The sequence below is a fragment of the Myxococcus sp. SDU36 genome, assembly GCF_030168875.1.
Classification (GTDB): Bacteria; Myxococcota; Myxococcia; order Myxococcales; family Myxococcaceae; genus Myxococcus; species Myxococcus vastator.
In genome coordinates this window covers 5,156,237-5,266,389 of the sequence record NZ_CP077414.1, presented here as the reverse complement: position 1 = coordinate 5,266,389, position 110,153 = coordinate 5,156,237, and the positions used below count along the sequence as shown (strand labels likewise).

At 69.8% G+C, this 110,153-nt stretch carries 107 protein-coding genes, 1 tRNA gene and 1 pseudogene (2 of these 109 running past the window's edge); 51 read left to right on the top strand and 58 right to left on the bottom strand.

Annotated features, from left to right (window positions below; all coding sequences use genetic code 11):
* Window positions 1–850: the 3' portion of a hypothetical protein gene (locus KGD87_RS21030; protein WP_284662113.1), read on the top strand. It extends 785 nt beyond the left edge of the window; the window shows 850 of its 1,635 coding nt (coding positions 786–1,635); its start codon lies beyond the left edge, outside the window; the stop codon is at window positions 848–850.
* 8 nt (window positions 851–858) lie between these two features.
* Entirely contained in the window at window positions 859–1,158 is a 300-nt protein-coding gene (locus KGD87_RS21025; RefSeq protein ID WP_284662112.1) for a hypothetical protein, read from the top strand.
* A gap of 114 nt (window positions 1,159–1,272) precedes the next feature.
* Here the strand turns inward: KGD87_RS21025 and KGD87_RS21020 are convergent, their stop codons facing one another.
* The 3 genes from KGD87_RS21020 to KGD87_RS21010 are packed head-to-tail and all read right to left on the bottom strand — an operon-like array spanning window position 1,273 to window position 2,310.
* On the bottom strand, window positions 1,273–1,470 hold the full coding sequence (locus tag KGD87_RS21020; RefSeq protein WP_502888043.1) for a mersacidin/lichenicidin family type 2 lantibiotic: 198 nt from the start codon (window positions 1,468–1,470) through the stop codon (window positions 1,273–1,275).
* 19 nt (window positions 1,471–1,489) lie between these two features.
* Window positions 1,490–2,071 carry a hypothetical protein gene (locus tag KGD87_RS21015; RefSeq protein ID WP_284668674.1) on the bottom strand — a complete coding sequence of 194 codons (582 nt, stop codon included), beginning with the start codon at window positions 2,069–2,071 and terminating at the stop codon, window positions 1,490–1,492.
* Window positions 1,990–2,310 carry a hypothetical protein gene (locus KGD87_RS21010; RefSeq protein ID WP_284668766.1) on the bottom strand — a complete coding sequence of 107 codons (321 nt, stop codon included), beginning with the start codon at window positions 2,308–2,310 and terminating at the stop codon, window positions 1,990–1,992. Before KGD87_RS21010 ends, KGD87_RS21015 begins: the two co-directional genes overlap by 82 nt.
* Window positions 2,311–2,351: 41 nt before the next feature.
* Between KGD87_RS21010 and KGD87_RS21005 the strand changes: the two genes are divergently transcribed.
* The 5 genes from KGD87_RS21005 to KGD87_RS20985 all read left to right on the top strand — a co-directional run bounded on the left by KGD87_RS21005 (window position 2,352) and on the right by KGD87_RS20985 (window position 6,346).
* Window positions 2,352–3,161: an alpha/beta hydrolase gene (locus KGD87_RS21005; RefSeq protein WP_284662110.1), complete on the top strand. Its 810-nt coding sequence runs from the start codon at window positions 2,352–2,354 to the stop codon at window positions 3,159–3,161.
* Between the two features lie 138 nt (window positions 3,162–3,299).
* Entirely contained in the window at window positions 3,300–3,551 is a 252-nt protein-coding gene (locus KGD87_RS21000) for a hypothetical protein (protein ID WP_284662109.1), read from the top strand.
* Between the two features lie 139 nt (window positions 3,552–3,690).
* Window positions 3,691–4,575 (top strand): S-methyl-5'-thioadenosine phosphorylase, encoded by an 885-nt coding sequence (locus KGD87_RS20995; RefSeq protein ID WP_284662108.1) that lies wholly within the window; start codon window positions 3,691–3,693, stop codon window positions 4,573–4,575.
* Entirely contained in the window at window positions 4,572–5,678 is a 1,107-nt protein-coding gene (gene mtnA / locus KGD87_RS20990) for an S-methyl-5-thioribose-1-phosphate isomerase (RefSeq protein ID WP_284662107.1), read from the top strand. The genes KGD87_RS20995 and mtnA overlap by 4 nt, the downstream gene beginning before the upstream one ends.
* Window positions 5,675–6,346, top strand: a complete 672-nt coding sequence (locus KGD87_RS20985) for a class II aldolase/adducin family protein (protein ID WP_284662106.1) — start codon at window positions 5,675–5,677, stop codon at window positions 6,344–6,346. The genes mtnA and KGD87_RS20985 overlap by 4 nt, the downstream gene beginning before the upstream one ends.
* Here the strand turns inward: KGD87_RS20985 and KGD87_RS20980 are convergent.
* Both KGD87_RS20980 and KGD87_RS20975 read right to left on the bottom strand, forming a co-directional pair.
* On the bottom strand, window positions 6,300–7,526 hold the full coding sequence (locus KGD87_RS20980; protein WP_284662104.1) for a metallophosphoesterase: 1,227 nt from the start codon (window positions 7,524–7,526) through the stop codon (window positions 6,300–6,302). The genes KGD87_RS20985 and KGD87_RS20980 overlap by 47 nt on opposite strands.
* Window positions 7,527–7,723: 197 nt before the next feature.
* Window positions 7,724–8,257 (bottom strand): FHA domain-containing protein, encoded by a 534-nt coding sequence (locus KGD87_RS20975; RefSeq protein WP_284662103.1) that lies wholly within the window; start codon window positions 8,255–8,257, stop codon window positions 7,724–7,726.
* 63 nt (window positions 8,258–8,320) lie between these two features.
* Between KGD87_RS20975 and KGD87_RS20970 the strand changes: the two genes are divergently transcribed.
* On the top strand, window positions 8,321–8,503 hold the full coding sequence (locus KGD87_RS20970) for a hypothetical protein (protein WP_284662102.1): 183 nt from the start codon (window positions 8,321–8,323) through the stop codon (window positions 8,501–8,503).
* Window positions 8,504–8,574: 71 nt separating this feature from the next.
* Here KGD87_RS20970 and KGD87_RS20965 read toward each other — a convergent pair whose 3' ends face one another.
* The 3 genes from KGD87_RS20965 to KGD87_RS20955 form a co-directional block, all read right to left on the bottom strand.
* Window positions 8,575–10,218 carry a long-chain fatty acid--CoA ligase gene (locus KGD87_RS20965; RefSeq protein WP_284662100.1) on the bottom strand — a complete coding sequence of 548 codons (1,644 nt, stop codon included), beginning with the start codon at window positions 10,216–10,218 and terminating at the stop codon, window positions 8,575–8,577.
* Window positions 10,219–10,310: 92 nt separating this feature from the next.
* Complete coding sequence (locus KGD87_RS20960; protein ID WP_284662099.1) at window positions 10,311–11,348, bottom strand: 6-phosphofructokinase; 1,038 nt, start codon at window positions 11,346–11,348, stop codon at window positions 10,311–10,313.
* An 80-nt stretch (window positions 11,349–11,428) separates the two neighbouring features.
* Window positions 11,429–12,856 carry an amidase gene (locus tag KGD87_RS20955; protein WP_284662098.1) on the bottom strand — a complete coding sequence of 476 codons (1,428 nt, stop codon included), beginning with the start codon at window positions 12,854–12,856 and terminating at the stop codon, window positions 11,429–11,431.
* A 140-nt stretch (window positions 12,857–12,996) separates the two neighbouring features.
* Here KGD87_RS20955 and KGD87_RS20950 point away from each other — a divergent pair, with 140 nt between their 5' ends.
* From KGD87_RS20950 to KGD87_RS20940, 3 genes are all read left to right on the top strand, one after another.
* Entirely contained in the window at window positions 12,997–13,176 is a 180-nt protein-coding gene (locus KGD87_RS20950; protein ID WP_284662097.1) for a sugar phosphate isomerase family, read from the top strand.
* An 86-nt stretch (window positions 13,177–13,262) separates the two neighbouring features.
* Window positions 13,263–14,777 (top strand): M91 family zinc metallopeptidase, encoded by a 1,515-nt coding sequence (locus KGD87_RS20945; protein WP_284662096.1) that lies wholly within the window; start codon window positions 13,263–13,265, stop codon window positions 14,775–14,777.
* Between the two features lie 119 nt (window positions 14,778–14,896).
* Window positions 14,897–15,451, top strand: a complete 555-nt coding sequence (locus tag KGD87_RS20940) for a hypothetical protein (protein WP_284662095.1) — start codon at window positions 14,897–14,899, stop codon at window positions 15,449–15,451.
* 28 nt (window positions 15,452–15,479) lie between these two features.
* Here the strand turns inward: KGD87_RS20940 and KGD87_RS20935 are convergent, their stop codons facing one another.
* Together KGD87_RS20935 and KGD87_RS20930 are read right to left on the bottom strand one after the other, a co-directional pair.
* Window positions 15,480–16,166, bottom strand: coding sequence for a lytic transglycosylase domain-containing protein (locus tag KGD87_RS20935; RefSeq protein ID WP_284662094.1), 687 nt, complete (start codon window positions 16,164–16,166; stop codon window positions 15,480–15,482).
* Between the two features lie 43 nt (window positions 16,167–16,209).
* The gene (locus KGD87_RS20930; RefSeq protein WP_284662093.1) at window positions 16,210–16,938 is read right to left on the bottom strand and encodes a TetR/AcrR family transcriptional regulator; all 729 of its coding nucleotides are present in this window, start codon (window positions 16,936–16,938) and stop codon (window positions 16,210–16,212) included.
* A 97-nt stretch (window positions 16,939–17,035) separates the two neighbouring features.
* Here KGD87_RS20930 and KGD87_RS20925 point away from each other — a divergent pair, with 97 nt between their 5' ends.
* Window positions 17,036–17,584 carry a sterol desaturase family protein gene (locus tag KGD87_RS20925; RefSeq protein WP_284662092.1) on the top strand — a complete coding sequence of 183 codons (549 nt, stop codon included), beginning with the start codon at window positions 17,036–17,038 and terminating at the stop codon, window positions 17,582–17,584.
* Between the two features lie 12 nt (window positions 17,585–17,596).
* Here KGD87_RS20925 and KGD87_RS20920 read toward each other — a convergent pair whose 3' ends face one another.
* From KGD87_RS20920 to KGD87_RS20910, 3 genes are all read right to left on the bottom strand, one after another.
* A complete protein-coding gene (locus tag KGD87_RS20920) occupies window positions 17,597–18,142 on the bottom strand; it encodes a hypothetical protein (RefSeq protein WP_284662091.1) in 546 nt (181 codons plus the stop codon).
* An 18-nt stretch (window positions 18,143–18,160) separates the two neighbouring features.
* On the bottom strand, window positions 18,161–18,790 hold the full coding sequence (locus KGD87_RS20915; protein ID WP_284662089.1) for a hypothetical protein: 630 nt from the start codon (window positions 18,788–18,790) through the stop codon (window positions 18,161–18,163).
* A 142-nt stretch (window positions 18,791–18,932) separates the two neighbouring features.
* Window positions 18,933–20,312 (bottom strand): M28 family metallopeptidase, encoded by a 1,380-nt coding sequence (locus tag KGD87_RS20910; protein ID WP_284662087.1) that lies wholly within the window; start codon window positions 20,310–20,312, stop codon window positions 18,933–18,935.
* A 233-nt stretch (window positions 20,313–20,545) separates the two neighbouring features.
* Here KGD87_RS20910 and KGD87_RS20905 point away from each other — a divergent pair, with 233 nt between their 5' ends.
* The 3 genes from KGD87_RS20905 to KGD87_RS20895 all read left to right on the top strand — a co-directional run bounded on the left by KGD87_RS20905 (window position 20,546) and on the right by KGD87_RS20895 (window position 22,912).
* The gene (locus tag KGD87_RS20905; RefSeq protein ID WP_284662086.1) at window positions 20,546–21,241 is read left to right on the top strand and encodes a carboxypeptidase-like regulatory domain-containing protein; all 696 of its coding nucleotides are present in this window, start codon (window positions 20,546–20,548) and stop codon (window positions 21,239–21,241) included.
* 1 nt (window position 21,242) lies between these two features.
* Complete coding sequence (locus tag KGD87_RS20900; protein ID WP_284662084.1) at window positions 21,243–21,707, top strand: hypothetical protein; 465 nt, start codon at window positions 21,243–21,245, stop codon at window positions 21,705–21,707.
* A gap of 113 nt (window positions 21,708–21,820) precedes the next feature.
* Window positions 21,821–22,912: a hypothetical protein gene (locus tag KGD87_RS20895; protein ID WP_284662082.1), complete on the top strand. Its 1,092-nt coding sequence runs from the start codon at window positions 21,821–21,823 to the stop codon at window positions 22,910–22,912.
* A 10-nt stretch (window positions 22,913–22,922) separates the two neighbouring features.
* Here KGD87_RS20895 and KGD87_RS20890 read toward each other — a convergent pair whose 3' ends face one another.
* The gene (locus KGD87_RS20890; RefSeq protein WP_284662081.1) at window positions 22,923–23,381 is read right to left on the bottom strand and encodes an STAS/SEC14 domain-containing protein; all 459 of its coding nucleotides are present in this window, start codon (window positions 23,379–23,381) and stop codon (window positions 22,923–22,925) included.
* Between the two features lie 177 nt (window positions 23,382–23,558).
* Here KGD87_RS20890 and KGD87_RS20885 point away from each other — a divergent pair.
* Both KGD87_RS20885 and KGD87_RS20880 read left to right on the top strand, forming a co-directional pair.
* Window positions 23,559–23,769, top strand: a pseudogene (locus KGD87_RS20885) (AHH domain-containing protein); the annotation flags it as partial.
* A gap of 19 nt (window positions 23,770–23,788) precedes the next feature.
* On the top strand, window positions 23,789–24,364 hold the full coding sequence (locus KGD87_RS20880; RefSeq protein ID WP_284662078.1) for an imm11 family protein: 576 nt from the start codon (window positions 23,789–23,791) through the stop codon (window positions 24,362–24,364).
* Between the two features lie 121 nt (window positions 24,365–24,485).
* On the opposite strand, the gene KGD87_RS20875 is transcribed toward KGD87_RS20880, so the two are convergent.
* A complete protein-coding gene (locus tag KGD87_RS20875) occupies window positions 24,486–26,267 on the bottom strand; it encodes a hypothetical protein (protein WP_284662077.1) in 1,782 nt (593 codons plus the stop codon).
* A gap of 43 nt (window positions 26,268–26,310) precedes the next feature.
* Window positions 26,311–26,673, bottom strand: coding sequence for a hypothetical protein (locus KGD87_RS20870; protein ID WP_284662076.1), 363 nt, complete (start codon window positions 26,671–26,673; stop codon window positions 26,311–26,313).
* Window positions 26,674–26,845: 172 nt separating this feature from the next.
* Between KGD87_RS20870 and KGD87_RS20865 the strand changes: the two genes are divergently transcribed.
* Window positions 26,846–28,252 carry an FAD-binding oxidoreductase gene (locus tag KGD87_RS20865; RefSeq protein WP_284662075.1) on the top strand — a complete coding sequence of 469 codons (1,407 nt, stop codon included), beginning with the start codon at window positions 26,846–26,848 and terminating at the stop codon, window positions 28,250–28,252.
* A 12-nt stretch (window positions 28,253–28,264) separates the two neighbouring features.
* Here the strand turns inward: KGD87_RS20865 and serA are convergent, their stop codons facing one another.
* From serA to KGD87_RS20850, 3 genes are all read right to left on the bottom strand, one after another.
* Window positions 28,265–29,518 carry a phosphoglycerate dehydrogenase gene (gene serA, locus KGD87_RS20860; RefSeq protein ID WP_284662073.1) on the bottom strand — a complete coding sequence of 418 codons (1,254 nt, stop codon included), beginning with the start codon at window positions 29,516–29,518 and terminating at the stop codon, window positions 28,265–28,267.
* A 183-nt stretch (window positions 29,519–29,701) separates the two neighbouring features.
* The gene (locus KGD87_RS20855; protein ID WP_284662072.1) at window positions 29,702–31,339 is read right to left on the bottom strand and encodes a serine protease; all 1,638 of its coding nucleotides are present in this window, start codon (window positions 31,337–31,339) and stop codon (window positions 29,702–29,704) included.
* 115 nt (window positions 31,340–31,454) lie between these two features.
* Entirely contained in the window at window positions 31,455–31,832 is a 378-nt protein-coding gene (locus KGD87_RS20850) for a SpoIIAA family protein (RefSeq protein WP_176418514.1), read from the bottom strand.
* 204 nt (window positions 31,833–32,036) lie between these two features.
* On the opposite strand from KGD87_RS20850, the gene KGD87_RS20845 reads away from it, so the two are divergent.
* The 3 genes from KGD87_RS20845 (at window position 32,037) to maiA (ending at window position 34,141) form a co-directional block, all read left to right on the top strand.
* Window positions 32,037–32,309 carry a hypothetical protein gene (locus KGD87_RS20845; protein WP_284662071.1) on the top strand — a complete coding sequence of 91 codons (273 nt, stop codon included), beginning with the start codon at window positions 32,037–32,039 and terminating at the stop codon, window positions 32,307–32,309.
* A 195-nt stretch (window positions 32,310–32,504) separates the two neighbouring features.
* A complete protein-coding gene (locus KGD87_RS20840; protein ID WP_163783514.1) occupies window positions 32,505–33,485 on the top strand; it encodes a fumarylacetoacetate hydrolase family protein in 981 nt (326 codons plus the stop codon).
* The gene (gene maiA / locus KGD87_RS20835; protein WP_284662070.1) at window positions 33,482–34,141 is read left to right on the top strand and encodes a maleylacetoacetate isomerase; all 660 of its coding nucleotides are present in this window, start codon (window positions 33,482–33,484) and stop codon (window positions 34,139–34,141) included. Before KGD87_RS20840 ends, maiA begins: the two co-directional genes overlap by 4 nt.
* A gap of 85 nt (window positions 34,142–34,226) precedes the next feature.
* On the opposite strand, the gene KGD87_RS20830 is transcribed toward maiA, so the two are convergent.
* The 5 genes from KGD87_RS20830 to ygfZ all read right to left on the bottom strand — a co-directional run bounded on the left by KGD87_RS20830 (window position 34,227) and on the right by ygfZ (window position 38,693).
* Window positions 34,227–34,712, bottom strand: a complete 486-nt coding sequence (locus KGD87_RS20830) for a hypothetical protein (protein WP_284662069.1) — start codon at window positions 34,710–34,712, stop codon at window positions 34,227–34,229.
* Window positions 34,709–35,167 carry a hypothetical protein gene (locus KGD87_RS20825; RefSeq protein ID WP_284662068.1) on the bottom strand — a complete coding sequence of 153 codons (459 nt, stop codon included), beginning with the start codon at window positions 35,165–35,167 and terminating at the stop codon, window positions 34,709–34,711. The genes KGD87_RS20830 and KGD87_RS20825 overlap by 4 nt, the downstream gene beginning before the upstream one ends.
* The gene (locus KGD87_RS20820) at window positions 35,164–36,660 is read right to left on the bottom strand and encodes a fused MFS/spermidine synthase (RefSeq protein ID WP_284662067.1); all 1,497 of its coding nucleotides are present in this window, start codon (window positions 36,658–36,660) and stop codon (window positions 35,164–35,166) included. Before KGD87_RS20820 ends, KGD87_RS20825 begins: the two co-directional genes overlap by 4 nt.
* Before the next feature lie 112 nt (window positions 36,661–36,772).
* Window positions 36,773–37,597, bottom strand: a complete 825-nt coding sequence (locus tag KGD87_RS20815; protein ID WP_284662066.1) for a hypothetical protein — start codon at window positions 37,595–37,597, stop codon at window positions 36,773–36,775.
* Between the two features lie 25 nt (window positions 37,598–37,622).
* Complete coding sequence (gene ygfZ, locus KGD87_RS20810) at window positions 37,623–38,693, bottom strand: CAF17-like 4Fe-4S cluster assembly/insertion protein YgfZ (RefSeq protein ID WP_284662065.1); 1,071 nt, start codon at window positions 38,691–38,693, stop codon at window positions 37,623–37,625.
* A gap of 38 nt (window positions 38,694–38,731) precedes the next feature.
* Here ygfZ and KGD87_RS20805 point away from each other — a divergent pair, with 38 nt between their 5' ends.
* The 7 genes from KGD87_RS20805 to tnpC all read left to right on the top strand — a co-directional run bounded on the left by KGD87_RS20805 (window position 38,732) and on the right by tnpC (window position 44,824).
* Entirely contained in the window at window positions 38,732–39,058 is a 327-nt protein-coding gene (locus KGD87_RS20805) for a cupin domain-containing protein (protein ID WP_284662064.1), read from the top strand.
* Window positions 39,055–40,467, top strand: coding sequence for a vitamin K epoxide reductase/DsbA family protein (locus tag KGD87_RS20800; protein ID WP_284662063.1), 1,413 nt, complete (start codon window positions 39,055–39,057; stop codon window positions 40,465–40,467). Before KGD87_RS20805 ends, KGD87_RS20800 begins: the two co-directional genes overlap by 4 nt.
* Window positions 40,468–40,485: 18 nt before the next feature.
* Complete coding sequence (locus KGD87_RS20795) at window positions 40,486–40,875, top strand: translation initiation factor (protein ID WP_284662062.1); 390 nt, start codon at window positions 40,486–40,488, stop codon at window positions 40,873–40,875.
* A 229-nt stretch (window positions 40,876–41,104) separates the two neighbouring features.
* Window positions 41,105–42,049 carry a DUF2381 family protein gene (locus KGD87_RS20790; RefSeq protein WP_284662061.1) on the top strand — a complete coding sequence of 315 codons (945 nt, stop codon included), beginning with the start codon at window positions 41,105–41,107 and terminating at the stop codon, window positions 42,047–42,049.
* Window positions 42,050–42,060: 11 nt separating this feature from the next.
* The gene (locus tag KGD87_RS20785; protein ID WP_502887953.1) at window positions 42,061–42,549 is read left to right on the top strand and encodes a serine/threonine protein kinase; all 489 of its coding nucleotides are present in this window, start codon (window positions 42,061–42,063) and stop codon (window positions 42,547–42,549) included.
* 433 nt (window positions 42,550–42,982) lie between these two features.
* Window positions 42,983–43,366 (top strand): hypothetical protein, encoded by a 384-nt coding sequence (locus KGD87_RS20780; RefSeq protein ID WP_284662059.1) that lies wholly within the window; start codon window positions 42,983–42,985, stop codon window positions 43,364–43,366.
* A gap of 51 nt (window positions 43,367–43,417) precedes the next feature.
* Window positions 43,418–44,824, top strand: a complete 1,407-nt coding sequence (gene tnpC, locus KGD87_RS20775; RefSeq protein ID WP_284662058.1) for an IS66 family transposase — start codon at window positions 43,418–43,420, stop codon at window positions 44,822–44,824.
* 3 nt (window positions 44,825–44,827) lie between these two features.
* Here tnpC and KGD87_RS20770 read toward each other — a convergent pair whose 3' ends face one another.
* Entirely contained in the window at window positions 44,828–45,208 is a 381-nt protein-coding gene (locus KGD87_RS20770) for a winged helix-turn-helix domain-containing protein (protein ID WP_284662057.1), read from the bottom strand.
* Here KGD87_RS20770 and KGD87_RS20765 point away from each other — a divergent pair.
* Window positions 45,203–45,493 carry a hypothetical protein gene (locus tag KGD87_RS20765; protein ID WP_284662056.1) on the top strand — a complete coding sequence of 97 codons (291 nt, stop codon included), beginning with the start codon at window positions 45,203–45,205 and terminating at the stop codon, window positions 45,491–45,493. The two genes, KGD87_RS20770 and KGD87_RS20765, sit on opposite strands and share 6 nt — an antisense overlap.
* 1,525 nt (window positions 45,494–47,018) lie before the next feature.
* Here the strand turns inward: KGD87_RS20765 and KGD87_RS20760 are convergent.
* Window positions 47,019–48,023, bottom strand: a complete 1,005-nt coding sequence (locus KGD87_RS20760) for an isocitrate dehydrogenase (NAD(+)) (protein WP_284662055.1) — start codon at window positions 48,021–48,023, stop codon at window positions 47,019–47,021.
* Between the two features lie 146 nt (window positions 48,024–48,169).
* Entirely contained in the window at window positions 48,170–48,940 is a 771-nt protein-coding gene (locus tag KGD87_RS20755; RefSeq protein WP_284662054.1) for a DUF2270 domain-containing protein, read from the bottom strand.
* Window positions 48,941–48,953: 13 nt separating this feature from the next.
* Between KGD87_RS20755 and KGD87_RS20750 the strand changes: the two genes are divergently transcribed.
* The 4 genes from KGD87_RS20750 (at window position 48,954) to KGD87_RS20735 (ending at window position 55,320) form a co-directional block, all read left to right on the top strand.
* The gene (locus tag KGD87_RS20750) at window positions 48,954–51,104 is read left to right on the top strand and encodes a response regulator (protein ID WP_284668673.1); all 2,151 of its coding nucleotides are present in this window, start codon (window positions 48,954–48,956) and stop codon (window positions 51,102–51,104) included.
* A 281-nt stretch (window positions 51,105–51,385) separates the two neighbouring features.
* Window positions 51,386–53,581 carry a trypsin-like serine peptidase gene (locus KGD87_RS20745; RefSeq protein ID WP_284662053.1) on the top strand — a complete coding sequence of 732 codons (2,196 nt, stop codon included), beginning with the start codon at window positions 51,386–51,388 and terminating at the stop codon, window positions 53,579–53,581.
* A gap of 126 nt (window positions 53,582–53,707) precedes the next feature.
* Entirely contained in the window at window positions 53,708–53,950 is a 243-nt protein-coding gene (locus tag KGD87_RS20740; RefSeq protein WP_284662052.1) for a DUF1059 domain-containing protein, read from the top strand.
* Window positions 53,951–54,060: 110 nt separating this feature from the next.
* Complete coding sequence (locus KGD87_RS20735; RefSeq protein ID WP_284662051.1) at window positions 54,061–55,320, top strand: tetratricopeptide repeat protein; 1,260 nt, start codon at window positions 54,061–54,063, stop codon at window positions 55,318–55,320.
* A gap of 7 nt (window positions 55,321–55,327) precedes the next feature.
* Here the strand turns inward: KGD87_RS20735 and KGD87_RS20730 are convergent, their stop codons facing one another.
* Window positions 55,328–55,942 (bottom strand): DUF4230 domain-containing protein, encoded by a 615-nt coding sequence (locus KGD87_RS20730; RefSeq protein ID WP_284662050.1) that lies wholly within the window; start codon window positions 55,940–55,942, stop codon window positions 55,328–55,330.
* A 41-nt stretch (window positions 55,943–55,983) separates the two neighbouring features.
* Complete coding sequence (locus KGD87_RS20725; protein WP_176418956.1) at window positions 55,984–56,541, bottom strand: helix-turn-helix domain-containing protein; 558 nt, start codon at window positions 56,539–56,541, stop codon at window positions 55,984–55,986.
* Between the two features lie 85 nt (window positions 56,542–56,626).
* Here KGD87_RS20725 and KGD87_RS20720 point away from each other — a divergent pair, with 85 nt between their 5' ends.
* Both KGD87_RS20720 and KGD87_RS20715 read left to right on the top strand, forming a co-directional pair.
* On the top strand, window positions 56,627–57,355 hold the full coding sequence (locus KGD87_RS20720; protein ID WP_284662047.1) for an SDR family NAD(P)-dependent oxidoreductase: 729 nt from the start codon (window positions 56,627–56,629) through the stop codon (window positions 57,353–57,355).
* Window positions 57,352–58,377 carry an S-adenosylmethionine:tRNA ribosyltransferase-isomerase gene (locus tag KGD87_RS20715; protein ID WP_284662046.1) on the top strand — a complete coding sequence of 342 codons (1,026 nt, stop codon included), beginning with the start codon at window positions 57,352–57,354 and terminating at the stop codon, window positions 58,375–58,377. The genes KGD87_RS20720 and KGD87_RS20715 overlap by 4 nt, the downstream gene beginning before the upstream one ends.
* 3 nt (window positions 58,378–58,380) lie before the next feature.
* Here the strand turns inward: KGD87_RS20715 and KGD87_RS20710 are convergent, their stop codons facing one another.
* The 6 genes from KGD87_RS20710 to KGD87_RS20685 form a co-directional block, all read right to left on the bottom strand.
* Complete coding sequence (locus tag KGD87_RS20710) at window positions 58,381–59,601, bottom strand: zinc-dependent alcohol dehydrogenase (RefSeq protein WP_284662045.1); 1,221 nt, start codon at window positions 59,599–59,601, stop codon at window positions 58,381–58,383.
* A gap of 147 nt (window positions 59,602–59,748) precedes the next feature.
* The gene (locus KGD87_RS20705; RefSeq protein WP_284662044.1) at window positions 59,749–61,269 is read right to left on the bottom strand and encodes a Ppx/GppA phosphatase family protein; all 1,521 of its coding nucleotides are present in this window, start codon (window positions 61,267–61,269) and stop codon (window positions 59,749–59,751) included.
* A gap of 106 nt (window positions 61,270–61,375) precedes the next feature.
* Complete coding sequence (locus KGD87_RS20700; RefSeq protein WP_284662042.1) at window positions 61,376–62,236, bottom strand: type VI immunity family protein; 861 nt, start codon at window positions 62,234–62,236, stop codon at window positions 61,376–61,378.
* Window positions 62,233–63,033 (bottom strand): hypothetical protein, encoded by an 801-nt coding sequence (locus KGD87_RS20695; protein ID WP_284662040.1) that lies wholly within the window; start codon window positions 63,031–63,033, stop codon window positions 62,233–62,235. The genes KGD87_RS20700 and KGD87_RS20695 overlap by 4 nt, the downstream gene beginning before the upstream one ends.
* Window positions 63,034–63,083: 50 nt before the next feature.
* On the bottom strand, window positions 63,084–64,217 hold the full coding sequence (locus KGD87_RS20690) for a phospholipase D-like domain-containing protein (protein WP_284662039.1): 1,134 nt from the start codon (window positions 64,215–64,217) through the stop codon (window positions 63,084–63,086).
* Window positions 64,218–64,297: 80 nt separating this feature from the next.
* Window positions 64,298–64,501, bottom strand: coding sequence for a hypothetical protein (locus KGD87_RS20685; protein ID WP_284662038.1), 204 nt, complete (start codon window positions 64,499–64,501; stop codon window positions 64,298–64,300).
* Window positions 64,502–64,677: 176 nt separating this feature from the next.
* On the opposite strand from KGD87_RS20685, the gene KGD87_RS20680 reads away from it, so the two are divergent.
* Window positions 64,678–65,691: a serine/threonine-protein kinase gene (locus KGD87_RS20680; protein ID WP_502888042.1), complete on the top strand. Its 1,014-nt coding sequence runs from the start codon at window positions 64,678–64,680 to the stop codon at window positions 65,689–65,691.
* Between the two features lie 18 nt (window positions 65,692–65,709).
* Here KGD87_RS20680 and queF read toward each other — a convergent pair whose 3' ends face one another.
* Complete coding sequence (queF, locus tag KGD87_RS20675) at window positions 65,710–66,078, bottom strand: preQ(1) synthase (RefSeq protein ID WP_284662036.1); 369 nt, start codon at window positions 66,076–66,078, stop codon at window positions 65,710–65,712.
* Window positions 66,079–66,239: 161 nt separating this feature from the next.
* Here queF and KGD87_RS20670 point away from each other — a divergent pair, with 161 nt between their 5' ends.
* On the top strand, window positions 66,240–68,138 hold the full coding sequence (locus KGD87_RS20670; protein ID WP_284662034.1) for an ATP-binding protein: 1,899 nt from the start codon (window positions 66,240–66,242) through the stop codon (window positions 68,136–68,138).
* On the opposite strand, the gene KGD87_RS20665 is transcribed toward KGD87_RS20670, so the two are convergent.
* The 3 genes from KGD87_RS20665 to KGD87_RS20655 form a co-directional block, all read right to left on the bottom strand.
* A complete protein-coding gene (locus tag KGD87_RS20665; RefSeq protein WP_284662033.1) occupies window positions 68,122–68,871 on the bottom strand; it encodes a carbohydrate deacetylase in 750 nt (249 codons plus the stop codon). The two genes, KGD87_RS20670 and KGD87_RS20665, sit on opposite strands and share 17 nt — an antisense overlap.
* Window positions 68,872–68,895: 24 nt before the next feature.
* Window positions 68,896–69,786 (bottom strand): extracellular catalytic domain type 1 short-chain-length polyhydroxyalkanoate depolymerase, encoded by an 891-nt coding sequence (locus KGD87_RS20660; RefSeq protein ID WP_284662032.1) that lies wholly within the window; start codon window positions 69,784–69,786, stop codon window positions 68,896–68,898.
* A gap of 179 nt (window positions 69,787–69,965) precedes the next feature.
* A complete protein-coding gene (locus tag KGD87_RS20655) occupies window positions 69,966–72,068 on the bottom strand; it encodes a protein kinase domain-containing protein (protein ID WP_502887952.1) in 2,103 nt (700 codons plus the stop codon).
* Between the two features lie 179 nt (window positions 72,069–72,247).
* Here KGD87_RS20655 and KGD87_RS20650 point away from each other — a divergent pair, with 179 nt between their 5' ends.
* Together KGD87_RS20650 and KGD87_RS20645 are read left to right on the top strand one after the other, a co-directional pair.
* Complete coding sequence (locus tag KGD87_RS20650) at window positions 72,248–73,540, top strand: amidohydrolase family protein (protein ID WP_284662030.1); 1,293 nt, start codon at window positions 72,248–72,250, stop codon at window positions 73,538–73,540.
* A gap of 49 nt (window positions 73,541–73,589) precedes the next feature.
* Window positions 73,590–74,120 (top strand): peroxiredoxin, encoded by a 531-nt coding sequence (locus KGD87_RS20645; RefSeq protein ID WP_284662029.1) that lies wholly within the window; start codon window positions 73,590–73,592, stop codon window positions 74,118–74,120.
* A 2-nt stretch (window positions 74,121–74,122) separates the two neighbouring features.
* Here KGD87_RS20645 and KGD87_RS20640 read toward each other — a convergent pair whose 3' ends face one another.
* Complete coding sequence (locus KGD87_RS20640) at window positions 74,123–74,644, bottom strand: GNAT family N-acetyltransferase (protein ID WP_284662027.1); 522 nt, start codon at window positions 74,642–74,644, stop codon at window positions 74,123–74,125.
* Between the two features lie 189 nt (window positions 74,645–74,833).
* On the opposite strand from KGD87_RS20640, the gene KGD87_RS20635 reads away from it, so the two are divergent.
* Window positions 74,834–76,042, top strand: coding sequence for a glycosyltransferase family 4 protein (locus KGD87_RS20635; RefSeq protein WP_284668671.1), 1,209 nt, complete (start codon window positions 74,834–74,836; stop codon window positions 76,040–76,042).
* 12 nt (window positions 76,043–76,054) lie between these two features.
* Here KGD87_RS20635 and KGD87_RS20630 read toward each other — a convergent pair whose 3' ends face one another.
* The 3 genes from KGD87_RS20630 to KGD87_RS20620 all read right to left on the bottom strand — a co-directional run bounded on the left by KGD87_RS20630 (window position 76,055) and on the right by KGD87_RS20620 (window position 80,859).
* Window positions 76,055–78,088 (bottom strand): chloride channel protein, encoded by a 2,034-nt coding sequence (locus KGD87_RS20630; protein WP_284662026.1) that lies wholly within the window; start codon window positions 78,086–78,088, stop codon window positions 76,055–76,057.
* Between the two features lie 197 nt (window positions 78,089–78,285).
* Window positions 78,286–79,347 carry an acyl-CoA desaturase gene (locus tag KGD87_RS20625; protein ID WP_284662024.1) on the bottom strand — a complete coding sequence of 354 codons (1,062 nt, stop codon included), beginning with the start codon at window positions 79,345–79,347 and terminating at the stop codon, window positions 78,286–78,288.
* 81 nt (window positions 79,348–79,428) lie between these two features.
* Window positions 79,429–80,859: a TPR end-of-group domain-containing protein gene (locus KGD87_RS20620; protein WP_284662023.1), complete on the bottom strand. Its 1,431-nt coding sequence runs from the start codon at window positions 80,857–80,859 to the stop codon at window positions 79,429–79,431.
* A gap of 95 nt (window positions 80,860–80,954) precedes the next feature.
* Here KGD87_RS20620 and dusB point away from each other — a divergent pair, with 95 nt between their 5' ends.
* Complete coding sequence (dusB, locus tag KGD87_RS20615; protein WP_284662021.1) at window positions 80,955–81,968, top strand: tRNA dihydrouridine synthase DusB; 1,014 nt, start codon at window positions 80,955–80,957, stop codon at window positions 81,966–81,968.
* Between the two features lie 63 nt (window positions 81,969–82,031).
* On the opposite strand, the gene KGD87_RS20610 is transcribed toward dusB, so the two are convergent.
* Complete coding sequence (locus KGD87_RS20610) at window positions 82,032–83,339, bottom strand: glycoside hydrolase family 1 protein (RefSeq protein WP_284662019.1); 1,308 nt, start codon at window positions 83,337–83,339, stop codon at window positions 82,032–82,034.
* 367 nt (window positions 83,340–83,706) lie between these two features.
* On the opposite strand from KGD87_RS20610, the gene KGD87_RS20605 reads away from it, so the two are divergent.
* From KGD87_RS20605 to pyk, 4 genes are all read left to right on the top strand, one after another.
* Complete coding sequence (locus KGD87_RS20605) at window positions 83,707–83,946, top strand: hypothetical protein (protein WP_284662017.1); 240 nt, start codon at window positions 83,707–83,709, stop codon at window positions 83,944–83,946.
* 97 nt (window positions 83,947–84,043) lie between these two features.
* Window positions 84,044–85,501: an NFACT RNA binding domain-containing protein gene (locus KGD87_RS20600; RefSeq protein ID WP_284662015.1), complete on the top strand. Its 1,458-nt coding sequence runs from the start codon at window positions 84,044–84,046 to the stop codon at window positions 85,499–85,501.
* Window positions 85,502–85,618: 117 nt separating this feature from the next.
* Entirely contained in the window at window positions 85,619–86,539 is a 921-nt protein-coding gene (locus KGD87_RS20595; RefSeq protein WP_350099314.1) for a hypothetical protein, read from the top strand.
* A gap of 101 nt (window positions 86,540–86,640) precedes the next feature.
* Window positions 86,641–88,074: a pyruvate kinase gene (pyk, locus tag KGD87_RS20590; protein WP_284662013.1), complete on the top strand. Its 1,434-nt coding sequence runs from the start codon at window positions 86,641–86,643 to the stop codon at window positions 88,072–88,074.
* 4 nt (window positions 88,075–88,078) lie between these two features.
* Here the strand turns inward: pyk and KGD87_RS20585 are convergent, their stop codons facing one another.
* A complete protein-coding gene (locus KGD87_RS20585; protein ID WP_284662012.1) occupies window positions 88,079–89,581 on the bottom strand; it encodes a GAF and HD-GYP domain-containing protein in 1,503 nt (500 codons plus the stop codon).
* Between the two features lie 173 nt (window positions 89,582–89,754).
* On the opposite strand from KGD87_RS20585, the gene rpe reads away from it, so the two are divergent.
* Window positions 89,755–90,414, top strand: a complete 660-nt coding sequence (gene rpe, locus KGD87_RS20580; RefSeq protein ID WP_163777990.1) for a ribulose-phosphate 3-epimerase — start codon at window positions 89,755–89,757, stop codon at window positions 90,412–90,414.
* A gap of 13 nt (window positions 90,415–90,427) precedes the next feature.
* On the opposite strand, the gene KGD87_RS20575 is transcribed toward rpe, so the two are convergent.
* Entirely contained in the window at window positions 90,428–90,814 is a 387-nt protein-coding gene (locus tag KGD87_RS20575; RefSeq protein ID WP_284662008.1) for a response regulator, read from the bottom strand.
* A 252-nt stretch (window positions 90,815–91,066) separates the two neighbouring features.
* Between KGD87_RS20575 and KGD87_RS20570 the strand changes: the two genes are divergently transcribed.
* Window positions 91,067–91,143: transfer RNA gene (locus tag KGD87_RS20570), tRNA-Pro, on the top strand.
* Between the two features lie 159 nt (window positions 91,144–91,302).
* Window positions 91,303–91,542, top strand: coding sequence for an addiction module protein (locus tag KGD87_RS20565; protein WP_284662006.1), 240 nt, complete (start codon window positions 91,303–91,305; stop codon window positions 91,540–91,542).
* Between the two features lie 338 nt (window positions 91,543–91,880).
* Here KGD87_RS20565 and KGD87_RS20560 read toward each other — a convergent pair whose 3' ends face one another.
* The gene (locus tag KGD87_RS20560) at window positions 91,881–94,817 is read right to left on the bottom strand and encodes a pentapeptide repeat-containing protein (RefSeq protein WP_284662004.1); all 2,937 of its coding nucleotides are present in this window, start codon (window positions 94,815–94,817) and stop codon (window positions 91,881–91,883) included.
* Between the two features lie 8 nt (window positions 94,818–94,825).
* A complete protein-coding gene (locus KGD87_RS20555) occupies window positions 94,826–95,332 on the bottom strand; it encodes a DUSAM domain-containing protein (protein WP_284662003.1) in 507 nt (168 codons plus the stop codon).
* An 88-nt stretch (window positions 95,333–95,420) separates the two neighbouring features.
* Here KGD87_RS20555 and KGD87_RS20550 point away from each other — a divergent pair, with 88 nt between their 5' ends.
* Both KGD87_RS20550 and KGD87_RS20545 read left to right on the top strand, forming a co-directional pair.
* Window positions 95,421–96,257 (top strand): DNA alkylation repair protein, encoded by an 837-nt coding sequence (locus tag KGD87_RS20550; RefSeq protein WP_284662002.1) that lies wholly within the window; start codon window positions 95,421–95,423, stop codon window positions 96,255–96,257.
* 163 nt (window positions 96,258–96,420) lie between these two features.
* Complete coding sequence (locus KGD87_RS20545) at window positions 96,421–97,140, top strand: hypothetical protein (protein ID WP_284662001.1); 720 nt, start codon at window positions 96,421–96,423, stop codon at window positions 97,138–97,140.
* A gap of 136 nt (window positions 97,141–97,276) precedes the next feature.
* Here the strand turns inward: KGD87_RS20545 and KGD87_RS20540 are convergent, their stop codons facing one another.
* The gene (locus KGD87_RS20540) at window positions 97,277–97,984 is read right to left on the bottom strand and encodes a phosphatase domain-containing protein (RefSeq protein ID WP_284662000.1); all 708 of its coding nucleotides are present in this window, start codon (window positions 97,982–97,984) and stop codon (window positions 97,277–97,279) included.
* Window positions 97,985–98,210: 226 nt separating this feature from the next.
* Between KGD87_RS20540 and KGD87_RS20535 the strand changes: the two genes are divergently transcribed.
* Entirely contained in the window at window positions 98,211–99,716 is a 1,506-nt protein-coding gene (locus KGD87_RS20535) for an endo alpha-1,4 polygalactosaminidase (protein WP_284661999.1), read from the top strand.
* A gap of 60 nt (window positions 99,717–99,776) precedes the next feature.
* On the opposite strand, the gene KGD87_RS20530 is transcribed toward KGD87_RS20535, so the two are convergent.
* From KGD87_RS20530 to KGD87_RS20490, 9 genes are all read right to left on the bottom strand, one after another.
* Window positions 99,777–99,905 (bottom strand): hypothetical protein, encoded by a 129-nt coding sequence (locus tag KGD87_RS20530; RefSeq protein ID WP_284661998.1) that lies wholly within the window; start codon window positions 99,903–99,905, stop codon window positions 99,777–99,779.
* A 164-nt stretch (window positions 99,906–100,069) separates the two neighbouring features.
* Window positions 100,070–102,322, bottom strand: coding sequence for a GmrSD restriction endonuclease domain-containing protein (locus KGD87_RS20525; RefSeq protein WP_284661997.1), 2,253 nt, complete (start codon window positions 102,320–102,322; stop codon window positions 100,070–100,072).
* A gap of 412 nt (window positions 102,323–102,734) precedes the next feature.
* On the bottom strand, window positions 102,735–103,064 hold the full coding sequence (locus KGD87_RS20520) for a hypothetical protein (protein WP_284661994.1): 330 nt from the start codon (window positions 103,062–103,064) through the stop codon (window positions 102,735–102,737).
* A 219-nt stretch (window positions 103,065–103,283) separates the two neighbouring features.
* On the bottom strand, window positions 103,284–104,015 hold the full coding sequence (locus tag KGD87_RS20515; RefSeq protein ID WP_284661993.1) for a hypothetical protein: 732 nt from the start codon (window positions 104,013–104,015) through the stop codon (window positions 103,284–103,286).
* Between the two features lie 3 nt (window positions 104,016–104,018).
* Window positions 104,019–105,353, bottom strand: a complete 1,335-nt coding sequence (locus KGD87_RS20510; protein WP_284661992.1) for a DUF4150 domain-containing protein — start codon at window positions 105,351–105,353, stop codon at window positions 104,019–104,021.
* Between the two features lie 9 nt (window positions 105,354–105,362).
* Window positions 105,363–106,400, bottom strand: a complete 1,038-nt coding sequence (locus KGD87_RS20505) for a 3-oxoacyl-ACP synthase (RefSeq protein ID WP_284661990.1) — start codon at window positions 106,398–106,400, stop codon at window positions 105,363–105,365.
* Window positions 106,397–107,419 (bottom strand): DUF2169 family type VI secretion system accessory protein, encoded by a 1,023-nt coding sequence (locus KGD87_RS20500; RefSeq protein ID WP_284661989.1) that lies wholly within the window; start codon window positions 107,417–107,419, stop codon window positions 106,397–106,399. Before KGD87_RS20500 ends, KGD87_RS20505 begins: the two co-directional genes overlap by 4 nt.
* A 22-nt stretch (window positions 107,420–107,441) precedes the next feature.
* Window positions 107,442–108,731, bottom strand: a complete 1,290-nt coding sequence (locus KGD87_RS20495; RefSeq protein WP_284661987.1) for a TIGR02270 family protein — start codon at window positions 108,729–108,731, stop codon at window positions 107,442–107,444.
* 106 nt (window positions 108,732–108,837) lie between these two features.
* Window positions 108,838–110,153, bottom strand: partial view of a glycosyltransferase gene (locus KGD87_RS20490; RefSeq protein WP_284661986.1) — the 3' portion only. The gene runs 820 nt beyond the window's last position; the window shows 1,316 of its 2,136 coding nt (coding positions 821–2,136); its start codon lies off the right edge, out of view; the stop codon is at window positions 108,838–108,840.

Sequence of the window (110,153 nt, the reverse complement as noted above, 5' to 3'; positions counted from 1 at the left end):
CTGCCTGGAGAAGGCCGCGTCGGTGGCGAAGGCGCCGGCCAGCTCGACACCGCCAGTCGGCGCCGAGGCAGGCGCAGGAGGCGCTCCCGCCAAGAACCCGTGCCAGGAGCTCTTCTCTCCCGTCATCACCCAGGCGAAGCGCCTCGGAGGCTCCGCTTCGGGCGAAGCGCTTTCGGAGGCGTCCGGCGCGTTGGGCGCTGCTCAAGAGCGAGGCAAGAAGGTTGGCTGCGCCGAGGAGACGCTGACTGCACTGGCTTCCGCGGGCAGCCTGCTCACGTTCGCACAGCACCTGGGGGCCGTTGACCGAGTGGAGGCCGCGCTCCAGGCCCGCGTGGACGAGGTAGCGGCGGTCATCGCGGTCACCTCCGAACTGGCGGACATCCGCTCGGACATCCTGGAAGCGGAGGCAGAGCGGCGGGGGTACTCGCTGTCCTCGGGGGCGGTCTACCTCACGGGGCTGAATGACCTCGTGTACCCCGTCGCGGTCTCCGTGTGCCCCGTGCTGGGCTGCCTCCGGGGCGATGAGCAGTTCTGGTTCAGCAAGAGCAGCTTTGTTCGTTCGTTCTCCGCGGAGATTGGCATCGCGGCGGTGACGGCGGACAACCATGACGATGCTCGCCGACGGGGCGGACCGGGATTCCTCCTGGGCCTGAGCTGGCAGGCGCTGGCTCCCTTCAAGCTCAGTGGAGGGACGTTGTTCTTCGAGAACCAGGAGACGCGGGGTTGGCAGTTCGACGGCTTCCTGGGCGTGACGCTCGATGCGGCCAAGGCCGTCGAGATGATGGGGCTTTTTGGCATTGCGGTGCCGGTACAGCTCAAGAGCACGGGGTCAGAGCCTGCTCCTCGCTAGGAGGCGTCATGGTGGTCATCGATATCGTCCAGCCGTTCCTCAAGAGCGGTGCTTCATTTCCCATTCAGGTGATGCGAAAGACCCTTGGCGACGTCACCGTCACTTTCAAGGTCGGCAACCAGTCTCGGGACTTCGGGCTCGATGGCGGCGCTGCTCAGGCAAGCATCACCTTCCAGATTCCCGGTGGCGTCCTGAGAACCTTCACGGTGGATAACTGGGGGAGCGCGCCCGCTGGCAGCATCGTCACGCTGACCGCGACGATTCCTGATGGGGACAAGGACTCCGACACCGCGACGGTCGGCACTTGATGCTAACGCGGATCCGGGCCCGTCCCTGGTCCGAGCGGTGGAGCGGCATTCCTCCGCCGCTCCACGGCTCGGCCCACGTCCGTATTCACGTCGAGCCGCCAAGGCCCTTCCGCGTCAGCGCACGTCCCGTCGCTCAGCGGCAGCAGGCAATGCGCCCGCAGTTCGTATAGAGGCAGGTGAGCTCGTAGGGCGTGGGGTGGCGGGGCAGGTGGCCTCGGCATCGCCGCCGGTGATGAACGCCAGCGTCGCATCCTCCAGCTCCATGACGGACGCTGGGCTGGCCGGAAGCGCGGCGCGCTCCGCTTCAGACAGACTGTCGTAGTAGTCGGCGTCACGCCAGGCGCGGAGGATGTGGTTCTTGTCCGCCGTGCATGCCAGCGTCGTCGCGCCGCCGCCAGCAGTGCGTCTGGATGCGCGGGTTCGGGCGTCTCGCGGAACGGATAGCGGGGGCGCGTGCCCGGGCTCGCCGCCAATCGGACCCGGTCGAGCGTGCTTCGCAGCAAGGCGAGCTGCCGCGCGTGGTCATCCGGCGACGGCCCTGCCAGGCGCCGTCGCGCCCGCTCCAGGCCGGAGTCGTCGAAGAAGCCGGGCAGGTGGCGGCCCGCGCCTGACCACAGGTCCTTCGAGCCGGGCAGGGCGGTGAAGCGGGGAATGTCGCCGCGTTGCAGTTCCTCCCGCTCGGAAGGGATACGGAGACGTCCTGTCCCTCCAGTCGAGGACGATTCGCCGCGCCCTGAATCTCCATCCGCCGTTCGAAGCGGAGCTGGTCCGTGCCGTCTTTCGAGCGCCAGGCGGGTTGGGGCAGCAGCCCGCTCTTGAGCACCGTTTCGTTCAGCACCGCACCGGGTTGCTTCTCCACGTCCCGCATGGGGGCCGCGAGCGTGTGCGGATGGAAGAGCGTCTCCAAATCCACCAGGACGGGGTGCTCGCCCACCGCGATGAGGTTTTCATCAGCTCCACGCCGGTGGCTTCCCACGCGGTGATGGACTCCACGGCTTGCCGCGCGAGCACCGGGTAGCGGCGGTGGAAGTCGAGCGCCACGTCGCGTCGCCGGAGCTGCTGGGCGAAGTCCTGGAAGTGTGCTTCGGGCGTGTCTCCCTGGAGCCGTCCTTCGAGCTGGGCGATGCGCAGCTCCACCGCGAGCGTCCCCATCCGCCGTCGCGCTGCGTCGCGAACTGCGGCAGGCTGGGCCGATGCCTCGGCTGCGCCGCATGCTCATCCTCACCCTGGCCACCTTCGGTTCAAGCTACCTCGTGTTGTGCGTGGCGATGTTCGCGCTGCAACGCTCCTTGCTCTACCCGGCCCCCAAGGGGACGCCGCCGCTGGCGGAAGGCGACGGCTTCAGCCGCCTGCCGCTGGAGGGAGGCCTGTACGTGGACCTGTTCCACCTGCCAGCGCCTCCGGGCGCGCCCACGGTGGTGCACTTCCACGGCAACGGCGAGCAGGTGCTGACGCAGATGGGCCTGGGCACCTTGATGCAAGCGCGGGGGCTGGGCTTCCTCACCGTCGAGTACCCGGGCTATGGCGCGTCGCCGGGCCGTCCCACGGAGGAGGGTATCTACGCCGCGGCGGACGCGGCGCTCGCGTGGCTGCGCGCGAAGGGCGTGACCGCCGAGCAGACGGTGCTCAGTGGCCGCAGCCTGGGGACGGGCGTGGCGGTGGAGATGGCACGGCGGGGGCACGGCTCCCGGGTCATGCTCGTGAGTCCGTACACGTCCATCCCGGACCTCGGGGCCACGGCCTTTCCCTTCCTGCCCGTCCGCCTGCTGGCCCGGGACTGGTATGACACCGCGTCCAAGGCCGCCGCCGTGAAGCTCCCCGTGCTCATCATCCACGGCGAGGAGGACACCCTCATCCCCGTGGACATGGGACGCCGGCTGGGCACGCTCTTCCCCCAAGCCGTGCTGGAGACGGTGGCCGGGGCGGGGCACAACGATGTCCTCGAAGACGCTGGAAAGGTTTACAGACACCGGATGGCGTCGTTCGCGCTGGGAGAACCTTGAGTGGCGGAGTCGGTTGGTCTTGACGCTGTCTGTCATTGTCTTCGGTCAGACAGCGGCATGCGGATGTCTGGCTTCATTGGGAGCCGGGTGGAAGACTGGTGGGCGCTTCAGCTCCCGCTCGACTGAAAGGAAATCCCCATGCGAAGCGTCATGGCCGTGGTGGTGTCGTTGAGTGCCGCGTTCCTGTTGGCCTGCGGGCCCGTCCCGGAGGCTGGCGAAGGCGACGCGCTCTCGGAGGAGGCCGCCCCCAGCACCGACTCCCTGTCCCTGATAGACCCCGTCTGTGGTGACGGCGTGTGCTGCAGGGAGTACATGTCGGAGTGTCCTTCCGACTGCCCGTATGGGGACGGAGGCTACGGCAACGTGGCGTGTTACGTCACGCCCTGGTGAGCGCCATTGGCGGGGAGGGCGAACGGCCTCATGAGTGCTCGGACAGGACAGCGCTCTGGCTTGCCCGGGGCCACCGCGACTCCTACGCTCCCTGCCGTCGGCGCGGTCCTTGTGCCGGCGTCCACCGGGAGCCCGCCGCATGTCCAACCCCACCGCGCCCGTCATCGGCATCATTGGCGGCAGTGGCCTGTACCAGATCGATGGCCTGACGGACGTCGAATGGAAGAAGGTGACGTCCCCCTTTGGTGAGCCCTCGGACGAGCTGTGCTTCGGCACGCTGGGAGGGCACCGCGTCATCTTCCTCCCGCGTCACGGGCGAGGCCACCGGCTGGCGCCGACGGACATCAACTTCCGCGCGAACATCGACGCGCTCAAGCGCAGCGGGGTGACGGACCTGCTGTCGCTGTCCGCCGTGGGGGGCCTGCGCGAGGAATACCCACCAGGCACCTTCGTCGTCGTGGACCAGTTCATCGACCGGACCTTCGCCCGGGACAAGAGCTTCTTCGGCACGGGGCTGGTGGCGCACGTCTCCATGGCGAAGCCGGTGTGCTCGCGGCTGGGGGACGCGGTGATTTCCGCGTGCGAGGGCCTGGGCGTCGTCGCGCGGCGGGGCGGCACGTACCTGGCCATGGAGGGACCGCAGTTCTCCTCCATCGCGGAGAGCCACCTGTACCGGAGCTGGGGGTGTGACGTCATCGGCATGACGAACATGCCGGAGGCCAAGCTCGCGAGGGAGGCGGAGCTCTGCTACGCGACGGTGGCCATGGTCACCGACTTCGACTGCTGGCATCCGGACCATGACGCCGTCACGGTGGACCAGGTCGTCTCCGTGCTGCTGGGCAACGCGGGCAAGGCGAAGGGGCTGGTGAAGAATGTAGTGCCGCTGCTCGGGGCGCACACCGGCCCCTGTGCCCAGGGCTGCCACAAGGCGCTGGACCACGCCATCATCACCGCGCCCACGGCTTGGGACGCTGGCATGGTGGAGAAGCTGTCCGCGGTGGCGGGCCGGGTGCTGCGCCGATGAAGGTCCATGGCAAGCCGATGCGCTCCCTCTGGCTGGCGCCGGACGCACAGGCCGCGGAGGCCATTGACCAGACGCGGCTGCCGCATGCGCTCGTCACCGTGCGGTTGACGACGCTGGATGAAGCCGCCCATGCCATCCGGAGCATGCAGGTGCGCGGAGCGCCGCTCATCGGTGCCACCGCGGCCTATGGCGTCTGGCTGGCGATGCGCGCGGAGGCCTCGGACGGCGCGCTGGAGCACGCGCTCGCGGTGCTGCGGGGCACGCGTCCCACAGCCGTGAATCTGCACTGGGCCCTGGACGACATGCGCCAGCTCCTGGCGCCGCTGCCTCCCGCTGAGCGAGTGGCTTCCGCGCTTCGCCGCGCCGAGGCCATCAGCGACGAGGACGTGGCCATCAACCGCGCCATCGGTGCGCATGGCCTGAAGCTCCTGGAGGCGGCCTGGGCGCGCAAGGGCCGCCAGGGCCGGCTGGAGGTGCTCACGCACTGCAACGCCGGCTGGCTGGCCACGGTGGACTTCGGCACCGCGCTCTCGCCCATCTACCAGGCGCACGACGCGGGCCTCCCCGTGCATGTCTGGGTGGACGAGACGCGCCCGCGCAACCAGGGCGCGCAGCTCACGGCCTGGGAGCTGGGGCAGCACGGCGTCCCACACACCGTCATCGCGGACAACGTGGGGGGCCACCTGATGCAGCACGGACACGTGGACCTGTGCATCGTCGGAACGGACCGCACCACGGCCCAGGGTGACGTGGCGAACAAGATTGGCACCTACCTCAAGGCGCTGGCGGCGAAGGACAACGGCGTGCCCTTCTACGTGGCGCTGCCATCGCCCACCCTCGACTGGACGCTGCGGGACGGGGTGCGTGAGATTCCGATTGAACAGCGCGACGGCACGGAGCTGAGCGACGTCACCGGACGGTTGGCGTCGGGCGAGGTGGCCACGGTGCGGATTACCCCCGAGGGGAGCCCCGCCGCCAACTACGCCTTCGACGTGACGCCCGCGAGGCTGGTGACGGCGCTCATCACCGAGCGCGGCGTGTGCCCGGCTTCGCACGAAGGGCTGCTGTCGCTCTTCCCGGAGCGGCGCGGGAGGGCGGAATGAGCGGTGCGTGCGAGCACCTCGCCCTGCGCGAGTCGATGATTGCCACCGCGCGGCGGATGAACGCGTCCGCGCTCAACCAGGGCACCTCCGGCAACCTGAGCGTGCGCGTGGAGGACGGCTTCCTGCTGACGCCCACCGGCATGGACTACGACGCGCTGGTGCCGGAGGACCTGGTCCTGATGCGCTTCGACGGCAGCCACGAGGGCCGCCGGAGTCCGTCGTCGGAGTGGCAGCTCCACTTGGACATCCTGGCCGCGCGGCCGGAGGTAGGCGCGGTGCTGCATGCGCACTCCATGTTCTGCACCACGCTGGCGTGCCTGCACCGGGACATTCCCGCCTTCCACTACATGGTGTCCGCGGCGGGCGGCACGGACGTGCGCTGCGCGCCCTACGCCACGTTCGGCACGGCGGAGCTCGCGGCCCACGTGCTGGCCGCGCTGGAGGGCCGCAAGGCCTGCCTGATGGCGAACCACGGCATGGTGGCCCTGGGGAGGGACCTCCCGGCGGCCTTCAAGCTGGCCGTGGAGGTGGAGACGCTGGCCGCCATGTACTGGCGGGCGCTCCAGGTGGGCGAGCCGGTGTTGCTGGACGGCGCGGAGATGGCGCGCGTCCTGGAGAAGTTCAAGACGTACGGCCAGCAGCCGACGCCCCCGTCGCGCGAAGGGTGAGGACCGTCACCTCCGTCGGCACGCCGATGCGGAAGGGCAGCCAGTGCCCCGTTCCGCCGGACACGTAGAGCTGGTGGTCGCCCTGGCGGTAGCGGCCCAGCATGTACTTGAAGGCGAACCAGAAGGCCGGGACGCCCAGGAAGGCCACCTGTCCGCCGTGGGTGTGGCCGGCCAGCGTTAGCCGGGCGCCGCGCTCGGCCGCGAGCGGGAAGAAGTCCGGGTGGTGCGTCAGGCACAGCACCACCTCTTCGGGCGCCACGTCCCGGAAGCTGGCTTCCGCGGACTGCTGCATGCGCTCCGCCTTCACGCGGTGACTGCGGCCGGACATCGGGTAGTCCACGCCCACCACGCGCACGCGCTGGCCGGCGTGCTCGAAGGCATGGGACGCGTCCACCAGCAGGCGCACGGGGCCGCCGCGCGCCTCCACGTCGGCGTAGGCCTGGCGGATGGCCCCCAGGCCGCGCCAGTGCTCGTGGTTGCCCAGGATGGCGAGCATGCCGTGGCGGGCCTCGCACTCCGACAGCGCCGCCATGGTGCCGTCGAGCTGGTCCAGGTCGTCGATGAGGTCCCCCGTCATCACCTGGAGGTCCACCTTGGCGTCGTTCATCGCCTGCACGGCGCTCTGCAGGTACTGGGTGTCGATGAAGGTGCCGACGTGGACGTCCGTAATCTGGCCGATGCGGAACCCGTCCATCGCCGGGGGCAGGCCAGGGAGGTGGATGTCGACTTCGCGGACGGAGAACTGCGTGTAGCCGTTGGCGAGCCCCACCGAGCTCGTCCCGGCCGCCAGCAGCGGCACCGCGCGGCCAGCGTTCGTCAGCAGGTTGCGGCGCGCCAGGTTCACCGGTGGGGCGGGGGTGGCCTGGGGCGCGGTGCGGGGAGGCTCCTGGCGGGCGGGGCGGTCCAGCCACCTGCGCAGCAGGAGGAAGGGCGCGCCGATGAGGACAATCATGATGATGGCGACGGACCAGCCCACGGAGAAGACGCGCAGGGCCGCATCCCCCACGGGGAGCTGCGCGTGCCGTCCGGCCACCGCGGAGTAGAGCCACGCCACCAGGGACAGGAAGGTCCCCAGCGCGAAGACGCCCAGGCGCCCCTTCCGGAGCAGGCCGGGCCACAGGGACCGGAGCACGGCCCAGGCGCCGACGTTGAAGACGAGGAGGAACAGCAGCCTGCCCATTTACGGTGCTCCCTTGGCGTGAAGGGGAGCAGTCATAGCCGGGGCGGGCGACATGCGCCGCAGGAAGTGGCTGAAGGACAGGGGCAGGGCAGTCATCTGGCGGGCGTGTGGGCAATCAGGCGGTGGAGAGGTCTGCTGCCGGGCCGCTCCCTGGATGGCCCCTCTACGCTTGGGGTGGGTGTCCCATTCCTCACCGATCAGTCCCGGCTGGGGCTGGCCATCCGCAGGTGTGCGTGGAGCGTCTCCGTGCGCAGGTAGAGGAACTGGGCATCGCCGAAGGCCAGGGCATCGCCGTCGTTGAGCATCGGCTCCTGGTCCGGCCCCAGCGAGGACGCGTTGACCCAGGTGCCATTCATGGAGCCCACGTCACGTACCGAGCAGTCACCGGCCTGGGGGTGCCACCTCAGCGTCGCGTGGTGCTTGGACACGGATGGGTCGGGCACCACCAGGGAGCAGCCTTCGATGCGCCCCACCGTGAACGCCTGTCCCTCCGCCTCCGGCCGGAGGAAGTGGACCTCCAGGGTATCGAACCCGCGGAGCATGACGAGCAGCCGGTCCACGAGCCGTGTCCGGTGGGCCATGCCCACGGTGCGTGCCTCGCCGAGCCGCATGGCCACCTGTTGGAAGACGGGCTCGGGAGGCTGTTGGACCAGCACGACGCGGCCGGATGCTTCGAGGAAGGCCTCCAGGGTTGCCAGGGCGAACGGGCGCAGTTGCTTGACGGACGGCATGGTGCCCGCACCTTAAACCGCGTTGCACGAAGTTGGCGCCGGACTGCGTCCTTCCCCCGCGGAGTGTCCACCGTCTGTCGGGGGCCGCCGCTGCCTGGAACGTTCGCGGACCTGCCGGCCGCCGACAATCCCGTTCACGAGGGCGTGCGCCAGGACGATGCCGGACGCGAACAGGTGGACCGGTTCCTGCGCCCGGACGCTCAGGTGGAGGTCACCTGCGACGGCATCTGCCTGGGTGGTAACTAGCACCCAGGCAGGCGCTGGCTCCGCGGATGCGCGAGGCGGCTTCGGCGAGCGCGTCGTCTCGCGCATCAGGCCTACGTCGCGGCGTCCGGCTTCAGGTTCTTGAGCAGGTGGTCGCCGTAGTCCTCACGCAGCTTCGTCTTGAGGAACTTGCCGGTGGACGTGCGTGGCACCTGCGGGACGAAGACATAGTCGTCCGGCAGCCACATCTTCGCGAACTGGCCGGTCAGGTGCGCGGTCAGCTCGTCCTTCGTGACCTGCTGTCCTTCCTTCAGTGCCACCGCGGCCAGCGGGCGCTCATCCCACTTCGGATGCTTCCCGGCGAAGACGGCCGCCTCCAGCACCGCCGGGTGCGCCATCAGCGCGTTCTCCAGCGCGACGGACGAAATCCACTCACCCCCCGACTTGATGACGTCCTTGCTGCGGTCGCAGATGCGCACGTAGCCCTGCGAGTCGATGGTCACCACGTCGCCCGTCTTGAACCAGCCGTCCTTCGTGAAGCGGTCCTCGCCCTCGTCGCTGAAGTAGGACGAGGCGACCCAGGGCCCACGCACTTCCAGCTCGCCCATCGTCTCCCCATCCCAGGGCAGCAGCGTGCCGTCGTCGCTGGCGACGCGCGTCTCCACGAAGGGCAGCGCGAACCCCTGCGACGCCCGCGCCGAGGACTTCACCTCATGCGTCGCCTGCCGCAGCGGCCCCTTGAGCTTCGCCATGGTCCCCACCGGGCTCATCTCCGTCATGCCCCACGCGTGGACCACTTCCAGTCCGTGCCGCTGCTGGAAGCCCTCAATCAGCGACGGAGGCGCCGCCGAGCCACCAATCAGCATGGACCGCATGCTGCTCAGGTCCCACTTGTTCGGCGACTGGTCCAGCAACGCAAGGATGCCAATCCAGATGGTGGGCACGCCGCCCGCCATGGTGACTTTCTCCGCGGCCATCAAGTCCAGCAGGGAGGTCGGGTCCAGGTGCGGCCCGGGGAACACCAGCTTCGCGCCCGTGAGGACGGCGTCGAAGGCCAGCCCCCACGCGGCGGCGTGGAACATGGGCACCACCGGCATCACCGCGTCCGCCTCGCGCATGCCCGTCACGTCCGTCATGCAACACGCCAGGGCGTGCAGCACGGTGGAGCGGTGGCTGTAGAGCACGCCCTTCGGATTGCCCGTGGTGCCCGACGTGTAGCAGAGCATCGACGCGGAGTTCTCATCGAGCTGCGGGAAGTCGAAGGCCGGGGACTCGGCTGCCAGCAGCGCTTCGTAGTCCAGCGTCCCCTCCGGCGCGGGGCCCGTGTCCGGCACCACGATGACGTGGCGGATGCCAGGCACCGCGTCCTTGAACTTCTCGAACAGCGGCAGCAGCGAGCGGTCCACCACCACCACGGAGTCTTCCGCGTGCCGCGCGATGTAGCCCAAGTCATTGGGGTGCAGGCGCAGGTTGAGCGTGTGCACCACCGCGCCCATGCACGGCACGCCGTAATACACCTCCAGGTGCCGGTAGTGGTTCCAGCTCAGCGTGGCCACCCGGTCCCCCGCCTTCACGCCCAGCCGCGTCAGCGCGTTGGCCAGCCGGCACGTGCGCGCGTGGAAGTCCGCGTACGTGTAGCGGTGCAGCGACTTGTCCGGGTTTCGGCTGACGATTTCCGAGCGCGGGTAGAACGTCCGCGCGCGCTCCAGCAAGTGGCTCAGCGTGAGCGGGAAATCCATCATGCGGCCTGGCAGCATCGGCACCCTTCCTTGTGGACGGCGTGAGGAAGGGCCGATGCTAGCGGAGCGCGGACCCGTGCTTCATCCACGCTCCGGGATGCCGCGTCGCGTCAGCCGAAGAAGACCTGGGCGACCTCGAAGAACTCCTGCGGGACGCGCTTGAGCTCGCGGGTGGCGTCGGCCAGGTCCACGCTGATGATGTCGTTGCCTCGCAGCGCGGCCATCTTCCCGAACTCGCCGCGGGCCACCATGTCGCAGGCGTGGACGCCGTAGCGGGTGGCCAGCACGCGGTCATGCGGGGTGGGCGCGCCGCCACGCTGGATGTGGCCCAGCACGGACACGCGCGTCTCGAAGCCGGTGCGCTGCTCGATTTCGTGCGCCAGGATGGTGCCCACTCCGCCCAGCCGCGGTCTGCCGGCCTCGTCCAGCGCGCCGCTGGTGACGAGCTGCTCCTGCTGGTCCGAGGACAGCTTGATGCGCGTGCCCTCCGCCACCACGACGATGGAGAAGGTGCGCCCGCCCGCGTGGCGGCGCTGGATGTGCTCGGCCACCTTCGCCAGGTCGGCGGGAATCTCCGGCACCAGGATGACGTCCGCGCCGCCGGCGATGCCCGCGTAGGTGGCAATCCAGCCCACGTGACGGCCCATCACCTCGCAGACGATGACGCGCTTGTGCGACTCCGCGGTGGAGTGCAGCCGGTCAATGGCCTCGGTGGCGATGGAGACGGCCGTGTCGAAGCCGAAGGTGAAGTCCGTGGCGTTGATGTCGTTGTCGATGGTCTTCGGCACACCGACGATGCGCAGCCCTTCCTGCGACATGCGCGTGGCGGCCGACAGCGTGCCTTCACCGCCAATGGCGATGACGGCGTGGATGCCGTTGCGTTCAATGGCGCGCTTGACGCGCTCCAGCCCGTTTTCGACCTTGAACGGGTTGACGCGCGAGGTGCCGAGGATGGTGCCGCCCCGGTGGAGGATGCCAGACGTGGTTTCACGCGTGAGGCGGAAGTGGCTGTCCTCCAACAACCCCTTCCAACCATCGCGGAGGCCCATCATCTCGAAGCCGTGGGCGTTGGCGCGGCGGACGACGGCGCGGATGACGGCGTTCAGGCCGGGGCAGTCGCCCCCGCCGGTGAGCACGGCGACTTTCATGGAGAAACGTTCTATCGCGCCCGGCGCCAGACGCGATGTCCAAGTTTGCCCGAGCGCTCACCTGGGGACCTTCCAGCCGTCTACCCGAACACCGCTGGACGCCGCCGGGCCCAGGGGCGGGCCGCCTCCAACTGGCCCGCGAGCCGGAACAAGGTGGCTTCATCCCCGAAGCGCCCCATGAACTGAACGCCCACGGGCAGGCCGTCCGCGCTCCAGTGGAGTGGCACGCTCATGGCGGGCAGCCCCGCGGTGTTGGCCAGCGGGCAGTAGGAGGCGAAGGCGGCCGCGCGGAGCAGCGGCGCCAGGGGCTCACCCGGTGGCGAGGCGAAGCTGCCCAGCGGCGGCGGGAGCTCGTTGAGGGTGGGCATCAGCCAGACGTCCACGTCGTCGAAGTGACGGAGCGCCGCGCGGCTGTGACGCTGCAGCTCCGCGCTGGCGCGCAGATAGGCGGACAGGCCCTGGTCCAGGCCGTATTGGTAGAGGGCCCAGGTGAAGGGCTCGAAGTGCGAAGCCTCCGGGCTGCGTCCCAGCCGCTCGGCCAGCGCGTCGATGCCGAAGACGACGCCCGCGGTCCACACGGTGATGAAGTGTTGGCCCACCGCGTCATCACCGGGCACTTCCAGGCTGCCCTCGTCCACGATGTGGCCCAGGTCCTCCAGGAGCCGGGCCGCGGCGTGGATGGCGGCCAGGCACTCCGGGTGGATGGCGGCGCCCATGGCGTTGCGCACGGCCACGCGGATGCGCAGGCGGCCCGGGGGCGTGTTGACCTCCTGGGTATAGGGCCGGGCCTTGGCCGGGGCCTGGTACGGCGTCCCGGCGTCCGCGCCGCAGGTGACGTCGAGCAGCGCCGCGCTGTCTCGCACGGAGCGGGTGAGGGCGTGCTCGGTGACGAGCCAGTGGTAGGCGTCCGCGATGTCGCCGCCCATGGGGTTGCGGCCCCGGGTGGGCTTGAGGCCGAAGAGGCCGCAGGCTGCGGCGGGGATGCGGATGGAGCCGCCGCTGTCCGTCGCATGGGCGAAGGGCACCATGCCGCTGGCCACCGCCGCCGCCGCGCCGCCGCTGGCTCCGCCCGGAGAGCGCGAGGTGTCCCAGGGGTTGCGGCAGGGCCCGTGCAGCTCACCCTCCGTGGTGGGCAGCAGGCCCATCTCCGGCGTGTTCGTCTTGCCCAGCACCACCAGGCCGCCGCGCCGGTGGCGCTTCACCAGCTCACTGTCCTGGTCCGGAACGGAGTCCTTCCCGAAGCGCGAGCCGTGGGTGAGCGGTTGCCCCTCCTGGGCCGTGAGCAGGTCCTGGAGCAGGAAGGGAACGCCGGTGAAGGGCCCCGGGGGCAGCGTCCCCCGGGCCCGCTCGCGCGCCGGGTCGAATTGCGTCTGGACGACCGCGTTGAGTGTCGGGTTGTGGCGCTCGATGCGGGCAATGGCCGCATCCACGAGCTCGAGCGGCGTGGCCTCCCGGCGCCGGACGAGCTCCGCCTGTGCCGTCGCGTCGAGACTGACAAAGGGGTCCATGCCCCCGACTCTGTCATGTTTCACGCGGCCTGGAAGCGCACCCGGCGCATGCCTATGTTTCAGGTCCATGCACATCCGCGTCTTCGATTCCGAGCGGGAGGCCGCCGCCGCGTGTGCCCATGGAGGCGCTCACGTTGGGCATGGCCAGCATCGTCCAGGCACGGCAGGCGCTGCTGCTGGCCTTCGGCGAGGCCAAGGCGGAGGCGGTGCGGGGCATGGCGGAGGGCCCCGTGTCCTCCCGGTGCCCCGCGTCGTTTCTCCAGCTCCACCCGGACGTCGAGGTGTGGCTGGACCCGGCGGCGGCCCGCGCGCTGTCCTGAAGAAACTTCAGGCAGTGAACGTGCGATAACCTTCGAGAGGGTCCTCCCAGGGCCCCGCAGCCCTCCATTCCCCCTGGAGCAGCGTCATGTCCTCGATTGGAAGCGCCGGTTCCCGTCCCTCGTCGTCCTCCCAGACTCGGACGGTGGAGCCCAAGGTGGCGCAGAAGGCCCCCGCCGAGGCCAGGCCGGCGCCTTCGGGCAACGCCGTGAAGGACGCGGTCGCCGGGCGCTACCGCGACGGCTTCGACGCCGCGCCGCGCGGGGCGGCCCCTCAGCGCAAGCCGGTGCTGTCGGAGGCGGGCGGCTTCATCGAGAGCGCGGGGCAGCGGCCGGAGGCCCTGGCGTCGGGCACGCTTCCCCCGACGACTCGGGCGGCGGCGCCCACGGTGTCCACCGACGCGGCGGGTCGCACCGTGGTGGACCTCTCCAGTGGCAACGACACGGCCACCGTCTCCCAGACGGCGGACGGCGGGCTCCAGGTGCGCTCGGGCGGCAACACGGTGACGCTCACCGCGGAGCAGGCGCGGACGGCCATCATCCGGGGCGGTGACGGCAATGACACCATCACCGTGGACGCCAGCGTCACCCAGGACGTCCGCATCGAAGGCGGCGCGGGCGATGACACGCTGACGGGCGGCGCGGGCAATGACAGGCTGGACGGCGGCGCGGGCTCCGACATCATCCGGGGCGGCGCGGGCAACGACGTGCTGCGCGGCGCGGACGGCGACGACTACCTGGACGGCGGCGCGGGGGATGACCGGATGTACGGCGGCGCGGGCCGGGATGTGATGTACGGCCTGGACGGCGAGGACCGCATGTCCGGCGGCGCCGGGCGTGACTACCTGGACGGGGGCGCGGGCAATGACTTCGTGTCGGGTGGCGACGGCGATGACCAGGTCCTCGGCGGCCGTGGGGACGACGCGCTGGTGGGCGGCCGTGGCAATGACGCGATTGCCGGTGGCCTGGGCCGAGACACCATCCGCGGCGGCGCGGGCGACGACAAGCTCTACGTCCAGGACGACGACGACGTGCGCAACCTGGAGAGCGGTGACACGCGGCAGGTGGTGGACATGTCCGGCGCGGACACGCTGGGCAGCTCCGTGTCGGTGACGGGCAGCGCGGACTTCACGGCGCGCACGCAGTCGGATTTGGACGCGCTGCGCTCGCTGCCGGAAGGGCAGGCGCTGCTGGCCCGGCTGGATGGCAGTGGCCGCTCGACGACCATCCGCGAGACGAACCGCGGCAACACGGCCGGCGCCACGAACTTCAACGACGGCTACATGAGCGCGGATGGGACGCCGGGCCCTGGCACCGACTCGCAGGTGAACTACAACCCCTCCCGCATCTCGATTGGCGGCGAGGAGTGGATGAACCGCCCGCCCGTGGTGGGCCTCTTCCACGAGCTGATTCACGCCTCGGACTTCGTCACGGGCACGCTGCCGCCTGGCTCGACGGATGGCGTCATCAACGTGGAGCAGTCCACGGTGGGCCTGCCGTATGACCATGACGGCGACCCGAGCACGCCCCGCATCGAGGCGGACCGCTCCACGGAGAACGACCTCCGCGACGAGCTGAACCTGCCGACCCGTCCGCGCTACTGAGCCCCCGGCGAAGGTGACGCATGCGCGCGCCCGGGTGGATAGGATGGAGCCTGGGCGCCGTGTTGCTGCTCGGCTGTGTTCGAGCAGCCGCGGGCCCCATGGAGAGCGGGAGGACACGCGTGGCTGAGGCGGACGTGGAGCTGAAGGTGAAGCCGGTGGAGCGCACCGCGGAGGCGCTGGTGCTCTCCTACGAGGTGCACAACCGCGGCGCGCGGGCGCTCTGGCTCGTGGAGGGCCTGTACGACGAGAGCCCCTCTGGCCAGCGCCAGCTCGCGCCAGAGAAGGCCTACGTGGCGCTGGGCGGCGGCGGCGAGGTGGTGGTGTCGCGGATGCTCCTGCCCTTGCCGGAGAACCTGCTCGTGGAGGCGCCGGAGGTGCCCGCCGTGCACCGCGTGGACGCGGGGCAGACGGTGCGCCGGCGCGTGGTGCTGCCGCTGCCGCTGACGGCGGTGTCGCCGTATGACACCGGGCCGGCGCAGACGCTCCCGCTCGACGCGGTGAAGGCGCTGCGCCTGCGCGTGGGCTACGTGCCAGACGCGCCGGAGCTGAAGCGTCACGCGGCGCGCGACTCCCAGGGCACGGCTTACGAGGTGCCGGAGTTCGGCCAGACGCGCACCGCGCAGCGCGTGCTCGAAAGCGCGCCGCTGCCTGTGCCCACGGAGGCGGCGAAGTAATCCGCCGCCGGGGCGGCCGCGTCGCGGCTCAGCTCCGCCCGTTCGCCACGGGCGCCGCGGACTTCTTCGGCTCCTTCGCCGCGGAGGCCGGGGCCTTCGTGCGCGCCGGAGCCGTGGGCTTCGGCCTGGCCACGGGCTTCACCTTCCGGGGCGGGGGCGGGCGCGTCAGCGCCCACGCCGCGAGCACCTTGGGCACGTAGAACTCCGTCTCCCCATTGCGCGGCACGCGGCCATTCACCGCGCCTGGGCCCGCGTTGTACGCGGCCACCGCGAGCCGCACGTCACCGAAGCGCCGCAGCTGCTGCGCCAGATAGCGCGCGCTGCCGTCAATCGCCGGCGCCGGGTCGAACGGGTCCTTCACGCCCAGCATGGCGGCGGTGCCGGGCATCAACTGTCCGGGCCCCATGGCGCCCGCCGGGGAGATGCGGTGCACGCGCGTCTCCGACTCCACCTGCACCAGCGCGCGCAGCAGCCCCACCGGGAGGCGGTGCTTGCGCTCCGCCGCGTCGATGACGGGCTCCAGCGGCGCGTGTCCCTCCACCAGGCACGAGGGCCGGTGCTCCAGGTACGCGCGCAGCGCGCCCGCCTTGGCCTCCAGGAAGGAGAAGGACAGCGGCGACACGAAGCTGCCGCCCAGCCAGGCCACCGCGACGTTGAGCAGCACCACCGGGGCCAGCGCGCACGGCAGCCACCACGCCCAACCGGGCACCGTCATCCCCGCACGCCGTGCCGCCCGCTTGCGTCCCACCCCTCCACCCTTAGGGGCGCTTGGGGCCCCCGTCCAGCTTCCGGCGCCCGGGACGGGCCCCCGGGGGCAGGCGCAGCCCGTCCAGCACCAGCGTGGTGAGCGCGTCCGGCAGCTCCAGCGGGTTGCCGATGTCCTCCTCGCTCAGCACCGCCAGCAGCAGCCGCTCCACGGCGCCCACCACCGCCAGCCCGCTCACCGCCGGACGGATGGGGCGCAGCAGCCCGCTGGTGTGCGCCTTCTGCGTGATGTCCACTGCGTGACGCGCCACCAGCCGCGCCAGCTCCGCCACCTTCGTCCGCGCCCCCACGGCAGGCCCCCGGGACTCCTGGAGGTACAGCCGCACCACGCCCGGGTACTGGAGGAGCGCGCCGGCAATCACCGCCGCCACCGCGCGGTACGCGTCGAACATGGCCTCCACGTTGCGCGCCTCCGCCAGGGCGTGGCCACACGTCTCCAGCCCGGCCAGCAGCTCGCGGCGCACCGGCTCCAGCAGGCCGTCCACCAGCGCCGCCTTGTCGTCGAAGTACCGGTAGAACGTCCCCTTGGCCACCCCGGTCGCCTGGGTGATGTCGTCAATGGTGACGCCCTCCAGGCCCCGCTCCAGGAACAGCTTCAGCGCGGCGGCCTCCAGCGCCTGCGCCCGCTCCCGCCGGTGGGCCTCGCGGCGGCCTCCAGGCCGGGCGGGCGGCTTGTCCGTCTCCTGGGCGTCATCCGCCCGCGTGCCATCCCGGCTCGCCATTGCCGTGCGCTCCCGTCCGTTGCGCGGTAGAAAAAGAGTGACCAGATAGTCATTATGGGCAGCGAAGCGTCGGCCACGCGCTTCGCCGGAGGCGATCATGATCGGCATCCCCCTGGGCTGGGTTTACTCCAATTTCGGTGAATGGGTCCTTCACAGGTCGGTCCTGCACGGCCTGGGGAAGAACCGGAAGAGCTTCTGGAGCTTCCACTGGCATGAGCACCACCAGAAGTCGCGGCGCCACGAGATGGTGGATGACCAGTACATGCGCTCGCTGTGGAGCTGGTCGGCGCAGAGCAAGGAGCTGATGGGGCTGGCGGTGCTGGCGCTGGCCCACGCGCCGCTGTTGCCGGTGGCGCCCTTCTTCGTGGGGACGGTGTGGGCCTGCGCGGCGAACTACTACTTCGTCCACCGGCGCGCGCACCTGGACCCGACGTGGGCGCGTGAGCACCTGCCGTGGCACTACGACCACCACATGGGCAAGGACCAGAACGCGAACTGGTGCGTGACGCACCCCTTCTTCGACCTGGTCCTGGGCACGCGGCGCGAGTGCCTCAACGTGCAGCCGCCCGCGTCCCAACAGCCCGCCGAACCGCCGGCGCCCGTGGAGGCCCGGAAGCGCGCGCCAGCGGCTTCCGGGCTCCGTTAGCGGCGGGCGGCCTCAGAACACCAGGTCGAAGTAGTTGGCGTGCGCCTTCACGCCCGCGCAGGCGCGCACCGCGGCGGACCAGTCCTCGGAGGGCAGCGTGCCCCGGGCGTCGAAGATGAACTCGAGCTCGGGCTCCCGGGCCAGGTCCAGGAGGTCCACCGTGCCGGTGCTGGTGAGCTGAATCGTGCGCGTGGGCGCGGTGCTGGTGCGCGTGTACTCACCGATGACGTGGGTGTCGTTGGAGCCCGGCTGGCGCACGGAGACGCTGGCGCGCTCCACGCCGCTCAGGTCCGTGTCGGCCGTCACCTCGAAGAGGCGCAGCCGAAGCTCCGTCTCCACGTCCGTCTCCTCGGGCAGCGGGTCGGCGAAGTCGCCCAGCGGGAAGGTGAAGCTGCGCTCCACGTTGACGGTGAGCGGCAGCGCCGCGGGGAAGGACAGGTCGCGCTCCGTCTTGCAGATCTCCTCGGCCTCGGCCTCGATGAAGAAGAGGGAGTCGCAGCCGGTGGTGAGCAGCGCCAGGCTGGAGAGCAACAGGATGCGGAAGGAAGTCGTTCGCATGGTTTGGAAGCTCCTGGCTCAGAAGAGGTAGAGGATGAAGCCCAGCTTCACGGAGGGCATGGTGGCGCGCACGGACAGGTTCCTCGCCGTGACGTCCGGGTCATCCGTGGCGTCCTGGAGCAGGGCGCTCGCGTCGTCCACGCCCATGTCCACGTAGCTGAGGCCCAGGTGCAGGAAGAAGTTGAAGCGGCTGGCCGCGCCCACCTCCAGGCCCACGCTGCCGGTGACGTAGTTGTACGTCACGTCGCGAACGGCCGCGCTGGCCCGGCTCGGTGTCGCGCCCAGCCAGTCCACCACCTCGTTGTAGTCCGAGCCGAAGTAGTGCCCCGCCTCCACGTTGAAGGACGGCGCCAGGAAGGTCTGCATCGGCAGGATGCTCAAGCCGCCGCGCAAGCCGAAGCTGAGCGTGTTGGTGGTGGGGCCCGCTTGCAAACGCAGCCACGGCAGCGGCCGCAGCACCGCGGACAGGCCCACGCCGTGCGGCGCGCCCGCGTCCAGCATGAGGCCGAAGCGGTGGGGGGTGTCCGACCCCTCCTGCGCCAGGGCCGGTGTCGCGGCCCCCAGGCCCAGGGCGCACGCGAGCGCCGCGCCGTGCCGCCCCAGGAGGAAGGTCCTTCGTCGTCTCGTCGAGGATGTCGCCATCGTCATGTCGTGTTCCAGGGTGTTCCGGCCCGGTGGCCATCATTCGCGCGACCGGGCGGAAAAAGAAGCGGCGTCAGGGAAAATGACGGCGGGAGACTGCCGCTTCCGCGCTGGTATCCGACATTGGCGGCCCAGGGCCGCCGGTAATTCAGGGCTCTGTCGTCCGATTGGCGGCGAGCCCGATGACGTTGACCATCAACTCCTTGATGCGGCGCGGCTTCTCGCCGCCGTTGTCGCGGAGGATGAGGTCGATGTCGTCGTCGGCCCGGTGGTACTCGGGGATGAGGTCTCCGCCGCCGTTGGGGTTGGACAGGCCTTCGAACATGAAGAGGACGTCCTCGCCCTTGCGCCCGAAGGACGCGCCGTCCTGCCGGTCGCGGAACACGTTGATGTCCTGGTTGATGCGGTCGAACGGGTCGTCGAGCTTCGCGTTCGCCTGCGCCAGCACCTCCCGGAAGTAGTTGGGCTGGCCCCGGGAGTTGGTGTCCACCACGGACAGGCGCTGGTCATCCCAGCGGCCCACCATGTCCACGTTGATGACGCCGGCAATCTCCTCCATGCCGAGCCCCGGAATCGGGTGGTCCACGAAGTACTGCGAGCCCACCAGGCCTTTCTCCTCGGCGCCCGTCCACAGGAAGAGCACGGAGCGGTCCAACTCGCCGCGCTTCGCCGCCTCCGCCAGCTCCGGCACCGCCGCCATCAGCACCGCGCTGCCGGAGGCGTTGTCGTCCGCGCCGTTGAGGACGTTGCCGCGCCGGTCCACGCCGTCGTGGTCCAGGTGCGCCATCACCACGATGACCTCGTCCTTGTTCGGCCCCGAGCCCTCCAGCAGCGCCATGGTGTTCACCGCCTGCCCGGACGCGGAGGCCAGCTGGCGCAATTCCTCCACGCCGCGCTGCGCGCCCTCGCGCGGCGGCGTCAGGGGCAGGCCGCGCGCGTCCATCGCCTTCTCGTACTTCTGGTTGAGCAGCGCGAGCGTCTCCTTGGGCATGTTGTCGTCCAGGTAGAAGCCGCCCTCGAACAGCTCGTGTCCGTAGGTGTTCGGCGTGTGGACGTGCTCGCCCGACTCGCCGCGCACCCCGGGCCGGCCCGCGAACGAGTACACGTCGAAGCGCTGCTCGAAGGTGTTGTCCGGGTTGCTCGTGTTGGGGCCGACGAGGCCGTACTTCTGCACATGCTGCTGCACGTACAGCGACGCGGCGTCCAGCCCGGCCGACGGGCTGTCGCGGCCCTGGAGCGCGTCCGAGGACAGGTACGCGATGTGCGTCATCGGGTCCGAGTCCACCGCGACGCTGTCCACCTCCGGCTCCGGCGCGGGCTCCACCGGCGCGGTGGGCGGCGGTGTGGGCACGGTGCACACGAGCGGCCGGGGCGCGCGGGCCGACGACTCGAAGCGGTCCGCGTTCCATCCGGGAGGCGCGCTGGTGGGCTTCGCCGGGGCTTCGGAGGCCCGGGCGTCCTTCGCCACGGTGGCGCGCGGCGCAAGGGAGGGGAGAGGACGCGGGCTGTCGCTGACTTTCGTGGCCATGGTGGAGGAATCCCGGTGCGCGTGGGGGTGGCGCGTCCTGGAATTATCCGTCTCAGCCGTCCGGGAGTTGTGCGCCTTCTTTTCCCCTGTCATTGCCGGGGGTTGTTGAAGGCCGGACGTCGCTCCGCCCCGCCGGTCAATTCCAGCACCTGGAAGCCGGTGACACGTTGCAAGTCCGGAAAGCACCGGGCTGCGAGTGGCCCGAGTCGACCGGCCCAGGACGGGGGGTCCGGATGATCGACGAAGTCGATCAACGTTTGAAGGCGTGGGTGGGCCGCATCGCCGGCGATGTCCAGGTGTTCCTGGGCGTGCCGGACCGCGAGTCGCTCGAGCGAGGCGTCTGCCTGTACCTGCTGGAGCTGGGGCCCGCGCCTCCGCTCCGGAGTGGGGGCGGGGGGCGCGTGCCGCTGCAGATTTCGGTCTGCTACCTCATTACCGCCGGGGCGGAGTCCCCGGAGCGGGCGCACCGGCTGCTGGGTGAGCTCGTCTTCGCGGCCATGGAGGAGGCGGACTTCGAGGTGGAGCTCACGCCGGTGCCCACCACGGTGTGGGCCGGGCTGAGGACCGCGCCGCGTCCCTGCTTCCGCCTGCGTGTCCCGGTGCGGCGGGAGCGCGCGATGCCCGTCGTCCACCGGGTGCTCTTCCCCGCCACGCCCCTGGCCACGCCGACGCCCGCGGAGGCGCTGCTGGGCTGTGTCGTCGGGCCGGGCGACGTGCCGATTCCGGGCGCGCTCGTCGAGCTGCCCACGCTGAAGCTCACCACGCGCACGGATGCCAAGGGCTGCTTCCGTTTTCCCAGCGTCCCCCCCGTGGCCACGCTGGGGCGGCTGGAGGTGCGCGCCAAGGGTGAGCTGCTCGAACTGGGCCCGGAGGTGCTCGCGGCGGAGCCCCAGCCGCTGCTCATCCGCCTGCCGCTGAAGGAGGAGTGACATGCCGCAACGCCACCCGTCACCTGTCACCGCGCCGAACCCTGCTCACGGGTCGCTGGAGACGTCCTGGATTGATGAATGGGGCATGGCGCCCGAGGCGTCCTCCCCTGATGCGTGGAGCGCGAGGCTGAAGGCGTCCGCCTCCGGTGCGCCTGATGCGTGGCGCGTGGGCCCCGTGGCGTCCATCCCCGGAGTCTCCGAAGCGTGGGGCGCGGGGCTGGAGGAGACGGTCTCCGCCGTGCTCGACGCGTGGGACTCAGGGCAGGTGTCCATTGTCCCCGCCGCGCTCGACGCGTGTGGCGCGGGGCCGGAGGGCACTGAGGCGTGGGGCGTGGGGCCAGGGATGTTCGCGGCCCATGCGCTGGGCCCGGCGGCTCGGGGCCTCTGGGCGGCCACGTCGGAGGCCTGGGAGCGCGGCGCGCCTCCTCCCGTGGCCAGCGAAGGAACGCGACGTCGAGGCGGATGATGGAACGGACAGCCTTTCGCGGCAGGCCGGGCGACGGGGGGGCCGCCGGGCTTGAGGCGGGAGCGCTGGCCTGACGCGCTCAATGCCGCACGGTCCTCCAAGAGAGCAGGTCGATGTCTCGCGTCTTCGATGTCTCCGCAGTCACGGACACCCTTCGTCTGTCCCCGAAGGGGGCGGGGGAGGCCGTCCTCCACGTCATCAACGCCTCGCGTGCCCCCGTGCGCGCGCGCCTCTCGGTGGTGCCTGAGGCAGGCGCCCGGCGCGAGTGGCTCGTCCTTGAAGGCGATCCCCAGCGCGACTTTCCTCCGACGGGCGCGCAGCGCGTCGTCGTCCGGGTCCGCGTGCCAGCGGGGACGCCACCGGGCCACTTCACCTTCCACCTGCGCGTGGAGGACCGCGACGCTCCCGACGCGCGGTTCGCGCAGGGGCCCGCCGTCACCGTCGAGGTGGTCTCCTCGCCGCCCGCCCAAAGGGCGTTCCCCATGAACTGGGCCGTCGTGGCGGTGGGGACGTTCATCCTGCTCGGGACGCTGGCCTCCCTGCTCGCCGCGGACAGGGCGCGGCAGCCCGGCCCTGGGGCGCCCTGTCCGGATGGGCATTGTGGCAAGGGGCTGACGTGCGCGAAGCAGCGCGACGGGGGCGTGTGCCTGGCCTCGCGAGGCCAGCCCTGCGAGGCGGGCTCCCAGTGCATCACCGGCTTCTGTGAGCCCGGCGTGGGCTGCACGGTGCCGCTGGGGAAGGACTGCGCCTCTCCGGAGGACTGCCCGGGCGCGCTGACGTGCGCCGACGTGCTGGGCTCGTCCGTCTGTCTCCTCGAGCCGGAAGAGGCCTGTGAGAATGACCGCGACTGCGCCAGCTTCTTCTGCACCCCGGAGCGCAAGTGCAACCGCGATGACGGACGCTGTGACAGCAACGCCGAATGTCAGTCGCCCACGCAGTGTGGCGCGACGAAGCTGTGCCAGCTCCCGGATGGACAGCCGTGCATGCGGCACGAGGCCTGCCTCTCCGGCTACTGCTCGGAGACCTGCCAGGTGTCGCCAGAGTCCTTCCAGTGTGAGTCACCGTGCCCCGCGTACACAGCCTGTGTGTCGGGGAGCTGCGTCTCCGTGGAGGGCGAGCTCCTCAACCAGAACATGCTGCTGACGGCGCCCCGCATCCTCAAGGGCATCCGGGAGCTGCGCATCCAGCAGGGCACCCGGCCGTAGCCGGTGCGTGTCACCGCGGCGCCGGCCGCACCGCCTCGCCAATGTCCACCAGCCGCCGCACCTGCGCTTCGCTCAAGCCCAGGTGCCGCGCGGCGCCCGGGAGGTCCCCCGGGACGAAGGCGCGCATGGCCCGGGGACTGAACCAGTTGAAGAGCGTCACGACGCCGCGGACCAGCGAGGACTCGGTGAACACCGCCGTGGGCGGAATGACGTAGTCCTTGGGCACCTGGTTGAGCGCCTGTTGCCGCTGGGTGGCGCTGGGCCCGGGCCCTTCGGCCAGGACGAGCTGCGCGGTGGCCGTGTCCCGGTGACGGGCGATGAGCTCGCAGTAGCGCGCCCAGTCGTCGGGGGCCGGTGGCTGCGCGTTGTGCGCCACCACCAGCACCGTGCCGACAGTGGCCAGCCCCAACGTCCGGCTCCGCACCACGTCCTGGATGTCGGGCGCGTCGAGCTGGACGGGAGCTGTCATCGACGCGTCTCTCCGTGGGGGGCGGACATGCCGGAGTGTTCCTCCCCCTGGTGCCATGCGCAACCCGTATTTATTGAAATACTAGTTAATCCGGCTCCAGAGGTGAGGCGCTGGAGGTGCGGCGTTTGGCTACCGGGTGGGGACGCTGCGCTTGCTCGCGGACACCACCGGTTGCACGACGAGTCGAATCGTAGAAGTCGTCGGCCACAAGGGGCCGCATCCGCAGCGGTATCATGAACGCGTCCAGGAGCGGCTGCTCGAAGCGTTGGGGAGCTGCCGGAAGGTGGCAGATTGCCGCAAGGCCCTCACGGTTGAGCTTCGCAGGCTCGCCAAGGATGCCGTGACCCAAGGGACGGAAATCCACAGGCTTTTGACTCAGGGCAAGTGACGCAGTGAGGAAGTTCACCATGTCGAATCACTCTCGATACTTCAGGCTCAAGGGAGACGTACAGGCCGGTAACTGGTACCTGGGAGAACCATTGACCAGACAGGGCCGGGAGCCGGAAGACATCAGGGAGTTTACTTCTGGACGGCCCTTCCGAGGTGATGGCCGCCTGACGCTCTCTATTCGTGAGCCTGGGTGTCGGCGCGATTTCAGCATGGCAGGCGTCGGCATGACTCCCGTTGTCCACGTCAGGGTGGCCGCCATCTTCGCGGAGCTGGCGCCCAATGATGTGCAAATGATACCTGTAGCTCTCAAAGGATACCCAGACGAATATCAAATCCTCGTTGCTACGAAGGTTGTCCGGTGCATTGACGACAATGCATCAAGTGAAGTGGAGTTCTGGCTGCCAGAGGATGAGAGACCGGACAAGCTCGGCCAATACCGAAACGTGGTTGATATGCGGATTGACCGCACGAAGGTGGGCGACGCCAAGGTCTTCCGCACCTGGGGGTGGACAGTGGCCCTCATCGTCTCGGAGGACATCAAGGCAGCCCTGGAGCGTGCGCAGGTCACGGGAGCAAAATTCGAGGAAGTCTAGACTGCGCGTTCCGCCGAGGCGCGAGTGCCCGTCCCCTCGGCCCGCCGTCAGCGCTGCCGACGCTCAGCTCCAGACCCACCCTGTTATTCAAATTGCATCTGGCGTTGCCAGCAGCCGGCGTCTAGTCGAGGATGAGCTCCACCATCAGGTCATCCTCGGGGTCCTCCTGGATGGACGCGTCCGAGTCGTCCACGTCGTCGCCCTTGAGAGAGAATCCAGCGGGCGTCTGTCCGCCGATGCAGGGAATCGTGCGGGGCGAGGTCCCCACGCCGTCGCCATCCGCGTCGGGGTACAGCACCACCCAGCGGAAGCGCGCGGCGTCCGTGTCATCGCAGTCGTTGCCGGTGGCCTGGGTGAAGTAGGGCTGGGGCAGTGACGTACCGGTGCACACGGCCCCTACTTCGGGCTGGGTGTGTCCATCCGCGTCCCGGTCCACATGCGCGTAGGCCACCTGGTGCCAGCGCGCCGCGTCTTCCTCCGCGCAGTCCGTCCCCTGGGCCGACCACGGCGCGGGCACCGTGCCATCCGTGCACAGCGCGACAGCGTCCCCTGCGCCCACGCCGTCTCCGTCCGCGTCCGTCCACGCCTGGACGGAGGTGTGGACGCTCCGGTCCGCGTCGTCGCAGTCGCTCCCCCGGGGCAGGGTGGCGTAGCCGGCTGGAAGCGTCGCACCCGCGCACAGCGTGCCTGCTTCGGGCAGGGTGAAGCCGTCCCCATCCGCGTCCCGATGCGCGTAGGCCAGGTCCTGCCAGCGCGAGGCATCCACCGCGTCACAGTCCGTGTCCACCGCAGAGAAGCCCTGGGGCATCGAGCGGCCCGCGCAGACGCTCTGCCGGGCGCCCGCGCCAGCGCCGTCACCATCCGTGTCCGGGAACACGCTCCAGCTCACCATGCGGCTGGCGTCGCGGTCGTCGCAGTCGTCCCGGGTGGGCCATTCGGCGTGGCCCTGGGGGAGCTGCGTGCCGCTGCACACCACGCCTTGCTCCGGGACGGTGTCGCCGTCGCCATCCGCGTCCCGATGCGCATACGCGCGCCACTGCCACCGCGTGGGGTCCTCCGGCGCGCAGTCCTCCGCGTCCAGGGCGTAGCCGGGTGGGGCCGTGCGGCCCATGCACTGCGTCTGAGGCTCGCCGCTGCCGAAGCCGTCTCCATCCGCGTCCGCGTAGACGGTGCGCTCCGTCCAGCGCGCGGCGTTCGCGTCATCGCAGTCCAGCCCGTTGGCGCTCAGGGAATAGCCCTGGGGCAGCCGGTCGAGGCCGCACAGCCTGCCTTCCTCCGGCACCGTGTAGCCGTCCCCGTCCGCGTCCCGGTGGGAGTACGTGAGCCAATGGGCGCGAAGGAGATCGTCGGGCGCGCAGTCTCCGTCCACCGCCACATGGCCTGGAGGCGGCCGTCTGCCGGCGCAGTGGGACACGGGCTCGCCGCTGCCCACGCCGTCGCCATCCGGGTCCGGCCATGCCCAGGTGGCTTCCGAGACGCGGGCGTCATGGTCATCACAGTCCGGCGGGCCGGCCTCCGCGCGGTAGCCCACGAGCGTGTCGCCCACGCACAGCGCCAGCGGGCCCTCTCCGGTCGCGCCGTCGCCGTCCAAATCGGGGTAGAGCCCGGTCTGCTCGCGCCAGCGGGACGCATCGGCGGGCGCGCAGTCACCGCCTTGAGGGCTCAGTCCCGCGGGGAGCCGCTGGCCCACGCAGCTCTGGATGGAGGGGCCCGCGCCCACGCCATCCAGGTCCGCGTCTACATGGCCTGCCAGGAACCGCCAGCGCGTGCCATCGCCGGGCGCGCAGTCCAGGGCGTCGACGACACCATCACCGTCCGAGTCCTGCTCCGGGCTGTCGCCATCCGCGCAGCCCGCCAACGTCACCATGGCCAGCGTCAACGCCAGCCATGTCCGTCCAATCATCCCCATGGAAGCCGTCCGTTCCGTCAGCGTGTCCGTGGGGCGTTCAGGGAAGGCGGGTCAGCTTGCAGGTGGCTGAGTAGTTGGACGCAGGAATCCGGACGGTGAGGTGGAAGCGCCCCGGTCGGGTCATCAGGAGCAGCGCCATCCGGTCACACCGCGCGCCAAAGCCCTGCTGGGATTCGTAGTTCCCGACTGCCGACCAGAAGCTGATGGTCCGGGGGGTCGCCTCTCCCTCCAGGATTCCCGTCACTTCGAAGCCACTGAGGGAGTAGGCCATGACTGCATCCACTGTCGTGAAGACGTAGGACGTGCCGTATTCGGCGTCTTCCGCCATCGCGGAAGGGGCCAAGGTCAGGGCAGCGACAACGGAAGCGGTCCGGACAAGACGCGAGAACGACGGGAACATGGGGGCTTTCCTCGAAGCGGGCACGGGAGATGGCGGAACTTCCGCCCTGTGCCCACGCCTTATACGCACCCGCCCCGTTTTCTTGGGTGGCGAACGGGTCGTGCTGTCCGGAGTGACACCCAACTCGTGCTGCACCTTGTCACCGCCGTGAGGCTGCAATACGCCTAGAGGCATGTCCACCGCCGCGCTCCCCGCCGACTTCCTCCAGGCCATCACCGAGGGCTTCCCCGCCGACTTCCTCACCCGGGAGCCAGGGGACCTCCAGGAGTACGGCCGCGACTGGACGCGCGTCTACACGCCGGCCCCCGCCGCGGTGGCGCTCCCTCGGACGACGGACGAGGTCGCCCGGCTGCTGGCCCTGTGCCACCAGCACCACATCGCCGTGGTGCCCTCCGGCGGACGTACGGGACTTGCCGGCGGCGCGGTGGCGGCCCGGGGCGAGCTCGTCCTGTCGCTCCAGCGCATGACGCGGATGGGGCCGGTGGACCTGCTCGGCAACACGGTGCGCGTGCAGGCGGGCGCGGTGACGGAGGCCGTCCACCACCACTGCGCGGAGCACGGCCTCACCTGGCCCGTGGACTTCGCCTCCAAGGGCTCCAGCACGGTGGGCGGCAACATCGCCACCAACGCGGGCGGGGTGAAGGTCATCCGCTACGGCCTCACGCGCCAGTGGGTGCTGGGGCTCCAGGTCGTCACGGCGCAGGGGGAGGTGCTGGAGCTCAACGGCGCGCTGGAAAAGAACAACACCGGCACGGATTTGCGCCAGCTCTTCATCGGCAGCGAGGGCACCCTGGGCGTCATCACCGAGGCCACCCTCAAGCTCACCCCGCTCCCCGGCCCGCAGGACGTGTTCCTCTTCGCGGTGCCGGACGTGGCGGCCGTGCTGCGCCTGTTCCGCGACGCGCGCAGGCAGAGCGCCTTCAGCATCTCCGCCTACGAGTTCTTCACCGACAGGTGCATGGCGCGCCTGGGCCGCCACCGCAAGCTGCGCCCGCCCTTCGAGACGCCCAGCGCGTGCTACGTGCTGCTGGAGGCGGAGGCGAAGGACGCCGCGGCGGTGGAGGGCTGGCTGGGCTCGCTGTTCGAGCGCGAGCTGGTGACGGACGGCGTCCAGGCCCAGGGCGCGGCGCAGGCGGCGGAGCTGTGGGCGCTGCGCGAGGGCATCAGTGAGAGCCTCTCCGCCACCGGCCTGCCGCACAAGAACGACATCTCCCTGCCGGTGGCCGGGCTGGAGGCCTTCTGCGCGGAGCTGGAGGCCCTCTTCAGCGCGCGTTACCCGGGCTGGGAAATCTGCCTCTTCGGCCACATTGGCGACGGCAACCTGCACGTCAACGTGATGAAGCCGGACGCCATGGACAAGGCGGAGTTCCTGGCCCACGCGAAGCAGGCGGACCCCACGATGTTCTCGCTGGTGCGCAAGCACGGCGGAAGCATCTCCGCCGAGCACGGCGTCGGCCTGCTGAAGAAGGACTACCTGGGCTACTCACGCGCGCCGGCGGAGCTGGCCCTGCTGCGCACCCTCAAGCGGGCGCTGGACCCGCAAGGCATCCTCAACCCGGGCAAGGTCGTGGATGCCTGAGGGCGCCGGACGTCAGGACAGGATGCGCGTCTTGATGTCCGTCTCCAGCCCGGCGATGGCCTCGCACACCGGGGTGGACACGTCCTGGTCCAGGTCCATCAGCAGGTAGCCGATGTTGGCGTCCGTGCTGAGCACCTGGGCGTGGATGTTGGCGTTGAGGTCGGAGACGATGCGGTTGATGTCGCGCAGCACGCCCGGGATGTTGCGGTGCACGTTGAGGATGCGGTGCGTGCCCGGGATGAGCGGCGCCTCGATGTGCGGGAAGTTGACCGCGCCCGTGCTGGCGCCCGACTTGAAGTACTTCACCAGGCTGGTGGCGACCTCCTTGCCAATGGAGGCCTGGGCCTCTTCCGTGGACCCGCCGATGTGCGGCGTCAGGACGACGTTGGGCAGACCCTGGAGCGCGGTGACGAAGCCGTCCGAGTTGCTCTCCGGCTCCTCCGGGTAGACGTCCACCGCGGCCCCGCCCAGGTGCCTGGACTGGAGCGCCCGCGCCAGCGCGTCGATGTCCACCACCGTGCCGCGGCTGGCGTTGATGAGGCAGGCGCCCTTCTTCATCTGGGCAATCTGGTCAGCGCCCATCATCAGGTGCGTGGTGGGCAGCGCGGGCACGTGGAGGGTGACGAAGTCGGAGGCGCCGAGCAGCTCCTCCAGCGTGACGGCCGGCTGCGCGTTGCCCATTGGCAGCTTGGTCATCACGTCGAAGTAGAGGACGCGCATGCCCAGCGCCTCGGCGATGATGCCCAGCTGCGAGCCGATGTGGCCGTAGCCAATGATGCCCAGCGTCTTGCCGCGCACCTCATGGCTGCCGGTGGCCACCTTGCGCCACTGGCCCGCGTGGACCTCCCGGCTGCGGTCGAAGAGCTGCCGCGTCAGGATGATGACTTCCGCAATCACCATCTCCGCCACGCTGCGCGTGTTGCTGAACGGCGCGTTGAAGACGGGGATGCCGTGCGTGTTGGCGGACGTCAGGTCCACCTGGTTGGTGCCGATGCAGAAGGCGCCAATGGCCAGCAGGTTCTCCGCGTGCGCCAGCGCCGCGAGCGGCACCGTCGTCTTGCTGCGGATGCCCAACAGGTGCACCCCCTTCAGCCGCTCCGCCAGCTCGTCCGGCTTGAGGGCGGACGAGGCGCGCTCCACCTGGAAGCCCTCCGCGGCCAGCATCTCCCCCGCGGACGGGTGGATGTTCTCCAGCAGCAGGGCTCGGAAGGGGCCGTCACTGCTGATGGCGCGCGTCGGAGAGGGCGGGAACTGGGGAGTGCTCATGGCGCCTTGCGTTAGACCTGGACTCCGGGGCTGTCAAGGGTGGGATGGGGCCTGCCTGCTGCCCGTCCATCACTGCGCGGGCCGCGGCGGGCAATGACCGTGGACGGCCCGACGCGCCAGCGGGGCGGCCACTCCGTGAAGAGTGACGCGCCCCGCGGTGCCCACCTGCTGCGTGGCGTGTGACTACTGGACGGTCCAGCCCACCGTGCCGCTGCAACTGGTGTTGCCGTAGCAGCCCGCGTGGAGCTGGTACGTGCCGCCCGCGCCCGCCGGCACCGTATAGGTGACGTGGGACAGCGAGCCGCACCCGGCGCCGTCGTCGTTGAACTTCACCTGCGTGCCGGCGGCGTTGTACAGGCGGATGAACGAGTCACCCGTGCCGGAGGCGCCCGCCACGTTGCAGGTGCCGAAGGCGAGGCGCTGGCCCGCCGTGAGGGTGACGTCCTCGTGGGTGGTGTTCTGCCGCGCGCTGTTGGAGTTGACCGAGCTGTAGCTGAACGTGCCGGAGGTGGCTGGCGGGGTCGCCGTGCCGATGGTCCACGTCACCGTGCCGCCGCAGCTGGTATCCGCGTAGCAGCCCGCGATGATTTCGTACGTCCCGGCCGCGCCGGCGGTGAACGTCACGTTGGAGCCGCGGCCCGTGGCGCAGCCGTCATCGTTGGAGGCGACCTCGATGCCGCTGGGGCCATTGACGCGCAGCCACGTGTCGCCGGTGAAGCTGGCGCCCGTCAGGCCGCAGGTGCCCACCGTGAGGCTCTGGCCGGCGGTGAGCTCCACCGCGTGGCGGGTGGTGTTCACGGTGGCGTTCTGGGTGTTGCTGGCCGTGAAGTCGAAGGACGTCGGCGGCGGCGGCGTGGTGTTGCACAGCCGGGCGCTGGTGTTGGCGGCGCAGAACGCCTCGATGGCCGGGTGGACATAGGTGATGGACTCGCCGCTGCACCCGCTCTCCGAGCACACGTTCACGACGCGGCAGCTGCCCTGGGTGACGTAGTCGTCGGCGCCACGCACCAGGACGCCGGCGATGGTGCGGTCCGTCATGTCATAGACGGCGGAGCCGGAGTTGCCGGCGAAGGTGTCGGTGGTGGCGACGAAGTAGTCCAGCGTGCTGGCGCGGCCGTTGCGCACACTGCCGCCCGAGTCAATCTTGAGCGGGATGCCGCTGCCCGAGCCGATGACGGCCACGTTGGCGCCCACCGCCATGGCGGTATTGCCCGCCCGGATGGGCGCGGGCGTGAAGCGCGGCGTCGCCGGGCGGTCCAGGCGGATGATGGCGTAGTCCAGGGTCCGGCCGTTCGAGGTGTTGTTGCGTCGCACGACAATCTCCTTGCAGCTGAAGATGTCCTGCGTGGTCATGGTCTGCAGGGCGTTCGCGCCGGGCCGATAGAAGTTGAAGGCCCACTTGAAGTCCTGGCAGTCGGCCGCGCCAGTCACACAGTGGCCGGCGGTCAGCAGCAGGTCGTCGTCGATGAGCGTGCCCGAGCAGTAGCCGGGCGACGGGTCGTCGATGAAGCGCTGGCCCGGGCAGAGGTTGAGCCAGTCGCCCAGGGTGATGCTGTCGAAGACGACGTTGTTGGGGTCCGAGTCGTCAATCTCGTACGGGTCCACCATGACGGCGCTGGCCTGCATGGCGTACTGCCGCAGGGTGGCGTCGGGGTGCGCGTACACGTCCATCCGGTCGTCGGTGCCATAGACGACGGGCTGCTCGGTGGAGCCGCTGCCAGCGGGCTCACCCTCCGAGGCCGGCCCACAGGCCGCGACGGAGAAGGTACACAACAGCGCGCCGAGCAGCTTCCTGCGGGCGTCGGTCCGGGGGATACGCATGAGACAACCACTCCTACGGGAGATGTGAGGCCCACCCCCGTCAGGGGTGAGCCAGCGCAATATAGGTGAAAAAAGGCGTTCCTGCTGTCGGCAGGCGCACAGGCCGCCGCGAGCCTCAGTCCGCGTCGGGGTCGCGCAGCCACTGGAGGGCCTCCCCCCGCGTCTCGAAGGTGCGGGTGGGGATGCTCAGCATGGCGCGCTTCGTCATCCGCCAGGCCTGGAGCCCGGAGGGGGCATCCGTAACGACCCGGGCGGAGCGTTTCATGCCGTGGAGCTGGGCGAAGGCGTTGAGGCTGGCCATGGCCGTCACCACGTCGCTGGGCATCACCCGGAGCTGGGACTGGTCCACCAGGGCGGACCACTCACCGTCCAGGTCATTGATGGCCTTCTTCACGTCGGCCAGGTACTCGGCCAGGTCCGCGGTGGTGACTTGCGGGGGATAGACAACCTCGAGGATGCGGTCCTGCGCGTGAACGGTAATCTGGAATGGCATGACGGTGACGGGCTCCGGGCGGGCGCGCCATCCTAGCCGCCGCCGGTGACACGTCTAGAGCGGGGGGCGGATGGCGGCGCCTTCCCGGCCCTGTCCGGAAGGGCCGGAAATGTCAGACCCACCTGGTACTGACGTCCCTGCCGCTGCTCCGGTACCGGCGCGCCGAAGGGGCGCGACGGCGGCTGCACCCGGCAAGGGGGTTTCATGAACACGAAGTTGTACGTCCTGGGCGCGGTGCTGGGCGCCGCCCCGGGCCTGCTGCCGGGGGTGACGCCACCTCCAGACGCGAAGGACGCGCTGGAGACCCAGGGCGCGTTCCCCGACGAAGGCCGCACGAGGGGTGGACACCCGGGCCAGGCGCCCCGCCATCCGTGCGAGGCCATCACCATCATCCAGGTGCCCTGCGATGCCGAGCAGGAGGCCTGCGAGTACACGTACTGGCACTGCCCCGAGGTCGTGAATCCGCTCCGGGCGTGAGTGACTGACGCAGCAAGGAGCGCACGGGCGGCCGGTTTTCGCCCGTGCGCTCTTTTTTCGCGACGTGTCGGCCGTTCGCTTTTCTCCCGCGGCGCGTGTCCGTCTTGCTTGACACCCCGGAATCCCCGGCGGAAAAGCCCAGACACACGAGGCGGCCCGGCCGTTCTTCCTCAGGGGCCGCCGGGGAGCCCGGCATTGAAGCTCGCGACGCTCAAGGACGGAACCCGTGACGGCCGCCTCATCGTCGTCAAGCGGGACAACTCAGCCTATGCGCTGGCCACCAACGTGGCGCTCACGCTGCAAGCCGCGCTGGACGACTGGGAGACGAAGGAGCCGCAGCTGCGCGCGCTGGACGCCCAATTGGAGGCGGGAACGGTGCAGAGCCGCCCGCTGGACGTCGGCGCCCTGCACGCGCCCCTGCCGCGCGCCTACGAATGGGTGGACGGCAGCGCGTACCTCAACCACGTCATCCTGGTGCGCAAGGCGCGCGGCGCCGAGCCGCCGGAGACGTTGAAGACGGACCCGCTGGTGTACCAGGGTGGCTCCGGGGACTTCCTGGCGCCCACCGCCGACATCCCCCTGGCCGACGAGGCCTGGGGCCTGGACTTCGAAGCCGAGGTCTGCGCCATCCTGGGTGACACGCCCCAGGGCACGAAGGCGGAGAGCGCGGCGCCGCACGTCAAGCTGCTGATGCTGGCCAACGACGTGTCCCTGCGCAACCTCATCCCCAACGAGCTGGCCAAGGGCTTCGGCTTCTTCCAGAGCAAGCCGGCCACGGCGTTCAGCCCCTTCGCGGTGACGCCGGACGAGCTGGGCGCGGCCTGGCACGACGGCCGCATCCACCTGCGGCTGCGCTCGGTGCTCAACGGGCAGCAGGTGGGCGACACGGACGCGGGGCCGGAGATGCACTTCTCCTTCTTCGACCTCATCCAGCACCTGTGCAAGACGCGCAGCTACACGGCGGGCACCATCCTGGGCAGCGGCACGGTGTCCAACGCGGACCGCGAGCGCGGCATCTCCTGCCTCGCAGAGCGCCGGATGATTGAGAAGATTGAGCAGGGCGAGTCGAAGACGCCCTTCATGAAGCCGGGCGACACCATCGACATCGAGATGACGGATGCCGAAGGCCGCAGCGTGTTCGGCCGCATCGCCCAGAAGGTGGTGAAGGTGCCATGACGGGCCTTCGGCTCTACAGCTACTGGCGCTCGTCCGCGTCGTGGCGGGTGCGCATCGGCCTGCACCTGAAGGGGCTGAAGTTCGACTACGTGCCGGTGCACCTGGTGAAGGACGGCGGCGAGCAGCACGGCGCCGCGTACCGGGCGGTCAACCCCATGCGCACGCTGCCCACGCTGGAGTGGACGGAGGCGGATGGCTCGGTGCGCAGGCTCTCCCAGTCACTGCCGGTGCTGGAGTACCTGGAGGAGCGCTTCCCGGCGCCCGCGCTGCTGCCCGCGGACGCGTTCCTCCGGGCGCAGTCCCGGATGCTGGCGGAGCTGGTGAACTCCGGCATCCAGCCCCTGCAGAACCTGTCCGTGATGCAGCGCCTCAAGCAGGAGCTGGGCGCGGACGACAAGGCGTGGTCGGCCTACTGGAACGCGCGGGGGCTGGAGGCGCTGGAGGCGGCGGTGCAGTCCACCGCGGGGCGCTTCTGTGTCGGGGACGCGGTGTCGCTCGCGGACGTGTGCCTGGTGCCGCAGCTCTACGGCGCGCGCCGCTTCGGCGTGGACCTGGCGGCGTACCCCACGCTGCTGCGCATCGAAGCCGAGTGCCAGGCGCTGCCCGCCTTCCAGGCCGCCCAGCCCGACCGGCAGCCGGACGCGGTTCCCGCCTGAGGCGTGTGTGGCGGCTACGCCTGTCCGGGCGTGGCCGCCGCTGAGTGGGTGCTGGGCGGCGCGTGGGTACTGGCCGCCGGGGTGCTCAGCGCGGGGTGAGCACGGCCTCGCAGGCGTGCACCTGCTCGTTGCCGAGGTCCGCCCTGCGCGCGGTGCACTTCAGGCGGAGGACCTCGCCCTCGCGCAGGACCTCGCACGCGCGGTTGACCTCGACCGCCGCGCCGCTGCCCGCGTCGGCTGGCGAGGTTCCTCCGTCGGTGCTCAAGGTGATGACGACGTTCGTATCCGCCAGATACCAGTTGTCGCCCTGGAGGATGTCCACCGTGCCCGCGTAGACAGCTCCCCTGGTGGGCAGTCCCGTGCGTTCCTCCACCGCCACGTCCAGGCGGCAGTCGTCTTGAGGGGTGCTCACCTGGAGGAGGCCCGGCGCTCCGCAGGTGTTGTGGCCCACGTCGAAGGTGACGCTCTGGGCGGGCTGGTAGCAGTCCTTCCCTCCCGAGTCCGCGACGAGCAGCACCGCCGTGGTGGCGAGCGCGGCGGTGGCCGCGAGGTTCATCAGGATGACTTTCACGCGTTGACTCCAGTGGGGGACGAGGCGGGGAGGGGCGCCGGTTCGCGGGGGGTGGCGCGGCTGTAGCGCACCGCCACCCAGACGAGCGGCAAGGTGACGAGGTCGGTGGGGTCGGCCCAGGCGCGGAAGCTCCGGATGCCGAGCGGCGCGCCCAGGGGCCGCAGCAGCTCACAGAAGAGGTCCGCGGCGGGCTGGGAGACGTTGAGCGCGGTGTAGAGGCACGCGGTGAAGGCCGCGCCCACGGCCACCCGGCGCGCCCTGGGCCAGCGCGTCACCAGCGCCAGCAGCGCGGACACGTAGAGCGGCAGGAAGAAGCAGATGGCGACGTCGGACAGCTTGCCGGTGAGGGCGTTGTGGAAGGCGGGCTTGAGCCAGCGGTCATTCACCGCCATCAGCGCCACCGCGCACAGGGGCAGCGGCGCGAGGAACTCCGGCATGCCGGGCAGGCGCTTCATTGGAGCCGCTTCCCGCTCGACAGGGCCCGCAGGAGGATGGCGTCCGTGAGCAGCTCCACCGGGGCCTGGTCGTCCGTTAGCGGCGCACCCGCGGGCACCGGCTTCAGCTCTCCGGCCACGCGCTCCGCCAGCGGGCGCAGCGAGGCGGGTAGTGACGGGGTGCGCTCCGCGAGCCGCTCCGCGAGCCCCGGGGCTCCGGCGAAGAGCAGCGTGTTGCTGTGGTTGCGCGCGTCGGCGGCCCGGACCTCTGGGAAGACGGTGGCCAGCGTGGCGCCCACGGCCTCCACCACCGCGCGCTCCTGCGCGTAGCGCCCCACGTTGAAGCAGGCCACGCCACCGGGCTTCAGGCGCGCGGCCACGGCGGAGGCGAACTCGCGCGTCGTCAGGTGGAAGGGGACGTATGGGAAGCGGAACGCGTCGACCAGGATGACGTCGTACTGGCGGGTGTCGCGCGTGAGGAAGGCGCGCGCGTCTCCCACGTGGACCTCCACCTCGGAGGGCAGGTCGAAGTGCGCACGGCCCAGCCGCACCACCTCCGCGTCCAGCTCCACGCCCACCACCTCCACGCCCGGGTACGTCTCTCGCAGGCCCCTGGCGCTCGTGCCCGCGCCCAGACCCAGGACCAGCACCCGGGGCGCTCGTGGCGCTGTCTGGGCCATGGCGGGGACCAGCAGGTAGTGCCCGAAGACCTCTCCGCGCACCGGCAGGCCGGGCCGGTGGACGCTCTGCACCGCGTAGCCCTCATCGAAGACGAGCGAGCGGGTGCCGTGTTCGTCCTTCATCACCTGGATGAAGGCATAGGGGGACTCGGCCACCTCCACGGCCTGGGGGCCGCGGGGCAGGGCGTGGACGCCCAAGGCCAGCGCCACCACGGGCACGCCCACCGCGGGCAGCCGCCACCGCCACCCCAGGTGCCAGGAGGCCGTGAGCCCCAGCGCCGCCGCGAAGAGCGCCATGGTGCGCGCGGTGCCCAGCAGCGGCAGCACGACGAAGGCCGCCAGCAGCGTCCCGGTGATGCTGCCCACCGTGGACGCGGAAGACAGCCGTCCGGCATGCGCGCCCGCTGACGCCACGCCCGCCAGCCCCACGCGCAGCACGTAGGGACCCACGGCGCCCAGCACCAGCAGGGGCGGCACCGCCACCACCAGCAGCAAGGCCACGCGGCCCAATCCCTCCACGGGGCGTCCCCCCAACATCGCGGCCGTGGCGCCGGGAAGCAGCGCCCGCGCGAGGAAGGGCAGCAGGGCCAGGGCGAGCGCACTGAGGCAGAGCGCGCTCAGCAGCGGCGTCAGGCGCCCCGAGCGGTCCGCCGCGCGGCCTCCCAACCGCGCGCCCACCGCGAGCCCACCCGGGACCAGGGAGATGAGCGCGGCCCAGACGGGCGTGCTGCTGCCGAAGTAGGGCGCCATCAGTCGTGACGCCGCCATCTCCGACGCCATGACCGTCATGCCGGTGATGAAGGACAGCCATGTCAGCGAAGACGTGGGGCGCATGCTCGGGCGCCTGCATCAGCAAGGTCCGTTCCAGCGAGAAGCCCTCGAAATGACTGGTGCGGAGGGACAGCGACGGCAGGGGCACCATGACAGGCGTGCCAGGGGAGGCGCGCTATCGGGTGGCGACGCCCCGGCGCTTCCGGGCGGCGGCGACCGTCAGCAGCAGCACCGCGAGGGGGACGCCCAGCACCGCCGGCCACAGCCAGAGCGGCTCGCCGCCGTGAATGACGGCGCGGAGCTCGCGGCCCTCGGCGGGGGCGTCCATCAGCTCCGCGAGGTTGAGCTTCCACTCCACGGAGTCCTTCTGCTCGTTCACCGTGCCGTTCGTCTCGCCGATGCCAGGGCCGTGGATGCGGAGGGTGAGGCGGTTGTTGACGAGCATGGCCTTCACCATGCTCTTCGCCAGCTCCTGGGCGGCCTGCTCCGCGGCGTCGTCACCGATGCCGGCCGGCGCGGCGAAGGCCTTCTCCGGGTTGAAGCGCTGGGTGTAGACGTAGTCCCCGCCCTGGCGCTCGATGCGGACGTCCCACGCATCCTTCGGCGACGACGGTTGGCCCTTGCCGTGCTGGTCGGCGGCGCGGCGGTAGAGCTCCGGGAGCCGGGTGACGTCCTTCACCGTCACGTCGTAGACGAGATGGACCTGGCCGTCCTTCTCGTAGTCCCGGAGCATCACCTGGGAGACTGCCGGGTCCTGGCGCAGCGCCTGCTCGGCTTCGCGCGCCTTCGAGAGCAGCGCCTCCTTGGCGTTCGAATCGCCGCCCAGCCGCGCCAGGGCCGTCAATGACTTGGGCATCCCCATGTCGACGACCAGCCGCGCCGAACCGCCTGGCTCAATCCAGAGGTCCTGCTCGACGTTGAAGCAGCCCGTCAGGAAGAGGGACAGCGCCGCGAGCAGCAGCGGGGAGCGAAGCAGGGTGCTCGGTGAGCCAGGGGCCATGGCGCACCAGTATGCTGGGACTGTTTCACGCGGAGAAGGGGAGGGACGCCACCTTCACCGTGGCGGGGCCCGCCGCCAGGGTCAGCTCGGTGCCCGGCTCCAGCGAGTCCCGGTGCACGTAGCCCAGGGCCACCCGCTGCCCCGCGACAGGCGACTGCACCACGCTGGTCAGCCAGCCCACCTTCTTCTCCCCGCGCCGCAGCTCGGTGCCGGGGGCCACGTCCGCGTCGCCCAGCAGCAGCCCCGTCAGCTTGCGGTTCATGTGGCCGCGGAAGGTGGCGCGGGCGATGACCTCCTGCCCGATGTAGCAACCCTTGTTGTAGGAGATGGCGTTCGCCAGGTTGGCCTCCAGCGGAATGGTGGTGTCCACCATGTCCTGGCCGTACCGGGGCACGCCGGCCTCCACGCGGAGCAGCTCCAGGGCCTCGAAGCCCAGGGGCTTCAGCCCGTGAGCGGCGCCCGCGTTGGACAGGGCCTGCCAGACGGCCTCCAGCCCGGCGCGCGGCACCCACACGTCGACGCCGTGGGGCTCGATGGCGGTGCTCCCCAGCAGCCAGACCTCCTGGCCCGCCAGGGTGCCCGTGCGGGCGGCATGGTGCGACAGCGGCGCATGGGGGCTGCCCAGGGCGGCCGACAGGACGTCCGCAGTCCGGGGCCCGAGCAGCCGAAGCAGGGCCAGCTCCCCCGTGGCCTCGTGCAGCTCGGCGTCCTCGGAAATGAGGTATTTGTCCAGGAACTCCCGCACCTTGGCGCCGGTGCCGGGCTCCACATCCAGGAGGAGGTCCGCCTCCCGCTTGAGGATGCGGGCGTCCGCCACCATGGCCCCCTTGGCGGTCACCATGGCGGCATAGGCCGCGGTGCCCACGGGCAGGTTGTTCACCTCCTGGGTGACCATCCCGTGTAGGAAAGAGGCCCGGTCCTCTCCAGTGATTCGGAGGGTTTCGCGGTAGGAGGCATCATGGAGGGCCACGGACGCCTTGGCCGCCCGGTACGCTTCCTCCGAGTCTCCATACCCGGCCACGGTTTCCCGGCCGCCCACCGCGCCAAAGCGGGCGCCCGCCTTCTCGTGAAGAAAATGCAGAGACAGCGGTTCCATGTCCGTCGCTATATAGAGGCGAAGGAGCGAATGCCACGATGGATGTGAAGCACCTGTCGTCCTTCCAGGACTTCTCGCCAGAGAAGCTCCTGAAGCACAACGTCTTCCAGTCCGGCCGGTTCTTCCTGGACGTGTACTGCCTGCGGCCGGGGCAGGCCCAGAAGCCCCACCGCCACGCCGCGTCGGACAAGGTGTATGTCGTCCTCGACGGGCGCTGCCGCTTCCGTGTGGGCGCCGAAGAAGAAGTCCACGGCCCTGGCGCCGCCATTTTCGCCCCCGCGGGCGCCGAGCACGGCGTCGCCAATGACGGCCCCGAGGCCGCCCGCCTCCTCGTTCTGATGTCCCCGCCCCCGGAGCATGCATGAGCTCGACGTCTTCCCCTTCGCCCACTCCCGTGGCGACCCGTGGCGCGCTGGCGCTGCTGGTCCTGGGCCTCGCGGAGAGTGGCCTGGCCATCTTCCAGTGGATGCAGCTGCTCACCCTGCGCGGTGGCGGCTCCACCGTGTGCGGCGTCTCCGACACGGTGAACTGCGAGACGGTGTGGAACTCCCCTTTCGCCAGCCGCGTGCATGACCTGGTGGGCCTGCCCGTGGCGGCCCTGGGGCTCGTGTGGGGCCTGGTCGCGGTGGGCCTGTCCGCCCTGTTCCTGACGTGGGCCCGCTCGGGTCGGCCGGTGCGTCCGGCGGCCAACGGGCTGCGGCTGGTGGCCGTCGCGGGCCTGGTGTCCGTGGCCGTCTTCGTCGTGGCCAGCGCGCAGTCGGGCGCGCTGTGCCCCACGTGTCTGGCGACCTATGCGCTGGTGGTGGCCTTCGCGGGCGTGGCCTGGAAGGGCCTGCCCGGACCGCTGCTGCCCGGCGCGGGTGAGTGGGGCGCCACGCTGAAGTGGACGGTGGGCGTCACGGCCGCGGTCTTCCTGGCGGCGCTGCTCCCCGGCCGGGCCACGCCCAAGGCGTCGGAGGCGTCCGGTGCCGCGCTGCTGCCGCCCGTGCCGCAGGTGGCCAACACGCCGATGCCGGGGGTGACGCCGCAGACGCCACCGCCTCCGCCCGCGTCGCTGGAGGAGTTCCTGCGCTCGTTGCCGCCGCAGCATCAGCAGTTCATCTCGGACTCGCTGGCCGCGTACCGCAGCGAGACGCCGCAGCCCGCCGCGTCGCCCGCGCGTCATCGCTATGGGCCGGTGGATGCGCCGGTGAAGATTGTCGAGTGGACGGACAGCAAGTGCCCCCACTGCAAGATGCTGGTGGAGGAGCTGGCCGCGCTGAAGAAGCGCGTCCCGGAAGGGAAGCTGTCGCTGGAGGCTCGCCAGTTCCCGCTGGATGGGGCGTGCAACCCGGCGATTCCTCGCCGTGGGCCGGACGCGCCCAGCGTGCGCTGCGTGGCGGCCCGTGCGCAGATCTGCCTGGAGGGCGCGCCGGACTACTGGGAGCTGCGGGAGAAGATGTTCGCCGCGCAGGCCGTGCTGGACACGGAGCGGGCGGTGGAGATTGCGTCGTCCGGCTCGGTGCCGCGCTCACAGCTGGAGGTGTGCATGAACAGCCCGGCGACGACGGCGAAGCTTCAAGAGGACTCTCGCTACGCCCTGCGCCACCACATCCAGGGGACGCCGCTGGTGCTGGTGAATGGCCGCGAGGTGATGCCCTCCGCGCCGTTCATCTACGCGCTGGTGATGGCGGACGGCAACCCGAGCGCCCCCGCCTTCGACGTGCTGCCCCCGCCGCGCCCGCGCCCGGCCGGTGGACATGGCCACGACGACCACGCGGGCCACAACCACTGAGGACGCGGCACCCGCACCATGGGCAAGCGCGACAAGAAGGGTGAGCCGCCAGCGGCACCGGCGGCTCCGTTCAACAATCCGTTCGCCGCGCTCTCGGTGCAGCGGGAGGCCTTGCCCCAGGCTCCCGCCGTCCCCGTGGCTCAGGCGCCTGTGAAGGCGCAGCCCAAGGGCCCCGCGCGCGCCGTGGTGCGCATGGAGCGCAAGGGCCGTGGCGGCAAGGAAGTCACGGTGGTGGAGCACCTGGAGCTGCCCGCGGCTCAGCGCGAAGTGTGGCTCAAGGCGCTGAAGAACTCGCTCGGCTGCGGCGGCGTGGTGGAGGACGACACGCTGGTGCTTCAGGGCGACCAGCGTGAGCGGCTGCCCGCGCTGCTGGAGGCTCGGGGCGTGCGGAAGGTCACGGTCGGCTGAGCGGGCTCCTCGGGTTCTTCCCCCCCGTCCCAGGCTTGCTCTCACGTTCCGACGTCGGCCATTCCCTGTGCCAGGTGGCGCGTGGCTGGCGGGATCTTACGCCTGGGGCTTGCCGCCTCACCGCGCTGGCATCTCGTGAGTGGTCCGAGCAGCGCGATGGACAGCACCCCGCAGGCGCGGCACGCGAGGGTTGGATGCTCCGAACCCCTCCTGCTACGTTGGCAAGGACATGCAAACGCGCCTACCCATCCGGGCTGTCCTGCTTCTCGTTCTCGCGGCCTCGTCAGTCGCTCATGCCAGCGACGAGCGTGACAAGCCCTCTGTGCGTCTCATCATGCTCTCCGAGCACCCGACTGACGGCACTCGCCCTATCTATGTGAAGGGGCAGATGGTCACGACGCTGCGGTTCGAGCAGTTGGTAGATGCTGACAAGACGAAGATGAGCGATTGGGAGGGGCGGCTCGAACCGCTGGCGGTGGTCCGCAACAAGGTGCTCCTCGAGCCCATCCGGGACCTCAACAGGGACGAAGGAATCCCCTTGCTCGTGACACTGGCGGATGGGACCGAAATCCCGTTCCTCGTGAGGCCACCTTGGCACAAGCGGGACGGGGGGTGGCCGCCGATTCTGGACCAGCAGGTCGACGTGTTCAAAGACAGGGAGAGCTATGCGGCCATGCATGCGGCCCTGATGGATGCACTCAAGAAGAACGACACGCTTGCTGAAGAGAATGAGCGCTACCGCAAGGAAGAGAACTCCGTCGATCACGCCTACGCGACGCTCCTTGCGAACGGGCACGCGAAGAAGACGCCTTTTCGATTCGTGATGGCGGCCCGCCCGAAGGACCCGGACATGGAAATGCTCGTTGAGGTCTTCTCAGGGCCCGGCAAAGCGGCAGCGCTCATCACCCTCAAGAACACCAACCATGGCGATACCTGGGAGTTCGCGGGGGCCTACCTGACGCGCGACCTGACCAGCTACACGAAGCAGTCCTTCGCGCTTCGGATGACTCGCTCCGCGATTGCCCAGGGGCAGTCAGGAACCATCGCGGTCGTGGTGGACAAGAGCGCCTTTGAAAAGGACGGGCAACTCGTGGACCTTGCCCTCCAGATTTTTCGGTCCGACGGAAACCAGCAGGTCATGGTGAGGATGGATCGCACCCTGATTCGGCAGTAGAAATGCCGGTCATGCGCACCACCGCTCTGCTGAGCATCACTGCCGCCCTGCTCGCCACGACTTCCGGCTGCACCACGCCCGGAGGCGTCGCGCTGCGCCCGGACGGCACTCCGGGGCTGCAAGAGTGCTCGGAGGAGGCGCTGAAGACGATGCGCATCTTGCGGCTGCGCGTTGGGGATTCCTCGTTGGTGGAGCTCGACGCGAACCAGATGAGGTCTCGCCGCATCACCCTCTACGATGGCCCGGTCGAAAGCGTCCTCATGCGCGATATGGGCATCCTCGAGACGACGACTCGCTTGTACGGGCAAGTTTGGACGAGCGGTCCGCAGGTGGTCATCCGCTACTACGAGGCCTACCCGCCGGACGGCGATAAGGTGCCGATTTGCGCGGTGGCACGACTGAGTGAGGACCAGTTGCGGAAGCGGCCCGAGTCAAAGCCGGGCACGGCCATTCTCGATGGCTCCATGGCGGCTGTCTCCATCGTCGATGCGTTCCGGTGACCGCTCGTTCGGCTGACCACGCCCGGGGCTGCTACCTGCGTCGTTGCGGACACAGCGGCTCGGATGAAGAGGCGTGCGTAGCGGTTTGAGCGAGCGACTCTGACGCCTGTAGGGAGTGGGCGACAACGGGATGGTGAGCAGGTTCCTGCGAGCGGCGCGGGGCCTCACGGCACTTGCGCGCCCGCCGATCTCCGGGGAGCGCTCGTAGCCCCCTGTGTCAGGGAAGTTGTCGCCTCGGCTGACCTGCCGAGCTGACAACGCCCAGGGGGGCGAGAGCAGGCAGGACGCAGTGTCGTACACGGATGCATTCAAGGCGTAGATGGTGAAGCGGATGGTGGGCGCCGCGCCCACTGCCACGCGGAGGGAGTCGCGCCCCGTGTCGTCCCACGGGCGACCTGTCGCTGGCAGTCATTTCCAGCGCGAAGGAGACGTGATGAGCAAGGGTTACCTGGTGCTGTTCATGGACCTGCCGAATGGCTCCTTGGGCGCCGCGTTTCCTCCGACCGGCAAGGGCTCCGTGGACCTGTCGAACAACTTCCTGGGGCGGCAGGAGATTGGCTACTACGAGGCCGAGCTGTCCCCCGGGACGTACGCGCGGCTGAAGCAACTGCATGGCGACATTGACTTCAGCGCCCTTCCGGTGACCACGGAGTTGCCGCCCGACACGAAGACGGTGTCGGTGGGTGAGAGCTCCGACGGAGAGGACATCGCCACGCGGACGTTCCCCCTCCACGCCGTCCCGGACGCCCTGGAGCCGTTGCTGAACGAGATGCGCAAGGCCTCCGAGCGTAAGCGTTCAGGTGGGATGGGCGGTTGAAGAAGGAGCAGGCCAGCAGCCGACGGTAGGCTCGTCGCTCGCTAACGCGGCGTGGGGCATGGGACACGGCGTGTCGTGGCCGAGGTCGACCCCAAGGATGCGCGCATCGCGGAGCTCGAGCGTCAAGTCGAGGAACTGACTCGACTGGTGCAGGAGTTGCGGGAGCAGTTGCGGCGGAACTCGGTCAACTCGAACCGGCCACCGTCGAGCGATACTCCGGGGCAGAAGGCGGAGCGGCGCAAGCAGAGCGGGAGTGGGAAGAAGCGCGGGGGTCAGCCGGGACACAAAGGCCTGACACGCGCGCTGGTTGCCGAGGAGAAGGTGAGCGAGTTCAAGCACCTCTTCCCGTCCGCGTGTGAGAATTGCTGGACTCCCCTCTCGCCCGAAGGCGGCACGCGGGTGCGGCGCTACCAATCCGTGGAATTGCCGCCGCTCAAGGCCCACGTCACGCAGTGGGTGCGCCATGGCGTGGAGTGCCCCAGGTGCAACCATGAGACGTGGGCAAGCACCGCGCCGATTCCGGCGTCGCCCTTCGGCCCGCGGCTATCGGCCGTCGTTGGCCTTTTGACGGGCGTCTACCACCTGAGTCGGCGCTCGGCGGTGAGGCTTCTGGGGGATGTGCTGGGCATCGACATTTCTCTGGGGGCGGTGAGCGCCGTCGAGGCGCGCGTCAGCGAGGCGGTGAAGCCCGCGGTGGACGAGGCCTGGGCCCAGGTGTTGTCGGCGCCGGTGAAGCACACGGACGGCACCCAGTGGCTTGAGGGTTGCCAGGCGCGCGCGCTGTGGACCATCGCCTCGTCAATGGCCACCGTCTTCAAGATTCTGACGGACGGCAAGTCGCGGACGCTCGCAGCGCTCTTCGGCCTGAAGCTCGGTGTCCTCGTGAGCGACCGCGCCACCGCGCTGAATTTCTGGGCCATGGAAGCGCGGCAGGTGTGCTGGGCCCACCTCTTGAGGAAGGCCATTTCCTTCTCGGAGCGCGACGGGCCAGCCGGAGCGATTGGGCGCGAGTTCCTCGACTACATCGGCATCCTCTTCGACTACTGGGGGCGACTCCGGAGCGGCGAATTGCAGCGGGACACGCTGCAAGGGCGCATGGCCCCGGTACGCGCCCAGGTGGAGGCCCTGCTTGAGCGCGCGGTGGCCGCGAGGCTGCCGCACGTCTCCGGCTCCTGTGAGGACATCCTCGAGCACCGGGCGGCGCTGTGGACTTTCGTCGACAGGGAGGGAGTCGAGCCCACCAATAACCACGCGGAGCGCGAGTTGCGCGCCTTCGTCCTGTGGCGCAAGCGAAGCTTCGGCACGCAGAGCACCCGGGGGAACCTCTTCGCCGAAAGGGTGATGACGGTGGCGCACACCGCCCGCAAGCAGGAAAAGAACGTGCTCGAATTCCTGACGGCCTGCTGCACCACCGCCCGGACGGGGGCGCCCCCGCCCTCGCTCTTCGCCGCGCCCTGAGCGCTACGTGGCCTTCCCGCCCATGGGGAAGTAGCGCGTCGCGTTCCGCTCTCCTGCGCTGCGCACGCGGCCCTCTTGCTTCAAACGCATCATCGGCCGATGAAGCGCCCGTGGCTTTTCTCCGACGTGCGCGGCGATGACCGTCATCGTCTCGCCCGGACACGCCTGCACCGCCTCGAGCAACCGCTTCGCGAGGTTGGCCACGGCACCTGAAGAGCGTCGGATTCTCGTCCCCCGCCGCTGCATCGCCACGGAGGGCGCGGGAGCCAACACCGAGAACGCTCGCTCCACCGCCGCCTTCACCAGGCGTTGCTGCTCCACCATGTGCTCGTGGACCAGTCGTTCAATCTTCGATTCCAGCGTCGCAGGGGTTTTCGTGTGCATCCGCCACGGGTTGCACACCGCGACGACGGCCTCAACACCACCCCTGAACGGTTACTCGAGGACAAGCACGGTCCTCACGCCACCACCCAGCTCGCGCTCGTCCTCGCATTGACCCGATGCGCGCCGCTGCTCCTCTCCGCGATGATGATGAATCGCGGCGTCACCCTGGCCCAGCTCGAAGAGCGCATCATCCTCATTGCCACCATCACCGTGCGTTCACGCAACCAACGCCGCGAGCGTACTCGACGCAAGCGAGAGCAGGCCCTTGGCTCCGCCGCGCGCTAACCGATCGCGCATGCAGGGGGGCCTGACGTCATCAACATTGAAATGGCGGACCTCGTACTTCTTCCGCAGTGCGTCTGGAGCAGGGCCACGTTGTCTCCGCGATCTCGTCTATAATCCCCTTCAATGGCCTTTTTCGGCACCATCAAGCTCGGCGCCGCGCTCCTTCTCCTGGGCGGCTGCGTCGCGTCCACGCCAATCTCGATGACCGCTTCCGAAGCGGAGTTTGCGAGAGGCCCATGGTCGGAAGTGCCGTCTGTGGAGATGCCTACAGGGGATGCATCCATCCCGATAAGCCTCCTACGCGATGTGGCGGAGGCGCTGCTGAAGCTCCCTGGGGCGACGGCGTGTGACCCGGGAACACGCCGCCCCGTGGTCGGGCTCTCCACGGAGTATTGCTCGACTGTGTATGTGGCGGGCGGTCGTGACTCCCTGTCCTGGCGTGTGGCAGAGCCCGTTAGAGGGAGCCATGCTTCCTGTCGCCCGTTCTTCGCGGTGAAGGATGAGGACTATCCATCTTCGCAGGTGTGGGTCGTGGGCTTCGTCCATAACCATCCGTGTGCTGCGGCACCTTCGTCGCAAGACTTGAGCGTGTGGCCTACGGACGCGTTCAAGCCCTTCGTGTCCATGGCGGAAGTGCGCTTGATACCTGGCAATCCCGCACCCGCCGTCTTCAAGGACTCCGTCATCGAGATGGCGTCCGCATTGGTGGCGGAGCGCCAGGATGGGACGCGGCTCTTTCTTCGCTACTTCCCCACGGGAGAGGTTCAGCAGTGGAGTGAGGCCAGGGCTCGTTGGGTCACGCTGGGCATCTGCGCTCCAACTCCGCCTCGCCCACCCTTCCGGAACGTGGTTCCCCAATGTCGTAGCGGGGGTTTGCAGTTACTCCGTGATTAGGTGCGGGAAATGAGCAAGGCGCTGACGGTGACAGGGCTGGTCGTGGTGCTGCATGGGTGCGCTGCACCTATCAAGGCTTGGAAGGGTGAGGTCCCGTGGCCTGACGAGCATTCGACTCGAACTGTTGTCGAGCTCATGGAGGCCGGCGCCGCGCTTGCTGCGGCAGGCGCCATCCGTGAGGTGGTGAGAACCAACCCGTTTCCCAACCTCTTCGCGGGATGCTCAAGCCCGGAGCAGGGCATGGATGTGTCCGTCTTCGCAGGGCCGACACAAGGCTTGTACTTCGTGGTCGTGGACCAGCGCTTCGACCGCTGTGGCGGTCCGAGCGGGCGTGTCCTCGACTGGTGGGAGGTCTATGCGGTGACGGCCCAGGGCGAGGTGGTCGCGAAGGCCCCGAGTCCAACGGGTGAGGAGCCTGCGGCTTTACCGCCTCAAGAAGCGTCACCTCCCGCTGCACCCGTGCCGGCTGAGTCGCCCTCGTCATCCGCTCCCGAAGCGCCGGCTACTCCGGTGCCACCGTCACCCGCTGACCCTCCGCCAGTGCCCCCTCAATCGGAAGCTTCGGACACGAAAAAGCCCGGGCCACCGTGAAGGTGTCCCGGGCCTGTGGCCACAGCCTGTGCCGTGTGAACTACAGCGCGGCGATGATGGCGTCGGTGAACTCGCGGGTGTTGGCCTTGCCACCGAGGTCCCCGGTGCGGACCTCGCCGGAGCTGTACACCTTCCAGATGGCGTTCTCCATGCGGCGCGCCGCCTCGGCCATGTCCAGGTAGTCCAGCATCATCACCGCGGACATCATCAGCGCGGTGGGGTTCGCGATGCCCTTGCCCGCGATGTCCGGGGCGGTGCCGTGCACGGCCTCGAAGACGGCGGTGCGCTCGCCGATGTTGGCGCCGGGCACCACGCCCAGGCCACCCACCAGGCCCGCGCACAAGTCACTGAGCACGTCGCCGTAGAAGTTCTCCGCCACCAGCACGTCGAAGCGGGTCGGGTCCTTCACCAACTGCATGCAGAGGTTGTCGATGATGACTTCCTCGTAGGTGACATCCGGGAACTCACGGCCCACCTTGCGGCAGCAGTCCAGGAAGAGGCCGTCCGACAACTTCATGATGTTCGCCTTGTGCACGGCGGTGACCTTCTTGCGGCCGTGCTTGCGGGCGTACTCGAAGGCGAAGCGGGCAATCCGCGTGGAGGCCTTCTCGGTGATGATCTTCAGCGACTCCACCACGCCCGGGACGATGATGTGCTCCAGGCCCGCGTAGAGGCTCTCCGTGTTCTCACGCACCACGATGAGGTCCACGTCCTCGTAGCGCGTCTTCACGTTCGGCACGCTCTTCACCGGCCGCAGCGACGAGTAGAGGTCCAGCCGCTTGCGCAGGCCCACGTTGGCCGACGGGAGGCCACCGCCCACCACCGTGCCCGTGGGGCCCTTGAGCGCGATGCCGCTGCGCAGCACCGCCTCCACCGTCTCGTGAGGCAGGTTGGTGCCGTACTTGGCCACCACCTCCGTGCCTGCGTCCTTGTACTCGAAGTCGAGGGGGACCTTGAGCGCCTCGAGGACGCGAACGGTGGCCGCCATGACTTCGGGGCCAATGCCATCGCCGTTGATGATCGTGACAGTGCGGGTGTTCGCCATGGGTGCGGATTCACAGCACAATTTTCCTGGCGTCGGAAGAACGAAAACGGCCGGGATTCAGCCGGAGGCATGGCGGCTATGAGGAGGGGACACCCTGGGAGGGCCACCCGGCCAGCTTCCGGGCGGGAGGGCCTCCGCTCCAAGTGTCAGTGCTCGGACGTGGAGGACGGTCGCGGGCGCCGGGTGGGCTTGCGCCGGGTGTGGATGGCGTAGGGCCGGTAGAAGGACTCCCACAGGGCCGCACGGCGTCCCCGGGGCCGGGTCCGCAGCTCGCCCAGGGGGGCTCGGATGAAGAAGGACGACAGGAACAGGTAGGTCGCCGTCAGGGTGAGCAGCATCAGGAGGGCCGTCACCGCCTCGCCGGGAATCCAGGCCACCCGGGCCCGGGCCAGGAACTCGTCGAGGTCCACGGGCGGCTTCGGGTGGCTGTAGACCTTCACGAACCACGTCACCATCAGGACCATCAGGATGGGGCCGTAGGCGCGGTTGAGCCGCGTGGAGATGGCGGAGAAGAGGGACAGCTGGATTTGGGGCCGCTCCAGCTCCAGGGCCAGCTCGCGCAGGGCGTCCGGGTCCACCGGCTCGCGCCGGAGCATGGGGGCCCACCAGCCGTCCTCCAGCAGGCGCACCCGGCGGTTCCACAAGTCGTAGTAGCGGTAGCGCCGCGCCTCGATGAGGAGGAACGACACCACCATCCAGATGCCCACCAGGAAGGTGACGTGTGAGCTCTGCGTCGACGCGAAGCCGAAGGAGATGACCGCCGCCGTCGTCGTGAGCGCCCAGTTGGTGGTGGTGTCCAGGCGCGTGCGCCAGGTATCGGAGCGGCTCAGCTCCCCCCGGAACAGCTGGGCCATGGCCTGCTGGGACAGCCAGGGCGACTCCAGCACGTCGTTCTTGTCACGTTCACGCACGGGCATCCTTCCCCGGAAGGTGGGCTGGGTAGTGGGCGTTTGCAACGCAGGTGTGGCGTTGAGGACAGTCAGGCGGGCGGGCCCACGGGTGGCCACGGCGGGCGAGCGTGAGCAGCTTGCTGACTTGAACGTGCCCGACGTGAATCCCATCCAGGCCCTGTCCAACCTCCTCCAGGAGGAACGCGAGCGCCTGACCCGCCTGTGGGCCAAGCGCCTGCGCGCCGAGACGTACGACGTGGAGGTCCCTGGACGGGACCTGCGCGCCCCGCTGCGCCGGCTGCTGGACGAGCTGGCTCGCCTGCTCAGGGACCGGCCCGACGACGCCGTCCGCCTCTGGCCGGAGGTGGTTCGTCCGCATGGCGCCTTCCGCTACAGCCAGAACTTCGACCCCGAGGACCTGACGCGCGAGTTCAAGTCCCTGGAAGAGGTGATGCTGCGCGTCTACGCGCGCCGCAACGGGGGCCTCATCGAGCCGGATGTCGCGGTGCTCATGGCGGAGCTGGTGTGGGAGGCGGACGCCGCGGCCCAGGCGTCCTACGCGCGCATCCTGAAGACAGAGGAGGTGCGCTTCCGCGAAGCGGCGGTGATGGAGTCGGTGCTCAACCAGGTGGACGTGGGCATCATGCTGGCGGAGGTGGACGGCACCGTCTCCTTCGCCACGCCGCCGGTGAGCCGCCTCATGGGCGTGCCCATGCGCGCGGTGGTGGGCGCGCGCGCGGCGAGCACCATCAACCCCGTGCTGACGCAGGTGAACGCGCGCCACCTCACGGGCGAGCCCTTCAAGCTGGCCGACATGCCCTTCCTGCGGGCCCTCAAGGAGAAGGGGCCGGTGCGCGGGGTGATGATGGTGGTGGAGCGCCCCGGCGGCGACACCGCCACGCTGGAGCTGAGCGCCACGCCCGTCTGGGAAGAGGAGGGCGAGCTGGCCGGCGCCATCCAGACCTTCACCGACCGCACGGAGGCGGTGAACAAGACGAAGGCGCTCCAGAGCGCGCACGGGGAGCTGCGCAAACTCCAGGGACGCCTGCTCCAGCGCACCCGCCAGCAGGCGCTGGGACAGCTCGCCAGCGGCGCGGCGCACGCGCTCAACAACTTCCTCAACGTGCTGCGGCTGCGAATCACGCTGCTGCAGCGCGAGTTCAAGCCCGAGCACCTGGAGGCGCTCGACAAGACGGTGCAGCAGATTGGCGAGCTGGTGGCCCGGCTCCAGGAGTTCAACATCCAGCGCACCCAGGAGCAGCCCACCGACGTCCCGGTGGACCAGACGGTGCGCGAGGCGCTGGAGCTGGCGCGCGGCGAGCTGGAGCAGCGCGAGCACCCGGTGTACGTGGACCTGGACCTGGGCGACGCCGGCAACGTGCACGCGGACACGGGCTTCTTCCGCGAGCTGGTGGTGAACCTGCTGCTCGTCTCACGCGACCGGATGGAGGCCGGAGGCCGGCTGCACGTCTCCACCCGCACGGACGGGGCCGCGTGGCTGACGCTGCGCATCGAGGATGAGGGCACGCCCTACGCGCCCGATGAGCTGGCGCGGCTGTTCGACCCGCTGCGCCGAGACGCGGGCGCGCCGCAGCTGTCCCTGTTCCTGGCGGTGGCGCGGGCACAGGTGGAGCGCTGGGGCGGCGAGCTGACGGCGGAGGTGCCGGCTTCGGGCACGGGCACGGCCTTCGTGGTGCGTCTGCCGCGCGTGCATGCTGGCGCCGCGTCCTCCGCGCCACGTCCAGAGCCGTCACGCACGGAGGTGCTGCGGCCGGCGGCGCCCCGGCGCTTCCAGCAGACGCGCAGCGTGCTGGTGGTGGACGACGACCTCGACAACGCGCGGATGATGGCGGAGGTGCTGAGCGAGGAAGGCTACGAGGTGCAGGTGGCCCACAGCCCCGCGGTGGCGCTGGGGATGTGGGACCGGCGCCGCTATGACGCCGCGCTGCTGGACGCGGTGATGCCGGAGATGAGCGGCTGGGAGCTGGCGCGCGAGCTGCGCAAGAAGTCCCCTCAAGCGCTGCTGGCCATCGTCACCGGCATGGACGTGCGCGGACAGAACCGCTCCAACCTCGCGCTGGTGGACGCCGTGTTCCGCAAGCCCATCGACGTGGGCGCGCTGGATGACTTCCTGGGGCAGTCGGACATCGGCGCTCTGGAGAACAGTCCGGGTGCCGCGCCACCCGCCTGAGCGCGGCGGACAGGCCGCTGGGGCGCCTCGCGCGAGCCGGTAGCCCGCGGCGTTACAGTTTTCACTCAAAGTGTTGCGGCGCGAGTCACACCGCGAGGCCCGTTCCGGTGGGAATCTCTGGCGTCCGAGGGGAGCAGGTGCTCCCTCATTGCAATCTCCTTGTCTGGCTAGAACCGTGAGTGTGGCTCGTCGCTTGCTCCAGGTCCGCCCGCCCGTCGGTGCCCGCGGTCCTGCTTCGGGCGTCCACCCCCCGGCGGTTGCCACTCCCCACGAGGTTCTGCGTGAGAATCAAGCTGAGAGGCCTGTTGCTGGCCGGAATGTTGCTGGCCGGCGGCGGTGCCATGGCGGAAGAGAGCGCGGTCTGCGAAGGCCGCACGTCACAACCTCCCCTGCAGCGGGATGCCCAGGGGCGCGTGAAGGTGGGCGAGGACGTCGTCGTCACGTTCAAGTCGCGTCAGCCCACGGCGCGGCCGGACGGTGTTCGCGCCCAGGCCGAGCTGGCCTGGACGGACCGCGTCAGCAGCCCGGGCGCCACGTACATCGCGCCGCACTTCAGCCAGTTCGCGCTCGCGCCGGGGGATTACGTCATCGTCCGCGCGCCGGACGGCTCGCGCGAGTACCGCTACGACGGCTTCGGCAAGGGCGAGGGCGACGCGCCGGTGCGGGGCGGCTTCTGGAGCGGTCACATCTCCGGTGACGTCGCCATCGTCGAGCTGTGGAGCGTGGGCGGCCAGGCGAAGTCCGGCTACACCATCGACCGGTTCGCGCGCGGCTTCGCCAACCTGGCGGCGCTGGGCGAGGACCTGGACAGCGAGGCGCTCTGCGGTCCGGACGACTCGCGCAACGCGCGCTGCTACCAGACGTCGGATCCGCGTCAGTACAAGCACGCGCGCGCGGTGGCCCGGCTGCTCATCAACGGCAGCGGGGCCTGCACGGGCTGGCTCGTGGGCAACCAGGGTCACGTGATGACCAACGAGCACTGCATCGCCAACACCTCGGACGCGCTCAACACCGACTTCGAGTTCATGGCCGAGGGCGGCGCCTGTACCTCCGCCTGCAACAGCTGGTTCGGCTGTCCGGGCACGGTGGTGGCGACGAGCTCCACGCTCATCGCGGTGAATGCCCCCCGGGACTACGCCCTGGTCCGGCTGCCCACCAACCCCACGGCCACCTACGGCTACCTCCAGCTGCGCAACACCACCGCGGTGGTGGATGAGCGCATCTACATTCCCCAGCACCCCGCCGCGTGGGGCAAGCACATCGCCCGCAACTCCACGCACGCGTCGGACGCCTCGGGCTTCGCGGAAATCTTCGCCCTCAACCGGCCCGCGTGCTCGCCGGGTGGCCCGCTGGACATCGGCTACTACGCGGACACCCAGGGGGGCTCGTCGGGCTCGCCCGTCATCGCCAACTCCGACCACCGCGTCGTCGCGCTGCACCACTGCGCCAACTGCCCCAACCGCGGCGTGCCCATCACCTCCATCATCTCCCACCTGGGCGCGCTGCTCCCGCAGTGCGCGCTGCGCAGCGCCACCTGCCCGGACCCGTATGACGTCTGGATGCGCGACACCTGGTCCGACACCGGCCTGGAGCCGGACCCCGCCACCGCGGGCCAGGACATGTGGGCCAGCCCGTACATCTGGATTCGGCGCAACCCGGACGGCGCGCTGCCCGCCAATCACCACGCCCACCAGAACCCCGAGCTGGGCGCGACGAACTACGCCTACGTGAAGCTGCACGGCGGACCCCGTCCGGGCGCCTCGGGGCGCCTCAAGCTGTACTACGCCAACGCCTCCACCGGCCTGTCCTGGCCCACGGACTGGACGCAGTTTGGTGACGTGCCCGTCAACGGCTTCACGCCGGACACGCACGTCGTCCAGGCGCCGTGGAGCGGCCTGCCCGGCGAGGGGCACTACTGCCTGGTGGCGCGCTGGGAGTCCGCGTTCGACCCGATGTCGTTCACCGAGACGACGGACATTGGCGCCAACGTCCGTCAGAACAACAACATCATCTGGCGCAACGTGAACATCGTGGACCTGGAGTCCGGCAGCGAGGAGATTCACTTCATCGTGCGCAACGTGCACCAGCGGGTCCGGGCGCTGCGGCTCGCGGTGCGGGTGCCGGAGGCGGACAGGGACCGGCCCTTCCCGGTGCATGGCGGCCGTGTCGTCGTGCGTCTGCCGGAGGAGCTGTTCCAGCGCTGGCTGGAGGCGGGCGGCAAGGCGGAGGGCCTGAAGATGGTGCGCGAGGGCGAGTTCGAGGTCGTGTCTCCGGAAGGGGGCGTGTTCCACAACCTGCCGCTGGGCTTCCGCGAGGAGCACCAAGTTCGGATGCGCTTCGAGCGGAACGACGCCGCCACGCCCGAGCCCTACCACCTGGAGGTCGTGCAGTTCGACCAGGACTCGCAGGAGCGTGAGAGCCTGGGCGGCATCGGCTACGACATCTACGCCCACGGCGAGCCGAAGCCGAAGGAGTAGCCGTCGCTTCGCCTGACGCGGCTTCGCTCGCGTGCCGTCCTGGCGCGGGCGAGGCCGTGGCTGCCTGTCCCTCCCTTGTGGCGCGGGGCGGTGGTGTCCACCTGTGAGGGAGGAGGAGACACCACCATGTCCCGCAAGACGATGGACTGCAGGAAGGCGCCCAGTGACACCCACTGCACGCTGACGATTTCGGGCGAGGAGGACGAGGTATTCCAGGCGGCCGTCTCGCACGCGGTCTCCGCGCATGGCCACGAGGACTCCGCCGAGCTGCGCGAGATGATTCGCGGCCTGCTCGAGGACGAGGCGCCCGCGGCGAGCATGGGCCGGCCCATGTCGATGCAGGAGCCACAGCAGCCAAGCAGGCACTGAGGGGCGGGCGTTGTCAGCGCGTGGGGTTTGCCACTGAGGCGGGTGACGCCTCCACGGGTCAGCGCTGTCAGCAGTTGGGCTGACCACGGGAGGGCACTAGATTCCCGCCAGTGAGTGCCCCCCTGGACCTGGAGCGCGTCCGCCGCAAGGTGGAGGCGGGTGAGATTCTGAGCGACGCGGAGCTGGCCTTGCTCCGTGCCGAGGCGCAGCGTGGCGTCGACTCCGCCTTGCGGTTGGCCCTGGCGCACGCCCTCATCAACGCGGGCGCTGAGCGTGAGGCGCTGCCCCTGCTGGAGACCCTGCGGCGGGACTTCCCTCGCGACCTGCCCGTGCGGCTGGGACTGGCGCGGGCCCTGCTCGGGCTGGAGCGCCACGGCGACGCGGAGCGGCTGCTGACCGAAATCCTGGCCCAGTCTCCGGGAGACCCCGAGGTGCTCAAGGTGCTCGCGGTGCTGGGGCTGCGGCGCGGTGAAGCGGACAAGGCGCGCGCCTACGTCGCGGATGCGCTGGCCCGCGACCCCTTCGACGCCGAGGCGCGGCTGCTGAAGGAGGAGCTGGAGTCCGTGGACCTGCCACCTCCGCCCGCTCCCCAGGAGCAGGTGCTGCGCCCGGAGTTCACCGCCGCGCTCACCGCCGCGCTGGGCCGCGCCCGGGTGGCGTTCCGGCGGCAGGGGAAGGACCTGCTCGTGAAGCTCGCCACGGGCGGCGTCGGGCGCGTGGACGTGGGCTCGCTGTACGCCGCCTACCAGGCGTCCTCGGGCACGCAGGGGCTCACCGTCTACGCGGAGGCCCTGGCGGCGCGGCTCGGCGGGTTGTCCTCGGGCCTGAGCGCGGAGGTCGCGCCATTGGATGCGCGGCTGCGTCCGGTGCTGCGCCCAGCGGACTTCGCGGCGCGCGCCGGGGGCGCCTTGCACCGGCCCGGCCCCGCGGGCCTGGACGTCTTCTACGTGCTGGAGGACGCGGAGTTCGTGCGCTACCTGCCCGAAGCCGCTCTGGCCCCCGCGGGACTCACGCCGGAGTCGGCGGACGCGGCGGCCTGGCGCAACCTCGCCTCGCGGCTGGCCCCGGTGCGGCCCGTGCTCGTCGACCAGGGAGAGGTCCGGCTGGCGGAGGCCTTCTCCGGACTCTGGGCCGTGGCGGAGGGGGACGGCCACGACGCCGCGCGGCTGCTCCTTCCTTCGCAGCGCAAGGAGCTGGCGGCGCTCGCGGGAGAGGGCCCCCTTCGCGTGGTCCTCGGACGGCGGGAATTGGCGCTGGTCTGCCGCGAGCCGGATGCCGCCGCGTGTGAGGCGCTGGCGCGGCTCGCGCCCTCGCCGGATGGAATCCCGGGCGCCTTCCGCCTGACGGAAGCGGGCCTGTCCGCGGTGTGAGCCGGTCTCAGCCCGCCGTGCCCGCGGGGAGCTGGTCCACGAACAGCACCTCGCGGTAGCCCAGCGTGAGCAGCAGCGCCCGCAGCGAGCGCTCCGCCGACTCCCGCGCCCGCCGCTGGAGTCGCCCGTCCGCGCGGACCTCCTGCTCGAAGGCGACGCGGGCCTTCTCCAGCAACTGCGCCGTCTGCTCGCTGTCCAGGTTGGAGTCGATGACCTCCGTCTCCCCCGGGCGCAGCGCCACCTTCACCTCCATGGGCGGCAGCACCACGTAGACGCGCGTGCCCATGACTTGGAGATGGGAGCGGTCGAAGCGCTGGAAGTCGAAGCCCAGGTGCGCGTTCGCGAAAACAATGGCGCGGCCATGCGGATTCTGGAGCGCGTAGCGCGCCCAGTTCAGCACGTCCTTCCAGAGCGCATCCGTGGCCTGGGGCTCCGGCGTGAAGGACACCTTCTTGTAGAGCGCGACCTCCAGCGTCTCCAGCCGGGCCACGTCCCGCATCTGCTGCACGACGGAAGGCGTGTCCGGCAGCGACGGCGACGCGGGCTTCATCAACACCCAGGCTCCCAGCGCGCCGAGCGCCGCGGCCAGGACGACGGTGAGGACTCGCGAGAGGTGCGCCATGGGCCCCAGTGTACCTCCCCGGGCGGGCGCTTCCGGCGCGCTCATATCGAGGGCGCCAGCAGGACGACCGAGTAACCCACGGCCGTCCGTGCTCCAGGATTCTCGTACGAGTGCTTCTGGTCCCCCCGGAAGACGACCACGTCCCCGGGCTGGAGGTGGAAGCGCTCCCCGCTGGCCACGAGCACCAGCTCCCCCGTCTCACACGTCAGGTACTCCCGGGTGCCGGGGGTGTGGGGAACGCCGGTGACGCGCACCTGCGGCGGCAGCTCCACGCGGTCGAACTCCATGCCGGGCAACGGGTCCGGCAACAGCTTGCGCATCATGCCGCCACCGCGCGTCCGGACGGGCAGGGTGGCGCGCGGGTAGTGCCGGGCGCTGGCGCGGGGCTTGGCGATGAGCTCCTCCAGCGACACCTGGAGCGCGGCGGCCACGCGGTGCAGCACGGACAGCGTCGGGTTGGCGGCCCCGGACTCCAGGTGGGCCCAGGTGGCGCGTGGCACGCCCGCCAGCCGGGAAAGCTGCGCCTGTGTGGCACCTCGCGTCTCGCGCAGGGAACGGATGTTGCGGGCCAGCCTGCCAGGCAGGTCATCGTCGTTCATGGATTGGCAATCTGCCAAGCCCTTGGCCCGCGCGCCAACAGAATGGCGAACGGCGTGTATCTCCCGTTGCAAGGAGGACGCACGAATGAATCGCATCGACAAGAGCATCCTGATTACGGGCGCGAGCCGAGGGCTGGGGCTGGCGCTGATGAACGGCTTCGCTCGCCGAGGCGCGCGGGTGGTGGGCGTGGCGCGCCACGCCGCGGAGATGGAGGCCGCCGCGGCGGCGCTGCGAAAGGAAGGGCTGGAGGCCCACGCGCTGGCCTGCGACGTGGGGGACAAGGAGGCCATCTACCCGCTGGTGGGCGCGGCCACCGCGCTGGTGGGCCCCCTGGACGTGCTGGTCCATAACGCGAGCACGCTGGGCCCCACGCCGCTGCCGCTGCTGCTGGACACCGCCTGCGAGGACCTGCAGCGCGTGCTGGAGGTCAACGTGGTGGGCCCCTTCCGCCTCACCAAGGCGGTGGCTGGGAACATGGCGGTGCGGGGCAAGGGGCTGGTCCTGCACCTCACCTCGGACGCGGCGGTGTCCGCGTATCCGCGCTGGGGCGCGTATGGCGTGTCCAAGGCCGCGCTGGAGCACCTGGGCCGCGTCTGGGCCGCGGAGCTGGAGGGCACGGGCGTGCGCTTCGTCTCGGTGGACCCGGGGGAGATGGACACGCGGATGTACCGCGACGCGGTGCCGGATGGGGACTACTCGCAGTTGAGCCGCCCGGAGGCGGTGGCGGCCCGGCTCGTGGAGTGGGTGGCGCTGCGGTCGGAGTCGCTGCCCTCGGGAGCCCGCCTGGAGGCGGCGAAGCTGGAGGCCGCATGAAGCCCGCGCGTTGGCCCGCGGACCGCCCCGAGGAGGGGCGCCTGCTGCATGTGGAGCCGCGCGCCCGCCGCCTCCGCGACGCCCGCGTGGTGGACCTCCCGTCGCTGCTGCGCGCCGGGGACCTGCTGGTGGTGAACGACGCCGCCACGCTGCCCGCGTCCCTGGCGGGGCGCACGGAGTCCGGAGAGCGAATCGAGCTGCGCCTGTTGTCGCGCGAGCCGGACGGCACCTGGACCGGCGTGCTCTTCGGCGCGGGGGACTGGCGGCGGCGCACGGAGGACCGGCCACCGCCGCCGGTGCTGGCCGTGGGCGCGGGGCTCGTGGTGGGAGGCCTGAAGGCGCGGGTGGTGGCGGTGCTTCCACCATCTCCCCGGTTGCTGCGCGTGGCCTTCGACGTGACGGGGGCGGCGCTCTGGTCCGGCCTCTACCGGAGCGGGCGTCCGGTGCAGTACGCGTACACGGAGGCGGCGCTGTCGCTGTGGCATGTGCAGACGGCCTATGGCGCGCGGCCCTGGTCCGTGGAGGCGCCCTCCGCGGGGCTGCCCCTCACCTGGAGCGTGCTGCTGACGCTGCGGAGGCAGGGCGTGCGGCTGGCCTCACTCACCCACGCGGCGGGGCTGTCCTCCACGGGGGACGCGGCGCTGGACGCGGCGCTGCCCCGGCCCGAGCGCTCCGACATCCCCGCCGCCACGGTGGAGGCCGTCCTGCACACGCGGGCTTCCGGGGGACGGGTGGTGGCGGTGGGCACCACCGTGGTGCGAGCCCTGGAGGGCCGCGCGGCGCGGCACGGCGGCGGGCTGGTGGCGGGGGAGGAGGTGACGGACCTGCTGCTGGGGCCGGGCTTCGTCCCTCGGCTGGTGCACGGGCTGCTCACCGGCGTGCATGCGCCGGGCAGCAGCCACCATGCGTTGCTCCAGGCCTTCGCGCCGCTGTCGCTGCTCCAGGAGGTGGCCGCGCACGCGGAGGCGCGCGGCTACCTGGGGCACGAGTTCGGCGACTCGTGCCTGCTGCTGGACGCGTGAGGCCTACTGGAGCTGCGTGGGCTCCAGCTCCACCTTCACCCAGCCGGGCTTGCGCACGTCGAAGTTGCGGTACGCGTCAATGGCGCTGCTCATGGGCTCCACGTGGGACAGGATGGCCGTGGGGTCCACCACGCCGGTGCGCACCAGCTCCAGCAGCTTGGGGATGTACTTGCGGTGGTTGCAGTTGCCCATCTTCATCGTGAGGTTCTTGTTCATCGCCATGCCAATGGGGAACGTGCGCACCTGCGCCGGGTAGACGCCGATGATGGACAGCGTGCCGGCCTTGGCCAGGCCCTCCACGGCCCACATCAGGGCCTGCGCGGGCGCGTCGCCGGGCACCCAGTTGTCGCCCTTGGGGTTCGTCTTGGGGGCGGCCTCCTTCACCTCGCGTTTGAACTCAGCCTTCTCCTGGTGGGCCTTCTTCGCGCCGGGGCCGTGGTGCGGGTGCACGGCGTCCACGCCCACCGCGTCGATGGCGCGGTCCACGCCGATGCCGTTGGTGAGGCGCTTGAGCGTCTCGAGCGGGTCCTCCTCCTCGAAGTTGATGATTTCGGCGCCCTGGGCCCGCGCCAGCTCCAGCCGGTCCTCGTGGCAGTCGATGGCGAAGACGCGGCCGGCGCCCAGCAGCTTCGCGCTGACGATGGCGAAGAGGCCCACGGGCCCGCAGCCGAACACCGCCACGGTGTCACCGGGTTTGATTTCCGCCAGCTCCGCGCCCATGTAGCCGGTGGGGAAGATGTCGGAGATGAGGATGGCCTGCTCGTCGCTGACGCCCTCGGGGATGCGCACCAGGCCCACGTTGGCGAAGGGCACCCGCACCTTCTCCGCCTGCATGCCTTGGAAGGGGCCCGTCTCCTGGGGACCTCCGAAGAAGGCCGTGCCCGCGCTGGGGCCGTTGGGGTTGGCGTCGTTGCACTGCGCGTGGTACCCGGCGCGGCAGTACGAGCAGTTGCCACAGGCGATGGTGGACGGGATGACCACCCGGTCGCCGATGTTGAGGTTGCGGACGTCGTCACCCAGCGCCTCGATGACGCCCACGCCTTCGTGGCCCAGGATGGTGCCCGGCCTCATGCCCGGCATGGTGCCGCGAATCATGTGGAGGTCCGTGCCGCAGATGGCGCTCGCCGTCAGGCGGACGATGGCATCCGTCGGCTTCTCGATTCGCGGCTCCTCCACGTCGTCGAGCCGGATGTCCCCAATCCCATGGAAAACGACAGCCTTCATTGCGTGCGCTCCTGCCCCCTTGGGGCCCCAAGACGAAAAGGGCCTGCGCGGACGCAGACCCGCGTGACTTGGAGCCTGGGCATCACCCCGGGTGAGGGCAAAGCGAGCGCCGCTCCCTCTTCCGCCGGGTGGCCGGGGGAGCGGGGGCTAGCGGCTGCTGGAGGGGTGGTGGACGTGGAAGGTGAGCCGCTTGCCGAAGACGCGGCGGAAGTTCAGGACCTCGCGGTCCGCGTTCCACAGCTCCAGGTCCACGGGGTGCCGGGTGTGCAGGTGCAGCGCCACGCCCTCGCGGCCGTTGGTGGCCTTGAAGTCCTTGATGGGCTGGTGGTGGCTGACGTCCAGCGAGTTGGCCACGCGCAGCAGGGTGGCCAGCTTGCGCACCGTCCGCGCTTCGACGGGGTTGAGGCCCGCCATGCCGGAGTGGGCCAGCTCCGGCGGGCTGCGCCGGTGGTAGCGGGCGACGCGGGCCACCAGCTCCCGCTCGCGGTCGGCGAGGCCCGGCAGGTCGGCGTGGCGGATGAGGTAGTACGTGTGCTTGTGGTGCCGCTCGTAGCTGACGGCGTGGCCCACGTCGTGGAGGAGGGCGGCGACCTCCAGGTAGGGGCGCACCGACAAGGGCAGCTGGTGCAGGGCGGCCAGGTTGTCGAACAGGGCGAGCGACAGCCGGGCCACCTGGCGGGCGTGCTTCTCGTCGAAGTAGAAGCGCTGGCCCATGGCCAGGGCGGCGTCCGCGAGGCTGTGGTCCTCGCGGTGCTCGTCCTGCCGGTAGAGCAGGTCCACGAGGATGCCGTCGCGCAGGCCGCGGTTGACGACGCTGACGGACTCCACGCCCAGGTGTTTGGCCACGGCCTCCAGGATGACGGCGCCGGAGACGATGATGTCCGCGCGGCGCGGGTCGAAGCGCTTGCGGCGGCGCTCGGGGGGCATCTGCGCCAGGGTGTTCACCGTCTGCGTGAGCTGACGGACGGTGGCGTTGCCGCTGCTCTCCGCGGCGGCGAAGGACACCACGGCGCTGATGGTGCCGGACGAGCCGAGCGCCACGCGAGGGACGTTGTTCACCGTGGGGGGCAGCGTCTTCTGCAGCACGTCCGCGACGAAGCTGCGCATGAGGCGCAGTTGCTTGGGCGGCACGGTGCGCGAGGCGTCGAAGACCTCGGTGAGGCGCACCGAGCCCAGCGCGAGGCTCCAGAGGTTGTCGGGCTTCTCGCCCGTGGCGGTGGCGACCTCGGTGCTGCCGCCGCCAATGTCGATGAGCAGCGAGCGCGTGTGGGGCGGCTTGCGGTGGAGCACGCCCAGGCAGATGAGGCGGGCCTCTTCCTTGCCGCTGACGACCTCCAGGTTGAGGCCGGCCTCCTCGCGCACGCGGCGGACGATGTCGGCGCTGTTCTTGGCCTCGCGCAGGGCGCTGGTGGCCACGGCGCGCACCTGGGCCTTGTGGCGGCGGCAGAGGGCGGCGTAGCGGCGCAGGGTGGCCAGCAGGCGCTCGGCCGTCTCCTCCGGCATGGAGCCGGTGGCGAAGACGCCCTCCCCCGGGCGGATGGCGTCGCGCTCCTGGTGCAGGGTTTCGAGCGCGCCGTCGGCGTCTGGCCGCGCCAGCTCCAGGCGGACGGCGTTGGTGCCCACGTCAATGGCGGCGAGGACGGGCTGAGGGGGGCGGCGAGGAGGCATGTGCGGTTCTGGCCGGAGTGTACGGGGCCCTGGCGGTAATCGCAGCGGGAACCTCACCGGAAGGCCGGCCCCTCGCTTCAGCGCGTGACAGCCCTGTATCAGTCGCTCAGTCAAGGAAGCGGCGCTCCCAGCGGCGTGCAGCTTCGGGGTCGAGCCCCAGGATGGACTCGCCCTCTCCCCACATCGTCCAGGGCTCCAGAATGCGCGCCAATTCCCGATAACCGGACGGTTGCTCGCCGCGCTCGTCTTCGCCTGCGTCGGGTCCAGGGCCCAGGGTGACCACGGCGCGTTCCCCTTCCATCGGCTGAACGGTGGTGCGGGGCGCGTGGAGCCGCGAGCGGAGTGAGGCGGCGCCCCCAAGTTGGTTCAGCACGGGCGCTCCCAGGAAGGTGAGCCAGGAGGGCCCCCGGACACGCGTGCCGATGCGAAGGGAGGTCATGCCGGGCCGGAGGACATCCAGCCCCGGGCATCGAAGGCAATCGCGACGCACTTGGCGGAGGATGGCCGCCACGTCGAGTGAGCCGCTGAATGCCAGACCCGCGTTGCCTGAGGCAAAGGGGAGAGGCTCGGCAATGGCCAACAAGAGGTCTCTGACCTGCTGGGGGCCGTGCTGTTCCAGGTACTTGGTAGAGAACCAGAACGACACGGCGCTGACTTCGCCGAGGCCGTTCACGAAGGACGAGTCGACGCGTTCTCGCCCCAGATAGTCGAATCGGAAGGGCGCCTCCAGGGAGCCACCGGAGAGATGGACGTTGGCCCATGGCGCATCCGTCATGCCTTGATGGACCTTCTCCCATCCCTGTGAATCCAGGGGCTGCCACTCGCCCTCCTCGTCCGCGTACGACGTCAGGACGTATGGGCCCACGGCACGTTGATAGACGTCCAGCGAATGCAGTACCGCGGTCGTCACGGAGGTATGGGCGTGGGGCAGATAGAAGCTCGCATGGAGCCCCGTGGGCGCGCTCATGGCAGGACTCCCAGGCGCGGTGTGATTTGGAGGGGCGCCTGCTTGGGCTTCAGTGCCCGTTGGTACATCGCGTCCTGCTGTTGGCCCTCGTGGGGATGTCCTTTGGGGTACCGGGGCCAGCTTGAGGGACGCGTGGGCGTGACACAGGGGAACTTGAAGTCATAGATGGCCAGGACCTGCATCTCCGACCCCGTATGGATGACGACGTCCGGGGCAAGTGACCCCTTGAGCTCACTGCCCCGGCCCTGTCTCAGCAGCGTGCGCACGTCCTCGTTCCGCATGGGTTCCCATCTGCCTGAGTCCGGGTTGTAGCGGTAGCGGGGTTCGAGGCGAAAGCCCCCTGGACGGAACTGGTTCAGCCATTCGTGGGCGCACGGAAGCGCGACCTTGTGCATCTCCGTGCCGAGCTTCATCGCCAGCGTGATGGGGCGACCCTGGGCATCCACCGCGACCTCCGCACGGCATTCTTCCGGAGTCGGGTTCCTGCCGTTGCGCAAAGCGATGAGCACGGTCGAACGCGCATCGTCCGCGCAGGCTTCCAGCGCCTCCTCAATGGCATCCCGCTCCTCGGCGCGCAGCACCCGCAGCGCCGCGTCGCCCGCGGTGCCAATGGAGGCAGCCACGCGCATGGCCCGGGTGCCCGGCAGGACGGCCTCCTCGCCCGCCATTCGCGCGCACGCCGCCGGGTTCCGCCGGCACGCGCTGGTCGCTGAATCGAAGCCGTAGCGCTCCGGGCGCGCCGCGCAGCCGGCGACCAGTCCACTGAGCACCAGCGCCATCCACGGACGTCGCGGCATGTCCCCTCCCGTGCGTGGCCATGAGGGCCGCGCACACACGAGGAGACACGCTACCGCTTCCGCCGCCAGCCCATGAAGCTGGCGAAGCGCTCCGCGATGCGGGCGACGGTCAGCCCCACGATGTCCAGCAGCCACTGCTGGAGTCCGGAGCGCGCGCAGTCCTCCAGGTACACCCGCCGCGAGCCGAGCAGGTGCTTGTCGAGCCACCGCTGCGCTTGCGCCGCCACGCCGGGGTCCTCCACCTCCACCAGCGTCTCCAGGTTCACGAGCGACAGCGGATCCAGATTGAAGCTGCCCACCAGCAGCTTCCTCCCGTCCACCAGCGCCGCCTTCGCGTGCAGCGTGGAGTCGGTCCACTCGTGGATGCTCACCCCGGCGCGCAGGAAGTCGCGGTACAGCCGCATGGTCGCCGCGCGCGCGAACACCACGTCGCTGCGCCCGGGCAGCAACAGTCGCACCGTCACGCCCCGCCGCGAGGCGCGCTTGAGCGACCGGATGAGGCCCTTGTCCGGCAGGAAGTACGCGTGCGCCAGCACCACCTCGTGCTTCGCGCCGTCAATCGCCTGGAGGTACCGCTTGCGCAGCCGGTGTCCTCCCGCGACGCCGGACAGGAACAACTTCACCGCGCCCGACTCCAGCGCGGAGGCCCCCGCGTGCAGCCTGGCCCCCAATTGCCGGCAGATGTCCCCACGCAGCTCCAGCGCCAGGTCCGCCCAGCCGAGCACGTCGCCCTTCGCCGCGTATGCGTCCCCGATGTTGATGCCTCCCAGGAACGCCACGGAGTCATCGACGAGGAGAATCTTCCGGTGGTTGCGCCACGCGCGGCCGGTGCACAGCGAGGTGAGCGGGTTGTACACGCGCACCTTCGCCCCCGCGGCCTTCAGCGTCTGTGTGAGGTACCGGCTGGCGCCGATGCTGCCCCAACCGTCCACCACCACCTTCACCGCGACACCCCGGTGCGCCGCCGCCACCAGCGCGTCGAGGAACCGCGCGCCAATGCCTTCCCGCTCGAAGGTGTAGACCTCCAGGTGCACCATCACCTGCGCGGAGGCAATGGCCTCCAGCATCCGCGGGTACGCCTCTGCCCCGCCGTCGAGCAGGGTGAGGCGCTCCTCGCGGACCTCGTCAATGGGAAGGCGGACGCCAGGAGCGGTCAACGTCGGCGGTGAGGCTTCGGCACGCATGCGCGCCCTCCACCCTACCGCTCCCAGCGTCTCGACGGGACAGCCTCACCGTGACATGGGGGCCGTCCTGCCGCGTGCCGTCATCGCCCGTCGTGTTTGCGCGCGCCCTTGCCCTTGCCCTTGTGTTTGCACTCGGTGCCGTCCCAGTACTGGCTCGGGTGGCAGTGCTTGCTGTTCCGCTTGGACTTCTTCGACTTGGGCGGACGCGAGTCGTAGTGGTGATGGTGGAAGCAGCCACTCAAGGTGAAGAGCGCGAGAACGGGGAGGAGGAGACGGGCTTTCATCGGGCGGGGCCAGGACATACGTGCTCGGACCCGGCCCGGCGGCGCGCGGCCACATCCCCCCATCGACGCTGTGCGTCCGCTTCGGTAGCCTGCGCGCCGTGCCCCCTGCCGCGAAGCCCGTTCGTCATCGGAAGATTGGAGCCTACCGCGTACTCGGAGAGCTGGGACGTGGTGGCATGGCCCTGGTGTACCGGGGCCTGCACGAGATGCTGCAGCGCGAGGTCGCCATCAAGGAACTGCTCCCGGACGGCCAGCGTGACCGGGAGACGTTGTCGCGCTTCCGGCGCGAGGCGCTCGCGCTCGCGGCCTTCCGCCACCAGAACATCGTGACGCTCTACGACATGGTGGAGAAGGCGGAGAGCCTCTTCATGGTGATGGAGCTGGTGGACGGCCCCACGCTCCACACGCTCATCAAGGAAGGCCCGCTGCCGGCGGACGTCACCGGCGTCATCGCCGCGCGCATCGCCAGCGCGCTGGACCACGCGCATTTCCGCCACATCATCCACCGCGACCTCAAGCCCGCCAACGTCATGCTCACCAAGTCCGGTGAGGTGAAGCTGATGGACTTCGGCATCGCCAAGGACGTGGGTATGGAGGCGCTCACCCAGCAGGGCATGGCGGTGGGGACGCCGTCGTACATGTCCCCGGAGCAGGTGACGGGGGTGCCGGTGGATGGCCGCACCGACATCTTCTCGCTCGGCGTGCTGCTCTATGAGGCCCTCTCCGGCGCGCGCCCCTTCCACGGCAAGACGGCGGGCGAGGTCTTCGCGAGGATTCGCGACGGCAAGTACACGCCGCTCTCCAAGGTGGCGCCCAACGTCCCGGCGCCGCTGGTGCGCATCATCCAGCGCGCCATGGAGGTGAAGCCGGAGGACCGTTTCCCGGACGCCGCCGCCATGCGCCGCGAGCTGGACGTCTTCCTCGCGCAGGAGGTGCAGGTGTCCCACGCGGCCCTGCTGGTGGCCTTCCTGCGCCACCGGCAGAAGCTGACGGAGACGGAGGCCCAGCAGCTCATGCGGCCGCACGAGCTGGACGCCGCGGTGGAGGGTTTCGACACGGGGCGCTCCCGCCAGGGCGGGAAGCTGAAGTGGGCCCTGGCCGCCGCCATCGCGCTGACGACGGCGGCGGGCACCGGGCTCTACTTCACCCAGGCCCAGTGGGCGCCGCTGGTGGAGCAGCTCACCCGCTGAGGCCCGGCGGGTGGTGGCTCAGGCCTGCTGCTTGGACTTGTCGTGCGTGACGGTGACGATGGTGCCGATGCCGCCGCGCACGAAGAAGTCGCCCACCACGGTGAGCTTGCGCGGCTGGATGGCCTGGATGATGTCGTCCGCGATGGTGTTGGTGACCTTCTCGTGGAAGGCCCCCTCATTGCGGTACGCCCACATGTAGAGCTTGAGGCTCTTGAGCTCGATGCAGGTCTGGTCCGGCACGTAGGTAATCTTGAACCGTGCGAAGTCAGGCTGACCGGTGAGCGGGCACAGACAGGTGAACTCCGGGACGTCGAACGCGATTTCGTAGTCGCGATCGGCGGCCGGGTTGGGGAAGGTCTGCAGTTCCTTGGACGGCTGCGAGGGCATGGCGCTGTCGTCTACCACACCAACGCCGCGTGTCATCCCTCCCTTCGATGTCCGCCTGCCAACGCGCCTGGCGTTCAGCGGAGGGGAATCCTGGGGGGGCTCCGGTTGCCGGGTGGGCGCGGGCTCATAATCAACGGGCGTCTCTTGCCCCGTCCGAGCACATGCCGCTTCCCTCCGACGTCGAAGATGCATTCTCGTGCCTGCCGCTGGCGCTGGTTCGCGTCGGTCCGGACCTGCGCGTTCAGTGGTGCGAGGAAGGCTTCGCGCACAAGACGGGCGTGGCGCTGCGCGCCGGGGGCGACCTGCGGGACGCCCTGGAGCGCACCCGGAGCCTGGACTCCCTGGAGCGCGCCATCCGGGACGGTGCATCCCATACCGGCCACGTCATCACCCGGGCGCTGCGTCAGGTCCGGGTGCAGGTGAAGCCCGCCTCGGCGGGCGAGGCGGCGGGCGCCTGGCTGGTGGTGGAGCCCTCGGGGGTGGACGACGAGGGGGCCTTCTCCCAGGCGGTGCAGGAGATTGCCCGCTCCGTGGGCGAGACGCTGGAGGTGGACAGCGTCTGCGCCGCCGCCGTGGTGGCCCTGGTCCGCTGCGCGCACGTGCGCCGCGCCGAAGTCTATCTCTGCGAAGAGGAGGGCGGGAGCCTGCGCCGGGTGGCGGTGTCGGACCTGGCCGGCTCGGAGTCCCCCGAGGCGGTCTTCGACTCCCAGTCGGACCCGTTCCGGCAAGCGCTGGCGCTGCGTCAGGCGCAGCTGGGCATCCAGCGGGGCTATGGGGACTCCATGGGCTCCATCTTCGCCGCGGTGCCGCTGTGCGCGCCGCGCCGGACGGTGGGCCTGCTGCTGCTCTACAAGGAGCCGGGCACGTCCTTCTCCGTGCGGGAGCTGGACTTGTGGAGCGCCGCGGCGAACCAGCTCGCGGTGGCGGTGGAGAACGCGCGCCTGCTGCGCGAGGCCAAGGCGGCGCTCCAGGTGCGCGAGGAGTTCATCTCCATCGCCAGCCACGAGCTGAAGACGCCGCTCACGCCGCTGAAGCTGGGCCTCTTCACCATGGAGCGGCGCCTGTCGTCGGGCCAGCCGGTGGAGCTGTCCACGGTGCTCAAGTCCAAGCGGCAGGTGGACCGGCTGGTGGGGCTGGTGGAGGACCTGCTGGACGCGTCGCGCCTGGACGCGGGGAGGCTGGCGTTGGACCTGGCGCCGCTGGAGGTGGGGCAGTTGGTGGCGGAGGTGGTGGACCACTTCCGCGCGGCCTTCGAGCGGCCCTTCGCCGTGGAGGTGCCCCGCGAGCGCGTCTGGGTGCGCGGGGACCGGGACAGGCTGGAGCAGGTGCTGGTGAACCTGCTGGAGAACGCGCACAAGTACAGCGCGTCGGAGGAGCCCATCGTCGTGACGGTGGAGCGCTCCCAGGGCGAGGCGCGCATCCACGTCCAGGACCACGGCATCGGCATTCCGGGCGCGGACCAGTCGCAGGTGTTCCAGCGCTTCTACCGGGCGCGGAACGTGTCGCACCGCAACTTCGGCGGGCTGGGGCTGGGCCTCTTCATCAGCCACTCCATCGCCCGGCTTCACGGCGGCGCGCTGTCGATGCGCAGCGCGGAGGGGCAGGGCAGCACCTTCTCGCTGAGCCTGCCGCGCATGGCGGCGCACGACGTGAAGCGGCTGCCCCACCGGCTGTTGCTGCTGGACGAGGACCAGGCCCAGGAGGCCGCGGCGGAGCAGGTGCTGCTCTCCGAGGGCTTCGAGGTGCTCACCGCGCGCGACGGGGCCGAGGCGCTGCGGCGGGCCACGCACCTGCCGGTGGACCTCATCGTCCTGTCCACCAGCGCCACGCAGGGAACGACAGGCGTCTTCCTGGAGACCTTCGCCACGCTGCCGCGCGCGCGGCCGGTGCCCATCCTGCTGGCCGGCGACGAGCGGCCCTGGTGGGCCCATGAGGGCACGTCGCTGTGTATACGCCCCTACCGGCCCGAGGACCTGGTGACCCGGGTGCGCAGCGCGCTCAGCGTGGAGCGGCTGCCCTCGGCCGAGGCGCCACTGGATTTGCTCAGCTCCCGGACGTGAGGACTCGGAAGTCCACCGGGACGATTCCCTCCCGGGCCAGCACTTCGCGGGCCTGGGGGTGGAGGAAGGTCTCCAGCTCGACCTCTCGCTGCGCCGCGTAGCCGCTCTTCAGCGTCTCCGGCCGGTAGCCCGGGTGGCACATCAGCTCGATGACGCCGTCGTTGGGCAGGGCGGTGAGCTCCGACGCGAAGCGCTCCAGCGTCCAGTACGCCTCCGCGCCCGCGTCGCCCACGAAGTGCGCGTTGGTGGCGACGCCCCGGGCCCGCAGCGTGCGCCGCATCTCCGCATGGATGGAGCGCACCGGGACGCCCACGCTTCGCGCCGCCCGGGCCAGGCCCTCCAGGACGCCCGCGTGTTGGTGCAGGTGCTTGTGCACGTCCACATGCGTGGCCGGCTGGCCCAGCAGGCCCGCGAGCCGCGCGAGCTGGGCGAAGGCCTCCGCCTCCACCACGTCCGCAGGCAGCGCCCCCGCGCGGGCCTCCACGAAGCCGCCGTCCTCTCCGAGCCATTCGCGCGGGAAGCCGCTCCACACGGGCGTGCCCCGGGCGAGGTTGAGGTGCAGGCCGATGGCGAGCCCCCGGGCCTCGCGCGCGGCGGCCTCCGAGAAGGGCGTGTTCACCATGAAGGTGGCCGACGAGACGACGCCCTCGCGCATGGACCGGAGGATGCCGCGCGTGACGGCCGGGTCGTAGCCCAGGTCGTCGGCGTTGATGATGAGGGCGCGTGACTGCATGGCGGGGCTCTCCTCGCGGTGGGCTCAGGGCCGGGGGCGGGTCTGGAAGAACTTCCAGGCTTCCCGCGTGGCGTCCAGGTGGGGCGTGCCGCCGTGGTTGAAGTCCGTGAAGCCGGGCCAGGTGTGCTGGCCGCCCTGCACCGTGCACAGCGACGCGGTGGCGGACTCCGGGCTGCACCCGGTGGCGGCGGTGCAGGTGCTGTCGCCCTGCTGGTACGTCTCCACGGTGGGGCCCATGCAGCCGTTGCGCTCGGCCCAGCGGCGCACGGAGGCTTCGGCGGACGGGTAGGTGCCGCCGAAGGGGCCCAGGTTGCTGCCGCCCTGGTAGCGGATGACCGGGTCGGCGGTGCCGTGCAGGTGCAGCACCGGCACGGGGCGTGACGGGTCGCAGGGCGTGGCGCCCTCCATGCCCGCCACGGGGGCGACGGCGGCGAAGCGGCTCGCGCGCTGGCAGGCCAGTTGGTACGAGAAGAAGCCACCGTTGGAGAAGCCGGTGGCGAAGGTCCGGCGCGTGTCCACGCACACGCGCGTGTCCAGGTCCGCCAGCAGCGTGTCCACGAAGCCCACGTCATCCACCTTGGCCGTCCACGCCGGGCCGCAGCACGCGCCCGCGTTCCACCCCCGGCTGGTGCCGTCGCTCCCATTGTTGTTGATTTCCGAGGCGCTGAGGCCCCGGGGATACACGGCGAGGAAGCCCTCCGTGTCGGCCAGCGTGGACAGGCGCATCAGCCCCTCCATCTCCACCTCGTTGGAGCCGAAGCCGTGGAAGGCCACCACGGCGGCGGTGGGCCGGGTGGCGTCGTAGCCGGGGGGAACGTGGACGCGGTAGTGGCGGGTGCGCCCGTCGTGCTCCACCGTCCAGTCGTAGGTGCCAGGCCCCTCCGTGAGGCCGGTGCAGGCCGTGCGCTCCGGCACCGTGGGCTCCTCTCCGGTGGGAGGGGCGCTGCCGGCATCCTCGGTGGGCCGACGGGAAGTATCCGAGGACGAGCACGCCGTGACACCGGCGAGCAGGACCCCCAGGGCGAGGCGAGTTCCGCGAAAGCGCATGACCCCGAAGTTAATGGGCCCGGGCCGTGACGCACGAAGTGTTGGCGTCATTTCACCGCGACGCACTCCGCGGCCAGGGCCTCCGCGCGCGTCGGAAAGCGCTCGGACAAGGCGCGCTTCACCTCGGTGACACCCGCGGTGTCGCCGGTGTGGGCGTGGAGCTGGCAGCGGGAGGCCAGCGCCCGCGGGTCCTCTGGGGCGAGCCGGTCCGCTTCGACGTAGGCCCGCTCGGCGCCCGCGGTGTCGCCTTGCCGGAAGAGCACGGCCCCCAGGTAGTAGTGCGCCACGGCGAGCTTGGGGGCCTTTCGAAGCGCGCGCTTGAGCAGGGCGGCGGCCTCGTCCACGCGTTGCTGCCGGAAGCGCACGAAGCCCAGCTCGGCGAGGCTCGCGGCGTCATCGTGGGAGCGCGTCCAGGCGGAGAGCACGCTGGCGGCCTCATCCAGCCGGCCGCTCTGCGAGAGCAGCAGGCCGTAGCGCGGCGTCACGTCGGAGGCGCCGGGCTTCCGGGCATGGACCGTGGCCAGCGCGGCCAGCGCGCCCGGGATGTCCCCCTGGCGCTCGCGCAGCTCGGCCAGCGCCAGCGGTGGGCGGAGGTCCTTGGGGGCCAGCGCGGCGGCATCCTCGAGGGCGCGCTCGGCCCGCTTGCCCAGTCGCAGCTCCGTGGCGGCGCGTGCGGCGATGAGGTGCCCCTCGAGGTCCTTGGGAAAGCGCGCCACGAAGCCCTCCGCCAGGGCCAGCGCCTCCTCGTGCGCGCCGGCTTCCAGCAGCAGCGCGCCGGCCCGGCTCAGCTCCTCCGCGCTCGCCCGGTCATCGGACGCCAGTCCCTTCAGGGCCGCCACCTTCGTATCCGCCGTGGTGGCGGCCTCCGCCCGGGCCAGGCGCGCGGCGGGAGGCGCGGCGGGGCGCGTGAGGAACCACGCCGCGCCCGCGCCCACCGCGCCCACCGCGAGCACGCCCGCGAGGAGTGGAACCAATCGCGAGCGTCGCCTGCTCGTGGCGTGTTCATCCTGGGCGGTGGATGCCGCCGTGCCCGCGAGGGCCTTCCGCGTGGCGCCCGCCACCGTCGCCGCGTCGGGGTTCGTGGTCCGGGAGACCTGGGGCCACGCGGTGGGCGCGTCGACCCCGCCCAGGATGGGCCGGGTGTAGGGCGTCGGCGTACTGCCGTGAGACGGGTCCGCGAGCCGCGCGCGCCGCAGGGCCAGCCGCTTGGGGTCGCGGTCCGGTGGGAAGACTGAATCCACGTAGGCGGCCAGCTGCTCGGGCGTGGCCATCTCCGCGGCGCCACCAATCGCTTCGATGGCGGCGATGAAGGCCTCCAGGCTGTCGAAGCGCGCGGCGGGCTCGCGGGCCAGGGCGGTGAGGCACACCAGCTCCAGCGCGGTGGGCACGGACGGGTCGAAGGCGGTGGGCGGCCTGGGGCGTCCCTCCGCGATGCGGCCCAGCACCTCGTCGGCGGACAGGCCGGTGAAGGGCCGGCGGCCACAGAGCTGCTCGTAGAGCATGACGCCCGCGGCGAACAGGTCGGCGCGGTGGTCCACCGGCTTGCCGGCGATCATCTCCGGCGACATGTAGAAGAACTTGCCCTTGAGGATGCCGGGCTCCGTGCCCGAGCCCAGCGCGTCCGCCTTGGCGATGCCGAAGTCGATGACCTTCACCGCGCCATTCACGCCCACGTGGATGTTGTCGGGCGTGAAGTCGCGGTGGACGATGCGCAGCGGCCGGCCCGCTTCATCCACGGCGCGGTGCGCCGCGTCCAGGCCCCGGCAGGCCTCCACCAGCACGCGCAGGGTGATGCCCAGTGGCACGCGGTGTCCGTGCTCGGCGGCCTCCTGGCGCAGCTCGGCGAACGAGCGCCCCTCCAGCAGCTCCATGGCGATGAAGGGCTCGGTGCCCTCCATGCCCAGCTCGATGATGGTGACGACGTTGGGGTGTCGCACCTGCGCGGTGATGCGGGCCTCGTTGAGGAACATCTGCACCACGCGCCGGTCCGAGGCGAGGTGCGGCATCAACCGCTTCACCGCGACCGCCGGCCCCCGGCTGCCGTCGTCCTCGACGCGGCGGCCCAGGTACACCTCCGCCATGCCGCCGGTCGCGATGCGCGCGGACAGTCGGTAGCGACCCACCTGATTGGGGTTCTGCGCCAGCTCCAAAGTGCGCGCAGTCTATGTGTAGGCGCCCCTCCGCGCACAGTGTTGTGGCCATTACGGCGGGTGGGGGCCCGCTACCTGCCCGCTCGCGCGAGGGAGCGGGGATGTTAACGTCCTGCCTGTCTCGTGGGCCTGGCGGGAGGTGGCCCAGACACACGCACGCGCTGCGGCCGGAGGGATGGTTGGGCACAGTCCTCAAGGGTGGTTATGTCGTCGAACTGGAGCCGGCGCTGGTCGAGCGCGTGGACCTGCGCATCGAAGGAGAGCGAATCGTCGCCCGCGGGCCGGACCTGACGCCTGGCGCGGAGGACGAAGTCGTGGCGCTGTCGGGCAAGCTCGTCTTCCCGGGGCTGGTGAGCGCGCACCACCGCCTGCACGCGGTGCTGGGCCGTGGCATGCCCCGCCCGCCGCTGGAGACCTACCAGGACATCCTCGAGCAGGTGGCCTGGCCGTACGAGAACGCGCTCGACCTGGACGCCGTGCAGGTGGCGGGCTGTGCCGGAGGGCTGGAGGCGCTTCAGTGCGGCACCACCACCGTGTGCGATTTGCACTCGTCGCCCAAGGCGATTTCGGGCTCGCTGGTGCGCCTGGCGCGCGGGCTCCATGAGGTGGGCGTGCGCGGCGTGCTCGCCTACGCGGTGTCGGACCGGCAAGGGGCGCTCGGCCGCGAGGAGGGGCTGGAGGAGACGGTCAGCTTCGCGAAGAAGGCGAAGGGGCGCTTCCGGGGACAGGTGGGCGCGGCGCCGTGCTTCACGCTGGGGCCGGACGCGCTGACGGGCCTGTCGGAGGCGCTGAAGGCGCTGGGCGATGGCGGCCTGCACCTGCCGCTGGCGGAGGACCCGCTCGATGAGCGCCTGTCCAACGAGAACTACGGGGCTTCGCCGGTGTCGCGGTTGCTGGACGCGGGCCTGCTGTCGCCCAAGAGCCAGCTGGCGCACGTGGGCCACCTGGACTGGGCGGACCTGGCGCAGGTGATTGCCACCGGCGCGTGGCTGGTGCACACGCCGCGCGCCAACCAGGGGCTGGAGGTGGGCTACGCGCCGGCGCTGAAGTTCGGGGCCCGGGCCACGCTGGGCGTGGATGGCGTGTCGGCGGACCTGTTCGCGGAGGCGCAGGCGGCGTACCTGCGCTCACGCGAGGCGGGGCAGCCGATTGATGTGCTGCGCTACCTGGCCAACGGGCACCGCCTGGCGTCGCAGGTTTTCGACGTGCCGGTGGGGCCCATGCGCGAGGGCTCGCTCGCGGACCTGCTCATCCTGGACTACCTGCCGGCCACGCCGCTGACGGCGGAGAACCTGGCCTGGCACGTGGTGTTCGGCCTGGGCAGCCGGCACGTGGAGGCGGTGATGGTGGATGGCGTGTGGCGCATGTGGGCGCGCCGGCCGCTGTCGGTGAGCCCCACCGTGGTGGCGGAGCAGGCCCGCGAGGCCGCGTCGGCGGTGTGGGCGCGGATGGCGGAGGCGGCGAAGAAGTAGCCCGCCGCTGGCTTGCTCCGGGGGCGGGATGTCCTGTCTAGTCCCGCCCATGCTCGTCCCATTGCTCGTCGCGGGGTTCTTCAGCGGTGCCATTCCCCAGGCCGGAGAGACGGCGCCGGACTTCACGGCGAAGGACTCCGCGGGGAACGTCTACACGTTGTCGGAGCTGGTGAAGAAGGGCCCCGTCATCCTGGCCTTCTTCCCCAAGGCCTTCACCGGAGGCTGCACCCGCGAGCTCAAGGCGTACAGGGACAGGTACGCGGACGTGGAGAAGGCGCAGGGGCAGGTGCTGGCCATCAGCATGGATGACGCGGAGACGCTCACGCGCTTCAAGGCCGAGCTGAAGGCGCCGTTCCCCTTCATCCCCGACCCGGACGGCAAGGTCGTCTCCGCCTATGACGTGAAGATGCCGCTGCTGTCGGCGCCGAAGCGGTACACGTTCGTCGTGGGCGAGGGCCTGAAGATTCTCAAGGTCGAGTCCGGCAGCGACGCCATCAACCCGCACGGCGCGATTGTCGCGTGCCCGCTGCGCAAGCCGGCCGGCGCGGACGCGAAGCCGCCGGATTCGGGCACGAAGTAGCGTCAACGCGGCGACCGTCCCTGCGCGGACGCCACGCGCCGCCGGCTGTCGAAGACCTGGGCGGGGGCGCCATCGATGAAGGTGTCCTCGAAGGCGCCCCCCGTGTACTCGTCGATGACGCCGCGCCAGAAGGCGATGGCGGGGCGGTTGCGCGGCAGCTGGGACAGCTCCCAGATGCCTGGGAAGCGGTCGAACACGGCCTTGGCCGCGAGCCGGCCCAGGCCGAGGCGCCGCTCATTTCGCAGGATGAAGAACTCGCTCATCCGGAAGTCGCGTCCAGGCGTCATGTAGGGGAAGGGCGTCTGTCCCACGAAGGCGAAGCCCACGACGCGGCCCTCCCAGCGCAGCAGCAGGGGGTGGACCTCGGGGGTGGGGACCAGCCACGTGGGCAGGAAGTCCGGCCGCCAGCGACCCTGCTCGTCCAGGGCGTAGTCGACGCCGAACTCGCTCAAGTCGTGGAGGTAGAGCGGGTAGAGGTTTCGAAGCAGCGTGTGCTCGGACGGAGTCGCTCGGAGAATCTCCATGGAGGGCCTCTCGTGTTCCCAGCATGACCCTTTGGACGTCCGTCGGCCAGGGTGTCTCCGCGTCCCTCCCTCCATCAGGTGTCATGCAGGGAAGAGGCGCGGCGGGGCAATCCTCCCATGGAGGCGCTCGGCCTACGTTGCCCTCCACGAGTCCGGGGCTCGGCGGGGGACACCATGAACAGTCAGCGGATGCGCATGGCGAGTGAAATGGAAGGCCAGGAGCCCCATGTCCCAGCCCACGGTGGCGGGCATGCGCGGGGCAATGACGTCACGTCGAGCAGGACGGTGCGGCGGGTGCTGATGACGGCCGACGCCGTGGGCGACGTGTGGACGTACGCGCTGGAGCTGACCCGGGCGCTCGCGCCGCACGGGGTGGAGGTGACGCTGGCGACCATGGGGGCGCCGCTCACCCGCGCGCAGTGGGCGGAGGCGCGAGGCCTCCCCAACCTCACCGTGGAGGAAGGGCGCTTCCGGCTGGAGTGGATGGAGGACCCGTGGGACGACGTGCGCTCGGCGGGCGACTGGCTGCTGGCGCTGGAGCGCCGGGTGCGTCCGGACGTGGTGCACCTCAATGGCTACGTGCACGGGACGCTGCCGTGGCTGCACCCGCCCCTGGTGGTGGGGCACGCGTGCAGCCTGTCGTGGTGGCGGGCGGTGAAGGGCGAGGACGCGCCCGCGCGCCATGCGCGCTATCGCGAGGCCGTCACCGCGGGCCTGCGCGCGGCGGGCCGGGTGGTGACGCCGAGCCGGGACCTGCTCGAGTCCCTCCACATGCACTATGGCCCGCTGACCGCCGCGGAGGTCATCCCCCACGCGCGGCGCGCGGACCGGGTGCCGCCTCGCTCGGAGCGGGAGCCCTTCATCCTCAGCGTGGGCAGTCCGTGGGACGCCGCGAAGAACGTCGCCGTGCTGGACGCCGCCGCGCCCCGCCTGGGCTGGCCGGTGCGGCTCGTGGGAGACGCGCGCCATCCCTCCGAGCGGAAGGCGGAGCCGCGCCACCTCCAGTGGATGGGGCACCTGGAGCCGCATGCCCTGGCGGAGTGGATGTCGCGCGCGTCCATCTATGTACTGCCCGCCCGGTACGCGCCCTTTGGCCTCACCGCGCTGGAGGCGGCCCTGTCCGGCTGCGCGCTGGTGCTGGGCGACATTCCGGCGCTGCGCGAGGTGTGGGGAGATGGGGCCGCGTGCTTCGTGCCCCCGGACGACGTGGAGGCCCTGGTGGAGACGCTGGAGCGGCTGCGCGAGGACCCCGGGCTGCGCACCCGGCTGGCCCTGCGCGCGCGGGCCTGGGCGCTGACGTACACGCCCCGGCGGATGGCCAGCCGCTACCTCGCCGTCTACGCCAGCCTCATGGGCACGCGGGAGGCGCTGACTCCCGCGGGCACCCCCACGCACTGAGCGGGTGAGGCGTCAGCTCGCCTCGGTGGGGCTGACGGGATAGTCGCCCGTCGCGTGGGCCTGGGCATGCTGCGCGAAGAGGAACCTGCGCACCGCGGCGCGGGTGAGCAGCCCGCAGGTGGGGCTGCCCACCGGGACGCTGACGGGCAGGGCGTCCACGTCCTCGTGGTCCATGACATGGAGGGCGTGGGCCAGGTTCGCGTCAGGGGCCAGCGCGGGCAGCTTGCGCGCCAGGTCGCTGGCCACCAGCAGCGGGTACACGGATTCGTCGCGCCACACCTCGCGCAGCTGCTCCACCTGCACGGTGCCGTAGATGCGGCCCACGGTGTCCAGGATGGGCAAGGTGCCCGCCTCGGAGGTGAGCAGCAGGTCCGTCAGCGCCCGCAGCGGCGTGCCCGCGGGCACGGGGGTCAGGTGGGTCATCAGCGAGCGGACCGGGGTGGCCTCCAGCAGGTCCGCGTCGCTCTGGACCTTCGGCGTCTTCCGCTCGGTGAGGTAGTGGCAGAGCGCGGAGGCGATGGTGCACGTCACCATCAGCGGCAGGATGATGTCGTGGTTCCCGCTCAGCTCGTACAGCATCATCATGCCCGTGAGCGGGCCGCGGGTGAGCGCCGCCACCGCGCCGCCCATGCCCACCAGGGCATACGCGCCGCTGGGGCCGGTGCTCTCCGGGAAGAAGAAGTGCACCAGGGTGCCGAAGGCGCCGCCCGCCATGGCGCCAATGAGCGCCGCCGGGAAGAACGTCCCGCCCGAGCCCCCCGAGCCGATGGTGATGGCCGTGGCCACCAGCTTCAGCAGGCACGCGGTGATGAGGAACAGGAAGGGCAGCCGGCCCAGCGCGGCCAGGTTGATGTAGTCGTGCCCGCTGCCCCAGACGGTGGGGCTGGCGAAGGCCAGGATGCCGGCGCACAGGCCGCCCAGGCCCGCGCGCAGGGAGAGCGGCTTGCCGCCCAGCCACGGGGACAGCCGGCTTTTTCCCTGGCCGTGGAAGAAGTGCTCCACGCCGTGCAGCAGCTGGACGAAGGTGAAGGCCAACAGCCCACAGGTGATGCCCAGGCCCGCGTAGGCCAGCACCTCGCCGCCGCTGACCAGCTCGTAGGGGATTTGCCGGAGCATGGCGGACTCCCCCATGACGCCCTGGCTCACCAGGGTGCCGGCCACGCTGGCCAGGATGATGGGGGAGAAGACGCGCAGCTCGAACTCGCGAAGGATGATTTCCATCGCGAACACGGCGCCGGCGATGGGGGCGTTGAAGGACGCGGAGATGCCCGCGCCCGCGCCGCACGCCAGCAGGATGGACAGCTCCTTGCGGCTGAAGCCCAGCACCCGGCCCACGGTGGAAGCGAACGCCGCGCCGCCGTAGACGATGGGCCCCTCGCGCCCCGCCGAGCCGCCGCTGCCAATGGTGATGGCGGACGCCACCAGCTTCAGCAGGCCCCGGTCCGCCGGCAGGGCGTTGGCGCCGCTCTTCACCGCCCGCACCACCTCGGGGACGCCGTGGCCATGCGTCTCGGGCCTGTCCCGCAGCAGCCGGCCCACCACCACGCCGCCCAGCGTGGGCGCCAGCAGCATCATCCACCAGGGCAGGTGGGGCAGCGCCTCGGGCAGGTTGTGGCTGTGTCCGAACACGCTGTTGAGCGCGGACAGCGCCACCAGCGGGTAGTAGAGCGACAGCCCGCCCAGCGTCAGCAGGGCCAGCAGGCGCAGCCGGCGCTTCACCTCGTCACGGGGGCCGCCCGGCTCGATGATGCGCGCCAGCAGCAGCGCGCCGGATGCCAGGGGCACGCCGATGAAGGCGTACTCCGGATGCCAGCGCGCCGCGGCGAACGCCTCCATGAGCGACTGGAACTGGCCCTGGCGGAGCGTGTGCTTCAGCGAGGCCGCCCCGAAGGTGAGCCCGCTCACCAACCCGATGAGGTTGGAGAAGATGCCGGCCGCCAGCCCGCTGTACAGGCCGACCACCGCGCCCGCCACCGGTAGGACGGAGGGGCCGGGCAGCCGCAAGCGGTTGGACGCTCTCAGCGCGGCGTGGACAAAGGGGCCCATCGCCGCGCGCAGCCGCGTCCAGATTGCGCGCTGGGCCGCCGCGCTTGATGCGGGTACATCCCCTGCACTCATTGCAGGTCCCACTAACAGTGGGATGGGCGCCGCTCAAGGTTCGTGACGCGGACGTGCGCAGGGCGGCCAGCCGTCGGGTCGCGCCCATGACAGGCGCGTCGTGGTTTCGCTTCAGCTTCGAATGGCTACCGCTGCTTCATCATGGTGGAGGGCGGCGCGGAGGTGGGCAGGTGGTCCGCGGCGGCCGTCAGGGCCTCGCGCACCTTGTCGCCCGCGGCCTTCGCGGCGTCACTGGCGGCCCGGGCCGCATCCCCCGCGGCCTTGGTGGCCACGAACTGGGCGCGCGCGCTCGAAGCGCCCCAGAACCGGGTGGGGGCCGCCAGCGCCGCGCGCTCCGCGTCGGTGTACTTCTGGAACGCGTACTTCGTGGCCTCGGAGGGGAGCCGCAGCCCCTCCACCACCTTGAACCAGGAGAGCACCCTCAGGGAGTAGTAGCTGAGGTCCACCTCCCACCAGAACCAGCCCTGGTTGGCGGTGTTCTGATGGAAGTGGTGGTTGTTGTGCCACCCCTCGCCCAGGGTGACGAGCGCCAGCAGCCAGTTGTTCCGGCTGGTGTCCGTCGTCTTGTAGCGGCGCTTGCCGAAGATGTGGCTGAGCGAGTTGATGGTGAAGGTGCCGTGCCACAGCAGGGTGGTGCTGACGAAGAAGCCCCACACCAGCATGGAGAAGCCGCCGATGACGTAGAGGGCCACGGCCAGCAGGACGGGCGGCGCCAGGTGGAAGCGGTTGAGCCACACCAGCTCCGGGAAGCGGGCGAAGTCCTTGATGCCCTCCAGGCGGGTGTCGTTGTACTTGTCGGAGAGAATCCACCCCACGTGGCTCCACCAGAAGCCCTTCTGCAGGGGCGAGTGGATGTCCTCCGCCTGGTCCGAATAGCGGTGGTGGTGGCGGTGGTGCGCCGCCCACCACAGCACGCCCTTCTGCGCGGACATGCTGCCCACCAGGGCCATGATGAACTGGAAGACACGCCCCGTCTTGAAGGCCCGGTGGGAGAAGTACCGGTGGAAGCCCGCGGTGATGCCCCACATGCGCACCACGTAGAGGCTGGCGCACACGGCCACGTCCACCGGCTTCGCGCCGACGGCGAAGACGAAGAGGCACATCAGGTGGACGGCGAAGAAGGGGACGGAGGAGCGCCAGTTCAGGCGCTCCTCCGCCGCGGACAGGGCTGGAGACGGTGTCTGCAAGGGAGCCTCGTGCGCTGGGTGGCCGAGCTGGAACCTGCTCAGCCTCACCCCGCATCAACACCCCCGCCTGTCATCCCCCTGTCAGGAGGCGGCGGATTGCCGCAGCTCCGTCAACCACTCCTCGAATGCGGGGTGCCCATGGAGCGGCGCCAGGTCCTCGTCCGAGGCGGCATAGGCCCCATCGGTGAAGCCCAGCTCCGTGGCGCGGTGCAGGAGCCGCATCGCGTCAGGCACGTTGCGCGCGCGGGCATGGGCGCAGGCCGCGTCATAGGCCAGCGTGGCGCTGGGCGCGTGCTTCAGCGCCGCCTCGCCCACGGCCGCGGCCTCCGAGTACGCCCCCCGGATGAAGAGCACCCGCTCCGCGCAGGAGAACGCCGCCTCCGGGTCCAGGCCCGGCAGCTTCAGGGCCTCCGGCTCACGGCCCATGCGGATGAGCGTGCCGGCGTACTCGTGCATCACCGTCCGGTCCGACGAGGCCTGCCACGCCTGCTTCCACCACTCCACCGCGCGGGCGTCATCACCCACCAGGGAGAAGGACGCCGCCACCGCGTGCGGCTCCACGGGCAGGCCCTGCACCTGCGAGAAGTGGTCCAGCGCCTGACGACCCTGGCCCTCCTTCAGGGCGAGCCAGCCCATCAGGTGGTGCGCATGGCTGGCCAGCGGCGGCGTCAGGCCCTCGGTGGCCTCCAGCACGGACGCGCCCAGCCGGCGCGCCTCGTCCATGCGGCCCGCGTCGAGCGCGGCCCGGGCCTCGCGCAGCGTCTCCGCCAGGGGGCCTTCCAGTGTGGCCTCGCGCTGGGCCTGTCCGCCGCGCAGCGCCTCCGCCACCACGCGGAAGGACTGCATGCCGTACATGGCGAAGATGAGGGTGAGCAGCAGCCAGCCCGACCGCAGGCCGAACACCACGGCGCCCACGCACACCAGCAGGGCCAGGCCCTGCGCCAGTACGAAGCCGCGCCGGGGGCCGAACACCCGCGTGGCCAGGGTGGTGGTGATGCGCCCGCCGTCCAACGGGAGCACGGGCAGCATGTTGAGGACCGCCCAGAAGAAGTTGGCCAGCATGAAGGTGAACAGGAAGAAGTCGAGCGCGGGCGAGCGGCCCTCGAGCAGGGCGTAGCCCACCCCGCTCGTCACCCCCAGCATCAGCCCGAAGAAGGGGCCGGCCGCGGTGATGAGCAGGTCCCGCTTCCACGGCAGGGGCCCTGGCGCGTCGGTGGGGAGCGTGTGGCCACCCATCCAGACGAGCGCGATGCTCGGCCGGTAGCCGAACAGGCGGCTGGCCAGCGCGTGCCCCAGCTCATGGATGAGCACGGACACGAAGACGATGAGCATCCACGACAGGATGTAGACGACCATCGCGCTGGCGTGGCCCAGGGTGGGGGCCCCATCCACCTGGCGGAACGGCCAGCCGTTCTGGGCCGCGGGGACGGAGCTCCAGGCCAGCATGCCGGACACCAGCAGGTGGCTGGGGTGGACTTCAACGGGAATGCTCCCGAGCCGAAAGCGGAACATGGGGACGGACCTTAACCGTTAGGACCCCCGAGCGCAGGCACTTGCGCACCGTCTCCTCCATGTCCCTGGCGAATCCGCTAGGTTCCCCGCCCCTCATGCCGCAGCTTGGTCCCTACACCCTGCCCAATCCGTACATCCTGGCCCCCATGGCCGGGGTGAGCGAGATGCCCTTCCGCGTGCTCGCCTTCCGCCTTGGCGCGGCGCTCTGCCCCACCGAACTCGTCAGCTCGCAGGGCCTGATGCGCGCCAACCAGCGGACGTTGAAGTACCTGCGCTACGACGCCGAGGTGGAGCGGCCCTACTCGCTCCAAATCTACGGCGGCGAGCCGGACGCCATGGCCCGGGCCGCGGTGGTGGGGCGCGAGGCGGGCGCGCAAATCATCGACATCAACATGGGCTGTCCGGTGAAGAAGGTGGTGAAGAACGGGGCGGGCAGCGGCCTGCTCTGTGACGTGCCCCGCGCGGCGGACATCGTCCGGCGCATCCGCGACGCCACCGGCCTGCCCGTCACCTGCAAGATTCGCTCGGGCTGGGACGCCCGCAGCCTGAACTACCTCCAGGTGGCCGGCGCGCTCCAGGAGGCGGGCTGTGCGGGGCTGGCCATCCACCCCCGCACGCGCGAGCAGGGCTATTCGGGGCAGGCGGACTGGGGCGTCATCGCCGACCTCAAGCGCCACTTCCCGGAGCTGCCCATCATCGGCAACGGGGACGTGAAGACGCCCGCGGACGCGGCGCGCATGCTGGAGCGCACCGGCTGCGACTTCGTGATGATTGGCCGCGCCGCGCTGGGCAACCCGTGGATCTTCCGCGAGCTGCTCGGGGGCCCGCCCGCCACGCCGCGCGAGCGCTGTGAGCTGGTGCTCACCCACTTCCGGGCGCACCTGGACTTCATGGGGGACCCGCTGGGCGCCGTGCGCGCCTTCCGCAAGCAGCTGGCGTGGTACGCCCACGGCCTGTACGGCGCCGCGGCCTTCCGCGCGGAGGTGAACGGCCTGGACGTGCCGTCAGCGGTGGAGGACTGCGTGCGCCGCTTCTTCACCGCGGCCCAGGTGGACGCCGCGGGCCCCGGTGAAGAGCAGGACGTGGACTACCGCGCGGCCCTGGGCTGAGGGCGCGGCGCCGCGCTCTATATATAAGGAGGGAGTCGGTGTTCTTCGTGGGCGGCGCGCCGCTCAAGCGCCCGAGGGGCGGACCGCGTCCGGCGGCACCAGCTTCCGTTCGGTGGCCACGGCGCGGAAGTAGTCACACGCGGGGGTGGGGCTGCGGCGGAGCGTGTCGAAGTCGACGTGGTAGAGGCCGAAGCGCGGGCCCCAGCCCTCCAGCCACTCGAAGTTGTCGAGCAGGCTCCAATAGAGGTAGCCGCGCACGTCCACGCCCTGCGCGCGCGCCGCCAGCACCTGGGCCAGGTGGGTGTGGAGGTAGTGGGGCCGGCGGGCGCCGCCGCGGTCGTCGATGCCGTTCTCCGTAATCCACACCGGCTTGCCGTAGCGCTTCACGTCGCGCAGCGTCTGGAGGAAGCCCTCCGGCCAGTCCTCCCAGCCGATGTCGGTGAGGCCCCGGCCCTGGACGTCCCGGTACTTGAACTCGATGAAGGGCGGGCGCGGCACGAAGCGCAGGTGCGCGCGGGTGTAGTAGTTCACCCCGATGAACTCCACGGAGTCCCGCGCGCCGGGGATGTCCGCGCGCGTGGAGGCCACGCCCGGCATGGTGACGCGCAGCTCGCCGGTGGACAGCGCCTCGTGGAACGCATGGTTGTAGGCCTGGGCCCCGAGCCTCACCAGCGCGCGGTCCAACGGGTGCCACCAGCGGTCCGGCGCGAAGGCGAGCATGTTCTGGGAGATGCCCAGCTCCACGCGGCCCAGCCGGGACAACAGCTCCTCTCGGGCGGCCACATGAGCGCGCACCAGGTTCTCCATGGCCCGCATGGTGGTGGGGCCATCCGCGATGCCCGGAGGAATGGCGCCCTGCAGATAGCCCCCCAACAGCAGCACCATGGGCTCGTTGAAGGAGATGACCAGCGCGTCCAGCCCCTCCAGCAGCGCCGCGCACCGCTTCGCGTACCGGCGGAAGGCGTCCACGCTGGCCGGCTGGTGCCACGGCGTCTCCCGGTGGAACCAGGTGGGGTGCGTGAAGTGGTGGAGCGTCACCACCGGCCGCAGGCCGTGGGCCTTCATCTTCAGGAGCCGCTCCCGGTAGGCCTCCAGCGCCGCCTCGTCGAAGCGCCCGCGCTCCGGCTCGACGCGCGCCCACTCCAGGGAGATGCGGAACGCGGTGGCGCCCACCGCCCGCGCCAGGGCGTAGTCCTCCTCGTAGCGGTTCCAGTGGTCCACCGCGAGGCCGCAGCGCGCGTCCGGCTCCTTCAGCCGTCCGGCACGCTCCCACTCGGACCAGTCGTTCTCGATGCCGCCCTCCACCTGGTACGCGGCGGTCGCGACGCCGAAGGTGAAGTCCGCGGGGAAGGTCTGCTCGGAGGCGCTCATGTGGTGGCGCACCGTAGACGCCGCACCCCACGCGCGAAAAGCGCCGCGTGGCTCGCGCGCATGCGCCGCGGCGCGCGCCGGCGCCGTGCTCGAAGGCGGGCTCGAAACTGGCCGGGACGTGTCCGGCGCCGGAAACTCGGCCTCGCGCGCGACGCCTCGGATGCGCTCGCGAGTGTCCGCGAAGTGGCGTTCGGGACCTCCGGACGCGCTCGATGCCGAAAAATCGGCCTCGCACGCGATGCAATACATCACCATGCGTTGACACACTGGCATGTCGCCCGTACCATTCACTTCAAGCACTCACTCCCATCAAGAAGAGTGCAGGGCCTCGGTTGACTGGGGCCAACCACTGAACCGGAGGATTCTGATGGCCGCTAAGAAGAAGACCGCTGCGAAGTCCGCGACCAAGAAGGCTGCCAAGACCGCGAAGGCGGCGAAGTCGGCGAAGTCGGCCAAGAAGACGACCGCTCGCAAGACGGCCGGCAAGACCGCGACCAAGAAGGCGGCTGCCAAGAAGACCACCCGCAAGGCGGCCAAGAAGGCCCCGGCTCGCAAGCGCACCACCAAGTCCAAGGCGGCGGCGGCCCCGGTTACCCCGGAGTCCTGAGCAGTCCCGTCGTCATGAGCGGACGGTAGTTGACGTCCGGTGAACGGCTCGGCGAAACCCGCCGGGCCGTTTTCATTTTCAGGACCCGGAGTGCCCCATGTCGCTGCGTCCCGTGGAGCTGGAGCAGGTGGTGACGGAGGTGGCGGAGCGCCTCACCGGCGCGGTGGCGCAGAAGGCCTGGTGTCCACTTCCCAGGCTCGCCTACGTGGAGCTTCGCGTCCCGGGCAGCTCCATCCTGTTGTGCCTGTGCGCCGAGGGTGACCTGGCCCGGGTGTCCGTGGCGGAGGAGCGCTTCCCCACGCCGGGCGAGCCCGCCCCCTTCCAGCGGTGGCTGCGCCAGGAATTGACGGGCTTCAAGCTCCAGGGCGCCCGCTTCATGGAAGCAGAGCGCGTGGTGGCCTTCGACTTCGAGCGCGAGGACGTCCGCAGGCGGCTGATCCTGGAGGTGGGCGCGCCCGGGGGCCTGCTGCTGCTCAGCGACAACGGCCGCGTGCTGATGCTCTCCGGTGAGGGCTTCGCGCAGCGCCGGGGCCTGCATCCGGGCGCCGCGTGGACGCCACCGGCGCCGCCGCCTCCCGAGGCCCGCGAGAAGGCCCGGAGCCAAGCCTCGCGGCTCGCGCCCCAGGACGCGGATGCGCTGCCGTATTCCCAGGCCGCGGAGCGCCTGCTCGGAGCGCGCGACAGGGCCAGCCGCTCGGAGACCATCCGCCGCCGCCTGGCGCAGCCGTACCGCGCGCGCCTCAAGCGCGCCTCCCGCACGCTGGAGAAGGTGCGCGCCGAGGCGGCCCGCGGGCCGGACGCGGAGAAGCACCGCGAAGTGGGCGAGCTGCTGGCGCAGAACCTCTACCGCCTCAAGCGGGGCGCCACCGAGGCGGTGCTCACCGCCTATACAGAGGAGGGCGCGAAGGAGGTCCGGGTGACGCTGGACCCGAAGCGCACCCCGAAGGAGGAGGCGGACTGGCGCTTCCACCAGTACCGGCGGCTGCTGCGGGGCGTGGAGCAGGCGCGCCATCGCGAGGCGGAGCTGGCGCGCGAGGTGGCGCACGCGCAGGAGGCGCTCGCGCAGCTCGAGCGGATGGAGGACGCCGCGCTGCTGTCGCAGGCGGAGGTGCTGCAGCTCCCCAGTGGGGGCGAGGGCGCGCGGGAGGGCCGGCCCTTCAAGGAGTACGTGGGCCACGGCGGGGCGCGCCTCTGGGTGGGGCGCGGCGCGGAGGACAACGACGCGCTCACCTTCAAGGTGGCCAGGCCCTGGCACCTGTGGCTTCACGCGCGCGGCGTACCCGGCAGTCACGTGGTGCTGCCGCTGGAGAAGGGGCAGGAGGTGGCGCAGGAGGTGCTGCTGGACGCGGCGCACCTGGCGCTGCACCACTCCGGGGCCAAGGGCGAGCCGCGCGGCGAGGTGAGCTACGTGCCCGCGAAGTTCGTGCGCAAGGTGAAGGGCGGCGCGCCGGGGCAGGTGACCTTCACGCGCGAGAAGACCTTCGTGGTGCGCATGGAGCCCGAGCGCCTGGAGCGGCTCCTCAAGTCCCGGCACGCGGAGCCGCCCGCTCCGTGAGGACGCGTCGTACGCTCGCCTGCCTCTCCCTCCTGTAGTGGACGCTGCGTGTGAGCGCGGTTGACGGGCTGACGGTGGGGAGGCGGGCAGGGGACCGCCGCCCTTGAGTCCCCGGAAGTGCGGGGTACGATGTGCAGCCGCGTGTCCCCCGAGCCATTTCGCCAGACGTCGCTTTTCCCTCGAGGCCTCTCCGCCGCCAGCCGCGCGGCGGAGGGAACGGCCGGAGCCCGGCCCGAGGGGGGACCTGCCGCGTCCGGGGCGCCCGCGCCGCGGCCCGTCGCACCGCCCGTGCCGATGCCGCAGCGCAACCTCCTGCCCGACGAGGCGCCCCGCCTCGTCACGCGTCCGCCCACGCGGGAGGAGCTGTGGACCCGGGCGGAGTCACTGGCGTGGCGGCTGAGCGCGGAGCTGGGCATGCCGGTGCGCCTGTCGGTGACGGACAACCGCTCCACCATGGTGTCCTTCCGCCGGGGCTCCGCGGTGCTGGCGCTGCGGCTGCATCACATGTTCCTGGACGCGCCGGAGCCGGTGGTGCGCGCGGTGGCGGACTACGCGGGCCGGGGACACCGCGCCGCGGGCGTCATCCTGGACGAGTACATCCGCGGCCAGCAGCCGCGCATCCGCCAGCTGCGCCGCGAATCCGACGCGGACCTCAACCCGCGCGGGCGCTGTTTCGACCTCCAGGCGCTTTACGACGCCACCAACCGCGATTTTTTCCAGGGCCTCATCCAGGCCCGGATTGGCTGGGGGCGCATGCCTCCGCGCCGCCGTCGCAAGTCCATCCGCCTGGGCGTCTACGACCACCAGACGCGTGAGATTCGCATCCACCCGGCGCTGGACACCCCCGAGGTGCCTTCCTACTTCGTGGAGTTCATCGTCTTCCACGAGATGCTCCACCAGCTCTTCCCGAGCACGGGCCGAAGCGGCCGTCGTGTGCACCACCCGCGTGCCTTTCGCGAGCGCGAGAGAACATTCCCGCATTACGCCGCCGCACTGCGTTGGGAGCGGGAGAACCTGGGCGTGCTGCTTCGCGGCTGACCGCAGCGCTGTTCGCTGGCTCATTTACCGTTTTACCGAGCGAAGCGGCCCATGCAGCGTGCTTGACGCTGCCGTAAGGGAAACCCATCCTCACGGGCTCTATGCGAAGAGCGAAGATTGTCTGCACCCTCGGTCCCGCCAGCCAGAGCCAGGAGATGCTCGAAGCGCTCCTGGAGAACGGCATGGACGTGGCTCGCCTCAACTTCTCCCACGGCAGCCACGAGCAGCACGCGGAGAACATCGCGAAGCTGCGCGCCGCGTCGCTGAAGGTCCGCAAGGCGGTGGGCATCCTCGGGGACCTGCAAGGCCCGAAGATTCGCACCGGCCGGTTCGTGAAGGGCAGCACCGAGCTGAAGGAGGGCGGCACCTTCCACATCACCACGGATGAGACAGTCCCGGGCACGGATGAAATCGTGTCCACCACGTACCCGTTCCTGGCCGCGGATGTGAATCCGGGCGACCGCATCCTCCTGGATGACGGCCTGCTGGAGCTGAAGGTCCTGGAGACGGACAAGCAGAAGCTCATCCGCACGCAGGTCATCCACGGCGGCACGCTGAAGAACAACAAGGGCATCAACCTGCCCGGCGTGGCGGTGCGCGCGGATGCGCTGACGCCGAAGGACCGCGAGGACCTCGTCTTCGGCATCAAGGCCGGCGTGGACTTCATCGCGCTGTCCTTCGTGCGCCAGCCGTCGGACATCGACACCGCGCGCCAGGCCATGGCGGAGGTGGGCCGCTCGGTGCCCATCATCGCCAAGCTGGAGAAGCCGGAGGCCATTGCCCGGCTGGACGCCATCCTGGACAAGACGGACGGTGTCATGGTCGCGCGCGGCGACCTGGGCGTGGAGATTCCCCCCGAGGAGGTGCCGGCCGTCCAGAAGGACATCATCCGGCGCTCCAACCTGCGCGGCCTGCCCGTCATCGTGGCCACGCAGATGCTGAACTCCATGATTGACAACCCGCGCCCCACGCGCGCCGAGGCCAGCGACGTGGCCAACGCCGTGTTCGACGGCGCGGACGCGGTGATGCTGTCGGGCGAGACGGCCAGCGGGAAGTTCCCCATTGAGTCCGTGCAGATGATGGAGCGCATCATCCTGGCGGCCGAGTCCTCCGCCCGCACCACGCATTCGCTGATGCGCGTGCTGGAGACGCCGCTGGGGCTGCCCGACCACTTCCCGGACGTGATTGCGCGCGTGGCGTGCGAGGCGGCCAAGGCGAGCAACGCCTCGCTGATCGCGGCCTTCACGCTGTCGGGTGTGACGGCGCGCCTGCTGTCGCACTACCGGCCCACGGTGCCGATTGTCGCCTTCAGCCCCAACCAGGAAGTGCGCCGCCGGCTGGCGCTGGTGTGGGGCGTGGTGCCGCGCGTGCTGGAGCCCATCCAGGACACGGAGGCCATGGTGAAGCGCGTGGAGGAGGAGCTCCTGGCGCGCGGCCTGGGTCGCAAGGGCGACCGCATCGTCATCGTCTTCGGCGCGCCAGTCGGTCAGCCGGGGAAGATCAACAGCCTGCGCCTGCACACCATCCAGGGCTGAGCGGCTACTTGATTCCCTGGAGGACCTTCCGGGGGATGTCGGCCTCGATGAAGACGGCATAGAGCGCCGGGTCCAGCTGCCCGGCGTCGGACTCGCGGCGGAGGATGTCGAGCGCGAGCGTGTGCGGTACGGCCTTCTTGTAGGGCCGGTCGCTGGCGGTGAGCGCGTCGTAGATGTCGCAGATGGACATCATCCGGGACTGGACGGGGATGGCCTTCTCCGCGCGCGGGTAGCCGGTGCCATCCAGCTTCTCGTGGTGGGCGTAGGCAATCTCCGGCACCCGGCGCAGCGTGCGCGTCCACGGAATCTGGGACAGGAAGCGGTAGGTGTGCTCGACGTGGCTCTCGATTTCGCGGCGCTCCTCGGGAGAGAGCGTGCCGCGGGCGATGGAGAGCGACTGGATTTCCCCCGGCAGCAGCAGCGGCTGGGCCTTGTCGTGGGCATCCAGGAAGCGCAGCGCGCCCAGCTCGTGGAGCCGCTCGAAGTTGCCCTGCGCGAGCACGGTGGGGCGGTTGCAGGAGAGGATGAACTCCAGCACCTCGTCCAACTGCCACGACTCGCGCGCGAGCCGCTCCTCCTCCTCTGCTTCGATTTCCGCCAGGTTGGCGTGGCCGCGCAGCTTCACCGCCGCGATTCGGCGGCGGTAGCTTTGCAACTGCAAGTCCTTGCGGGCGAGCTGGAAGCGGGCGCGCAGGCCTTCGAGCTCGTGGGGGTAGAGCTTCTCCGCCTTCACCAGCACGGGCTCGCGCACGCCCACCTTGCCGAAGTCATGGAGCAGCGAGGCGTAGCGCAGCTCCTGAAGCTCCCCGCCGGAGAAGCGCGTGTGGGCGTAGGGGCCGGTGGACAGGTGCTCCAGCGCCTGGGCCAGGGCCACGGTGAGGTCGGCCACGCGGCCGGAGTGGCCAGCGGTGGTCGGGTCTCTGGATTCGATGGCGACGACGGAGGCGGAGACGAAGCCCTCGAAGAGGCGGTTGATGTCCTCGTGGAGGAGGGCGTTCTCGATGGCGCCCGCGGCCTGGGCGCCCAGGGCGAGCAGCAGCTCCTCGTCCTCGGCGTTGAAGCTGGCGCCGTCCAGCTTGTTGAGGGCCTGGAGGACGCCCGTCACCTCGCCGCCGGCGTCGCGCATGGGGACGCAGAGGATTGTCTTTGTCTGATAGCCGCTGGAGACGTCGAACGAGCGGTTGAAGCGGGCGTCGGCGTAGGCGTCGGGGATGTTGATGACGGCGCCCGTCTGGGCCACCTGTCCGGCGACGCCGCTGCCCACCGGGAGGCGGATTTCGCTCTTGGAGCCCTGGGCCACCTTGCTCCACAGCTCGTTGCGCTCGCGGTCCAGGATGAAGAGCGAGCAGCGGTCCGCCTCCACCACCTTGGTGGCCTCGAAGAGGATGAGCGGCAGGAGCAGGTCGAGGTCGCGCTCGGCGCTCATGGCCTTCGCGACATCCAGGATGGACGTGAGCTTCGCCAGGCGGCGGTTCAGCTCGGGCAGTGGGGCGGGTTGAGCGAGCACCAGCGGCTCCGTGAAAAGCGGCCGGCGGGCCGCGAAGGGCTACAAAGTTCTATCATGGGTAGACAGCACGTTGCCCTTTGGGGGCCACCTGGCAGGTGACTGGCTGTCGGGTGGGCGTCGCCGCGTTGTGTTCGGCCTTAGCCAACGCGCGGGTTGCGGTTATGAAGCGCGGCATGAGCCGCCGCCCCGTCCGCATCTCTCCTTCGCTTTTGTCCTGTGACTTCGGCCGCTTGGCCGAAGAGGTCCGCGCTATTGAAGCCGCTGGTGCGGACTGGGTTCACGTAGATGTCATGGATGGCAGGTTTGTGCCGAACATCACGATTGGGCCTGTGGTGGTGGAGGCCATCAAGCGGGTGGCGACGAAGCCGCTGGACGTGCACCTGATGATTGTGGAGCCGGAGCGTTACGTGGAGGCCTTCGCGAAGGCGGGGGCGGATGTGCTGACGGTGCACGTGGAGGCCAGCCCGCACCTGCACCGGACGCTTCAGCAGATTCGCAATGCGGGAGCGAAGCCGGCGGTGGTGTTGAACCCGGGCACGCCGCTGTCGGCCATTGAAGAGGTGCTGGGCGACGTGGACATGGTGCTGTTGATGAGCGTGAACCCGGGCTTCGGGGGGCAGGGGTTCATCGAGTCCACGGTGGAGAAGGTGCGCCGGCTGCGCGGGATGTTGGATGCGCGCGGGCTGAAGGACGTGGACATCGAAGTGGACGGCGGCATCAACGCCACCACGGCGAAGCGGGTGGTGGAGGCCGGGGCCACGGTGCTGGTGGCGGGCAGCTACGTCTTCGGCGCGAAGGACTACGCGGAGGCCATCCGCTCGCTGCGCCCGTGAGGCGCGGCGGACGTCAGGTGCGAGGCCGCGCCACGGAGGAGGCGAGCCGGGCGACGCGGGTCATGAAGGTGGGGTCGAAGGGCTTCACCTCGTAGTCGTCGGCGCCGAGCTCGAAGCAGACGTGGCGGGTGAACTGGTCCTCGACGGCGCTGAGGATGATGACCTTGCAGTCGCGGGTGTGGGGGTCCTGCTTGAGCTGGGCGAGCAGGTCGCGCCCGTCCTGGTGCTGGTTGATGTCCAGGATGATGACGGCCGGCCGGTGCTCGCGGGCGAGCTCCAGGACGCGCTCGGACGTGGTGTCGGAGATGCAGTTCAGCCCAGAGCGCTTCCCCTCGCGGGCGAGGGCGGAGACGATGAGGGGCTCGTCATCGGAGATGAGGACGACGGGGGGCGGCGTCATGGCATCGCGGTGCAACAATGCAGTCTGCCTCATGGATGTCGCAGGGGGTAAACTCTCCGGGAGTACAGGAAATTCTTGTCCTTGGGAAGCGGAGTCGGCGGTCACCCGGGCAGGGCCCGGCCGCCCGCTCGCCCTGGGCGGGGAGGGGCGGAAGAAAAGGTGATCCGAGGACGTTGACTCGGCTGGGCGGCTCGGGTACTACCGCCCGCACTTCGCCGGTCCCGAGAAGGACCGTCCGGCGAGGCGACATATCGGGGAGTGGCTCAGCCTGGTAGAGCACTTGGTTCGGGACCAAGGGGTCGCAGGTTCAAATCCTGTCTCCCCGACCATTAAAAGCCCTGGAGTTTCGCTGACTTACAGCGAGGCTCCAGGGCTTTTGTTTTTCCCACGCCGCCCTCCAGCAGCAAGCGGCGGGGGCTCGCCTCTGCCCGCCGTCCGGGCCGGGCATTCGTTGTCCGTGCATGGGGCGGGGCTTGAACTTCTGCTCCATGGCGACCAAGGAAGCCCTCCTCTCGGATGTGCTGCGGCTCCCTCCCGAGGAGCGCGCCGAGGTTGCCCACAAGCTCCTGCTCAGCTTGGAGGAAGGGGCCGAGGACCCGGAGGCCCAGGCCGAGTGGTCCGCGGAACTGGAGCGCCGGGCTCGTGAGGTGCTCGACGGGCGCGTGAAGACGGTTCCCTGGGAGCAGGTCGAGGAGCGCATCAGCGCCCGGCTCGCTCAGCGGCGGTGAAGGTCCGTCTCGAACTCCACCGTGAAGCTGTCCGTGAGCGTGCGCGGCTATTGCGGCAGCGTTGAAGCATCGGCTCCAACTCGGCTTCAGCTATTCCGTAGCCGCGCCATGCGGTGGATGGAAGTCGAGCTGGCCGTACACCTCCGTGGTGATGGACGGGTCGGAGTGGCGCAGGATTGCGCTGCACGGTGACGGTGGCCAGCGGGACGCTCGCCTTGTGCAGCAGGGTGGCCGTGGATGCGCACCTTCCCTGCTCGGATGAACTCAAGCAGCTTCGCGATGCTGTGCGTCTTCGTCTCGACTCCTCCAGCCACGGCTCCGCCCCCGCTTGAGGAGATTCAAGCTGTGTCTCGAATGGCCCCGGCGGCGACGGGGTCGAACCCATCGGGCCAGATGGTCTCGTCGTCGTAACGAGCATCGCGAAGTGAGGCACCTTCAAGCACCGCTCCCTTGAAATTGGTGCCATGCAACCAGGCCGAGGCCAATGAGGCCTTCTTCAGGGTCGCATTTACGAAAGACGCCTTCGTCAGTGTGGCGTCGGTCAGGTTCGCCTCAGTGAACGTGGCGTGATCCCCATTTACGAGTTCCATCGACGCGCCATCCAGCATTGCCTTGGCGAAAAACGAGCCGCGGATATCCGCTCCCACGAGCAGGGCCTCCCGTAAAGAGGCCCCTTCGAAAAGGCATCCAGACAAGTTCGTGTTCGTCAGCCGAGCACCATCGAGCGTGGCTCTCGCAAAGCTCGTGAAGAAGGGGACGACCTCACTTGCGTTACGCCCCGGCTGCATGGCGGTCTGTGAGAAATCAGCCCCCTGCAGGTTGGCCTCGCTGAAGTCAGCGCCTCGAATGGTCAGATTCGGCATCGAAGCCCCAATGAGGTACGCCTTGCGCGCGACGATGATGGGGCCGATGCGCATCAGCCAGAACCAGGCAAGCATCGACCTCATGGTCAGCTTGTCACGCTGCTTCATGCCGGGACTGCCGCGGAGGGAGCTTCCAATTGCGAGCGCCGCTTCGCGCAGCCAGGGACGCCTGTCATCGCGTAGCGACGGTGGTCGGCTACGCCCACCGCGAGCTGACGATATCGGCGCTTCGGAGTCTTCCGACTCGAAGCGATCCTGAGCCCACTGGAGCAGGGAGCCGCGCTCGACTTCGGTTAGGCCGAAGGGGGCTGCCTCACGCTTGGGGTGCGGTTCGCCGTCCAGCATCTCCAGCAGGAATTCAAACGCACGGTCCTCCCGACTGAGCAGCCTCCCTCCCAGTAACGGGAACTCGATTTCCTCCCAGTCACGAGAAGACGCGTGGGCAAGCGCCTTCATCCGGTCCGCCCAGTAGCGGGCCACCAGGAACTCCCTGAAGGACTTGTGGCCGAAGAGGAGCTGACTTGCTGCCCCGGAGCGCAGGTGGGCCTGGAGTGTCAGGAGCAGCCCGACCTGGATGGCCTCAACGGTGTCCGAGGCACTGCCATCCATCCCCAGTTCGTTGATGAGCAGGTTCGTGATGCCGTGCTTCGTGAGCACGTCGGCCTTGCGCAGGGGCTCGAGCATCTGGTGCTGGTCGAGCTTCGTGGCCTCCCATGCTACACGTCCCATGAGCCAGAGCATGGCATCCGGCGGCTCGGTTGCCTCCGCCACCCATCCCCCCTGCACCAGATGCCGATGCAGCTTCGTGGACGCATCGAAGACATTCTGGTGCAGCTTGCGGTCCGCCTCATGCTTCCCCCTGGCAATCCGCCAGAAGAACTCCTCGTACAACGCTGAGCGGCTTGCGCTTGCCTCACGGGACTGGCCGCTCCAGGTCTGCGCAATCATGAAGAGGAGAATGGGAGTCGTGGCCAGTTCTCCCAGTCGACGCGCTTCCAGTTCGGGAGGGGTCGGGCCGGCTTCTCCATTCAGGCCACGCCATGCATCGAGCCAGGCAGCAATCTGCGGTTCATTCCACGGCTGTATTTCAAGCACCGGAATGCGCTCCATCTCCCGCTCACCCGGGAGTGCGCCGGGACGCGAGAAGATGATGAACCGGTGCTGCTCCGAGGCCTCATCCTTGATGCGCTGGAAGAATGACTCCAGGCGCCGCTCCCCGAGAATGACCTCGTCCAACCCATCAAGGATGAAGAGCGCTCGCTGCATGCGGCCTGGAGGAGCGAGGGCAGGGTCATCGAGCTTCAGGCGAAGTCCCAGCTCGCTGGCTTCACGCTTCCATGCCCTCCGTACAAACCCATCGAGATCGAACCCCTCCTCGGTCAGGTCCTCGGCACACCGGATGAAGACCGGTATCTCCTCGTTGGAAGATGGCGTACGTGCATCCAGAAACCGCCTCGCGCGACGCTGCGCAAGGGTCCGTGCCGTGAGCGACTTCCCCATTCCGAAGTCCGCCCGGACAATGACAACGTTCGTCTCCGATCCCTGAAGCCAGTGCTCGATGAGCGAGAGCACCGGTTCCCGCGGAGCGTCCTCGTCCTGCTGCGCCTTCGTCACCATGCGCGCGACAGGTTCGACGTACACCCTCCCCAGCGGCATGAAGGGAATGGGGTCGTCCTCCGGCCGGTCGTGCCGCTCCAGGTTGCCGAAGGTGTGGCGCTCGTCCCACCCGGCCATGTCCCGCAGCAGCAACTCGCGCAGAGTCCCCGCGCGGAAATCCCTCGTCACGCCCTCGACATACTGCTGGAGCCGCTGACCTTCGGAGGACGCCAGGGCCTGCTGATAGGCCAGCAGGAAGTCGCGCTCGAAGCCCAGCCGTCCCTTCTCCATGTCAATGAGGGGAACCCGCGCTTCGTCGCCCTCATCCAGCTTCGGGTGGGTGAAGGAGCTCCAGAGCGCCTGGTAGTAGGGCGTCGACAAGGGGGTCGAGAGCGCATCCGCTGCTCGCACCACTTCCACGCTCGCGGGCAGGTCCCCCGACTGCTGAAGCGCGGCACCGAACTTTGGAAGTGAGCTGGCGGCGAGCCTCATCCGAAGCTCAATTTCGTCCGCCCGCTCCCGCTGCTCCTTGTCCATGAACAGCCGAAGCCCGGCCGGCGCCAACTTCTTGTTGAATGCCCACTGACGCCCAAGCGCGTAGCCGAAGCACTGCGTGACGATGCCGAAGTGCAGAGCCGTCATGTTCGTGGGCTCCCCGGAGCGCTTCCCTCCGAGGTCTCCCAGCAGGTCCGTCGCCAGCCGTAGGGCGGCTCCCTCCTTGCCGTCGATGCCCTTGCTCTGGATGGCATCCCACGCGGCCATCCCCGCCTGAAGCAGCTTGCTGAGGACCTTGACCCAACCCGGCACTTCCAACATGGCGTCCCTCACTGCAGATGCTTCAGCTCCGTCACAGCCAACTCCCGGTACCGGGGAATGGCTTCGCTGGCGATGTACTCCTCCAGCACCTTCCGCGCACCAGCGGCATCGCCTGCTTCCTGAAGGTCATGCACGTCGTCGAACGTGCTGGAGTACCGCTTGCCGGCCTCCCTGACGCGACGGCGAATCTCGCGCAGCAGCGACGCCAGCCCCTCGGGCGTGCGCAAGGACGTGTAGACCTCCGCCTCCGCAATCATCACCTCCAGTGCGACGGCTTGAACCTGCGCGCGGTCCTCACCGGGCAGGGCCAGCCCTCCCTCGGGAGAAATCCTCCGTTCCATCGCGATGACGTGATCCCATGCAGGTACTCGCGGTCCCACGTTCCACCCCGGGATGAATCCAGCACGTGTGTGCTGGAAGAGTTTGCCCGCCTGGCCTCGCGGGCTTGAAGTGTGAGCGTGCGCGAAGAGGGCCACGGCAGACAAGAAGGTGGAGTGAAGTCGGCTGCGACTCATCCACGACGCGGATGCGGTCCTCGACCCAGGGCGCCTGTCGTGCCACCCTTCGGCCGCTCTCAATCCACCGCTCGCCGCAGTGCTCTCCATGCCGAAAACGATGATGCTGTCCGAGGTGATGAAGCAGCTCGAAAGCCAAGGTGACGAGAGGGTGCGGCAGCGCTACGTGCGCGACGGGGTGAGCGACAACGTCTTCGGCGTGCTGCTCGGCAAGCTTCGTGGCCTGGCCGCGACGCTGGGGACGAACCACGGGCTCGGACTGGAGTTGTGGGGGACTGGCAATCACGATGCGCGCATCCTCGCGTGCATGCTGCTCAATCCCGCGGAGCTCACCGAGAAGGAGGCACGCGGCCTCCTCGAGCCGCTCTCGAACGCGAACCTGGTCGACGAGCTCGTCGGTCGCGTGCTCGTGAATGCGCCCATTGCCCCGAGGCTCCAGGCGAAGTGGATGGACGGCAGCAAGGAACTCCCGCGCCGCGCCGGATGGAAGCTCCTCGCCGGGCGCATCGCGCGAGGACTCGAGAAGGAGCTCGACGTAGGCGCGACGCTCAAGCGCATCGAGCGTGAGCTCCCAAACGCACCGTACCGGGTGAAGGAGGGCATCAACTTCTGCCTGGTCTGGATTGGCCTCCACCTGCCTGCGTACACCCCGGAGGCCATCGCCATCGGCGAGCGCCTCGGTCGCTGGGACCCGCGACCGATTCCGAAGGGTTGCACTTCAAGCTACGCACCGGAGTGGATCGCCGCAGCGCTCGCGCTGCGGAAAGGTGAGAAGACCGAGGCCCGAAAGGCGATGGAGGCGTCAGCCAAGGCGAAGGCGACGCGCGGAGAAGGGAAGCCGGCAGCCGCGAAGAAGGCGAAGGCCGCTTCGACCAGGAAGAAGCCCGCCGCGAAGAAGCCTTCCGCCGGAGCGCGGGCGCGCTGACGTCGGGGGGCGCAGCGCCGACTCCGGAGGCGCCGGGGCACACTGCTCGATACGCGCGAGGATGCGCCAGCCGGGTTCGACAACACTTCTTCGGCAAGACGGGGCAGCGGCCCACGCGAGCGAGTCAAGGCGATCGTGTGGTGGACGCGCTATCGTCGCGCCGATGATGAGCTCTCTCGACTTCACTTCCTGGCGGGGCCTCGCGGCGACGATGGCCAGCCTCGTGCTGGTGTCGATGGTCGTTGTCGGCATTCGCCTGTTGGTGATGCAGACCGTCCAGCGCCGACGAGAACGCGAGAACCGTCAGATCAACGAGCGGCTGAAGACGCTGATCTCCGCATACAAGACGCTCGGCGGCTCTTTCACCGGTGAACTCGTCGTGGACCCGACCCACCTGCGCGACATGCGCCGTCGGCTCGCGGCGGGTGAGCCACTCGAGCAGGAACCCGACCCAGGCCTCATGCTTGCTTCGCCGCTCGACCACCCGGGGCTCGAACGCCGTCGGCGCACGCGCGACGCGGTCGAGGCGGCGCTGTCGGATGTGATGCTGCTCGGCACCGAGGAGCAGGTGCGCCTTGCCGCGGAGGCTGCCGCGGACATGGTTACCGGGCGGAAGGTCGGCACCGCGCGGCTGGTCGTGTCGCTGCGCGATTTCATCCGCCGGGCGCTCGACCTGGAACCCATTCCCCACGGGCTCGTGATTCCCGACCAGGGCCCATTGCGTCCCAGCGGCGGGGGAGGGGGCAAGGGCGGAGACAAGGGTGGTGGACGAGGGGGCGGCGGTGCCGGGGGCGGAGGAGGTGCCGGCGCTGGAGGCGTCGGAATGGGCGGGGCAGGCGTCCATGCGGACACCGACGACACCGACGGTGGCCATCGCGTTTGAACCTGGGAGCGTGCTTCCCCCCTGTCGCTGGCGGGCCAGCGGTGCTCCAGTCGATGCGGCAACTGGCACGTATCGGCGGAATGGGAGCCCTCGTGCTGGGCGGCGGGCCTGGAGCCAGCGAGGTCTGCTTCGTGCTTCAAGTCGGAGAATCGCGTCGCAGCGCATCCGCCAGCTCCACGAGCGCGTGCTGCTGTGCGGTGGATAGCCGGACTGCGGGGCGCACGCGCTGAATCATCGCGAGGGCTTCCCGCCCGTCTGGAGCATCGCCTCGGGCGACGAGGAGCGCGGCCGCGATCATTCCGGTACGTCCATGCCCCTGGGCGCAATGGACGTAAAAGGGGCCAGGGAGGGTCGCCAGTTCGCGGAGGACCGGTGCTGCCTTCCCGGCTGCAAGTGTCGAGGCATCCAGGATGGGCAGCGACACATAGCGGCACGCCCCGCATATCCCTTCCGGTTCGATGAACTCGGCGGTCAGGTCGAGCACGACGGCGGTCCCCGCGGGAAGCTCGCCAGGCAGGAGCCTGCGCCCCGCGACGACGCCCGGTACCACCATGTCATAGGGCCGCTCGCGTGAGACGAGCCTCACCAGGTGCCAGGTTCCCCACGTGAGCAGCAGGTATGGCAGGAGCGCGAGCACCGCGCCGGGCTGCATCCGTCCATTCGGGAGCTTTCCGAGGAACTTCGGGCCGGCTCCTGCGTAGGCGAGTGCCACGAGGACGAAGCTCACCGCGGGCCATAACAGCAACAGCCCAGGTCCCTGGAGCGTCTTCGCCAGAAAGGCCAGGAGTGCTGCGCCCATAACGAAGGCAAACGCGTATGGCATGTGGCGGAGATCCTCGCTCATGGAGGCGTCGAGGGGAACGGACCGCACCTCATCATGCGGGCTTCAAATTTCCATCAGAGACTAGGCCCCATCCAGACAGGAACGAATGTTCCAGGACATGGGTGAATGTCGCGTGCCGCGCGCCACTTCGCGTTGCTGCTGCCGCGCGCCTGACGCTAAAGCCCGCCACGTTCGCCGAGCGCATCGACCTCAGGGCGGGGCCCGGCTCCGGCGACAGGGAGCGCACATGCGAGTCGCGGTAGTCGGGTGGACGAGTCTGTGGTGCATCGCGCTGTTTGCCTGTGGTGGTTCCTCCGCAAGCGTGGACAGCGCGGAGCGGAGCGGGGACACGGCGGGCCTCGCGGATGCCCGGACCTTGACGTGCGCCAGCCTCCAGGTCGCGAGCGGCGCCATCGGCTCGGGGCAGACCGTCCAGGGGCTGCACACGCAGACGTTGTCGGGCACGCAGGACCGCTGGGTGGAGTACGTCGAGTTCTTCCCCGGCACCTCCGCCACGTGCACGTACGCGCTCCCCGCGGACGTGGGCGCCGCCGACGTCATCGCCGCGGAGGTGGGCATCAATTATCGAGGGCCCGCCAGGTCGCAGATGCGTTGGCTGTTCGAGGCGTGGGACTACGCGGCGGGCGCTTGGGTGCTGGTGGGCGACAACACCTTCGCGCAGTCCTGGAGGTGGACCGCCACGTCGCTCGCGCTGACGTCTCCCCAGCGCTTCGTCAGCGGAGGCTCGGTGAGGCTGCGCTACCGCACGACGTCCACAGCGGATGCGTCGCTGCTGGACCTGCTCGTGGTGCGCATCCAGGTCGCCGCCTCGGACGCGGGCACGCCCGGCGACGCGGGGACTCCCACGGACGCGGGCACCCCTGGCGACGCGGGCACCTCCTCCGACGCGGGAACGGGGACCGACGCCGGCACGCCCGTGTCGTGGGAGGGCGTCCAGAGCTTCACCTACCAGCTCACGAACTATCCCCAGGGGAAGCTGGACACCATCGCCAACTCGAAGTTCGACCTCGCCATCGTCGACCTGTCGCGTGACGGCTACGACGACTGGTTCACCGCTGCCGAAATCACCGCGCTCAAGGCCAAGGGCAAGCAGGTGCTCGCGTACTTCGAGATTGGCGCCATCGAGGAGTACCGCCCCGAGTGGTCCCAGGTGCCCGAGGACTTGAAGCTCGGCCCCGTGGGCGGCTGGCCCGACGAGCAGTACGTGAAGTACTGGGACGAGCGCTGGTGGCCCATCGTCCAGGGCCGCCTCGACCAGGCGCTCGCTGCGGGCTTCACCGGGTGCTACCTGGACATGGTGGTGACGTACGAGGAGATTCCCGCGAACGCCGCGGGCACCAACCGCGCCGACCTCGCGCGGAAGATGGTGGCCCTCCTGGCGCGCATCAACCAGTACGCCAAGGCCCGCAACCCGGCCTTCAAGGTGATGCCCCAGAACTCCCCGGAGCTGGTGGATGACCCCGCCTACCTACCCGCCATCGACGGGCTGGGCATGGAGGACATGTACTGGTCCGACGACAGCCCGTGTGACATGGGCTGGTGCGAGGAGAACCGGGCCAACGCCGCCCGGGTCCGCGCGGCCGGCAAGCTGGTGCTCTCCACCGACTACGCCGTCCAGGCCGCGCACATCGCGGACGCCTATACCCGCGCGCGCGCGGCGGGCTTCGTCCCCTACGTCTCCGTGCGCGCGCTGGACCGGATGACGGTGAACGCGGGGTGGGATCCGCAGTAGCGGCTCAGTCTGTCCGGCGCTCCTCCACGGGTGGGAGGGGCGCCGGTGGCGGCTGCGTCCTCACCGTCTGAGTGAGCCGCCCGCCAGCACCAGCGCGCCTCCCACGGCGCTCTCCCAGGGCAGGGCCTCGTCCAGCACCGCCCACGCGGCCAGCGCGGTCGACGCCGGGTAGCGCCGCAGCCGTGACACGCACCGCGGGCTGAAGATGAAGTCACCCCGCGAGTTCCGTCCTGCTAACGCTCACCGCTGAGCTGTCCGATTTGACGGGGGCAACTCCACTGGCTCCGCCCCTCTTCAGGGCGCCCGCCCCCGGAGCCGGGGCTGCCCGGGCCTGGACGGGCAGCATCGACGGCTCAGCTCCGAAACCGCTCCTGGATGTAGGCATGCATTCTCGCCCCCGACAGGTCCTGGGAGGAGGGACCCGCGCGAACGTAGAAGCGCTCCACGTTGCCGTCCTTGACGAAGATGGGAGACCGCCCCGGCAGGCAATCCACGGCCAGCACGCGGCCCCCCTGGTAGTCATCGAACCGGGGATGGATGTACATCATGTGGCTGGTCCCCATGCGGTCCTTGATGAGCTCCACCAGGCGCAGGCTCATCTTGTCCTCGCTCTCGAACTTGTCGGGTCCGAGCCCCACCAGCGTGCCGTCATCAGCCACTCCGATGAGCAGCGTGCCACCGCCCGTGTTGATGAAGGCCGCCAGGGTCTTCAACACGCTGAGCACCATCTTCGAATCTTCCTGGCCCGTGTGCAGGTTCACGCGCAGGGTGGACTTGAACTCGACGCTGGAGGACTCCCCGCCCTTGATGAACTCCCCGGTGCTCAGCGCCGGTTCCGGCCTGGCGCCGTCCTTCCCCGCAAGCAGGGAGTAGGCGTCGCGAATCACCTTCGCCATCAGCTCCCTGCGCTGCTGGAGGAACTCGCGGTATTCCATGCGCTCCCATCCATCCGGCAGCGCATGCCAGTAGTGCATCCGCTCCAGTTCCTTGGAGGAGAAGGGCTTGCGCAGGACCGGCACGTACTCCTCCGGTGACCTCTTCGCGAGCTGCGCATTCTCCCCCCACTCCACCACCGTGAAGTTGGCGATCTGGGACGTCTCCCGGGAGTCGCCGATGCCCTGGCTCTCCAGGAGGCGCTTGGAGAAGAGGGGCTGGCGCTCCAGGGACGTGGTGCCGGACTGGGTCACCACCGCGTCCATCCACTCGCTGACCTTCTGTCTCGAGAAGAGCACGTCTGCGGCATGGAGGTTCAAGGAGGCGAAATAGGCGAACATCGACGGACTGCGCGCCGCCGAGGTGGCCAGGTCCGTCGGCAGGGTGATGCTCCAGTAGTCACTCGTCAGGGTGGCATTGCAGGTGGCCGCCAGCACGGCGACAAACGCGTCCGAGTCTTTCACCTGGCGCAGCCGGGCCAGGTCGAACTCCATCGCTGACTCTGGCGAGCCGGAGTACCGCCCCGTCAGCGCGCTCATGAAGAACCACTGCGCAATCGAGCGCCGCAGCCGCTCCTCTTCGACGCCGTACTCCGTCTTCCCGAGCAGATACAGGGTGTAGGCGAAGAGCAGGGCATTCTCGGAGCTGATCATCCCCTTGTTGAGGAAGCCCGCCTGCTGGATGGCGCGCAGGAAGCCATGCCAGTGCTCCAGGTCCAGGACCTGGGCCTGGGCCTGCCGCAGCACCTGGAACTGGGCGTCACGGCGCTCCGCGCTGAGCTCCCCCGTCTCCAGGTTCTTGCCCCGCAGGATGGAGTACACGTGCTTCAGCCGGGCGCGCCGGAAGCCGAGCCCCACGCTGGCGCGCAGCAGTTGGTCGGGGTCCGGCTGGATGTATGGGTTGAACGGCGAGGGCTTGCCCGCGGTCTGCGTGCGGGCCTCGCGGCAGAACGTCTCCAGTTGGCCTCGGCCCTCATCCCAGAAGACGGACATCAACGTCAGGATGAAGTCCGCCTGGTTGAGCTTCTTGCCCTCGCTGTTGATGCGGACGAACACCTCGGAGACCTGCTCCTCGTCGAGGCTCGAAGACAACTCCAGCGTGGTGAAAGGGAAGCTCAGCAGGTTCTGCAGCTTGGAAAAGGTACTGCCGATCTGCCTCCGCTCCTGCGCCGTCACCTCCCGTACCGTCGCGAGGTCCTTCAGGTAGGTCTCGACCAGTTCAAAGATGTCGGTCGACTTGTCCCAGAGGATGGAGATGTTGGGGATGAAGGCCTTGTCCTGGCGGATGGCCGCATCCGCCACCTCGAACTTCTCCACCAGCGGGTTGAAGGCAATCTCGATCTTCTCCGGCTTGTAGTTCTCCCGCACCACCGGGACGCCCTTCACCACGGCGTAGAGCGAGGTCAGCCGCTGCTGCCCATCCACGATGAGCAACCGGGGAATCTTCTGCTTCTCGTCGGTGCCAATGACCTTGCTCCCCGCAGCCTCGTTCTCCCAGAAGAGCAGGTGGCCCACGGGATAGCCCCGGTACATGGAGTCGAACAGGTTGCGAACCTTGGCGTTCTTCCACACGAAGGGACGCTGGATGTCCGGCAGCCCGATTCTACCCAGTGCAATCGACTCCATGAGACTGCCCAGGGTGTTGTCAACCTTGGTGAAGACGGTCCTGCTCACTTGACCCCCTCTGTGACCCACCTGCTGAGGGTCGTGGTTTCTCTCAGTTTCGCGAAGCTGCCCAGCGAAGTATAGGACGGATGGCAGGCCCATTGAGGGTGTGGGCTGGTGCAGAGGGGCCCAGGCGGGCCGCTGCCGGTACTCCCATCCGCGCTCCCCCACCTGCCCCTCCCCGCCACACCTTGGGCCTGCCCCGGTTCTGAAGATGCTCGACCCACGCGAACAGGATGGCCGCCGTCATCCTCCATGTGCGAGTCGAGGCCAACAAGCTTCCACTCCTTCAACCGCAGCAGCAGCTCATCCTCCGCGTGGGCCCGGTTGCCGGCCAGGGCGCTCTTCTGCAGCGTCAGCCACAGCAGGGGCGTGGTGCCGCCCGTGCGAGGTGACGAGGCTGGCCACCTGCGTGGTGTGGTCATCCGCCTCGAAGTCCGTCCAGTCCAGCGCCGCCACCGCCTTGGGTGCGCTCGGCCAGCACGTACGGCACCCACGAGGCCGCCAGCTGCCACACGTCCACCGCCTCGTTGGACAGCAGCCGGTCCACCTGCTTGATGCCGTGCTTCTGCACGCCGCCTCGGGCCCATGCCAGGGCCTGGCCAATGGCGTGCACCGACAAGGACGCGGCGTGCACCACGCCCAACGTCGTATGCGACAGCACCCGCCTGGCGTGCAGGTCCTCCTCGAACAAGTTCTCCAGGAACGCCTGCACCTGCTCTTCGTTGATGGCCCCCTTGCGCACCAGCATGGCCTCTCCTCCTGCACCTCACACTCCACTCCGCACGGAGCTGTCAGGTAGGCGGCTGGCGCTCCGCTTGCTCAAATGCGGGGCTCGCTCAGCTACCCGACCACAGGGGTGGAACAGGTCCTCCGTGTTGCCCTTCGTTATCTTGCTCGAGTGCGGGCAGCCAACCCCCATGGTGCCCGCAGCAAGTTTCGCGTCCGACTTGCGGGTCCATGTTCTTGGCTAGAATAGGGACTTCCCCAGGTCCGTGTTGTCTTCAAGGAGCATCTGGAATCGCTTCAGCTCCTCGGGACGCTGCGTGCCCATGCGAAGGTTGAAGTGGGGGCTGTCAGGAGGGCGGTACAGTCGTGCCGCGGCTCCCTCCCGCTCGAAGAGCATGCTGTATCGGGGATAGGGGAGTCGGGCGAAGCCCATCTTCTCAAGGAGATGCGCGAGGTCCTCGGCACTGGGAGCCGATTGTCCCTCCCGGCGCACATAGCTGGCCTGATGGGGGAGGGTCGGCAGATGGACGTGCTCCATGGCCCAGAGGAAGAGCAGCTCTCGGAGGCTGGTGGCTTCCCGGTGCAGCTTTGTCTTCCATGCGTCCGCGCCGAAGGGCATTCGCACCACCTGACAGTCGCCTTCCTCGGAAGGGGCCTCCAGATCGAGCCAGTAATGATGGGGGGCCAGCGGGTCGGGGTCTCCCAAGATAAAGAGAAAGCGCCTGGGGGGCAGCTCCCCCTTGGGCGCGACCCGATAGAGTTCGGCGACATCGAGTAGGGGGTCGAAGGAGCGCACATGGGCCAGGAGCGGCCCTCCACGTGTCCCAAAGACCTCGGCGAAGTGACGGTAGACGGCTGGGAGCGGACGACCGAAGACGTCCTCCAACTCGTCCACGAGAAAGTCTGGGTAGCCTTCGATTTGGCCGCTGTGGCCGGGAGCGTAGCGCCCGAGCAGTGCTAGCAGTTCGTCCATGACTCAGGCGCATTCCTTGCTGTTGTCACACAACATTTCGGGGGTCAGGACCTGACATTCCTTGCAGGAGGGAACGGATTCTCCATGGCCGAACGCCTGCTTGACCTTGCGTGGCTCCGCGTCGCCCTCGTCCTGTCGGCTGTACTCCACGCTCACGGTCTCGGGGCTCCTCATGGGAGAGAAATAGCGCTCCGACATGGCGCGGAGCTTGTGTCCCGCGGCGCCGCCCTTTTGGAGGAGCTTGGGCGCGGCGCACTCCCACTTCTCACGCCCGCTCTCAGCGAGTTTCCTCGCCTGGCTTTCGCTTTTCTGGAAGCTCTCGACCAGCTCGAACGGCGTGGCGGCCACGGCGTCCTTGAAGCCAGGGGCGACATCACCTGAGCAGGCCGCGAGCATCTTGGGCTTCTGGGGGCATTTACAGATGCACGCCCCCGTCATGTATCCGCTGAGGAACGTCTTGGAGGCGTCGTCCAGCCGCAGGACGGGCTTCATGCTCTCGAGCTGCTCATTGGCCTTGGCCATCTCCTGCTCTATCGCCAGGACCTCCTGGCGATCCTCCACCCGTTGCTTCTTGATCTTCTCTTCCGCCTCCCTGATTTCAGCCTGGAGCGGGCCGAGTTCGGCGGTGATGGCCCCCTTGTTCGCCGCGTCCTTCGACTTGAGCTGGGTGAGCAGCTCACCCGCCCTGCTTTTCTTGGGAGCCAGTGGAATCGCCGCCTCTTTGGCCTTCTCGACGGACCTGCGCTCCACCGCGCTCCGCTTCTCCCTGAGCAGCAGGTACCTGTCGAGGTGCGGACGCTGCGCGTTGAAGCGCTTCATCAACTCCACGAACACCCTCTCCACGTGCCCCACGACTTCCGGCGTTTCGAGGACCCGGTGCGTGTCCACCGACTTGTTGCAGGCCGTGCACTGCGTGTCATCCCCGTAGGCCAGTCCCGTGCTGCCCATGGCGATGAACGACGTGTTGAAGGTGTTGCCGTTGTGCAGCGTCGGATCAAGGAAGCGCACCACGCCCTTGCCTTCGACCTTCACGTCCGTGCTGCCGCTGCCCCAGGTCATCTTTCCCTTGAACTTGGAGGAGATGAGGCCGCCGGCCGTCCCGGGTTCGTCTCCAGAGCTGGTGCTCAACTCGGAGCTCGTCAGCGCCACCGGGTTGCCTTCAATCGTCGTCTTCTTGCTCCCCTTCGCGAGCATCGAATCCTGGGCCGAGTTGATGAAGGGCGTGGGAACGGGCCCAGCAGGGGTCGGCACCTTGCAGACATCTGGCGCGGCCGAGACATGCGTATTGCCGGCGCCCTTGTGCAGAATCGAGCGGCCATTGGCGAAGACCTTGCTCATGGTTCCTCCTCAGACTTCCGGAATCATTTCCACGACGCAGGCGCCAACCCGCCCGCCGTCGGAACACCCGTAGACCAGCGTCCTGCGCTGCCCGCCTTCTCGCCACCTCGCCCGGTGTAGTGCGACGCCCATCATGGCAGGCCCCGCGCCTGCTCCGGCATCTCCCAGCCCTTCGCCCGCCACACCCACTTGGAGGGGCTCGGGCATCAGCGCGGCATTGCGCAGGTACGCCCGGGTGAATTCGGTGCCCCAGAAGGATTCTGCCGGTTGGCAGGCCAGGACGCCGTCCACCCGGCGTGCACCCACCACCGCATCGCGCCGGAGGACTCGGAGTGCCTCCGTCAGGCCCTCCGCCAGGCTGGGCTCCCGCCGTGTGAAGGGCCGGGGCTCCACCGCGAGCGCCGTGCCCAGCAGGACTCCCATGGCCTCCAGCCCCAGCGTCCTGGAAGCACCCGGGCGGGCCAGGGCGACGAACCCCGCCGCCTCTCCGGGAATTCTTCCGTCCGGATTCAGGCGTCCCAGGTGCAGTCGCGCCGCCGCCAGTGCTTCCAGGGAAGCCATATCACCCAGGGAGTCCACCGCCCCCGCGAGCGCCAGCGCTCCAGCGCGCCCGGTGCGCAGGTCCGCCTGGGCCGAGCTCAGGGCCTCGAAGAAGGCGGCCCGCCCCGTCGCGTACACCTTCACGACCTTCAGCCGCTCACCGGCTTCCGCCATCAGCGCTGCCACGAGCGCCTCCTGCTCCACCGCCGCCCCCACGCCGGTCTCCGGCAGTCCAAGGTACAGTGGCACCGGTTCCCGCGACTGCGCCGTCAGCACGTGCCGCACGCCCGCGAGCGCCTGTCGCGCGAGGGCCACCATGCGCTCCGTCCGCGACAGGGCCGTGTCGAGGAGTCCCAGCCGCGACGCCCGCACGGGGTGCCCCAGTTGGTCCAGCACCTCTGTCTCCGCGAAGCGCACGAGCCCCGCGCGCAGCGACGCGAGCGTCATGTGCCGTGAGGTGCCAATTGGCGTGCACAGCCCGAGGCCCACCACCTGCGCTCCGCTCACGGCGCATCCTCCCAGGGCTCCAGGAGCCGTACCGTGGTCACCTCATGCGTGGCCAGCTCCCGGTGCGCTGGAAACGTGGCTCGCCAGGTGAGGACCAGCCGACCCTCTTCGGGCTCCATCAACACGGTGTCGAGCGTCATGCGCCGTTTCTCGCGTCGCCGGGCGAAGGTGCAGCGGGCGAGCAGCCTGAAGACGGGGATGGCGAAGGCGATGGGGCCGTCGGGCGAAACACCTTCCAGCACCACCGACTCTCCGCCTCGCAGGTGGGGCGTGGCCTGGAGCCCTTGCGGCGCGGTCTGGAAGAAGCGCTCGTCGAAGTCCGGTGGCCAGAGCGGCGCCCGTTTCTCCACCCAGGCTGCGTCATATGTCCCCGCCCACCTGCGGCGAGGCTGCCAGTGGCGCGCCACCGGGCCGAAGCCGCAAGGCGGGGGCTTGTCCGTCCAGCTTCGTATCAGGGCCCGGGGCTCCTCGATGGAGGGCAGGGGCTTGTCGAGTGCCTCCTTCGCGCTCTCGTAGAAGCCCCGGCCCACGGGGTTGTGAGCCTCGTACTTCGACGCGGAGCTGCCGCCGAAGCTGTACTCGTACTGGAGCGGCACGGACTCGAAGGGCAGCGGGTCCGAGGCGCTCAGCCCGACAAGGCTTCGGTACCAGACACGCGTGCCGGAGACGATTGCCCGCTTCTCCATCGCCCCAACCCGTGCGGTCACCTGCGCTCGCGTCACCTTGTGGCCCCCAGGGGCCCATGCCCGGCCATGCAGCAGGATGTCGGTGGCGGTCCGCGTATACGCGGACGGAACTTCGTAGCGGAGGCTCGACTTCTCCGGCGCTCCCCAGTACGCGTCGGTTCGCGGCGGCGCGAGTTGCTTGTCACACAACGCCAGCGTTGCCCCCGAGGACCGCCCTGGCCGGGGCAGGCCGAAGCTGCCTGCGACGACGATGACAAGGCACTCCTCGCCTTCCTTTGTCAGGGAGAGGAAGTCGGTGGCCGCGAAGGAGGTGAGGTTGTCGATGACGGGCATGGTGCCTCAGACCCTGCTGTCCTCAGCGCGCGGTATGCGCGAAAGGACTCCCTCTCAATGAAATGTTGGCGCTTCGGACCTTGGCGAGGCTCTCTCGCTGGCGGGGGAAGAAGGCGCGCGTGGGGATGACATGCTGGCCCCGAGTGCGAATGGCCAGCTCTCGCGCCAGGATGTGCCGGCGCCGCATGGGACTGGTCTCCAGCGCATCCACCAGTACGGGGCCACTGAAAGGCTGGCCCAGCAAGTAGCGCTTTCCCTTTTCGAAGCGGTCGCGGGCTCCATCCCACCAACGGGTGATGGCGGCCACCTGCGGCCAGGGCAGGTCGTCCTCGGGGGACGGCACCAGATTCGCGTCCAGGTCCTCCTGCAAATCGGGAGGCAGGGGCGCTCCTGCTGGACGCTCTCCAGGAGGCAGGGCGTAGGGACCATCCAGCCGCAGACCTGTCATCGCTGAGAGGGCCTCTCCGGCCAACTGCGCCACCGAGGGCTCCGCGAGGTATTTCACGCAGGCTTCCATGGCTGCCAACCGCCCGCTGAAACCCAAGGCCCAGAGGACCATCGGGCGCGATTCGGCCGTTTCCAACAGCTCCACCAGAAGGGAAACGTCTTCGTCGTCGCCACCCATGGCAAGCAGTATCAGCGGCTCGGGGCTGAGTGGGGAGCGAGACCGCACCGTCTTGCGGCAGGTATCCCAGGCCAGGCCCACTCCGGACATCAGCCCCGCTTCCATGGCGGCTGCGCGAATGGCGGGGTGCGAGGAGTCCAGCAGGGGAGGCAGCAACCTTCGTACCGCCTCCTCTGGCAGCGGCAGGGCACCGCGCAGGGCCGCGACTCGTGCACGCGGCTCCTCATGGACGAGGAAGCGCGCCAGCACCTCCGGTGACACCTCGTTGCGGAAGGCCAGCGTCTCCAGTGCATGGACCTGCAGGTCGCGGTCCTCCAGCTTCAGCAGGCCGGTTAAACGTGCGCTCAGCCCGGGAGCCTCGCTCAGTTCTAGCGCACGGCGGATGCCGGCGCGTGCTGCGGGCTCGTCCCTCCGGAACCGGAGCAGTACTTCGTCCACCTCGCCCTGCGCCAGCAGCGCATACGCCGCTGCGAAGATGAGCGGAGACTCCTCCGACTCGAAGGCGGGACGTAGCACCGCCTCGGCCGCGCTTTCGTCCTCCAGTCCCTCCAGATGGGCGCGCAGGCGCTCCTCCACCGCTGCGGTCTCCTCCAGGGTGAAGTCCGGCGCCATCAGGGCGCGCTCCCACTGTTCCCATTGGAAGGCGGCTTCATTCAGATGCTCTTCCAGGATGTCCAGCAGCACCATGGCAATCCTTGCGAGTGTATTTCTAAGCTTGGAGGGATTCCGGACGACAGGGAAGCTTGGCGAAGACGACCCGGTGGATTCGAGCTCTTCTCTGAAATGAGGCCGTTCACCATCGTTTCTCGAGAATGCGCCGGATGATGTCGTCTTTGACCGCGCGTAACTCGGGTGTGGGAGGCGTCGAACGTTCGTGAAAGTAGAGGTACTCCGGGATGTACATGGGCTTCCGACATGCTTCGACGATGGGAAGCATCGTCGCGTAATCGGTGCACTGCTCAATCCATCGTCCGTCGATTTGCAAGTCCTCCAGTGGGATGGCGTCGAAGAGCCGCTTCCTGAAGGCGCGCAAGTGAATCCATACTTCGCCACCCCAGTACCGCCGGGGCTCGACAAAATCAGGGTGGTAGAGCTTCGTCGGCTTGTCCGGCCGGAACATGGATGCCAACACGACATCGCAGCCCCGCTCGTACTCGGCTCTCAGTCGGCCAACGCAAGTGCGGCTCAGCAGCGCATCATCCATATCGAGCACCACCACGAGCGCTTCGGGGTTGACACACAGCTCACGGATGCCCAGCCGGAAGTTGGGGATTCGTCCCACATTCTGTGAGCGCCTCACTAGGGTGCATCGGTCCAGGAACGGTTTGAGCAGGTGGCCTATTTTCCACGGAAAGAGCCCTTCACTTGCGTCGTCGATGAGGATGATTCCGAAGCGCGAGTCTTCCTGCATGGCGAGGCTCCTGAGACACCGCCGCACCCGCGCCAGGCCCACGTCCCGCCCCTTGATGAGAAATACGATGGACTCGCGGCGCTGCGCGTAGGCCCAGTCGCTGGTGAGCCCCGTGAGGTCCCACTGGCCCCGTTGCACGTCCGGTACCCGTCCCTGGCCGACCAGGTCGCGTGCGCGGGAGAGGAACGCCTTATCCGTCTTGAGAACATTGGGTGGGTGGACGTAGAAGGTCCGTGCATCGCCGCCGCGAAGGGTTCTCAACCCATGCCGCTGTTGATGCGCTTCGAGCGAGCGGTACCAGGAACGCACGAGACGCCCATCAACGAGCGCGTTCGGAAGCGGTCTGCATGCACGAATCCGCTCCAGGTCGAGCAGGCCGCAGCGCACCTCGGGGACAAACGCGCCGGGGGACGCATCGTACGGCTGAGACGTCATCCCTTCGGTTTGGGGGATGTTGAACGCCACGCCAAGGACGTCCTGCGGCGATGCGGCCACCCGCATTTCCTCCAAGTAGTCATGGTCGAAGTCGCGCCGGCCGACCAGCACGTCGAGGTCGCACTGGAGTACGTACCGGGTCCGTACCTGGTCGAAACCCCAGAGCTGTGGCGTGATGGGGACTCCGTGTGCGGAGTGCGTGGTGTCACACGCGAGGCCGAACCACGCCGCGTTCACCGCCGCGATGAGCCCTGGCTCCCGAG

Excerpts from the sequence above, each read along its gene's own strand:
- KGD87_RS20710 (WP_284662045.1), bottom strand. The coding sequence starts at position 59,601 with ATGAAGGCTGTCGTTTTCCATGGGATTGGGGACATCCGGCTCGACGAC.
- KGD87_RS20945 (WP_284662096.1), top strand. The coding sequence starts at position 13,263 with ATGTCCTCGATTGGAAGCGCCGGTTCCCGTCCCTCGTCGTCCTCCCAG.
- KGD87_RS20865 (WP_284662075.1), top strand. The coding sequence starts at position 26,846 with ATGTCCACCGCCGCGCTCCCCGCCGACTTCCTCCAGGCCATCACCGAG.
- KGD87_RS20730 (WP_284662050.1), bottom strand. The coding sequence starts at position 55,942 with ATGGCGCACCTCTCGCGAGTCCTCACCGTCGTCCTGGCCGCGGCGCTC.
- KGD87_RS20995 (WP_284662108.1), top strand. The coding sequence starts at position 3,691 with ATGTCCAACCCCACCGCGCCCGTCATCGGCATCATTGGCGGCAGTGGC.
- KGD87_RS20915 (WP_284662089.1), bottom strand. The coding sequence starts at position 18,790 with ATGACGATGGCGACATCCTCGACGAGACGACGAAGGACCTTCCTCCTG.
- KGD87_RS21025 (WP_284662112.1), top strand. The coding sequence starts at position 859 with ATGGTGGTCATCGATATCGTCCAGCCGTTCCTCAAGAGCGGTGCTTCA.
- KGD87_RS20845 (WP_284662071.1), top strand. The coding sequence starts at position 32,037 with ATGAACACGAAGTTGTACGTCCTGGGCGCGGTGCTGGGCGCCGCCCCG.
- KGD87_RS20540 (WP_284662000.1), bottom strand. The coding sequence starts at position 97,984 with ATGAGCGAGGATCTCCGCCACATGCCATACGCGTTTGCCTTCGTTATG.
- KGD87_RS20630 (WP_284662026.1), bottom strand. The coding sequence starts at position 78,088 with ATGGGCCCCTTTGTCCACGCCGCGCTGAGAGCGTCCAACCGCTTGCGG.
- KGD87_RS20925 (WP_284662092.1), top strand. The coding sequence starts at position 17,036 with ATGATCGGCATCCCCCTGGGCTGGGTTTACTCCAATTTCGGTGAATGG.
- KGD87_RS20930 (WP_284662093.1), bottom strand. The coding sequence starts at position 16,938 with ATGGCGAGCCGGGATGGCACGCGGGCGGATGACGCCCAGGAGACGGAC.
- KGD87_RS20920 (WP_284662091.1), bottom strand. The coding sequence starts at position 18,142 with ATGCGAACGACTTCCTTCCGCATCCTGTTGCTCTCCAGCCTGGCGCTG.
- KGD87_RS20600 (WP_284662015.1), top strand. The coding sequence starts at position 84,044 with ATGTCGCTGCGTCCCGTGGAGCTGGAGCAGGTGGTGACGGAGGTGGCG.
- KGD87_RS20645 (WP_284662029.1), top strand. The coding sequence starts at position 73,590 with ATGCTCGTCCCATTGCTCGTCGCGGGGTTCTTCAGCGGTGCCATTCCC.
- KGD87_RS20965 (WP_284662100.1), bottom strand. The coding sequence starts at position 10,218 with ATGCTGCCAGGCCGCATGATGGATTTCCCGCTCACGCTGAGCCACTTG.
- KGD87_RS20820 (WP_284662067.1), bottom strand. The coding sequence starts at position 36,660 with ATGCGCCCCACGTCTTCGCTGACATGGCTGTCCTTCATCACCGGCATG.
- KGD87_RS20740 (WP_284662052.1), top strand. The coding sequence starts at position 53,708 with ATGTCCCGCAAGACGATGGACTGCAGGAAGGCGCCCAGTGACACCCAC.
- KGD87_RS20515 (WP_284661993.1), bottom strand. The coding sequence starts at position 104,015 with ATGGACGAACTGCTAGCACTGCTCGGGCGCTACGCTCCCGGCCACAGC.
- KGD87_RS20520 (WP_284661994.1), bottom strand. The coding sequence starts at position 103,064 with ATGCTGGTGCGCAAGGGGGCCATCAACGAAGAGCAGGTGCAGGCGTTC.
- pyk (WP_284662013.1), top strand. The coding sequence starts at position 86,641 with ATGCGAAGAGCGAAGATTGTCTGCACCCTCGGTCCCGCCAGCCAGAGC.
- KGD87_RS20815 (WP_284662066.1), bottom strand. The coding sequence starts at position 37,597 with ATGGCCCCTGGCTCACCGAGCACCCTGCTTCGCTCCCCGCTGCTGCTC.
- KGD87_RS20610 (WP_284662019.1), bottom strand. The coding sequence starts at position 83,339 with ATGAGCGCCTCCGAGCAGACCTTCCCCGCGGACTTCACCTTCGGCGTC.
- KGD87_RS20555 (WP_284662003.1), bottom strand. The coding sequence starts at position 95,332 with ATGAGTCGCAGCCGACTTCACTCCACCTTCTTGTCTGCCGTGGCCCTC.
- KGD87_RS20895 (WP_284662082.1), top strand. The coding sequence starts at position 21,821 with ATGTCTCGCGTCTTCGATGTCTCCGCAGTCACGGACACCCTTCGTCTG.
- KGD87_RS20565 (WP_284662006.1), top strand. The coding sequence starts at position 91,303 with ATGGCGACCAAGGAAGCCCTCCTCTCGGATGTGCTGCGGCTCCCTCCC.
- KGD87_RS20495 (WP_284661987.1), bottom strand. The coding sequence starts at position 108,731 with ATGGTGCTGCTGGACATCCTGGAAGAGCATCTGAATGAAGCCGCCTTC.
- KGD87_RS20790 (WP_284662061.1), top strand. The coding sequence starts at position 41,105 with ATGCAAACGCGCCTACCCATCCGGGCTGTCCTGCTTCTCGTTCTCGCG.
- KGD87_RS20665 (WP_284662033.1), bottom strand. The coding sequence starts at position 68,871 with ATGCAGTCACGCGCCCTCATCATCAACGCCGACGACCTGGGCTACGAC.
- KGD87_RS20755 (WP_284662054.1), bottom strand. The coding sequence starts at position 48,940 with ATGCCCGTGCGTGAACGTGACAAGAACGACGTGCTGGAGTCGCCCTGG.
- KGD87_RS20685 (WP_284662038.1), bottom strand. The coding sequence starts at position 64,501 with ATGAAAGCCCGTCTCCTCCTCCCCGTTCTCGCGCTCTTCACCTTGAGT.
- mtnA (WP_284662107.1), top strand. The coding sequence starts at position 4,572 with ATGAAGGTCCATGGCAAGCCGATGCGCTCCCTCTGGCTGGCGCCGGAC.
- KGD87_RS20545 (WP_284662001.1), top strand. The coding sequence starts at position 96,421 with ATGATGAGCTCTCTCGACTTCACTTCCTGGCGGGGCCTCGCGGCGACG.
- maiA (WP_284662070.1), top strand. The coding sequence starts at position 33,482 with ATGACGGGCCTTCGGCTCTACAGCTACTGGCGCTCGTCCGCGTCGTGG.
- KGD87_RS20535 (WP_284661999.1), top strand. The coding sequence starts at position 98,211 with ATGCGAGTCGCGGTAGTCGGGTGGACGAGTCTGTGGTGCATCGCGCTG.
- KGD87_RS21005 (WP_284662110.1), top strand. The coding sequence starts at position 2,352 with ATGCCTCGGCTGCGCCGCATGCTCATCCTCACCCTGGCCACCTTCGGT.
- queF (WP_284662036.1), bottom strand. The coding sequence starts at position 66,078 with ATGCCCTCGCAGCCGTCCAAGGAACTGCAGACCTTCCCCAACCCGGCC.
- KGD87_RS20875 (WP_284662077.1), bottom strand. The coding sequence starts at position 26,267 with ATGATTGGACGGACATGGCTGGCGTTGACGCTGGCCATGGTGACGTTG.
- KGD87_RS20880 (WP_284662078.1), top strand. The coding sequence starts at position 23,789 with ATGTCGAATCACTCTCGATACTTCAGGCTCAAGGGAGACGTACAGGCC.
- KGD87_RS20900 (WP_284662084.1), top strand. The coding sequence starts at position 21,243 with ATGCCGCAACGCCACCCGTCACCTGTCACCGCGCCGAACCCTGCTCAC.
- KGD87_RS20980 (WP_284662104.1), bottom strand. The coding sequence starts at position 7,526 with ATGGGCAGGCTGCTGTTCCTCCTCGTCTTCAACGTCGGCGCCTGGGCC.
- KGD87_RS20670 (WP_284662034.1), top strand. The coding sequence starts at position 66,240 with ATGCCGCTTCCCTCCGACGTCGAAGATGCATTCTCGTGCCTGCCGCTG.
- KGD87_RS20950 (WP_284662097.1), top strand. The coding sequence starts at position 12,997 with ATGGCCAGCATCGTCCAGGCACGGCAGGCGCTGCTGCTGGCCTTCGGC.
- KGD87_RS20795 (WP_284662062.1), top strand. The coding sequence starts at position 40,486 with ATGGGCAAGCGCGACAAGAAGGGTGAGCCGCCAGCGGCACCGGCGGCT.
- KGD87_RS20890 (WP_284662081.1), bottom strand. The coding sequence starts at position 23,381 with ATGACAGCTCCCGTCCAGCTCGACGCGCCCGACATCCAGGACGTGGTG.
- KGD87_RS20500 (WP_284661989.1), bottom strand. The coding sequence starts at position 107,419 with ATGCCCGTCATCGACAACCTCACCTCCTTCGCGGCCACCGACTTCCTC.
- KGD87_RS20855 (WP_284662072.1), bottom strand. The coding sequence starts at position 31,339 with ATGCGTATCCCCCGGACCGACGCCCGCAGGAAGCTGCTCGGCGCGCTG.
- KGD87_RS21000 (WP_284662109.1), top strand. The coding sequence starts at position 3,300 with ATGCGAAGCGTCATGGCCGTGGTGGTGTCGTTGAGTGCCGCGTTCCTG.
- KGD87_RS20705 (WP_284662044.1), bottom strand. The coding sequence starts at position 61,269 with ATGCCTCCTCGCCGCCCCCCTCAGCCCGTCCTCGCCGCCATTGACGTG.
- KGD87_RS20905 (WP_284662086.1), top strand. The coding sequence starts at position 20,546 with ATGATCGACGAAGTCGATCAACGTTTGAAGGCGTGGGTGGGCCGCATC.
- KGD87_RS21010 (WP_284668766.1), bottom strand. The coding sequence starts at position 2,310 with ATGGGGACGCTCGCGGTGGAGCTGCGCATCGCCCAGCTCGAAGGACGG.
- KGD87_RS20680 (WP_502888042.1), top strand. The coding sequence starts at position 64,678 with ATGGCCCTGGTGTACCGGGGCCTGCACGAGATGCTGCAGCGCGAGGTC.
- KGD87_RS20560 (WP_284662004.1), bottom strand. The coding sequence starts at position 94,817 with ATGTTGGAAGTGCCGGGTTGGGTCAAGGTCCTCAGCAAGCTGCTTCAG.
- KGD87_RS20720 (WP_284662047.1), top strand. The coding sequence starts at position 56,627 with ATGAATCGCATCGACAAGAGCATCCTGATTACGGGCGCGAGCCGAGGG.
- KGD87_RS20935 (WP_284662094.1), bottom strand. The coding sequence starts at position 16,166 with ATGACGGTGCCCGGTTGGGCGTGGTGGCTGCCGTGCGCGCTGGCCCCG.
- KGD87_RS20800 (WP_284662063.1), top strand. The coding sequence starts at position 39,055 with ATGAGCTCGACGTCTTCCCCTTCGCCCACTCCCGTGGCGACCCGTGGC.
- rpe (WP_163777990.1), top strand. The coding sequence starts at position 89,755 with ATGAGCCGCCGCCCCGTCCGCATCTCTCCTTCGCTTTTGTCCTGTGAC.
- KGD87_RS20620 (WP_284662023.1), bottom strand. The coding sequence starts at position 80,859 with ATGTTCCGCTTTCGGCTCGGGAGCATTCCCGTTGAAGTCCACCCCAGC.
- KGD87_RS20910 (WP_284662087.1), bottom strand. The coding sequence starts at position 20,312 with ATGGCCACGAAAGTCAGCGACAGCCCGCGTCCTCTCCCCTCCCTTGCG.
- KGD87_RS20780 (WP_284662059.1), top strand. The coding sequence starts at position 42,983 with ATGAGCAAGGGTTACCTGGTGCTGTTCATGGACCTGCCGAATGGCTCC.
- KGD87_RS20725 (WP_176418956.1), bottom strand. The coding sequence starts at position 56,541 with ATGAACGACGATGACCTGCCTGGCAGGCTGGCCCGCAACATCCGTTCC.
- KGD87_RS20635 (WP_284668671.1), top strand. The coding sequence starts at position 74,834 with ATGCGCATGGCGAGTGAAATGGAAGGCCAGGAGCCCCATGTCCCAGCC.
- KGD87_RS20850 (WP_176418514.1), bottom strand. The coding sequence starts at position 31,832 with ATGCCATTCCAGATTACCGTTCACGCGCAGGACCGCATCCTCGAGGTT.
- KGD87_RS20715 (WP_284662046.1), top strand. The coding sequence starts at position 57,352 with ATGAAGCCCGCGCGTTGGCCCGCGGACCGCCCCGAGGAGGGGCGCCTG.
- KGD87_RS20960 (WP_284662099.1), bottom strand. The coding sequence starts at position 11,348 with ATGAAAGTCGCCGTGCTCACCGGCGGGGGCGACTGCCCCGGCCTGAAC.
- KGD87_RS20550 (WP_284662002.1), top strand. The coding sequence starts at position 95,421 with ATGCCGAAAACGATGATGCTGTCCGAGGTGATGAAGCAGCTCGAAAGC.
- KGD87_RS20955 (WP_284662098.1), bottom strand. The coding sequence starts at position 12,856 with ATGGACCCCTTTGTCAGTCTCGACGCGACGGCACAGGCGGAGCTCGTC.
- serA (WP_284662073.1), bottom strand. The coding sequence starts at position 29,518 with ATGAGCACTCCCCAGTTCCCGCCCTCTCCGACGCGCGCCATCAGCAGT.
- KGD87_RS20510 (WP_284661992.1), bottom strand. The coding sequence starts at position 105,353 with ATGAGCAAGGTCTTCGCCAATGGCCGCTCGATTCTGCACAAGGGCGCC.
- KGD87_RS20605 (WP_284662017.1), top strand. The coding sequence starts at position 83,707 with ATGGCCGCTAAGAAGAAGACCGCTGCGAAGTCCGCGACCAAGAAGGCT.
- KGD87_RS20690 (WP_284662039.1), bottom strand. The coding sequence starts at position 64,217 with ATGCGTGCCGAAGCCTCACCGCCGACGTTGACCGCTCCTGGCGTCCGC.
- KGD87_RS20985 (WP_284662106.1), top strand. The coding sequence starts at position 5,675 with ATGAGCGGTGCGTGCGAGCACCTCGCCCTGCGCGAGTCGATGATTGCC.
- ygfZ (WP_284662065.1), bottom strand. The coding sequence starts at position 38,693 with ATGGAACCGCTGTCTCTGCATTTTCTTCACGAGAAGGCGGGCGCCCGC.
- KGD87_RS20770 (WP_284662057.1), bottom strand. The coding sequence starts at position 45,208 with ATGCACACGAAAACCCCTGCGACGCTGGAATCGAAGATTGAACGACTG.
- KGD87_RS20805 (WP_284662064.1), top strand. The coding sequence starts at position 38,732 with ATGGATGTGAAGCACCTGTCGTCCTTCCAGGACTTCTCGCCAGAGAAG.
- KGD87_RS20785 (WP_502887953.1), top strand. The coding sequence starts at position 42,061 with ATGCGCACCACCGCTCTGCTGAGCATCACTGCCGCCCTGCTCGCCACG.
- KGD87_RS20575 (WP_284662008.1), bottom strand. The coding sequence starts at position 90,814 with ATGACGCCGCCCCCCGTCGTCCTCATCTCCGATGACGAGCCCCTCATC.
- KGD87_RS20760 (WP_284662055.1), bottom strand. The coding sequence starts at position 48,023 with ATGGCGAACACCCGCACTGTCACGATCATCAACGGCGATGGCATTGGC.
- KGD87_RS20870 (WP_284662076.1), bottom strand. The coding sequence starts at position 26,673 with ATGTTCCCGTCGTTCTCGCGTCTTGTCCGGACCGCTTCCGTTGTCGCT.
- KGD87_RS20700 (WP_284662042.1), bottom strand. The coding sequence starts at position 62,236 with ATGAGCGCGCCCACGGGGCTCCATGCGAGCTTCTATCTGCCCCACGCC.
- KGD87_RS20825 (WP_284662068.1), bottom strand. The coding sequence starts at position 35,167 with ATGAAGCGCCTGCCCGGCATGCCGGAGTTCCTCGCGCCGCTGCCCCTG.
- KGD87_RS20695 (WP_284662040.1), bottom strand. The coding sequence starts at position 63,033 with ATGCCGCGACGTCCGTGGATGGCGCTGGTGCTCAGTGGACTGGTCGCC.
- dusB (WP_284662021.1), top strand. The coding sequence starts at position 80,955 with ATGCCGCAGCTTGGTCCCTACACCCTGCCCAATCCGTACATCCTGGCC.
- KGD87_RS20975 (WP_284662103.1), bottom strand. The coding sequence starts at position 8,257 with ATGCCGTCCGTCAAGCAACTGCGCCCGTTCGCCCTGGCAACCCTGGAG.
- KGD87_RS20640 (WP_284662027.1), bottom strand. The coding sequence starts at position 74,644 with ATGGAGATTCTCCGAGCGACTCCGTCCGAGCACACGCTGCTTCGAAAC.